The organism is Buttiauxella sp. AC142, from assembly GCF_979253435.1.
The window spans coordinates 1554807-1670149 of the sequence record NZ_CEEDCH010000001.1; the positions used below are offsets into that span (position 1 = coordinate 1554807).

Genomic DNA, 115343 nt, shown 5'->3' on the forward strand with positions numbered 1-115343 from the left:
TGAGCGTGCAGGTGCAGCTTGTAAAGCCGCCGGCGCAAAACGCGCTCTGCCACTGCCTGTCAGTGTGCCTTCTCACTGCGCACTGATGAAACCCGCAGCGGATAAACTTGCCGTCGCGCTGGAAAATATTACTTTCAACGCGCCAACTGTTCCGGTTGTGAATAATGTGGACGTGAAGTGCGAAACATCACCAGAAGCTATTCGTAGCGCGCTGGTGCGTCAACTGTACAGCCCAGTCCAGTGGACAAAATCTGTTGAATTTATGGCAGCGCAGGGTGTGACCCAGTTGCTGGAAGTAGGGCCTGGTAAAGTTTTGACTGGCCTGACAAAACGTATTGTTGACACACTGACTGCTTCGGCCATTAACGAGCCGGTCGCATTGTCAGCGGCGCTCGAGCAATAAGACGAGGGAAACCCATGAGTTTTGAAGGAAAAATTGCGCTGGTAACCGGCGCTAGCCGCGGTATCGGCCGCGCAATCGCGGAAACCCTGGTGGCCCGTGGTGCGAAAGTTATCGGCACTGCGACCAGCGAAAGCGGTGCGCAGGCGATCAGTGATTATCTGGGCGATAACGGCAAAGGTTATATGCTGAATGTAACCGATCCGGCTTCAATTGAAGCTGTTTTGGGAAATATTCGTGCAGAATTTGGCGAAGTCGATATTCTGGTTAATAATGCCGGTATCACTCGTGATAACCTGTTAATGCGCATGAAAGATGACGAGTGGAACGATATCATCGAAACCAACCTGTCATCAGTATTCCGTCTGTCAAAAGCGGTAATGCGCGCTATGATGAAAAAGCGTCATGGTCGTATTATCACTATTGGTTCTGTGGTTGGTACCATGGGAAATGCTGGTCAGGCTAACTACGCTGCGGCGAAAGCGGGTCTGATTGGTTTCAGTAAATCACTAGCACGTGAAGTTGCGTCTCGTGGTATTACTGTAAACGTTGTTGCTCCGGGCTTTATTGAAACGGACATGACGCGTGCGCTTTCTGATGAACAGCGTGCGGGTATACTGGCGGAAGTTCCAGCGGGTCGTTTAGGCGACGCAAAAGAAATCGCCAGTGCTGTTGCATTTTTAGCCTCTGACGAGGCAGGTTACATCTCTGGTGAAACTCTGCACGTCAATGGCGGAATGTATATGGTTTAACCACGATACAAAATATTTGCGTTATTTGGGCGAATGCCCGCAAAATAGCGTAAAATCGTGGTATGACCTGCCGGGATTTAGTTGCATCTTTTTCAACATTTTATACACTACGAAAACCATCGCGAAAGCGAGTTTTGATAGGAAATTTAAGAGTATGAGCACTATCGAAGAACGCGTTAAGAAAATTATCGGCGAACAACTGGGCGTTAAGCAGGAAGAAGTTATCAACTCCGCTTCCTTCGTAGAGGACCTGGGCGCTGATTCTCTTGACACCGTTGAGCTGGTAATGGCTCTGGAAGAAGAGTTTGATACTGAGATTCCGGACGAAGAAGCTGAGAAAATCACCACCGTTCAGGCTGCCATTGATTACATCAACGGTCACCAGGCGTAAGTGAACATCTCCAGGCGGTCATTCGACCGCCTGAGTTTTATCTAAGTGTCCCACTAGTATTATTTTTTCCCTCCCTGGAGGACAAACGTGTCTAAGCGTCGTGTAGTTGTGACCGGACTGGGCATGTTGTCTCCTGTCGGCAATACCGTAGAGTCTACCTGGAAAGCTCTCCTTGCCGGTCAGAGTGGCATCAGCCTAATCGACCATTTCGATACTACCGCCTATGCAACGAAATTTGCTGGCTTAGTAAAGGATTTTAACTGTGATGACATCATTTCGCGCAAAGAACAGCGCAAAATGGATGCCTTCATTCAATATGGAATTGTTGCTGGCCACCAGGCCATGCTGGATTCTGGTCTGGAAGTAACGGAAGAGAATGCAATCCGTATCGGCGCCGCAATCGGTTCTGGTATCGGTGGTCTGGGTCTTATCGAAGAGAACCACTCCTCGCTGGTGAACGGTGGTCCACGTAAGATCAGCCCATTCTTTGTGCCGTCGACTATCGTGAATATGGTGGCAGGTCATCTGACCATTATGTTCGGCCTGCGTGGTCCAAGCATTTCCATTGCTACAGCGTGTACTTCTGGTGTGCATAACATCGGCCAGGCTGCGCGTATGATCGCTTATGGCGATGCAGACGCAATGCTGGCAGGTGGTGCAGAAAAAGCCAGCACTCCGTTGGGCGTGGGTGGCTTTGGTGCTGCGCGTGCGCTTTCTACCCGTAATGACAACCCGCAAGCGGCAAGCCGCCCGTGGGATAAAGACCGTGATGGTTTTGTGTTGGGTGATGGCGCGGGCATGATGGTACTCGAAGAGTACGAACATGCTAAAAAGCGTGGCGCGAAAATCTACGCAGAAGTCGTTGGTTTTGGTATGAGCAGCGATGCTTACCACATGACTTCACCGCCAGAAAACGGTGCAGGTGCTGCACTGGCAATGGAAAACGCACTGCGTGACGCAGGTATTACGCCAGCTATGGTAGGTTATGTGAACGCGCATGGCACTTCCACACCAGCTGGCGATAAAGCTGAAACGCAAGCGGTTAAGACTATTTTTGGCGAAGATGCCTACCGTGTTCTGGTAAGCTCAACCAAGTCTATGACCGGTCACCTGTTAGGCGCTGCTGGGGCCGTAGAGTCAATCTACTCCATCCTTGCGCTGCGCGATCAGGCGATTCCACCGACCATTAACCTTGATAACCCTGACGAAGGTTGCGATCTGGACTTTGTTCCTCATGTTGCACGCCAGGTAAAAGGAATGGAATACACTCTGTGTAACTCCTTCGGGTTTGGTGGTACAAACGGTTCTCTGATCTTCAAGAAGATCTAAACCGTCTCCATAAAGGGCTCGCTTGCGGGCCCTTTATGCATCTCAAATATTCCCCTCTTGCTGCATTCTTCCCGCACTGGCACTCTTAACTCACAACACATTGAGGAGTTGTTATGTATTTAATCAATGGTGAGCTAACCGAAACTTTAGCGGCGAACGATCGCGCAGTGCAGTTTGGCGACGGTTGTTTTACGACATCTCGCGTTAGTGACGGTCAGGTCAGATTTTTAGAACAACACCTCATCCGTTTGCAGCAAGCCTGCGAAAAACTCCTTATTTCGTTTGCCGACTGGTCACTGCTAAAAAGCGAAATGCAGAAGCTCGCTTCAACACAACAGCAGGCCGTTTTAAAAGTCGTCATTACTCGCGGCAGTGGTGGACGAGGCTACAGCGCGGCAAATTGCCAGCAACCGACACGTATATTATCCGTTTCCGCCTATCCTTCGTTTTATCCGCAGTGGCGCGAGGAGGGGATTAGCCTTGCGCTAAGCCCGATTCAGTTAGGAATTAATCCGCACCTGGCAGGCATTAAGCACCTTAATCGCCTCGAACAAGTGCTGATTCGTACGCATCTTGAACAGACGCAAGCCCAGGAAGCCCTGGTTCTTGACAGTGATGGGTGGCTTACGGAATGCTGTGCCGCGAATTTATTCTGGCGTAAAGGCACGCAGGTATTTACACCGTATGTAGATAAATCTGGTGTAAACGGCACTATGCGCCAGCATATTATCTCCTGTCTTGCCGGTTCTGCCTGGCAGCTCACGCAAGTTCGGGAAAGAGTAGACACGCTGGCCCAGGCCGACGAAGTGCTAATTTGCAACGCATTAATGCCGGTTGTCCCTGTTAAACAGGCTGAATCCTGGCAATTTGAATCTCGTGAGCTTTATCAATTTTTAGCACCACTTTGTGAGTAACCGATTAACAATGAAAAAGATGCTACGTTTCTTTCTGCTGCTGTTAGTGGTGTTAGGTGTGGCGGCGGGCGTTGGCTTGTACAAAGTCCGCCAGCTTGCTAATAGCCATCTGACTATTGAACAAGAAACCATATTCACCCTTAAGGCGGGTACGGGTCGTCTGGCGTTGGGTAAACAGCTGTACGAAGAAAAACTGCTCAATCGCCCACGCGTGTTCCAGTGGCTACTGAAAATTGAGCCGGACCTCGCCAATTTCAAAGCAGGGACTTATCGCTTTACGCCGCAAATGACTGTGCGCGAAATGCTTAAACTTTTAGCCAGCGGTAAAGAAGCGCAATTCCCCATCCGTTTTGTGGAAGGGACGCGCCTGAGCGACTGGCTGAAACAACTGCGCGAAGCGCCATACATTCAGCACACGCTCAAAGATGACAGCTATTCAACGGTTGCCGAAGCCTTAAAATTTGAACATCCAGAATGGGTGGAAGGCTGGTTCTTCCCGGATACGTGGTTATATACCGCGAATACAACGGATGTTGCGTTACTCAAACGTGCGCATGAGCGCATGGTTAAAGCGGTACAAGCAGCGTGGGATGGCAAAAAAGACGGTCTGCCGTACAAAACGCAAAATGATTTAGTTACCATGGCTTCGATTATCGAGAAAGAAACTGCGGTTGCAGCAGAACGTGATCAGGTCGCTTCGGTGTTTATTAACCGCCTGCGTATCGGTATGCGTTTACAAACCGATCCGACGGTAATTTACGGCATGGGTGAAAGCTATAATGGTAAGCTGTCACGCAAAGATCTGGAAACCCCGACGCCGTACAACACCTATGTCATAAGCGGAATGCCGCCTGGCCCAATTGCCATCCCTGGTGATGCGTCGTTACAGGCTGCGGCGCATCCGGCGAAAACGCCTTATCTTTATTTCGTCGCAGATGGAAAAGGCGGGCACACATTTAATACTAACCTTGCCAGCCACAATCAGGCTGTGCAGGTCTATATCAAAGCGTTGAAGGACAAGAATGGTCAGTAAATTTATCGTCATCGAAGGGCTCGAAGGAGCAGGGAAAACTAACGCGCATAACGTGGTGGTTGCGACCTTAAAAGAGCTGGGCATCACCGATCTGGTGTTCACGCGTGAACCCGGCGGAACTCCGCTGGCAGAAAGATTGCGCGAGCTGACGCTGAATAACAAAGGTATCGGCGATGAGATAGTGACGGATAAAGCCGAAGTACTGATGTTCTACGCTGCGCGTGTGCAGCTAGTAGAAACCGTCATCAAACCGGCACTGGAGCGGGGAGCATGGGTGATTGGCGATCGTCATGACCTCTCGACGCAAGCCTATCAGGGCGGCGGTCGTTGTATAGATCAGCAATTACTCATGGCGCTGCGTAATACCGTACTCGGCGATTTCTATCCGGATCTGACGATTTATCTTGATGTGACACCTGAAGTTGGCCTGAAGCGTGCGCGTGCGCGTGGCGAACTGGATCGCATCGAACAGGAATCTTTCGACTTCTTTAACCGTACCCGTGCGCGTTACCTCGAACTTGCCGCAACCGACAGCCGTATTCGTACGATTGATGCGACACAATCGCTTGAAGACGTTTCGCAGGCTGTTCGTCACGCCGTGCTTGAGTGGGCTAAGGAGCTGGCGTAATGAAATGGTATCCATGGTTACGCGCACCGTTTGAGCAAATCCTCAGTCAGTACCAGTCAGGTCGCGGGCACCATGCATTACTGCTTCATTCATTATCCGGCATGGGCGATGATGCGTTAATTTACGCTCTCACGCGCTGGATAATGTGCCAAACGCCGCAAGGTAATAAAAGCTGCGGTCAATGCCGCAGCTGTCAGTTGATGCAGGCGGGTACGCATCCGGACAGCTATGTAATTGCCCCGGAGAAAGGTAAATCGAGCCTCGGCATTGATGCTATCCGCGAAATGACTGAGAAGCTTTACAGTCATGCGCAGCAGGGCGGGGCAAAAGTCGTCTGGCTGGAAGACGCCGGGCTTCTCACTGAAGCTGCGGCAAACGCATTATTGAAAACACTCGAAGAGCCGCCAGCTAAAACCTGGTTTTTCCTCGGCTGCCGCGAACCGGCCCGTTTGCCAGCAACCTTACGTAGTCGTTGCCTTTACTGGTATTTAACACCCCCTGATGAAACTTTCGCGTTGGCCTGGCTTGCGCGAGAAATCACGCTGGATAGCGCACAATTGCGAGCGGCATTGCGTTTAAGCTCCGGCGCTCCGGCAGGCGCGCTGGCATTGCTGCAACCTGAGTCATGGAAACACCGTCAGGCGTTGTGTGACAAACTTAGCGAATGTTGTGCGACGAAAAACATGCTGGCTTTGTTGCCTGCTTTAAACAGCGACGACGCCGCGGTTCGACTTCACTGGTTATCTTCGCTGCTGGTTGATGCACTAAAATGGCAGCAAGGTGCAACCGCCTGGCTGACCAATGACGATCAGCAAGCTTTAGTCGCCAATCTTGCCAATAGTGCGACACCTGCGATGTTGCAAGCCATACTTCATAACTGGTTTGCCTGTCGTGAATCACTGCTCAGTGTGGTGGGCGTGAACAGAGAATTATTACTGACTGAACAATTACTCACCTGGGAGCGCTTGATGCAGCCTGGTGCAGTCCTTCCTACATTCCATCTTTAAGAGTATCTGTATGTTCCTGGTTGACTCACATTGCCATCTCGATGGCCTCGATTACCAATCCCTGCATAAAAGCGTTGATGACGTTCTGGAAAAAGCGGCCGCGCGCGATGTGAAATTCTGCCTTGCCGTTGCCACCACGCTTGAGGGTTATCGCAATATGCGCCAACTGGTGGGCGAGCGTAATAACGTGGCGTATTCGTGTGGCGTCCATCCACTCAATCAAGCCGAAGATTATGACGTTGAAGAACTTCGCCGTCTTGCCGCCGATCCGGGCGTGGTCGCAATGGGTGAAACGGGGCTGGATTATTTCTATACCCCGGAAACCAAGCCGCGCCAGCAGGAGTCATTCCGTCATCACATTCAAATTGGACGTGAACTCAATAAACCGGTGATTGTGCACACGCGTGACGCCCGCGCCGATACGCTCTCGATTCTGCATGAAGAGAAAGTGACAGACTGCGGTGGGGTACTACACTGTTTTACAGAAGACACAGAAACTGCTGGAAAATTGCTCGACATGGGCTTTTATATCTCTTTTTCCGGCATTGTGACCTTCCGCAATGCTGAACAACTCAGGGAAGCGGCGCGTTATGTACCACTGGATCGCATACTCGTGGAAACTGATTCACCTTATCTTGCTCCAGTGCCACATCGTGGCAAGGAAAACCAGCCTGCAATGACGCGTGACGTGGCGGAATATATGGCGGTGCTGAAAGGGGTTTCACTTGAGGAATTGGCCGTTGCGACGACAAAAAACTTCGCTACGTTGTTCCATATTCCTGACTCCCGCTTGCAATCTGCCTGATAAATCAGACTTATTTTAAAGCTCGTAATTAATGATCGAAGCGAGTAAAGTGCACCGCCACAAAAAGGGCGGTGCAGGCCGTTTTTGTAACATTCAGAAACGCGTTTTGTAAATTTATGAAAGTTTTTCATATGGCTTTTAGAGAAACGTGATAGCCGTCAAACAAACTTTCATGGATTTATTTTACTCTGCGTAATAAATCAAAAGGCACTTAGATGCCTGTTTATGGACCGGATCTCCCCCCAGTCCGATGCGCATAACGCGTAAAAAAAAGCACAAATACTCAGGAGCACTCTCAATTATGTTTAAGAATGCATTTGCTAACCTGCAAAAGGTGGGTAAATCGCTGATGTTGCCAGTATCCGTACTGCCAATCGCAGGTATTCTGCTTGGCGTCGGTTCTGCAAACTTCAGCTGGCTGCCAGCAGTGGTTTCTCATGTTATGGCGGAAGCGGGCGGTTCAGTCTTCGCCAACATGCCGCTGATTTTTGCTATCGGTGTTGCATTAGGCTTCACAAATAACGATGGCGTTTCTGCATTAGCCTCTGTGGTTGCATACGGCATCATGGTTAAAACCATGGCAGTTGTTGCGCCATTGGTTCTGCATATTCCTGCGGAAGAGATCGCGACAAAACACCTGGCTGATACCGGTGTTCTGGGCGGGATCATCTCGGGTGCCATTGCAGCCTACATGTTTAACCGTTTCTATCGCATCAAGCTTCCAGAATATCTGGGCTTCTTCGCGGGCAAACGTTTCGTGCCGATCATCTCTGGTCTGGCTGCGATCTTCATGGGCGTTGTGCTGTCCTTCATCTGGCCTCCAATCGGTACGGCTATTCAGACCTTCTCTCAGTGGGCTGCATACCAGAACCCGGTTGTGGCATTCGGCATCTACGGTTTCGTAGAGCGCTGCCTGGTACCATTTGGTCTGCACCATATCTGGAACGTTCCATTCCAGATGCAGATTGGTGAATACACCAACGCTGCGGGCCAGGTATTCCACGGCGATATCCCACGTTACATGGCAGGTGACCCAACTGCTGGCAAACTGTCTGGTGGCTTCCTGTTCAAAATGTACGGTCTGCCTGCTGCGGCTATCGCAATCTGGCACTCAGCTAAACCTGAGAACCGTGCAAAAGTCGGCGGCATCATGATCTCCGCTGCGTTGACCTCGTTCCTGACCGGTATCACCGAGCCAATCGAGTTCTCCTTCATGTTCGTTGCTCCAATCCTGTACATCATCCACGCGGTGTTGGCAGGCCTGGCGTTCCCAATCTGTATCCTTCTGGGTATGCGTGACGGTACTTCCTTCTCTCACGGTCTGATTGACTTCATCGTGCTGAGCGGAAACAGCAGCAAACTGTGGTTGTTCCCAATCGTTGGCCTGTGCTACGCAGCGATTTACTACACCGTGTTCCGCGTGCTGATCAAAGCACTTGACCTGAAAACTCCAGGTCGTGAAGACGCAACTGCCGAGACTTCTACCACTTCCACAAGCGAAATGGCACCTGCTCTGGTTAGCGCGTTCGGCGGTAAAGAAAACATCACTAACCTGGATGCGTGTATTACCCGTCTGCGTGTTAGCGTGGCCGACATCTCTAAAGTCGACCAGGCTGGCCTGAAGAAATTGGGTGCGGCAGGTGTAGTGGTAGCTGGTTCAGGTGTTCAGGCAATCTTCGGTACTAAATCCGATAACCTGAAAACTGAAATGGATGAGTGGATCCGTAACAGCTAAAAAGTAGTTGGGGAGAACTGAGGGAGGCCAGTCAAATGGCCTCCCTTTTTTATTGGCGTCTTTAGGTCTTGTAGGACGGATAAGCTTGTGTCATCCGCCAGGGTGTGAATCAGAAGGTGTAATTCGCGCTAACGGAGAAGTTACGCGGCGCGCCGTAGACAATCCCACGACTATCAACGTTGGTGTCGTAAGATTTATCAAACAGGTTATCGACGTTCGCCTGTACTGAGAACGCTTTCGTCACGTTATAGCGGGCGAATAAATCAACCAATGCGAAGCTGCCTTGCTCTGAACGATACGTGCCACCCGGAACAGGAACGTCGGACCAGACATGGTCTTGCCAGTTTACGCCACCGCCCACAGCCAGAGCCTGGAGCATTGGCAGGCGATAACTGGTAAACAGCTTGACGCTGGTACGAGGCAGATTTGGGTTAACCGCATTTCCATCGCTATCCTCAGCAACATAACGCGTTGCGCCAAACGACATCTGCCAGTTATCCGTCAGTGCGCCATTCACTTCAAATTCAACCCCACGGCTCACCGTGCCGTCAGCTTCACGATAAGCTGTTTCGCCATTGGTGCCAGGAATAACCAGACCGGTGGATTGCGCCAGATGATCTTGTTCGATGCGGAAGGCGGCCAAAGATGTCGTCAAACGGCCACTCATCCAGTCAGCTTTTAAACCCGCTTCATAGTTATTGCCGGTAATTGGCGACAGATACTTTTGCTCGCTATTGCGCTGGGTCTGCGGCTTAAACACCGAGGTGTAACTTGCGTAAGTGGACCAGGTGTCATTGATATCAAAGACGATGCCCGCATACGGAGAGGTATTATTCTTCTCCAGTTTCTGGTTTAGCGTATCAAGATTGTACTTGGTGTAACGCGCCCCAAGAATAACGTGTAGCGGATCGGCAAGGGTCACGCGCGTCGCCATGTAGGCCGATTTTTGATGAATCGTATCTTTCTGCGCGAGGCTTAATGGGCTCCAGTCAGTTTCAGGGAAGTCACCATTGTAGTTGTTGTAATTGCCAAATTCGGTGTCGCTGATATTGGCCCACGAGCTGTAATAGGTATTGTTCTGGCGCGAATAGCTGGTGCCGATCATCAGTTCATGCTGGCGACCAAACAGCTCATATGAACCATTGGCAAAGGTATCTAACGCATCGACTTTACGCTTCCCGGTGTTGTAACCCGTGCCTCCAACGTAAGGATATGACGGGCCATACGGGCTAACCAACATGCCGGTGGATTTATCGACCAGGCCATCAAGATAAAGTTGTTGGCTATCCAGCGTCGTTTCCGTATGTGTCGCATTGACCGTCAGTTGCCAGTCATAGCCCAGCATTTGTTTGATAGTGGCAAAGGTACGCTTCGTTTCTTTGTCGTTGTAGGCCCAGTCAGGTGCGGTGCTGTAGCTACGGTGTGGATGGGTTTTGCTACCATCGGTGTACCAACGCGGAATACCGCCCCAGGTTGGGTTATTGACGTTGGTTTCCTGGTAGTCATAGCCAACAGATAAGCTGGTCGCGTCGGTCAGGTCCGCATCCACAACACCATAGAAGAATTTCTTCTTCTGGTTATAGCGGTCAACCCAACTGTCGTTGTCCTGATAACCCGCGACCATCCGACCGCGAATATTGCCGTTGTCGGTCAAAGGGGTGGACAAATCTGCGACGTAGCGCTGTTTGTCCCAGCTGCCGTATTCAGCAGAAACGCTGGTGGTGAATTCACGACTGTCAGCGTGTTTACGCACCATATTGATGGCCGCTGACGGGTTACCCGAGCCTGTTGTCAGGCCGTTCGCGCCACGCACCACTTCAATGCGTTCATAGATTGCAGTATCAGAAAGCGCATCGCCGAGATTCCAGTTGGACTCGAACAGTGTCGGAATACCATCCACCATAAAGTTATCAATGGCGAAACCGCGTGCGTAATAGGTCGCGCGGTCAGAATCAGCGTAAGTCTCGCTGATCCCCACAGTGTTATTGAGCACATCGCCCAGGGATTCCAGCTTCTGATCCTTCATCCGCTGTTCACTGATAATGCTGACGGATTGAGGAATATCTCGTGGAACCAACAACATTTTTGTGCCGCTGGTGGTGGCTTTGACACTGTAATCTTGTGCATCTTCAGCATCGCTGGCGTTCGCCTGCGTGCTTTCTACAATCAGTGTATCTTCGCTCTTTTTCTCCGCCGCGAAAGCAGCAGAGGGCATCAGTGCGAAAGCGATACAGGATGCAAGAAGAGAGATTGTACTGGCGGGTGCGAGCCTGCCATCCCTGGTAGAAGTAGTGAAAGACATCATAAACCCTTAATGGATGTTGGAAGTTGTGTCCCTGTGCCAGTGGAATCCGGTCACGGAGTACAGCGTTTTTCGCATAGAACATATGAATGAAAATGCAAATGAGAAATATACGCATTCATATGAATGGTGTAAACATTTGTTACCCTACAAATGAAATGTTGTTTTAAACCTGTATTGAAGAGGGATTTACGGCGTGTAAGGCAGGTTCGTGACCTGAAGTGTGATAAAGAATTACTGGCTTATGGTTGAAAGAGAGTGAGTAACTCGCTCATACTCTTACGTTATGCCCGTCACACAATGAATAAATAAAGGTAACGTCATGGCCGAAGAAACCATTTTCAGCAAAATTATCCGCCGCGAAATTCCGGCAGATATCGTTTATCAAGATGAACTAGTGACTGCATTCCGGGATATATCACCGCAGGCACCTACCCACATCCTTATTATTCCTAATATCCTGATCCCAACGGTAAATGATGTCACCGCAGAACATGAGCTGGCTTTAGGGCGCATGTTAACGGTTGCAGCTAAAATTGCAGAGCAGGAAGGGATTGCCGAAGACGGTTATCGTCTCATCATGAATTGTAATCGTCACGGCGGGCAAGAGGTTTACCACATACATATGCACCTGCTTGGTGGCCGCGTGCTTGGGCCAATGCTGGCGCATAAAGGATAATTTAATGAAAACTAACCCGCTGTTAATGCTTCTTCCCTTTGTGCTGATGGTGGGATGTAGCTCCAAACCCGCCATTCCTGTCAACGACAGACAAACACTGGTGATGGAAGCGTCGGTGTTGGCAGCGGGTATCAGTGCTGAAAGTCCTGAAATTTCAAATGACAACGGCGCCACTGTTTCACGCAGTCAGTTATATAATGAGCAGTCGAAGCCGGTCATTATCAACTATCGTTTTTATTGGTATGACGCGAAGGGGTTGGAGATTCATCCTCTGGAACAACCGCGCACGATAACGCTGCCTGCGAAATCCAGCGTTTCGGTGTCATCTATAGCCAGTTATCCAGACGCACGTAAAGTCCGTCTTTATCTCTCTTTATAAGGGGTGAATTTTGATTAAGGGAATCTATCGATATCTGGTTATTCTCGCTGCGGCGATGATTTTATCCGGGTGTATTAACCGTGGTGAAGCTCCTGCTCCTGTGGAAGAAGTTAAACCGGGTCCACAGCAGCCGATCGAGCCGGTGCCAACAGTCCCAACAGTGCCAACAGTACCGACTCAACCAGGGCCGATTGAGCAACCACAGCCGACCATTCCTGCAACGCCAAAAGTCCGTACTTACGACTGGGGCAGCGCTATGCAGCCGATGGTGGGCAAAATGCTGCAAGCCGATGGCGTTACCGCAGGCGGCGTTCTGCTGGTGGATAGTGTAAACAATCACACCAATGGCTCGCTGCAAACCAGTAAAGCGACAGAAGCTTTACGCGGCGCATTGGCGAACAACGCTAAATTCACCCTTGTTTCTGCTCAACAGCTTTCAATAGCGAAACAGGAACTGGGGTTATCGCCACAGGACAGCCTGGGTTCGCGCAGTAAAGCGATTGGTATTGCCCGTAAAGTGGGTGCTCAATATGTGCTTTACAGCAATGCCAGCGGTAATGTGAATGCTCCAACGCTGAAAATGCAGTTGATGCTAGTACAGACGGGTGAAATTATTTGGTCAGGAAACGGTGCGGTACAACAGACCCAATAATCCCACGCTGCAAAGTGTGATTGCTCAGTATCTTCCGGCGGCTCAGGCCGCCGGTTGCTTTTCTGCACTCGAAGGATTGAGTGGTGGCAGCGTGCATTTCAACGCGGGAGGGCGCGAGTACGTTGCTCGTCACCAGCTTGCGTCTCCGCAGCCGGGCGTTTCGCTCTCACGACACTTTCGCGCGCTGAACCGAATGCCTCAGCGCATCGCGCCGCGGCCCGTTTGTCTGGCTGACGGTTGGTTAATCGTCGAATGGCAAACTGGCGAGGTAAAATCCCAACTTCCCTCACTGCAATCGCTCAGTGCCTTGCTGTATGATTTACATCAACAAAACTGTTTTGGCTGGCGAATCAGTCTGTTGCCGTTGCTTGAACACTACTGGTTAATGGCTGCCCCTGAGCGCAAACGTGTGAGCTGGTTGCGGTTGCTTAAAAAAATGAAGCGTCAAGGCGAACCTAAGCCGCTGCGCCTGGCACCACTGCATATGGATGTTCATGCCGGGAACCTTGTGCTCCAACCGCAGGGGCTTAAACTCATTGACTGGGAATATGCGGGTGATGGCGATGTTGCGCTGGAACTTGCGGCAACAATGGCGGCCAATAATATCTGTGATGATTCACTGATACGCGCCTATGCACAATGGAGCCATATTCCGCTGGAAACATTAACCCGGCAGGCAGCGCGATGGCGGCCATGGGTAATGATACTGATGGCATCGTGGTACGAATGCCGCTGGCGGCAAACACAAGACAGAACATTTATAACTCTTGCAGATGAGGCCTGGAGCCAACTGCGGGAAAAGAACTAATTAAGAGAGGTAGATGTGGGTCCGGTAATGTTAGATGTGGCAGGCTTTGAGCTGGATGCCGAAGAGCGCGAAATTCTGAAACACCCGCTGGTCGGTGGGCTGATTCTGTTTACCCGCAACTATCACGACCCCGAGCAATTGCGTGAACTGGTGCGCCAAATCCGCGAAGCCTCGCGCAATCGTCTGGTGGTGGCCGTTGACCAGGAAGGCGGGCGCGTTCAGCGTTTCCGCGAAGGCTTTACGCTTCTTCCTGCCGCGCAATCTATTGCTGCCATAAACGGTCTGGAGAACGGCGGTAAACTGGCTGAGGAAGCAGGTTGGTTGATGGCGAGTGAAATGATTGCCATGGATATCGACATCAGTTTCGCACCCGTTTTGGACATTGGCCATATTAGCGCTGCCATTGGCGAGCGTTCGTACCATGAAGATCCGCGAAAAGCGTTGGCGATGGCAACCCGTTTTATCGACGGTATGCATGCGGCTGGCATGAAAACGACCGGTAAGCATTTCCCCGGTCACGGTGCAGTCACCGCCGATTCGCACAAAGAAACCCCTCGCGACCCGCGTGATGAAGCGTTGATTCGTGAACACGATATGCAGATTTTCCGTACACTGATTACCGATAACAAACTCGATGCCATCATGCCCGCGCATGTTATCTACACCGATGTTGACCCGCGTCCGGCCAGCGGTTCCCCGCACTGGCTGAAAACCGTTTTGCGTGGCGAACTTGGCTTTAATGGCGTTATCTTCTCTGACGATTTGTCGATGGAAGGTGCGGCGATTATGGGCAGTTACGCTGAACGTGGGCAGGCGTCACTGGATGCAGGTTGCGATATGATCCTCGTCTGCAATAATCGTAATGGCGCGGTTAGCGTGTTAGATAACCTGTCGCCGGTCAAAGCAGAGCGTGTTACAGGTTTGTATCATAAAGGTTCATTTACCCGTCAGGAGCTGAGGTCATCAGCGCGCTGGAAGGAAGCAAACCAGCAACTTGAGGCGCTGCATGAGCAGTGGCAAGCCCACAAGGCGGGTCTTTAACTCTCGGGCCGAATGGCCTGAATTCGTGTGGTGAGGATGCAATGATTATCTATTTACACGGTTTCGACTCCAACAGTCCCGGTAACCATGAAAAGGTGCTGCAACTCCAGTTTATCGACCCGGACGTGCGGCTTATCAGTTACAGCACGCGACATCCGAAACACGACATGCAGCATCTGCTCAAAGAAGTCGACAAGATGCTGCAACTCAGTGCCGATGAGCGCCCGCTGATTTGCGGCGTTGGGCTGGGCGGTTTTTGGGCAGAACGTATCGGTTTCCTGTGTGATATTCGCCAGGTGATCTTCAACCCAAATTTGTTCCCGCAAGAGAACATGGAAGGGAAAATCGATCGTCCTGAGGAATACACCGATATTTCGACCAAGTGTGTGCAAAATTTCCGTGAGAAAAACCGCGATCGTTGCCTGGCGATTTTGTCACGCAATGACGAGGCGCTGGATAATGCCCGTGCCGCAGAATTGCTGCATCATTACTATGAAATTGTATGGGATCAGGAACAGACCCATAAATTCAAAAATATCTCGCCACATTTGCAACGCATAAAAGCTTTCAAAACCCTCGGCTAGTCGGGGCTTAAAGGCGTAAAAGTGAAAGGGTCAGCCATGTGCTGGCCCTTTTTGTTTATCTTTTCGGCATAAAAATTTGATGCATATCAATTTTGGTATGACCAATACACCATCCATGTTATTCTTTGGTCACATTAGTGAGTTTGTTTAGGTAACTTGTTGTTAATTAAATGCTATTTCCATAACCTTTAATTAACAATTGGTTAATATTTTAAGGGGGTCACTTTGACTACGCCATTAAGAAAGATTGTCATTGTCGGTGGTGGTGCTGGCGGACTTGAACTGGCCACTCAGTTAGGTAAAAAACTGGGTCGTGGTAAGAAAGCGAAGATTACGCTTATCGACCGTAACCACAGCCATTTATGGAAACCACTGCTGCACGAAGTGGCTACCGGTTCACTGGATGAAGGTGTGGATGCTCTGAGCTACCTGGCTCATGCGCGTAATCATCACTTCCAGTTCCAGCTTGGCTCAGTGGTTGATATTAACCGCGAAAGCAAAACGCTGACGTTGTCAGAACTGCGTGACGACAAAGGCGAGCTGTTGGTTCCCGAGCGTAAGATCCCTTACGACACCCTGGTGATGGCGCTGGGTAGTACTTCCAACGACTTCAACACGCCGGGCGTGAAAGATAATTGCATCTTCCTCGATAACCCGCATCAGGCGCGTCGTTTCCACTCTGAGATGCTGAATCTGTTCCTCAAGTATTCCGCGAACCTGGGCGCCAGCGGCAAAGTGAATATTGCTATCGTGGGTGGCGGGGCGACAGGTGTTGAGTTGTCCGCTGAACTGCATAACGCAGTCAAACAGCTGCACAGCTACGGTTATAAAGGGCTGACTAACGAAGCGCTGAACGTGACGCTGGTTGAAGCGGGCGAGCGTATTCTGCCTGCATTGCCTCCGCGTATTTCAGCGGCAGCGCACAGCGAGCTGACCAAACTGGGCGTGCGTGTTCTGACGCAAACTATGGTGACTTCTGCTGATGCGGGCGGCCTGAATACTAAAGACGGCGAATATATCGCAGCGGATCTGATGGTTTGGGCGGCAGGTATCAAAGCGCCAGACTTTATGAAAGATATCGGCGGACTGGAAACTAACCGTATTAACCAGTTAGTGACCGAGCCTACGCTGCAAACCACGCGTGACCCTGATATTTATGCCATTGGTGACTGTGCTTCTTGCGCACGTCCTGAAGGCGGCTTTGTGCCACCTCGTGCACAGGCTGCACACCAGATGGCTTCTTTGGTGCTGACCAATATTCTTGCGCAAATGAAAGATAAACCGCTGAAATCTTATGTTTACAAAGATCACGGTTCTCTGGTTTCGCTGTCTAAGTTCTCTACCGTCGGTAGCCTGATGGGCAACCTGATGCGCGGTTCGATGATGGTAGAAGGGCGTATGGCGCGTTTCGTTTATATCTCCCTGTACCGTATGCACCAGGTCGCGCTTCACGGTTATTTCAAAACCGGCCTGATGATGCTGGTAGGCAGTATCAACCGCGTGATTCGTCCGCGTTTAAAACTGCACTAATCTCAGTTCAGCATTGACTCTCAAACCCGGCCAGCGTGCCGGGTTTTTTATTTGACATTTCAGCATAAAAATCCATAAATGAACATTTCATGCTTAGGATTTCTCTCAAACACATAGTTTCAGCCTATGAATCAGCACTTTTCATCCGTTGTCTGATTTGTCTTATACGCCCTCTGGTTGCAAAATTGTAAGCAATTGCACAGTCAGGAGGATGTCCTGTGAATAAATCAATGTTAGCGGGTATAGGTATCGGTGTGGCCGCAGCACTGGGTGTGGCGGCGGTTGCCAGCATGAATGTTTTTGACCGTGGCCCTCAGTACGCACAGGTGGTGTCAGCGACACCTATCAAGGAAACGGTAAAAACACCACGTCAGGAATGCCGTAATGTCGCGGTGACTCATCGTCGTCCGGTTCAGGATGAAAACCGTATTCTCGGTTCAGCGTTAGGTGCCGTTGCAGGTGGCGTGATTGGCCATCAGTTTGGTGGCGGGCGTGGTAAAGATGTGGCGACGGTAGCCGGTGCTCTGGGCGGTGGTTACGCGGGTAATCAGGTTCAAGGTGCGATGCAAGACCGCGACACCTACACCACCACGCAGCAGAAATGTAAAACCGTTTACGACAAGTCAGAAAAAATGCTGGGCTACGACGTGACGTACCGCATTGGCGACCAGCAGGGCAAAATCCGTATGGATAAAGACCCTGGCACGCAGATCCCACTGGATAATAATGGCCAGCTAGTTTTGAATAAAATCTAATGGTTATAAATCAAGGCCCATCTTGTGAGATGGGCTTTTGATCAATGACTACCGCGTAACTGCTGTTGCAACTGCAGCAGCGCAGTAACTTCTGCTATGCGGCGCTGAGTGTAGGCGGGTATTTCGTCAGGCGTGCGCAAAAACAGCCTTTGTTCGCCAAAAACCACATCGTGTAAACAACGGTCGTAAAGCGGCCCGGCGAGGGTACTGCGTTCGCTGCCCTGTTCAGAGATCCGTTCCACTACCTCATTCAAACCCTGACGATCGATATTGATCATTTGCCCGTCATGAAGATGAATCCGCATCCCTTTTTGCCCGCCAGCAGGCCCGGCATATTTGTTGAGATGGAGCGTAAAGGGAATACCACTGAGAGTCCCGGTTAACAGCGCTACACCTTCCGCTGTAGTGAAATCACCCGCTGCTATCGCGTTCCTGAGGCGATCGCGTGCGTAGTTGAGTTCAACGGTGAGCTGGTCATTGCCACCTAACTGATGAACAGTTTCACGCATCATGGCAAGAGTATGAGTGCCGATATCAACAATTACGCCGTCAGGGTGACGCAACTGGCGAGTGTCTGCTTCACCCGTGGCAAAGTTGAGGGCAGCAGGCTCACCCGCGGCGTTAAAACCACTTGGCTCCAGTAAAAAACCTTCGATGCACTTTATTTCATTGATGTTGTGAATGTGATTGCAGGCTTGAGTACGAACCATCCAGTGATCCAAAGCCAGAACACGGGCGGCATTTTGCGGCTTCGCGAGCAGAGTTTTAAGTGTCTCAAGTTGCGCAAGCGTGGCTGCGACGGGTTTTTCTACCACAATAGCAGGCACGTCACTTTGCAAGACGCGCTCCAGAACAGGAAGATGATGCAGAGAAGAAGTCGTGATTAGCACCACATCGAGCGGCATTGCTAGCAGTGCGTCCAGGGAATTACAACGGTTAATCCCGTCAATCTGACGCGTGGGGTTAGCGTCAAAACCGTAACATTCGAGCAAGGGAAGAGAGAGGCGGCGTAGTGCCGGGAGATATGCTGTTTCGATGACTGAACCTAAACCTATTAAACCTGCCAACATAAGCTAATCCTACCAAATATAAGCCGTACCTATCATTAGAGTCCCTATGTTTTAAATGACTACTGGATTTTGGTCGAGAGGGATTTTGTGTATGAGAGTAAAAAGCAGGCTGGTTTTTCGCCAGCCTGCTGTGAGGAACTTTAGAATTGCAGGGAGTAATTCACGCCGTAAGTGCGCCCACGACCTTTGTATTCGTACAGCGATGGGCTGCCGTAAGTTGGGCTGTAGAGTAGAGGCGCGCGCTGACCCCACACGGTGGTGTAGTCTTTATCCAGCAAGTTTTCGATGCTGAAGCTCAGCTTACCTAGTGGCAGAGCGTAACTACCGATAAAGTCGATGGTGTTGTAACCATTGATTTTATTGTCGCTGGCATCGGTTAAATCAAAGGTCTGCTGGCTCTGGACACGCAGGCTCCATGGTTCTGGCGCCCAGCCCACATATGCCGTGGCTTTCGACGGGCTGGCATAAATCACGTCCCATTTCTGCCATTTTCCATCCACTTTGGTTTCGGATTTCAGCACGTTGAAGTTAACACCGGTGCTCCAGTCTGAGTCTGGAATAAAGTAATCCACGGCACCTTCAACGCCGTAAATACGGCGTTTGTCATCTTCAACATTGATGGTCATATCTGCACGGTTGATGGAGATAGACTTGTCAGACAGTGAGTAGTAAGCCGCAACCTGCGTGCGCAGGCTATCGCCCGAGTAGCGCCAGCCTAACTCATACGAATCGACCTTGATCCCCTGAAGTTTTGACTGTGCAACGTTCACACTGTTCACCAGTTGATAATGGCCATTGACCAGGCGGTAAGTCCCGTTACCGTAATATTTTCCTGGATCAGGTAATTCAACGCCTTGCGAGAAGTTAAACCACGCTTGCTGGCGCTCGGTGATGTGCATTAACACGCCAGCATTGAACAAAGCATTGTCGTAATCAGTGGTGCCACCAGGGATAGAATCCGCTGATTGAGCGATACCATTTGCAATGCCTTGTTGCTGAGTAAAGCCAACAAAATCATCAACTTTGTTTTCAGTCCACTGGTAACGGACGCCGCCGCTTAGCGTAAACATGTCGGTGATGTCATAGCTGGTTTGCATGAATGGCGCGAAGTTGGTAATGCTGTAGCCAGGGTAGCGCCCGGTGGTGTAAATGCTTTGGTTATTCAACCCACCTGAGGCATTCGCTTTCGCTAAATCAAAGAATTTTTGGTTTGAGGTAAAGCTTTCGTGGTCGGCATCCACACCGTAGGTAATTTGCCAGCCATCAACGGGCTGGCTGGTCAGTGCGAGTTTTGCACCGTACTGATCGGTATCTTGCTGCGAGGCAGAGAAACTGGTGACTGCGCCACGCGTCAGGGTCGGGAACGGATAGAACGTCAGGGATTCATCGCGATAATAAACCTGCCCAACCAGCTCCTGGCCGAGGAAATCGCTGTTGGAATATTGCAGGCTAATCAGATGACGCTCGGTGCCAGGAATACGGTCTGAATTGAGTTGGTCGCTGACGTAAGCATTACCATTTCCGGTAACAGCCGAGAAATTCTCGCCCAGATTTAGCCCGTAATCGTCATCGCCCTGGCTCTTGTAATATTGCGTGACTAACTGTAATTGCTGAGTTTCATCAATATTGAGAGTGCCGGTTCCCATCACATCCAGACGGTCAGAATACTGCAAGCCGGTTTGCGTGTTATCAAGCAGAGTCTGGTCGCCATTGCCATCGAACCAGCCACCGAACTTCTGATAGGCCACCGACATTCGTCCGGACGCATGTTCGTTGCCGCCAGAAATTGCCCCTGCGATACGCTCATCGTGATCTTTGCTGCTGTTAAAGCCTGATTTAATGCCCGATTCAAATTCCATCTGGGTTTCAGGCTGGCCTTTTTTGGTGACAATGTTAATCAAACCGCCGGTACTACCGCCGCCGTACAAAGAGGTCGCGCCGGAAATCACTTCAATATGCTCGATGTTGAACGGGTCAATGGAATCAAGCTGGCGGCTATCGGTACGGGAAGAATTCAGACGAACACCATCTACTAACACCACGATAGAGCGGCCGCGCATGTTCATGCCGTAGTTGGTGCGGCTTTGACTGCTGACATCAAGCCCTGGAATTAACTGTGCAAGTGCATCTTTCAGCTCCTTGCCACCCTGGATTTGTTGTTCGAGTTCAGTGCCTTCGATAACCCAGGTCGTCTGCGCCATTTCTGCCACGGTACGGTGCATACGGTTCGCAGAAACCAGAATATCTTCTTCTGAAGTTTGCTGCGCAAAAGCTGGAGCCATCATCGCCAGAAGCAGCGGGTTAAGCACCCAGCGTGCATTTTTATGCATCATCATCATTCCTTAGATGGAAAAGATTAACATTTGAAAATATTTTGAAATAAGAACGGACTGGATTTTGCCGATAACGGTTCTCATTATCAATCTCAATTGATAGTATTTCTTAAATTAATCTTATGAATAATCACATGATTTATGTGGTTTACTTTTTCTGGATGTTGGCCTGATGCGGCAAAGGAGTCGAAATGGCAGGAGTGCAAGGGTATCGCTTGTTTAATGTCCAGTTAGTGCATAAATCGCAAGTTTCACCTTCGCTATTGAGTCTGGTGTTTGGCGGTCCGGATGTTGCACATATGAAATGTGACTCGCCCGATCAGCGAATCAAAATGTTATTCCCCTCTGAAGATGGCTCTATTCCTGCTCTGCCGGAGCAAGGCGAGTGGTATCAATTGCTGCAACAATTGCCCAGAGAAAAGCGACCCGTGGTGCGCACTTATACCTTGCGCAAGGTTGATCGCGAGCGCCAGGAAGTCACCGTTGAATTTGTCAGCCACGGTACGGAAGGGCCGGCCTCAGCATGGGCAATTAACTCGCGACCTGGCGACCAGATTCAAATCGTTGCGCCTAATGCCGAATATACTCAAGACAGCGGTGGATACGAATGGACTCCGCCGAGCGGTTTACGCCATGGGCTAATCATCGCCGACGAAACGGCATTGCCCGCAGCGAAAGGTATTCTTGAATTGCTGGCTGCGGGGCAGAACCCGCCACAAATTCAGGCATTTTTTGAAGTGCCAGACGAAGGTGACTGTGTCGATTTGAGCGAGTTCAGTTTCGCGCAAATTCACTGGTTAGCGCGTAAAACAGCGAATGCCTCGCATGGAGAATGCCTGCTCAAATCCGTCAGAGAAAATGTGCAGCTACCTGAAGCCGCAGGCGTGACGGAGGAACTTAATGAAGAAGCGGAAGGCGAACTGCTGTGGGATAAAGCGACTACGGTAAGCAATGATTTTTACGGCTGGGTCGCGGCAGAATCCACGGTGGTGAAACTCCTGCGCCGCCATTTGATTGGTGAATGCGGTGTGAACCATGACACCATCAACTTTATGGCGTACTGGAGTAAAGGGCGGGAGCGTTAAAAGAGCAGGGCGGCAAACGCCGCCCTGTATTAGATTTTTTTAAGTTCTGGCATCAGCCGCATCGTCGTATTCACGATTTGCATCAGCTCTTCATAGCTGGCGTTTTCGCGCGCGCTCACTGACATCCCCTGAATAATACAGCACAGGTACTTAGCCAATTTACGGATACAACTGGTCGCAGGCATTTCGCCTTGTTCCTGGCGCTTGGCCAGAAAACGCACCAGCGTTTCTTCCTGCATCGACTGACGCGTTTTTATCACTGCCGCGATATCTTCCGAAGATGCGGCCAGCACGGAGGAAGTACAGATGATAAAGCAACCTGTTGGCGTGTCTTTCTCAGTAAAGAGCTTCGCAATCAGCGAAAAATAATCTTCCAGTGCTTGCTCGAGCGTGCGTTCTTCGCAGAACAGGCAATTCTCACGCATTTGCGAGAAACGTTCGATATAGCGGTCCAGAACGGCTTTGAATAACCCTTCTTTGTTGGTGAACTCTGCGTACAGCGTCGGAGCTTTTGCGCCCGTCGCTTCGACCAGATGCGCCAATGAAGTGGCTTCATAACCGTGTTGCCAGAACAAAGCCATGGCCTTGTCGAGTGCTGCTTCCCTGTCAAACACTTTCGGTCGGCCACGGCTTTTTTTAATGCAAGTCGTATCAGATGACATATGCGCCGTTTAACCTTTGTCTGTTTATTGAACGATCATTATAAAAATAATATCACGCGGTAGCTATAGGGAAGAGTGGAAAAATAATTATTTCCTATGCTTATGAAAATATAAGCTTTTATAAAATAATTAACGGTCATTATAAAATTAATTTGACGTGTGATGCAGATCACGTTTATGATTTAGTTATCGAACGTTAAGTAAATAAATTTAACGGCCTTATAAATGTTTATCCAAGGTAACTATCATGAAAAACGTAAAAAATCTTATTGCTGCTGTTGTTCTTAGCTCAATTTCATTTGCAAGCTTTGCAGCTGTTGAAGTTCAGGCTGCCCCAGTTGGCGAGCAGAAAGTAGGAACGATCAGCGCATCCGCCGGGACTAACCTGGGTTCTCTGGAAGACCAACTGGCGCAGAAAGCTGAAGCAATGGGCGCAAGTTCATTCCGCATTACTTCAGTCACTGGACCAAATACATTGCACGGTACTGCGGTAATTTATAAATAAGCCTGTGCCCTCTAAGTAAAAACTCTCTCCATAAGAAAGGCCCTGTTGAAAAACAGGGCCTTTTTCTATTGCTGAAAAGGGCGGCAGGCGCCGCCGAGGGTTAGATTTTTTTCAGCTCCGGTAACAAGCGAAGTGTCGTGTTGACGATCTGCTTTAATTCCTCGTGGCTTGCATCTTCCCGCGCGCTGACTGACATGCCCTGAACAATGCAACACAGGTATTTAGCCAAATTTCGAACGCAGGTTGTGGCCGGGATTTCACCTTTCTGTTGGTGCTGCTCGAGGAATTTAAGCAGCGTAGCTTCGAGCAGAGACTGACGAGCCTTGATCATTTCAGAGATATCGTGCGATGAAACTGCCAGAACGGATGAAGTACAAATCATAAAGCAGCCCGTTGGGGTTTCTTTATCGGTAAACAGTTTCGCCACCAGATAAAGATAATCCTCAAGCGCCTCTTCAAGCGTTCGATTGTCACAACGCAGGCAGGTCTCTCGCAGTTTCGTCACACGAGCCAGATAGCGGTCTAAGACGGCCTTGAACAAACCCTCTTTATTGGTGAATTCGGCATATAACGTTGGGGCTTTTGCCCCTGTTGCCTCAACCAGATGTGCCATTGAAGTGGCTTCGTAGCCGTGTTGCCAGAACAAAACCATGGCCTTATCGAGTGCGGATTCTTTGTCGAACACTTTTGGTCGGCCACGGCTTTTTTTGGTATCGCAGGTGTCGGTAGACATAATTAGCCGTTTTAACCTTTTCTATTTTATGAGCGATCATTATAAAAATAATATCTCATGGCTTCTACTGCTAGTTTGTCCAAAAATAAATCATGGCTATCTGTATGAAAAGTAAGTCATTAATAAAATAATTAACGGTCGTTATAAAAATAATTTGACGTGTGATGTAGATCACGTTTATTATTTACTTATCGAACGTTAAGTAAATAAATTAACGGGCTTACAAATCATCTGCTTAAGGTCAAAAATCATGAAAAACGTCAAAACTCTTATCGCTGCTGTTGTTCTTAGCTCAATCTCTTTCGCAAGCTTCGCGGCTGTTGAAGTTCAGGCAACGCCAGCAGGCCAACAGAAAGTAGGCACTATCACTGCAACCGCCGGGACTAACCTGGGTTCTCTTGAAGACCAACTGGCTCAGAAAGCTGATGAAATGGGTGCGAGTTCATTCCGTATTACTTCAGTCACTGGCCCGAATACATTGCACGGTACTGCGGTAATTTATAAATAAGATTCACGGTAAATCAGTTTCATAAAAAAAGGCCCTGTTAAAAAACAGGGCCTTTTTGCATCTCAAAACAATTAAATCTCGGTGCTGGCAATACCGTACGCGTTCACTTCAATCGGCATCCCGGAGCGGTGCTGCATGGCTTGCTCCATGACGCTAGCATCTGTTTCCGGTGCAGACTGGAACTGTTTCATCTGCTCCGTTAACACAATCGGAAGCACTTTCGGATCGTCATCAATGTGTTTAGACAGAGGCTGATGGACTTCAACTAAACGCCTGCCATCGGGCTCCACTGAGGTTTTAATCGCGGTGTTGATGATGCGCACTGGCGTACCAACAGGCATCTCTTTGTACAACGCTTTAATATCGTCATCACGCAGTCGAATACAGCCAGAACTCACGCGCATTCCAATCCCAAAGTCCGCATTTGTTCCGTGCAGCAGATAAACGCCGCCATAGGCTGCGAGGCGAATGGCATGGTGGCCCATTGGGTTTTCCGGCCCGGCTGGGACGACCGCCGGAAGTTTGATTCCGTTCGCCAGATAGCGCGCGCGAATATTGGCCGTTGGCGTCCAGGTCGGGTTGGCGCGTTTATCTGAAACGCTTGTGACCATAGTTGGTGTCACGGTGTCGCCACCGAGTTGGCCAATGCCTATCGGGTAAACGGTTACGCTATTTTTCCCTGCGGGATAGTAATAAACACGCAGTTCGGCAAGATTCATTACCAGCCCCTGACGCGGCGCATCTGGCAATAGCATCTGGCGCGGAATAGTCAGCACGCTACCCGCACGTGGCACATACGGATCAACACCTGGATTTGCCTGAAGCAGGGCAAGGAAGCCGACATTGTATTTTTTGGCGATGGCTTCAAGCGAGCCGCCGTTATCCTCGACAACATGGAAAAAGTTCTGACCGATAAGGCGACTGCCTTCAGGAGGCAGAGGGTAGGAATTAGCGCTTGCCGGGAAAGCGGCAAGGCTTGCGCTGACCAGCATCAGCGATGCCAACCAACGTACAGGTAAAGAGAGAAATCGCGACGACTGCATTAAGCAAAACCTCATTATTATTAAGGTTAATGTTATTAAAAAGTTAATCGTGAATTATGGCGGGGGAAGATGTAGGGAAACCTTCGTGGTTTGAAAAGAATGTGTAAATGTTACAAAAGTGCCTTAGGGGTAACTAAGGCACGTTAAGCAAATTAAGATACGACTTAAGCCGCTGCGTTCTGGGCTAACTGATGCATAAAGTTACGCACCCATTCCATTCGCGCTTTGCGGTCAGCCAGATCTTCAATAAATTTAAGACGCGTTGGCCCATCCAGGCGGAAATGCTGCGGTTGCTTTTGCAATAAGCCAATCAGCCAAACCGGATTAACATTGTTCTTCTCGGCAAACTCAATCACTCCGCCTTTTTCATTGCCTTCTATTTTACGCACACCCAGTTTCTGAGCCTGCTGACGCAATGCCGCGATATCCAACAGATTACGCGCCGGATCCGGTAGCAATCCAAAGCGGTCAATCAGTTCGACTTTCAATTCATCAAGCTCATGCGCCGTTTTGGCGCTGGCAATCCGCTTGTAGAATGACAGGCGCGTGTTCACATCCGGGATAAAATCATCTGGCAGTAGGGCAGGCATGCGCAATTCAACTTCGGTCTGGCTGCTGGTTAAATCTTCAAGCGATGGCTCGCGACCTTCTTTGAGCGCATCGACCGCGTTTTCCAGCATTTCCATATACAGAGAAAAACCGATCGTTTCCATTGAGCCGCTCTGGCCTTCACCGAGCAATTCGCCAGCACCTCGGATTTCCAGATCGTGCGTTGCCAGCGCAAAACCCGCCCCTAAATCTTCGAGAGAAGCGATAGCTTCGAGGCGCTTCTGCGCATCGGTAGTCATGGCTTTCGGGTGAGGCGTTAGCAGCCACGCATAAGCCTGGTGATGGGAACGCCCAACGCGGCCACGGAGCTGGTGCAGCTGCGCGAGGCCGAAATGGTCTGCACGTTCAATGATAATGGTGTTGGCTGTCGGAATATCGATACCGGTTTCGATAATCGTGGTGCACACCAGCACGTTAAAACGCTGGTGGTGGAAATCGTTCATCACCCGTTCCAGCTCACGCTCACGCATTTGGCCGTGGCCGATGGTGATACGTGCTTCCGGAACTAACTCCGCAAGTTTGTCTGCCGCTTTCTGGATGTTTTCGACATCGTTGTAAAGATAGTAAACCTGGCCGCCACGCAACACTTCGCGCAGGATGGCTTCGCGAACCACCAGGCTATCGTATTCACGCACGAAGGTTTTCACTGCCAGGCGGCGGGCCGGCGGAGTGGCGATAATCGACAAATCGCGCATTCCGCTCATCGCCATATTCAAGGTGCGCGGAATCGGGGTGGCGGTCAGCGTCAGGATATCCACATCGGCACGCATCGCCTTGATACGCTCTTTGTGGCGCACCCCAAAGCGGTGCTCTTCATCGACAATCAGCAGGCCGAGATCTTTCATCTTCACATCATTTTGTAGCAGCTTGTGGGTGCCGATAAGAATGTCGACTTTCCCTTCACGCGCCTCTTCCAGAATTTGTGCTTGCTCTTTAGCGGTACGAAAACGCGACAGCATTTCGATACGCACCGGCCAGTTAGCAAAACGGTCGCGGAAGTTGTCGAGGTGCTGTTGGGCCAGCAGCGTCGTTGGCACGAGTACCGCAACTTGTTTGTTGTTTTCCACCGCGAGGAATGCGGCACGCATCGCAACTTCGGTTTTACCAAAGCCGACGTCGCCACACACCAGGCGATCCATGGCCAATGGCTGGCACATGTCGCTTAATACCGCGTTGATGGCCTGAGCCTGGTCCGGTGTGGTTTCAAACGGGAAAGCATCGCAGAACATTTGGTACTGTTCACGGTCATGCTTGAAGGCGAAACCCTGTTTGGCGGCACGTTGGGCGTAAATATCCAGCAGCTCTGCCGCCACATCGCGTACTTTCTCAGCCGCTTTTTGACGCGCGCGCGACCAGGCATCGCTGCCAAGCTTATGCAATGGTGCATTTTCTTCGGCACCGCCCGCATAACGGCTAATTAAATGGAGCGACGAAACCGGGACATAGAGTTTGGCGTCCCCTGCGTACGTCAGCATCAGGTATTCAGCTGTAATGCCGCCCGCTTCAAGAGTGGTGAGGCCGGCATAACGCCCGACGCCATGCTCGAGGTGCACAACAGGCTGCCCGGTATGCAACTCGGCCAGGTTGCGAATCAACGTATCCGGGTTAATGGTGCGACGGCTATCCTGACGGCGGCGGCTGACGCGCTCACCCAGCAGGTCACTTTCACAAATTAACGCCCGGTTGCGCAGCGTGTCGATAAAACCGTGTTCGCTGGAACCCAGCATTAAATAGCGGCCTTTATCGGCTGCTTCATCGAGCCGATAAATACGTTTCGGGGCAACTTTAATTCGCGCTAACAGTTCGCCTAATGCTTCGCGGCGGCCTTCACTTTCGACGGAAAACACCACGGGGCCATCGAAAGATTCAAGGAATTTTCGCAGGTTATCGAGCGGCGCTTTTTGTTGCGCCTGAACGGATAGATCGGGCAGGGCGTGATAACCCAGGTTGGTAAACGCAGCTTTGTCGGCTAACGATTCTGTTTTGAGCTGAATGCGCGGCCAGTTTTTGAGTTCGCTGAACAGTTCGTCAACGCGTAACCACAGGCTTTCTGGCGGAAGCAGCGGGCGCATTGGGTCAACGCCACGATTTTCGAAACGGGCAAACGTATCCTGCCAGAAACGCTCGGCGTTGGTTTCAATATCACCGGTATTAATCAGCAGCGTATTTTTTGGGAAATAGCTAAAAAGTGGCGGTAATGGTTCGCTGAAGAACAGCGGCTGCCAGTATTCAATCCCCGCCGGGAGCATGCCTTTACTGACCTGCTGGTAAATATGCTCAGGCTCGCGCTTTACATCAAACTTGTCGCGCCACTGGCTGCGGAACAGTTCGATGGCTATTTTATCGGTCGGGAATTCGTGCGCAGGTAGTAGGTTAATGGCATCGACTTCTTCGAGCGTGCGCTGCGTATCAACGTCAAATACGCGCAGGCTGTCGATTTCATCATCGAAAAAGTCGATGCGATAGGGCTGGTCGCTGCCCATCGGATACAAATCCAACAATGCGCCACGGGTGGCAAATTCACCGTGCTCCATGACTTGATCAACGCTGCGATAACCGGCTTGTTCCAGCTGGCTGCGCAGGTTATCACGCGACAAACGCTGGCCTTTCTTCATCACTAACGCGTGGCCGTGTAAATAGCTGTGCGGACACACGCGTTGCATCAGAGTATTCACCGGCAGGATTAACACGCCGCGCTGCATGGTTGGTAGCTGATATAGTGTTGATAAACGTGAAGAGATGATTTCCTGATGCGGCGAGAAACTGTCGTAAGGCAGGGTTTCCCAGTCGGCAAGATTCATCACCATGCTTTCCGTAAACTGGCTGATTTCGTCATGCAGACGCAGCGCATTCTGCATATCAGGGGCGATCAACACCACCGGGCCATTATGGCGCTCTGTGATTTCGGCAACTTCAGTCGCGCACGCAGAGCCGGTGAGTTCACCAAGCTGGCGCTGATCGCCAGCTTTTACAGGTAAGGAGTAGCGATAATTTTCAGGCATATCGGATGTCAGAATCTCTCAGGTTGCGCCGTGCTTTGTGGGCAAATGACCACCAGACGCGTCAAGAAGTTGCTTATTATTATCCGCGATCGTTTTGTATTAGCAACACAATCGCACCGCAACCTGGGATTCATCGTCCACAGAGCGTGACTTAACGCGCTTGCGTTGCGGTCACTAATTTGGCTGGCGGCGAAAAGAACATGTCACCAAACGCAGCACGCGATAATTTCCTGAAACCTAACCCTAATACCGTGCAAATCGCCAGGCTGACAAACGGGTAAACCATCAGAATGGCGAGCAAAAGGTTATCGGAAATTCGTCCGGCGCTAATCTGCCCAAGAGTGAACAAACTGAGTGCTTCGATAACGATGCGGTGAGTGGTGTAGATAGCAATCGTATTGGTACCGACGATATTGAGGAACGCATCGGCGCGGCTTTCTCGCCAGTTATCGAGCACATAAAACAGCTTCATGATGACAAAAATCGAGACTAGCGAAATCACGAGTGGGACATTGACCAGATACAACGCCACTGAAACCAGTGCAGCAGCGGCACACAACAGCGGATGCTGAAGAAGGTTAAATTCTTTCATTGCCGTCATTAATTGCGTACCGAACCACGCTCCCAGCCCGTAATAACACATATTACGCACCACGCTGTTCATGCCCCACCACGGCAGCGGAATAAAGCTAATCACCACGTTGATTGCCAACAACATCAATATGACCGGGACTCTGAATTGACGCAGGCTTTTGAACACCAGGAAATAAAGTACTAACGCATAAAGATACCAAAGGCTGGTGCTGGCTTTTGCCATGCTGGTAGCAAACTGGATTAGGGTTTCTGAATATGCCGCGTTAGAGGTCGGGTTGCGTACCAGATCCGGCGCCAGCCACTGGTTGATTAACGAAATTCCCAGCCACTGCAAAACTCCCCACAACAGCAGAACGTAAAAAATATTCCACAGACGCTTATCAACACAATCACGCCATTGCACGGCGTCGATATAACGGGTTATCAAAAAGCCTGAGATAAAGAAGAACACCGGCATCCGGAAGGGCGCCAGATACAAGTTAAGGTAAATCCAGCTCTTAGCGACGTTTTCCGGGAATCCGCTCTGGAACTGAACCAGGTGAGGATAAAAGGTGATCACCGAATGGTAAATTACGACCAGGCAAATGCACAGCCCTTTGATATGGTTTATCCACAATTGTTTGTTTTTCATGCGCCAGTAGTTTCTTCTGTTGCCCTGTATTGGCCTTCAGGGTGGAAGATTGCCCGGCATTTTTTTACCTGAATTGTCTGTTTTTGTAAGAATCTGGCGCATTTAGGAAATTCCGCAGGAACAATTTATCTCCGTTTTATTGCAGCTTTGACTTCGAAAACAAGATGTTATGAGTTTGATTTAACAGGGATTTCGCATGTTCTGAAATATCAAAAAAACGTTACGTTTCATTTACTTGATACGGTATCGCTTATATACTTCTCGCCAACTTTGCATCCGCAACTGCAACAAGACGGAATACATGTATCAACCTGTCGCGTTATTTATAGGCCTGCGCTACATGCGTGGGCGAGCATCTGACCGTTTCGGTCGTTTCGTCTCATGGCTGTCGACTATCGGCATTACGCTTGGCGTAATGGCGCTGGTGACGGTGCTTTCAGTGATGAACGGCTTCGAACGTGAGCTGCAAAACAACATTCTTGGGCTAATGCCACAAGCGATCATCACTTCGCCTGGCGGCTCGATTAACCCCGAAACACTGCCTGCTAAAGATCTCAAACTCGAAGGTGTCACGCGTATTGCGCCCGTGACAACGGGCGATGTGGTGCTGCAAAGCGCGCGCAGTGTCGCGGTCGGCGTGATGTTGGGCGTGAAGCCGGAAGAAAAAGATCCCCTTTCGCCGTTCCTGGTGAACGTGAAACAAACTGACCTGGTCGCCGGGAAATACAACATTATTCTCGGTGAACAACTTGCCGGGCAACTGGGTATTAAACGTGGTGACAGCATCCGTGTGATGGTGCCGTCTGCCAGCCAGTTCACGCCGATGGGCCGTTTGCCAAGCCAGCGTCTGTTTACGGTCATTGGTACATTTGCGGCTAACAGTGAAGTCGACGGCTACCAGATGTTGGTGAACCAGCAAGATGCCTCGCGTCTGATGCGCTATCCGGCAGGCAATATCACCGGCTGGCGTTTGTGGCTGGCTGAACCGCTGAAAGTAGACGTTTTAAGCCAACAAACGTTGCCGCCAGGCACCGAATGGAAGGACTGGCGCGAACGTAAAGGCGAGTTGTTCCAGGCCGTGCGCATGGAGAAAAACATGATGGGCCTGCTGTTGAGCCTGATTGTGGCCGTCGCTGCTTTTAATATCATCACTTCTCTTGGCCTGCTGGTTATGGAAAAGCAGGGCGAAGTCGCCATTCTTCAAACCCAGGGATTAACACGTCGCCAAATCATGGCGGTGTTTATGGTGCAAGGGGCGAGCGCAGGTGTGATTGGCGCTCTGTTGGGCGCATTATTAGGCGCTTTGCTTGCCAGCCAACTGAACAATTTGATGCCGATTATTGGCGCGTTGCTGGATGGCGCCGCGCTGCCTGTCGCTATTGACCCTGTACAAGTTATTGTGATTGCGATTATTGCTATGGCTGTCGCACTGTTATCCACGCTTTACCCGTCGTGGCGTGCTGCCGCGACACTTCCCGCTGAGGCTTTACGTTATGAGTAATTCTGTCCTGTTGCAGTGTGACAAGCTGTGCAAACGCTATCAGGAAGGCAAAGTGCAAACGGACGTACTGCATGATGTCAGCTTCAGCATTAATACCGGTGAGTTAATGGCGATTGTCGGCAGCTCCGGCTCCGGCAAAAGTACTTTGCTGCATCTGCTGGGCGGGCTGGATACGCCAACCTCTGGCGATGTGATTTTCAACGGTAAGGCGATGAGTTCTATGTCGTCTGCCGCTAAAGCCGAACTGCGTAACCGCGAACTGGGCTTTATCTACCAGTTCCACCATTTGCTACCTGATTTCACCGCGATGGAAAACGTCGCCATGCCGCTGTTAATTGGCAAAAACAATACTGATGACACCAGGCAACGCGCGCTGGAAATGCTTAAAGCGGTAGGGCTTGATCACCGTAGTAATCACCGTCCGTCTGAGCTTTCGGGCGGCGAGCGTCAGCGTGTGGCGATTGCCCGTGCGCTGGTGAATAACCCGCGCCTGGTGCTGGCAGATGAGCCAACCGGTAATCTTGATGCGCGTAACGCTGACAGCATCTTCGAGTTATTGGGCGAGCTGAATGTGCGTCAGGGAACCGCGTTTTTAGTGGTCACTCACGACCTGAAACTGGCTAAGCGCATGTCTCGCCAGTTAGAAATGCAAGATGGTCGCCTGAGTCATGAGCTGACTTTGATGGGAGCCGATTAATGGCGTCGCCTCTGTCACTGCTGATTGGTTTACGTTTTAGCCGCGGGCGTCGCCGTAGCGGCATGGTGTCACTGATATCGGTTATTTCAACGTTAGGCATCGCGCTGGGTGTTGCGGTGTTGATTGTCGGCCTGAGTGCGATGAACGGCTTCGAGCGCGAGCTGAATAACCGTATTCTGGCGGTGGTTCCGCACGGTGAAATCGAGCCGGTGAATCAGCCTTTCCACGACTGGAGCGGTGTTTTACAACGCGTTGAGAAGGTAAAGGGTATTGCCGCCGCAGCGCCGTACATCAACTTTACCGGGCTGGTGGAAAGCGGACCTAATCTGCGTGCCATTCAGGTGAAGGGTGTTGATCCTGCTCAGGAAGTTCGCCTGAGCGCGTTACCGCAATATGTGCAAAACAATGCGTGGCAGAACTTTAAAGCCGGGCAGCAACAAATCATTATCGGTAAAGGCGTTGCCGACGCCCTGAAAGTGAAGCAGGGCGACTGGATCTCCATCATGATCCCGAACAGCGATGGCGGCACTAAACTCTTGCAGCCGAAGCGCGTTCGCCTACAGGTTGAAGGTATTCTGGCCTTAAGCGGGCAGCTCGATCATAGCTTTGCAATGGTGCCAATGGCGGACGCCCAGAGTTATTTAGACATGGGCGACAGTGTCACGGGTATCGCCATTAAAGTTCACGATGTCTTTAATGCTAACCAGCTGGTGCGCGATGCGGGTGAAGTCACTAACGCATACGTTTATATCAAAAGCTGGATTGGCACTTACGGCTATATGTACCGCGACATTCAAATGATTCGCGCCATCATGTATCTGGCGATGGTGCTGGTGATTGGCGTGGCCTGTTTTAACATTGTCTCCACGCTGGTGATGGCGGTGAAAGACAAGAGCAGCGACATTGCGGTGTTGCGTACGCTTGGGGCCAAAGACGGTTTGATTCGCGCAATTTTCGTCTGGTACGGTTTGCTGGCGGGGCTATTTGGCAGCGTGAGTGGCGTGATTGTCGGCGTGCTGGCTTCATGGCAATTGACCAACATCATTCGTGTGATTGAAAAGCTCATCGGCCACCAGTTCCTGTCCGGCGACATCTACTTTATTGATTTCCTGCCATCAGAACTTCATTGGCTGGACGTATTTTATGTCTTGATCACAGCGTTGTTACTGAGTTTACTCGCCAGTTGGTATCCGGCTCGCCGAGCCAGTAATATCGATCCGGCGCGAGTATTAAGCGGACAATAAACTCTAAAAATTTAGGGGAGCAGCAAAGCAATGTATTACGGATTTGACATTGGCGGCAGCAAGATGGCTCTTGGGGTTTACGATAGTGAACGTCGTCTGCAATGGGAGAAACGCCTTCCCACCCCGCATGACAGTTATGAGAACTTTTTAACCACCATCGCTTCCATGGTTGAAGAAGCGGATACCCGTTTCGGTCTTAAAGGCTCGGTGGGCATTGGTATTCCTGGTATGCCGGTCACGGACGATGGCACGTTGTATGCGGCGAATGTTCCCGCAGCCAGCGGCAAGCCGGTGCAGGCCGACCTGAGCGCGATGCTTGGGCGTGAAGTGCGTATGGATAACGACGCTAACTGTTTCGCGCTCTCTGAAGCCTGGGATGATGAGTTCCGCGAATACCCTTTGGTGATGGGGCTGATTCTCGGCACTGGCGTCGGTGGCGGAATTATCGTTAACGGTAAATCGATCACCGGGCGTAACTACATTACTGGCGAATTTGGCCATACACGTTTGCCTGTAGACGCGCTGAATGTGCTGGGCCGTGACATCCCCCTGACACGCTGTGGTTGCGGCCAGCATGGCTGTATCGAAAACTATCTTTCAGGCCGTGGATTTGCATGGGTTTACCAACACTTCTACGCTGAACCACTGGATTCCAAAGAAATCGTTGCTCGTTATCGTGCGGGTGATGATAAAGCGATTGCCCACGTTGACCGTTTTGTTGAGCTATTGGCCTGTTGCCTCGGCAGCTTGCTGACTGCCATTGACGCGCATCTGGTGGTCATTGGTGGTGGGTTGTCTAACTTTACTGAGATGTACCAGCAACTGCCTGAGCGTTTGCCTAAGTATTTATTACCTGTGGCAAAAGTCCCTCGCATTGAACCTGCACGGCATGGCGATGCTGGCGGTATGCGTGGTGCGGCTTTCCTCCATCTCACGGAGTAAATTATGCTATCGCGTCGTCAACATCGGCTAAGCCGGTTTCGCAAAACCAAACGATTGCTCCGCCAGCGCTTGCGTCAGCGTGCTTTTTTCAGAGACAGTCCTGGACCCGAAGCGATGGAAAAACCTCGAGTTGTGGTGCTGACCGGTGCGGGGATTTCCGCCGAGTCAGGAATCCGTACTTTTCGTGCAACAGATGGCTTGTGGGAAGAGCATCGCGTTGAAGATGTGGCGACGCCAGAGGGTTTTGCTCGTGACCCTGAACTGGTGCAGGCATTTTATAATGCGCGCCGTCGACAACTCCAGCAGGCAGAAATTAAGCCTAACGCCGCTCATCTGGCGCTGGCTCGCCTTGAAGAAGAATTGGGTGATCACTTTCTGTTGGTGACGCAAAATATTGATAATCTGCATGAACGTGCCGGGAATAAAAATATTATCCATATGCATGGCGAGCTGCTAAAAGTTCGCTGTGCGCAGAGTGGACAAGTGATTGAGTGGAAAGGGGATGTCACCCCACAAGATCGCTGCCATTGTTGCCAGCTTTCCTCACCCTTGCGCCCGCATGTGGTGTGGTTTGGCGAAATGCCGCTGGGTATGGATGAGATTTACCAGGCGCTGGCAACAGCCGATTACTTTATTGCCATCGGCACATCAGGCCACGTTTACCCGGCTGCCGGGTTCGTGCACGAAGCCCGTTTACAAGGCGCACATACCGTTGAGCTAAATCTTGAACCAAGCCAGGTTGGTAGTGAGTTCGAGGAAAAGTTCTACGGTTTAGCCAGCGAAGTGGTGCCGGAGTATGTGGAACGGTTGTTGAAAGGTCTTTAAAAACAGTGGGTGAGGAATAGTCTCACCCATTCTTGAATCTTCAAATTCTCAGTTTGATTCTTTGAACAGCTTATTTTCCCGCGCAAACACTAACTAACACACTCAATTTAAAAAGGAGGTTTTTCACTCTCGCTGTTCATTTTCAAACCTTTCTTTACCCCTGCATATGTGACTCTGTTCACAGTTAATTCATTCAGTTCAGATTACCTTCAACCTCCTTAATCATTGATTTAATTATATTTATCAAGCTTATAGTTCAGTTTTAACTATAAGCTCTGGTCAATAACTCCACGGACAGGAAAGGACTTCCCTCATGGCCTCAGACGGCACCCGCTTTACCTTCACCGCGGGGCGCGCTCCGGCGGACACCTTTGCGGTGGTGGGCTTTAAATTAAAGCAGTCTCTCTCTTCGCTATTCACTCTGGATATCACCGTGGCCTGCAATGACCCGGCGATTGGCTTTCAAAAAATCCTCGATGAATACGGGGTTCTCACCATCTGGCAGGGCGAGGTGATTAAGCGCCGGGTGCGCGGCCTGGTGACCTTCTGCGAACAGGGTGACAGTGGCAAGCACCAGACGCTCTACCGCATGACGGTGCGTCCGGAGTTCTGGCGCAGCTCCCAGCGGCAGAACTGCCGCAGTTTTCAGAACTACGACATCGAGTACATCTTTGCAAAGCTGCTGAAAGAAATGCGTATCCGCACGCATGACGCGCTGTTCCGTCGTCCGCATCCGGCGCGGGAATTCTGCGTGCAGTTTATGGAGTCGGATTACGATTTTATCGCCCGCCTCGCCGCCGAAGAGGGGATTTTTTTCTTCGAGGATGAATATCTCGACGACCGTGACCAGAAGCTGACCTTCACCGATGACCGCTGCAAGCTGCGCGGCCTCGGGGCGTTTCCGTATAACCCCAATGCCGCCTCTGAATCGTCCACCTACTGCATCAACACCTTTTGCCGCAGCGCGCAAATCCGCCCGGCGAAAGTCACTACCCAGGATTACACCTTCACTGCCCCCGGCTGGCAGGCGCAGTACCAGGAAGAAGGCGCAGACCTGTCATATCAGCGCCCGGACTATGAAATTTTTGACTATCCGGGGCGTTTTAAGGATGAACAGCACGGTGCGGACTTTGCGAAATATCAGATGGACGGCTGGCGTAATAACGTCGATTTTGCCCGCGGCACCAGTAATTGCCCCGCAGCTCCAGCCGGGGCGCTGGTTCACCCTCACCGACCATCCGCGAGAGGATTTAAACAGCCCGTGGCAGGTGGTGTCGAGCGAGATGACCGGCAGCCAGCCGCAGGCGCAAATCGGCAGCGCCGGCCAGGGCACCACGCTCACCAACAGTTTTCATGTTATCCCGGCCACGCAAACCTGGCGCCCGGCGCCGCTACCGAAACCGCTGGTGGACGGCCCGCAAATCGGCATTGTCACCGGTCCGGCCGGGGAAGAAATATACTGCGACGAACACGGACGTGTGACGGTGAAATTTGCCTGGGACCGCTACAACAAAACCAACGAAGAAAGCTCGTGCTGGGTGCGCGTCTCCCAGGCGTGGGCAGGCACCGGATTCGGCAACATCGCCATTCCGCGCGTCGGCCAGGAAGTGATTGTCGATTTCCTCAACGGCGACCCGGACCAGCCCATCATTACCGGGCGCACCTATCACGCCGCTAACCGCTCCCCGGGCGACCTGCCGGGAACCAAAACCCAGATGGCGATACGTTCGCAGACGTATAAGGGTAATGGATACAACGAACTGATGTTTGAGGACCAGACCGGACAGGAACTGCTGTCGATGCATGCCCAGAAGGACATGAAGACGATGGTTTTGAACAACCGCGACACCAATGTGAAAGTCGACCACAGCGAAACCATCGGCCATAACCAGCAGGTCACGGTCGGGCTGGGGCAGACGGTAAAAGTCGGCAAGGAGAGCGCCGCCGGGCACGACCAGACAATCACCGTAGCGCATGACCGCAGCATCACCGTACGCAATGACCAGACGCTGAAAGTCACCCGTGACCGGACGGTAAACAGCGGCCGTGATGACAACCTGTACGTCGAGCGCGACCGTAAAGTCACGGTGAAAGGCAATCAGGAATACAACACCACAAAAGACCATATCAGCCTGGTGAAGGGCAGTCACAGCCTGGAAGTGAAAGGCGACCAGGCGCAGAAAGTGGCGGGGGCGCTGGGTGTGGATGCACAGGGCGATATCGTGCTGCAGAGCGGGAGCAAAATCACGCTGCAAGTGGGGAGTTCGTTTGTGGTCATCCATCCCGGCGGTATCGACATTACCGGGCTGAAAATCAATCTTAACGGTGGGGGAAGTCCGGGGACAGCGGTGAAAACCCTGGAGGCGGCGGTACTGAGCCGTCTGGGCGATGGGGATGATTCAGGATCTGAGCCGCCGGAAGATGAGGATGGGAGTGGTGGCGATGGTTCAGGGGAGCAGGATGAGCCGAAAGATGAGGATGAATCAAGGGAATATAATATGAAATTTCATTTTACAGATGATGATGGAGTGCCATATGCAAGTACTCGTTATATTGCTCAATTTGAGGATGGAACGCAGTTTCAAGGTATTACTGACAAAGATGGATATACAGAAAATTATATTACTGATGTCAGAAAGAAAATAACCATTGAGTTATTAATGGCAGAAGGTGATGATTTTAACCCTAGAGAGCATTATGGACGATAAAAAAACTACAAGTGCATATACAAGTAATATTCCAGTCGAGTGTGTAACACATCAGGAGATTACAGATAAATTTAAAATAATGATTCGTAAAGCACTTAAAGCAACAAAAATGGTTTTGTTAGAGAGATGTGATGATCTTTTACATTGGAGTAAGGAGGATAAGAATGAATTCCGTACAATATTTGGATTTGATGGAGATAACTATGTAAATGTCAAGAAGTATGGAGAGAATACAGGAAGACAGATAAAAGCAAGGTTTTTAATGGCTGATGGCATTAGGCGTCTAATGGTAATAACAAATGAGCTCAATCTGGATAGTTTTAAGAATTATACTAAATGTGAGCGTTTTGCTGCTTTTGTTAGTCCGGATCTTAATCCCCCCTACATTATCAACATAGGTGCACACTTTGAATCAAGAAAAGGGAGTAAAATTCTTGTTACAGGTAACGATTCTCATGTAAGTACAATTTGTCATGAAATATCACATATTATTAAATATTGGAAGGATAATTCTAAAGGAGGAATGTGGACTCAAGATTATACGGCTGCTAATAAATTTTCAACAAGTGATAAAGATGAGGTTAGTTATGAGAAGCATGTATTAGTAGCGCAACAACTAGTAGATGCTAAGGAGGAACAGTTATTTGAAAATGCTTATAATATTGAAAGATACTTCTACATAAAATTAAATGATAATGATATAGATGCAAAGGATGAAGACTTATTGAATAGTGATATGGTTTCAAGAATAGGATTGCTGGAGGAATATGTGGGGTCAATATTGTAGAAAGTAAAAATCTGGTAAGTTGAATTTCATTCCTATGTTGGGGTTTTTAAATGGTTATTTTAGTTCGCGTAGTAATCTACATTATTTTTTTCTCATTGTCGTATCAGTCCTTCGCTAGTGAAAGTATTTATGCCAAAAGTTACAGGTTTGGTTCTGAACGAAGAAGTGGCGATGGAAAACCGTTCATCTACCCCTCCTCTAATTTACCTGAGTATGATGTGTCGGCTAAAAATCTTGAGCAGGATATAAATGTAAAATTATTTGTTAAACAACTATCTGATAGTGTTTTGGCTACACTTGTTTTTCACAACAATAGCGTTCAATCATATTTTATTCCGAAATTATATTACCCAATGCAGTTGGAGGACGGGAAAGGAAGGACGCGTGATGCTTTATGTGGTGAAAAATTCATCGTGACAAGTAAGAATATCAGACTGGATTATTTAAGTGGATCTTGCCCATTTGATTTTAGCCCGAAAATTTCTGACTGGATAGAAATCCAGCCGACACAAAGTATCTCTATAGAGATTAACCTAAGTGATATGTATGCATTTTTGCCAAATGATAATAGTTACGCTATAAAAACTTTTGATTATAAAATAGTTAACAGGAATTGGTTCGTATTACAAAATATTAACGAGATTTTTTTATCATTAACAGAAAAAAAAGTGGAGTGTATGTTTGATATAGAGTCAAACAGTGATGGTATGTGCGAGAGGAATTATTCTGAAGGTGAAATGTATTCATTTTTAATAAATTCAATAAGTGTTGACAATAATGATTCAGCTTATGTTAGCTCTGGTGAAGTCAGGGTTCATATAGATGGACACACTGTACGCTCACCTTATTGATGAGATAAACTGCAGGATGATCATGGAAATGAACTCGTTCATAAAATTAAAATTGAACGGTCAATATTGGGTAAATAAAACGCTTTCGAAGAACCATCTTCACTCTAAAACCAGCTCACGGCTGGGATTAGAGTGAAGGGATAGATCAAGGCAGAACTCAGCGTCCCGCTTTCAATTTCTGATAGTAATTCTCATAAATTGTGCTGGCGTCGCCAACATCGTTTTGCCACTCACCATTTTTCAGCACCGTTTCATCTGGATAAAGCGTCTTATCGCCGGAGACTTCTTTTGGCAGCAATTTGCGTGCTTCAAGGTTTGGCGTCGGGTAGCCTATGGTTTCAGCCACCTGCTTTGCCACATCCGGGCGCAACAGGAAGTTAATCAGTTTCAGCGCGCCATCAACGTTTTTGGCATTTGCCGGAATAGACAAGTTATCCATCCAGAAAATCCCGCCTTCTTTCGGCCAGACAATATCCAGCGGAGTGCCAGCCTGGCGGGCAACATACGCCGAGCCATTCCACACCATACCGAGATTCACTTCGCCTTCCATATACGGGTTGGCTGGGTTATCCGAGTTGAATGCCGCGACGTTTGGCATCAGCTTTTGAAGTTCGTGATAAGCCGCTTCAATCTCTTTCGGATCAGTAGTGTTACCGGAATAACCGAGCTTACGCAGCGCGATCTGGAATACTTCGCGCGCATCATCGGTCAGCAACAGGCTTTGTTTATATTCTGGTTTCCACAAATCGGCCCAACTGGTCACCGTTTTTGGGTCGATAGCATCACTGTTTACGCCAATGGCTGTCGCACCCCAGATGTAGGGAATGGAGTAGTCGTTATTCGGGTCAAAGGGCTTATTAAGCATTTCAGGATCGAGGTTTTTGAAATTGCTCAGTTTGCTTTTATCGATCTTCTGGATCATGCCTTCTTTGCGCATTTTCGCCACAAAGTAAGTTGATGGCACCACTAAATCATAGGCACCGTCTTTATACGTTTTGAGCTTGGCATACATGGTTTCATTCGATTCGTAAGTCGAATAAATCACTTTGATGCCGGTTTCTTTGGTGAACTGTTCAAGCAGGCCTGGCGGCACATACTCGGTCCAGTTATAGAAGTAGAGCGTTTTGCTGTCGTCGGCATGTGCAGCGCCCATACCGAGCGTCAGAACGCCAGCAGCGAGCAAGTGGCGTGGCCATTTAGTCATTTTAATGTCCCCTGGTTTTATCACGAAGAATAAGCTGACTGGCAATGACCAGGACCAGCGAGAGTACTAACAAAATGGTGGCAAGTGCGTTCACCTCTGGTGAAACACCCACCTTCACCATTGAGTAAATCTTCAACGGCAAAATTTCATAACTTGGGCCGGTCACAAAAGATGAAACCACCACGTCGTCCATCGAGAGCGTAAAACTGAGTAACCAGCCAGCGGCGACGGCTGGCATCGCAAGTGGCAGCAGGATCTTGCGCAGAATAGTTAATTCGCTGGCACCCAGATCTTTCGCCGCTTCTAACATGCGCACATCAAACCCTTTCAGCCGAGAATAGACGGTAACGACCACAAACGGCAGACAGAAGGTGATGTGTGAGAATAACAACGACCAGAATCCGAGCGACACCCCGAGCAGCATAAACAGCACCAGCAGTGAAATCGCCATCACGATATCGGGCGACATCATCACCACAAACAGCATGCCGCTGACGAATGGCTTGCCACGAAAACGGTAGCGATAGAGTGCCACAGCGGTCAGCGAACCAATCAGCGTTGCTGCGGTGGCAGAAAACACCGCCATGGTCAGCGAATGTTGCGCGGCCTGTAGCAGGCTGTCGTTATTCATCAGCAAGCTATACCACTTTCCGGTAAAGCCCTGCCAGTTAATGCCGAAACGCGAACTGTTAAACGAGTTAACGATCAAAATGATGATGGGAATATACAGATACGCGTAGATAGCGGTCATAAAGCCGCCACGAAGCAGGCGACCTATCATTCTAATTCCACCTTTTTATTCAATAAGCTGGCGACACGCCAGTAAATCAGCAGCATCAGGCCCATCACTAACGTAAGTGTAATGCTGGTTGCCGCCCCAAACGGCCAGTCGCGGATGTTCAGGAACTGGCTCTTAATCACGTTGCCAATTAACAAGTTTTTCGCCCCGCCCATTAAGTCGGAGACGTAAAACAGCCCCATCGCAGGCAGCATCACTAATAAGCAGCCAGCAATAATGCCTGGCATGGTGAGCGGAATAATAATGCGGATAAAGGTCTGAAGTTTACTGGCCCCTAAATCCCGCGCAGCCTCCAGCAGCGGCTTATCAAGCTTTTCAATGCTCGAGTACAGCGGCATTACCATAAATGGCAGCAGGATATACACGAGGCCAAGAATGACGGCGCTTTCGGTATACATAATACGAATCGGTGTATCAATCACCCCCAACCACAACAAAAACGCATTCATATACCCTTTGGTGCTGAGAAAGATTTTCAGTCCATAAATGCGAATTAACGAGTTGGTCCAGAAGGGGACAATCAGTAAAAACAGCAGCAGCGGGCGCACCCGTTCGGGTAAACGCGCGAGGAACCACGCAAACGGATAGCCCAATACCAGGCAGGCGAGGGTGGCAATCACCGCCATATTTAGCGAGTGCAGCAAAACCTGCGCGTACAAAGGGTCTGCAAGCCGGGTGTAGTTATCCAGCGTGAAAACCATGCTGACGAAATTAGCGTCATCACGCGTCAGGAAACTGGTTCCGATGATCATCAGATTGGGCAGGAACACGAACAGTATCAGCCAACCGACAATAGTGGCGATCACAAGGTTCTGGAATTTACGCGAGCTCTTCATCTGCCAGCACGACCTCCCAACTTTCAACCCAGTTAATCGACATTTTCTGGTCGAGCGTGTGGTCAAAATCAGGGTCATCTTCATTAAAGAATTCGCTGACCATCACCATTTTGCCGTTTTCCAGCTCGACATTAGATTCCAGCGTCATGCCTTTGTAGTTACGCTCCCGCACATAACCGATTAAACCCTCGGCCACATGAGTATCGTTGATTTCTTCAACGCGTAAATCTTCCGGGCGCAGCAGCACTTTCAGATGCTGACCTGTCGTAACCGGCATACTCGCGTAAATATGGCACTCGCGGCCTTCGACGCTCGCCAGCACGCGCTGTTCATCAACACGTTCGATAACGATCGCATCAAAGATATTGATTTCACCGATAAAGCTCGCCACAAACAGGTTTTTAGGTTCTTCGTAAATTTCGCGCGGCGTGCCGTCTTGCTCAATTCGTCCATCTCGCATCACCACAATCCTGTCGGACATGGTCAACGCTTCTTCCTGGTCGTGAGTGACGAATACAAAGGTAATGCCGAGTTTGCGCTGGAGGGCTTTAAGTTCGTTCTGCATCTGCTTGCGCAATTTGTAGTCAAGCGCAGAAAGCGACTCATCAAGCAGTAATAATCGCGGTTTATTGACCACCGCCCGCGCAATTGCCACACGCTGCTGCTGGCCGCCAGAAAGCTGATGCGGTTTCCGTTGGGCAAATTCCTCTAACTGCACCATTTTTAACGCTTCAGTTACGCGAGGCGTGATCTGCGCGGCAGGTGTTTTCTGCATTCTTAAACCGAACGCGACGTTTTCAAAAACGGACATATGAGGAAACAGAGCATAGCTCTGGAAGACGGTATTGACGTGGCGATGCTCCGCGGGATGCTGCGTAATATCCTGGCTATCAAGAATAATATTGCCAGAATCCACACTTTCCAGTCCGGCGATTAAGCGCAGTACGGTGGTTTTCCCACAGCCGGAAGGACCCAGGAGTGTGAGGAATTCACCATGATTGATGGTGAGAGATAAATCAGAAATTACGGTTTTGCCATCAAAGCTCTTACCTACTCCCGCCAGTTCTACCAGCGGTGAAAGCGAACGTTGCTGTTTATTCAATTTTTTACGCTGTCCCATATAAAACGCATCAAATTGCGGGCTGATGCGGGGTTTGTGAGTAACCACCTTGCGGTTTTGCACGTTAAGTAAGGGCAGGCATTCTACGGCAAAGCATTGAAATCGCCAATCCTTGATACCTTAGTGTGGCCTGGATTTGAATACCAATGGGCAACAGTTCCCCATTTCACGACTATTTTTAACTCTGGCAGGCTAAAAGTGACCTAACGCAATATTTGCATTTGTGGCTTACTGATAATGAAGTCACAAAAATTGAGGGTAGCGACATGGATAAATTACTTGAGCGTTTCTTACATTATGTCTCTTTAGATACACAGTCCAAGCCGGGCGTAAAACAAGTTCCGAGCACAGAAGGGCAGTGGAAGTTGTTGCGGTTGCTGAGAGAGCAAATGGAAGAGATGGGTTTGGTGAATGTGACGCTTGGCGATCATGGTACCGTGATGGGCACACTTCCTTCCAACGTCGATAAAAAAGTCCCGGCCATTGGTTTCATTTCCCACGTCGATACCGCACCTGATTTCACAGGTAAAAATGTGAATCCGCAGATTGTCGAAAACTATCGCGGTGGTGATATTGCGTTGGGTATCGGCGATGAGGTGCTCTCTCCGGTGATGTTCCCTGTTTTGCATCAGTTGCTTGGGCAAACCCTGATTACCACCGATGGTAAAACGCTGCTCGGCGCGGATGATAAAGCCGGTATCGCCGAAATTATGACGGCGATGACTGTGCTCAAAGAGAAAAACATCCCCCACGGCGATATCCGCGTTGCTTTCACTCCTGACGAAGAAGTCGGTAAAGGCGCAAAACATTTTGATGTTGAAGCATTTGATGCACGCTGGGCCTACACTGTTGATGGCGGCGGCGTCGGCGAACTGGAGTGCGAGAACTTCAATGCGGCGTCTGTGACCATTAAAATTGTCGGCAACAATGTTCACCCGGGGTCTGCAAAAGGGGTGATGGTTAATGCGCTGTCACTCGCTGCACGTATTCATGCCGAAGTGCCGGCCAACGAAAGCCCGGAATGCACTGAAGGCTACAAAGGTTTTTATCATTTGCACGGAATTAAAGGCTCGGTCGATAAAGCGGAGATGCACTACATCATTCGTGATTTTGACCGCGAACAGTTTGAAGCACGCAAGCGCAAAATGATGGATATCGCCAAAAAAGTGGGCAAAGGCCTGCACCCGGATTGCTATATCGAGCTGATTATCGACGATAGCTATTACAACATGCGCGAGAAAGTGGCCGAGCATCCATACATTGTGGAAGTGGCGCAGCAGGCGATGCGCGACTGCGACATCGAGCCCATCATGAAACCGATTCGCGGCGGTACCGATGGCGCGCAACTGTCATTTAAAGGTTTGCCTTGCCCGAACCTGTTCACCGGCGGCTATAACTACCACGGCAAACACGAGTTTGTGACGCTGGAAGGGATGGAGAAAGCAGTGGCGGTGATTGTCAGGATTGCTGAGTTGACGGCGAAGCAGGGTTAAAAATGCGGGTGGCAAATATGCCACCCGCAACGACTTTTTAATCTTCGAAATACCAGTAACCGCTGTTAACCAGTGCGGCCAGCATCGCGAGGAACGATGGGTCTTCCAGCGCATCACCAAACATTTCTGCTTTCAGTGTGATGTTGCTCGCCAGTGCCTCAAGAGCCGGGCGATGCGGGCTGTCAATTTTCTCGCCGTTAACGTAAATCTCATCGGCAATACGCAGCACGCGTAAGCCACCCAGGCGAGTAATGGCATCACCTTGTTTCAGGGCGTCGTAAATCTCATCAGGCTGATAGGGCGGTTCTGGCGGAGCGACGTCAAGTTCGTGGCGTGATTGGGAAACAAACTCACCGAACCAGGTTTTGAAGTGCTCAGGCTGCTTGATAAGATCCAGCATCATTTCGCGTAATGTATCCATTTCCTGCGGCAGAACATCAGCCGGGTGCTGGCGCACAGGCACATCAGGGTCGGTATAACGCTGGCTGCCCAGTTCACGTTGCAGCACATAATCGGCAAAACCACTGATCAGCTCGCGGCCACTTGGGGCGCGGAAACCGACAGAGTAGTTCATCGAGTTTTCTAGCGAGTAGCCTTCATGCGGGAAACCAGGCGGGATATAGAGAATATCACCCGGCTCCATTTCTTCGTCGATGATGGCGTCGAACGGTTCAACTTGCAGCAAATCAGGATGCGGACAGTGCTGTTTCAGGGCGACTTTTTCCCCAACACGCCAGCGACGGCGGCCAACACCCTGAATGATAAACACGTCGTACTGGTCGTAATGCGGGCCAACGCCGCCGCCTGGTACCGAGAAAGAGATCATCAGATCGTCAATTCGCCAGTCCGGTAGTGCGCGGAAGGGGCGCATTAGGCGTGCGCTTTGTTCATGCCAGTGGTTAACGGCCTGAACCAGCAAAGACCAGTTGTTTTCGCCCAGGTGATCATAGCTCTGGAATGGACCGTGGCTGACTTGCCATCTGCCTTCGTTATGGCTGACCAGGCGGCTGTCCACCTCGTTTTCCATGGCAAGGCCTGCGAGTTCATCCGGGGAGATGGGGTCGATGAAGTTTTTGAAGCCGCGTTTTAGAACGACCGGGCGTTTTTGCCAGTAGTTCGCGATGAAATCGGGCCAGTTTAGGTCGAGTTGATAGTCCATATTATTATCCGGCAGGTGAAGGAGCCTGCGAGGATTATAACGGATGGTGCTGCCGGTTACGGGAGTATTTTCAATCTTCTTCTCGGTCTGGACGCTGGCGCGCAAAAATTACTTCCATACGCGTGCCACCCAGCTCGCAGCCCGAGGCCTTGATTTGACCATCGTACTGTTCGACGATTTCCCGAGCGACCGATAAGCCCACGCCCTGGCCTGGCCGCAGGGTGTCGGCGCGTTGTCCGCGGTCAAACACTAACGCGCGTTTACTCTCCGGGATCCCCGGCCCGTCGTCATCAACGAATAAATGCAGTGTGTCGTCCAACTGGCGGCCTGAAATCTCAACAAACTCAAGACAATATTTGCAGGCATTATCAAGCACGTTGCCCATCACTTCCATAAAGTCATTCTTCTCGCCGACAAAGGTAATTTCCGGGGAAATATCGAGAGTGATATTCACACCTTTGCGTTGATAAACCTTATTTAACGCGGAACAAAGGCTGTCGAGCAACGGGGCGACGGGATGAAGTTCACGACTAATCAATGCGTTGTCACCGCGCATGCTGGCGCGATGCAGATAGTAGCCAATTTGCTGAGAGATGCGGCTAATTTGCTCAAGCATCACCGGTTCTGCGTTCTCAATATCCAACTTGTTGGTGCGTAACGATCGCAGCGTGCTTTGCAATACGGCGAGTGGTGTTTTCAGGCTGTGTGTGAGATCGGTGAGGGTGGTGCGATATTTTTGGTAACGGTCACGCTCGGTGCGCAGCAGTCGGTTGAGGTTTTGTACGAGGCTGGTTAGCTCACGTGTCGTTTCCGGGTTTAGCGCGTCACGGTCATGTTTTTCCAGTTCGCGTACTTCGCGGGCCAGGGCTTCAATGGGGCGCAGGCTCCAGCGTGCAGCAAACCAAAGCAATGGTATGACTAACAATAAGTTGGCGATGAATACACAGGCAAACATGCTCAGTACCGTGTATTGGCGTTTTAATTCGAGCGGAATTGTGTCCACAACCACAATGGTTAGAGCAGGCATTTTCCCCATGGCAGGGTATTTATTGACCGCGACGGAGTGAGTGACATCATCACTGTAGTCATCGTCATAAAAATTTTTTAGCTCAGTCTGTAGTTTTTCATCGTTTGCCAGCAAGGCGTGGGTGGTATCGAAGTTTGCTTCAAGCTCGTGAAAACCGTTACTGGTGAGCCACTCTTTTTTAATTTGCTGCACGATAAGCGGCACATTGTGCTGGGTCCAGAGCAAGTGACCTTTATCGTCATAGATAAGTGCCATGGTCGGCGTTTTCAGATTCAGGTTGTCTGGCAGGACAACATCCACATGGCCATTTTCAATGCTGGCAAATGTATAAAAAAGATTGCTCTCACCGCGCAGTAAACGGAAAGAGGTTTTATCAACACTGATGCTGTAGCCCACTAATGCCACGAAGCCATAGGCCAGTGACAGCACCATGACTACCACGGCGGTCGCCAATAAAAAGCGAACGCGAAGTGATAACGGTAAAATACGGCCGAAGAATTTCATGGTTAACGCAGATCGAGGCGGTAGCCCTGACCACGCACGGTGGTGATAGCTTCATGGGGATATTCAGCCAGAATTTTTTTACGCAAACGGCCCATTAATACATCAATGGTGTGGCTTTCGCGCAGTTCGGCATCAGGGTAAAGCTGGAGCATTAATGAATCTTTGCTGACCACTTTGCCATTGTTACGAATCAGCGTTTCCATGATGGTGTATTCAAAGGCGGTGAGCTTTATCTGGTTGTCGTTGATCAGCAACTCGCGGCGCGATAAATCGACCTGGAAAGGGGGCAGGGAAATAACCTGTGACGCCAGGCCACTGTTGCGGCGCATCAATACCTGCATACGAGCGACAACTTCTTCAAGATGAAACGGTTTAGTCACGTAATCATCAGCGCCCGCGCCCAGCACTTCGACTTTATCCTGCCAGCCTTCACGTGCAGTCAAAACCAGGATAGGCAAGGTGACATCATGGCTGCGCCAGCGACGGATAAGACTCAGGCCGTCTTCGTCAGGCAGGCCCAAATCGACAACGGCAATATCGGGAGTGTGTTCATTCAGGAAATAGTCGGCTTCTTTGGCATCTTCTGCAGCATCAACCTGATGACCGGCTTCACGCAACTGAACCTGGAGATGGTGGCGTAAAAGAGCATTATCTTCCACAACGAGTACACGCATTCGATTTTCCCAGTAAATAGATGGCATTGATAGTTTAACGCTAATTATCAGCCAGGGGGCATAAACCGTGAGTAAACCAGGCGGGAATGTGAAAACGCCACCGCAGCGGGTGGCGTTCAGGTGTTACTTCAACTCATCAACCATAGTGATGGCGCGGCCAATATAGTTAGCTGGAGTCATCTCCTTCAAACGAGTTTTCTCATCTTCTGGCAGCTCAAGGCTGTCGATAAACTGTTTCATGCCTTCAGCATCTACACGCTTACCGCGAGTCAGCTCTTTCAGCTTTTCGTAAGGTTTTTCGATGCCGTAGCGGCGCATCACGGTCTGGATTGGTTCAGCCAGAACTTCCCAGTTGAGGTCCAGCTCCGCAAGCAGACGGTCACGGTTGACTTCCAGTTTGCTCACGCCTTTCAGTGTGGACTGGTAGGCGATCAGTGCATAGCCAATACCCACGCCCAGGTTACGCAGCACGGTGGAGTCAGTCAGGTCGCGCTGCCAGCGGGAAACAGGCAGTTTGCTTGCGAGGTGTTGCAGCATCGCGTTAGACAGGCCCAGGTTGCCTTCGGAGTTTTCGAAGTCGATTGGGTTAACTTTATGCGGCATGGTAGAAGAACCGATCTCGCCTGCGATAGTTTTCTGCTTGAAGTGGTTCAGCGCGATGTAACCCCACACGTCACGATCGAAGTCGATAAGAATAGTGTTAAAGCGTGCGATGCAATCGAACAGCTCAGCGATGTAATCGTGTGGTTCAATTTGCGTGGTGTACGGGTTCCACTGAATGCCCAGTGAAGTTACGAACTCTTCGCTGAACTGGTGCCAGTCAACTTCCGGGTAAGCGACCATGTGGGCGTTATAGTTACCCACCGCACCGTTGATTTTGCCCAGAATGTCTACTTTCTCTAGCTGACGGAACTGGCGCTCCATACGGTAAGCCACGTTTGCCATTTCTTTACCCATCGTTGATGGGGTAGCAGGCTGGCCGTGGGTACGGGAAAGCAGAGGAATATCACGGTACTGAACTGACAGGTCTTTCACCGCGTCGATGACTTTACGCCAGTACGGCAGCACCACGTCTTTACGTGCGGTTTGCAGCATCAACGCATGAGACAAGTTGTTAATATCTTCAGAAGTACAGGCGAAGTGAATAAATTCATTCACCGCATGCAGGGCAGGAACCGCTGCCACTTTTTCTTTCAGGAAGTATTCAACCGCTTTTACGTCGTGGTTGGTGGTGCGCTCAATGGTTTTAATGCGTGCAGCATCTTCTTCACTGAACTCGGCGACAATTTTATCAAGGTAATCGTTTGCGTTTGCGTCAAAAGCCGGAACTTCCTTGATCGCTGTGTGCGTGGCCAGTTTTTGTAGCCAACGTACTTCGACTTGTACGCGGAATTTCAGCAGACCAAATTCGCTGAAAATAGCGCGCAGAGCGCTGACTTTGTCGCCGTAACGTCCATCAATTGGGGAAACGGCGGTCAGTGAGGATAATTCCATAAGTTACAACTCCAGAGAGGTTAACATTGAGCAAGAATTTGTTTGGCCTGAGCACACAGGCGACTACGAGAAAACATTAACTGCAGGCGGCCACCGCCAACCTGGTGCCATAATACGGCGGCGCGGATACCGGCTAACAACGAGGCACGGACTTTGCTTTGCACCTGCGGGCTTTGCAGCACGGCAGGGGAGCCAGTGACCTGAATACGTGGGCCTAGCGGGCTAATTACATCAACATAAATCCCGGCCATAGCGCTAAGTAACGTTTCGGACTCAAGGTCAAAATGTTCTAATTGACGCTGCAAACCGGCGATGCTCGACCCGAGTTTATCCATCGCACCTTTATTGGCGTAAAGTTTACGCTCAAGAACCATCAGGCTTAAGGTATAACGCGTTAATTCAGCGTTCAGACCCTGACGATTACTTGCGTTCAACACACCCAGCAACGTTTCCAGGCCCAATTTCAGGTTGGCTTCATTGCCACCGAAAACGTCCAGCGTGGAACCTGGATTTTGATCAATAACGCTATTTAACGAGACATGCAGCGCCTCGTTATCGCAATGCCCCTGATGCGCCAATTGCTGAACCAGACGAGCAGACTGGCAGATCCCTGCCAGCGCGATAGTGATGTCATAGTAATTTTTAGCCACCAGGTTATTCGTCCTTGTTTGCGATTAAACTTTATTTTATTCAGTTACGAGCGGCAGACGCTGCTCAATAACACCACCACCGAGGCACACTTCACCGAGGTAGAACACGGCAGACTGGCCTGGGGTGACGGCGGCAACTGGCTCTTCAAAACGCACTTCAATACGATCGGCATCCAGCGGCGTGATGGTGCAAGGAAGATCGGTCTGGCGATAACGCGTTTTCACCGTGCATTTCAGCGGTTCGGTCAACGTTTCGCGGTCAACCCAATGCAGTTGCTGAGCAATTAAGCCAACGGACATCAAACGTGGATGCTCACTACCTTGAGCCACAACCAGGATATTGTTCTCTACGTCTTTATCGACCACATACCAAGGATCTTCGCTACCTTCTTTGGTGCCACCGATGCCCAGCCCTTTACGTTGGCCGAGTGTGTGGTACATCAAACCCTGGTGTTCACCAATGGTTTCGCCATCAACAGTAACGATGATACCCGGCTGTGCAGGCAGGTAGCGGCCAAGGAATTCGCGGAATTTGCGCTCGCCGATAAAGCAGATACCGGTGGAGTCTTTTTTCTTCGCGGTGATCAAATCTAACTCTTCGGCGATGCGGCGCACTTCTGGTTTTTCGAGTTCACCAACAGGGAACAGGCTTTGCGCGATTTGCTCATGGCCGAGCGTGTAAAGGAAGTAGCTTTGATCTTTATTATTGTCTAAACCACGCAGTAGGCGGCTTTTACCGTCCACGTCTTCGCGACGCACGTAGTGACCCGTTGCGATGTAATCAGCACCTAAATCTTCGGCGGCAAATTCGAGGAAGGCTTTAAATTTGATTTCTTTGTTACACAGAATATCCGGGTTTGGCGTGCGCCCGGCTTTGTACTCTTCCAGGAAGTGTTCAAACACGTTATCCCAGTATTCTGCGGCAAAGTTTACGGTGTGCAGTTCAATGCCGAGCTTATCGCAAACGGCCTGTGCATCAGCTAAATCAGCCGCTGCGGTGCAATACTCCTCGCCATCGTCCTCTTCCCAGTTCTTCATGAACAGGCCTTCCACCTTGTAACCTTGTTGTTGCAACAGGTAAGCGGAAACGGAGGAATCGACACCGCCGGACATCCCGACGATCACTTTTTTCTGGCTGTTATCAGACATGGAGTAACTCACGACATTGAACTTAAAGGCGGCATATTCTATCACGCATCACCGGGCCTGGCACCCCTAACTCAACGGCCAGTTAAATGCACCGATCATGCTGAGCGGATAACGTTCAGCACGCTGATAGCAGCGGATACTTTCCGCCACTAATGGCGAGCGTAAATTACCTGCGTTAACAATTTGTTGCGCATCCAACCATAAGCAGCGATCGATGTCGCTATCATGCGGAGTAGTGGGGAGTTGCTCTTCAAGATCGATACAGAATAAGAAACGCAGGAACGGCGTGTTATCTGGCGCAATCCATTGGTGCAAGCGGATGAATGTTTGCGGCTGCGCGCAAATACCCGTTTCTTCATACAATTCACGTTGAGCAGCTTCAACCAGCGTTTCATCAGCTTCAAGATGGCCAGCAGGCTGATTCCATAAGGCTTTGCCATTGATTGTTTCTTCAACAACCAAAAATTTCCCCTGCGCCTGAACCACGCAGGCGACAGTAACGTGCGGTTTAAACATCGTTATTTTTCCTGTCTCAAATTCGTTAGTACGATCATTATAAAGTGATCTGGATCACATATTTTTCTGTGGCCTATACTCTGTTGGATTTCAAAAATCCCACGAGGGCACCATCATGCAGCTTACCACGCGTATTATGCCGCAACAGAAACGTATCGCTTTAGTGGCTCACGATCCTTGTAAACCCGACCTGCTGAACTGGGCGGTTGATAACCAGGCAGCACTCAGTAACCACATTATTTACGCAACCGGCACTACCGGAAATCTCTTGCAGGTTCATACCCGTTTATCCGTACTGGCTTTGATGAGTGGCTCGATAGGGGGCGATCAACAGCTAGGGTATTTGATTGCTTCAGGTCAGATTGATGTGCTGGTTTTCTTCTGGGATCCGCTTAGTGCGGTGCCACATCACTCCGATGTAAAAGCCCTGATGCGGCTGGCAACGGCATGGAACATCCCTATTGCCAGCAACGCCTGTAGCGCCAATTTCTTGATTAACTCTTCTCTATTTGAGCAAGCGCTGGAAATCACCGTGCCTGATAGTGACGCGTTCCTCAGCAGTCGCGTTTCACACGTCACACAACACGGCGTCAATACTCAGAACCTTTTATAAAGTCTCTATCGGGATTTCGCGCCATTCGCCCGGTGCCAAATCGCTCAGTTCCAGTGCCCCCATTGCATAGCGAATCAGGCGTAGAGTTGGATAACCCACATGCGCCGTCATACGCCGTACCTGGCGGTTACGCCCTTCGTACAAGGTGATTTTCAACCAGCTGGTAGGAATTGCCTTGCGTTCACGAATCGGCGGGTTACGCGCCCAAATCCATGCAGGCTCGTCAACCCGTTCAGCTCCTGCGGGCAGAGTGGGGCCATCGTTTAGGGTGACGCCGTTACGCAGAGATTCCAGCGCTTCTGCTGTTACTGCACCTTCAACCTGCACAAAATAGACCTTCCCGGTACGTTTGCCCGGTTGGGTGAGTTGCGCCTGTAAAGCGCCGTCATTGGTTAACACCAGCAGACCTTCGCTGTCGCGATCCAGACGGCCCGCCGCGTAAATTCCTTGTAACGGTATGTAATCTTTCAGCGTGCTGCGGCCAGATTCGTCGGTGAACTGCGGTAGCACATCGTAGGGTTTATTGAAGATAACCAGCCGCTTCGGTCCGCTATGCTGTGGTTTTTTGGCAGGTCGTTGCGTGCTGAATCGTTTAACTTGCTGGTTTCTAAAAGAAGTTTTATTCATAGTGTTTTCAGACGTTAGGTATTAACGCATTATAACGGAAATCACCAGTGATTGGCGCGGGCCTGATATTCAAGTAGTATTGACACGCACATTACAAATCATTAACAAAAAGAATCGCTCGAAGGAGAAGGTTAATGGAAAGCAAAGTAGTTGTTCCGGCGGAAGGTAAAAAGATCACCCTGCAAGATGGCAAACTGAATGTTCCTCACAACCCAATCATTCCTTTCATTGAAGGTGATGGTATCGGTGTGGACGTGACGCCAGCTATGATCAAAGTGGTTGATGCCGCCGTGCAGAAGGCCTACAAAGGCGAGCGGAAAATTTCCTGGATGGAAATCTATACCGGCGAAAAATCTACCCAACTTTATGGCCAGGACGTCTGGCTGCCAGAAGAAACTCTGGACCTGATTCGTGATTACCGTGTGGCGATTAAAGGCCCACTGACCACGCCAGTTGGCGGCGGCATTCGTTCCCTGAACGTTGCGCTGCGTCAGCAGCTTGACCTGTACGTGTGCCTGCGTCCGGTGCGTTACTACCAGGGCACGCCAAGCCCGGTTAAACACCCAGAACTGACCAACATGGTTATCTTCCGTGAAAACTCAGAAGATATTTATGCGGGCATCGAGTGGAAGGCTGACAGCGCTGAAGCTGAAAAAGTCATCAAATTCCTGCGTGATGAAATGGGCGTGACGAAAATTCGTTTCCCAGAACATTGCGGTATCGGCATCAAGCCGTGCTCTGAAGAAGGCACCAAACGCCTGGTTCGTGCAGCCATCGAATACGCAATCACTAACGACCGTGATTCTGTGACCCTGGTTCACAAAGGCAACATCATGAAATTCACCGAAGGTGCTTTCAAAGACTGGGGCTACCAGCTGGCGCGTGAAGAATTCGGCGGCGAGCTGATCGACGGCGGCCCATGGGTGAAACTGAAAAACCCTAACACCGGCAAAGAAATCGTTGTTAAAGACGTGATCGCGGATGCGTTCCTGCAACAGATCCTGCTGCGTCCTGCTGAATATGACGTTATTGCTTGTATGAACCTGAACGGTGACTACATCTCCGACGCCCTGGCCGCTCAGGTTGGCGGTATCGGTATCGCACCAGGCGCTAACATCGGTGACGAATGTGCACTGTTCGAAGCGACCCACGGCACTGCACCAAAATATGCTGGCCAGGACAAAGTGAACCCAGGTTCAATTATCCTTTCCGCAGAAATGATGCTGCGTCATATGGAATGGTTCGAAGCGGCTGACTTAATTGTTAAAGGTATGGAAGGCGCGATTAACGCCAAAACTGTAACTTACGATTTCGAACGCCTGATGGAAGGCGCTAAGCTGCTGAAATGTTCAGAGTTTGGCGACGCAATGATCGAACATATGTAATTAGCAAATTCGCTAATGATAAAAGGGGGAGCCAATGGCTCCCTTTTTTTATTGTTTTTCTGAAATCGTGAGCTACTACCCTTTACCAAAACTCTGGACGTGATTAATAGATGAATCGACCGAATTCAGGTTCAATCAAAGAGGATGTGGAATGGAAAATTACTCCAACAAAAGTGGTGATTCACAAGTTGTCAGTTTCCAGATTGATGCAAATTCGATGAAAGTCCGGTTCAAGAATAATCACGTGTATCTATACGATATCCGCCACCCAGGGCCAGAGCATCTGGAAAAAATGAAAGAACTGGCGCGTGCCGGATGGGGTTTGAACACTTATATAGAAAGCGAAGTCAAAAACGATTTCTCATCAAAAGTGTTTTAAATCGCAGTAACCGGGTTATGAGAAGTGCAATTTTTACACAAAATACAGATTTTTCGCTCGTGACTGGTTGATTTTATAACAATAAGTTGAATTTTTAAGCGAACGGTTCGCAAGGAATTGCATCGTAGATCGAGTTTATGTACTATGCATTCCACGCCGACTTAGCTCAGTAGGTAGAGCAACTGACTTGTAATCAGTAGGTCACCAGTTCGATTCCGGTAGTCGGCACCATATTTAAGAAAACCACCTTTCAGGTGGTTTTTTTTCGTCTGTATGAAATCAAATTGAAGGAAGGCTAGCTTTCGATAGCGCTTCCTCAGTCGTGCGTTAAATCCAACCCTGCTGACTTGCAAGCCAGACAAGGATAGCGACGACAATTAAAACTACGGTTGTTTTTCTCATTGTTATGCGACCTGTTGTTAGTCTTCGCAAACCAGCCAGAAATCCGCTTCATCAAACATCTCTTCAACCAGACGGTTGATTTTCTCTTTCTCATTTTTCGTGCAATCACTGTGAACCGCATTCATCTGCATGGGTTTCACTCTGACGTCAGCATCTGGAAAAATGGTCTGAACTCTTCGGGTAAGCTCGGCAAGGATTTTTTCATTTGCACCGGGAAGACCCGCTACATTTCGTTTGTCGTAAACCAGTTCCACGAACATTGATACGTCTCTTTTAAGGCTGTGTTTATATACAGTAATAAATCTCGACATTCAAGGCAAGGGATGTTATTGAAAAAGAATGCTGGAGCTTTCACAGGTAGAGCTATTCTGCGGTACTGGCCGCAACAGGTAACTCTGCTTTCCGCGCTTTTATTTGTTCCATGATGAGCTGATAAGCAACGTAATACTTAAAGATGTTGCTCACGTATTGCACCGTTTCGTTACCTATACGCAGCTGCGCAATTCTTTCAACATTGTTAAACCAGATATTGGGGTCAAGGCCATTTTTGGTCGCTTCTTTACGTAACCGGGCAATTTTAGCCGGTCCCGCGTTATAAGATGCGAAAGTGAATAGCATTTTGTTCATGTCACTCATGGGTTCATCAGCAAAATAACGGTCGCGCATGAAGCGGATGTATTTCACTCCTGCATTAATGTTCGGGTCGATTAAACTGATATCGCCTACCTTTAACTCTTTACCGGTGGTAGGAAGAACCTGCATCACGCCAATCGCGCCGCTTTTGCTTCGCACAGACTGATCGAGTCGTGACTCCTGGTAGCCTTGAGCTGCCATTAGTAACCAATCGACATTATATTGCGCACCATATTTGCGAAATATTTCAGTGACCTGATTAAATTTATTTATCTCTTCTTCCGAACGCGCATCTTTTACCCACTTCGTATTGCGTAAATATTTATAAACCTGCTGATTGCCGAATGACGTGCCGATTTTATGGCTAGCCGTGAATTTATCGAGCTGGGCTTTAAGCAAAGGGGAGTTTTTACGCATAGCAAGCGCGATAGAACCGTCATCCCGCAGCGTAATATTTTCGTAAACCACAATGTTGGGGTAAATCTGTTTCCACAAGATTGCCAGGTATCTGTCCACCACGGTGTAGTCGGCGAGGTTCGCATTTACCATTTCCAGAATATCTTCGGGTTCAAAATTGCCGGGGGCTTTGATCACTATCGCGGGTGGAAGTTGTTTCTCGGTCAGGCTTTTATTAAGCGTATCAATACTCGAAATATAGCTGGTGGAAGGGTTAACAAACAGAGATTTACCAGACAGCGATTCTGCTGTTGTGAGTTCGGGAGCCTTGCCGCTGGCAATCACTACTTCACGGACATTTTTTGCTAAGGGAACGCTGAAATCGACTAACTTTTCGCGTTCTGGAGTCATCGTTAAATTGGCAGCAATGATATCGCCACGGCCAGCAATTAGCTGTGGGATGAGCTGATCACGTGCGGTTGGAATAAAAAGGAGATGTGTTTTTTTTGAGGGTTTAAGGCCTTTATTGATTTGTTTGTCAAACTGTTGCATCAACTCAACCATGATGCCGCGCTGCGTACCCCGGTTGTCAATAAAGTAGAAAGTTTTGCTGTAAGGGATTAAAACGCGTATCACGCGCCGCTCTTTCATCACATCATAATCACCCAGGACGGTGTTAACCTGGGTATCGAATTTCAACGGCTGTTCGTCGGTGGCTGCATGCGTCATCGGCAAAAACGTAGACATCAAGAGAAGTACCAACAACAAACGGGCCATCGCGACACCATCTACACATTCATCCGGCTACCGTTTAACTATAGCTCGCACACAGATGCTTTGATTAAAAAACACACACTCGTATTCGAGGGTTGTGTAGAAGGGCGGCGGGGCGGCAATCCTTGATGAGAAAATTATTATTTGAAAATAATTCTTGCTTCCAAAGCGCAGGCATGAGTAAATGCGTCATCGGTTTGGAAGACAGACCTTATGAAAGCAGTTTTAGTAAAGCAGTCCTCAGTTCAAGCGCTATCAAGTCATCAGATACCCTTCTTCGTGAGTCTCCTCCTAAGTGCCTAAATAAGAAACGTTCTGCAATACAGACCACGTTCGCCATACTAAATGGCTGTAAAATAATGAGGAAGTATCTATGTCTAAAATGACTGGTTTAGTAAAATGGTTTAACCCAGAAAAAGGTTTCGGTTTCATCACTCCTGACAATGGTAGCAAAGATGTGTTCGTTCACTTCTCTGCCATTCAGAGCAATGATTTCAAAACTCTGGACGAAGGCCAGAAAGTTGAGTTCTCTGTTGAGAACGGCGCTAAAGGTCCATCAGCAACTAACGTTGTTGCTCTGTAAGACTGCTAACGCATACTGAGACTTACGCATGCGAAGACGGTGAATAACCCGAGCCGTTAAGTCAAAGAGAATAAACCCGCCATTGTGCGGGTTTTTTGTTATCTCAAATCCGCTAACGCCCATCTTTTATACCTTTAAATCAAAGACATAATACTGCAGTGGTTATGCCCGCTATTTACATTAAATCACGATACACCGTCTGTAGGTTTACGCTCATTAGACTATGCTTATAGTGAAATATGCTTTTTTCAGTGTAGTTAGCATTAATAACTGGAGTTTTTTTATGGGCTTTTGGCGTATTGTTTTTACGATTATTTTACCCCCATTGGGTGTGTTGCTAGGTAAGGGATTCGGCTGGGCATTTATTCTGAACATTGTACTGACGCTGCTAGGCTACATCCCTGGGTTAATTCATGCTTTCTGGGTACAAACCCGCAATTAGTCAAATAAAACCGTGTCGCTGGTTTTAAGTCACGCGGTGTAAGCAGAAAATATCCACGGCGTGTTTTTTGGAACGCGCTCTTGACGCTACAGGCTACGAGGTAAAACTCGTGGCCTGTTTACATTTTCATCTAAGAATGTTCTGATATAGTCAATTTTTAAGGTGCTACAGAGTCTTTTTATGTTTCAGTTAAAACCGGGCATGCTGGCAATGATTATCGGTTCCCGTACCGCCGCCGGGCGTGTGAATGTCGGTAAATCAGTCGAACTTTTTGGTCTTTGCGAGCCGGGCGAAAGCTTTGTAAACCCGGTTACAGGCGTTGTGACGCAACTTCCACACGATGCTAATCATCCATTGTGGCTGGTGACAGGCAATGTTATTGCCTTTGATGGTCGTGAAGGTTATACCTTTGTCCGGGCTGAATATTTGTTGCCGTTAGATAAGTCATTATTGCCAGAAGTTGATGAAACGCTCGCGGTGCATTGATTGGCTTGTGGGGCAGAGCGGGTAATTGAATGTCATTGATTACCCGTCTAACTCGGCGACGCGAGCGATTAGCGCAGAAATCTCTCTATCTGCGTAAACTTCGATACCGTGCTGGCGCAGTAACGCCGTGGCAACCCCCATTCTCGGCAGCGTTCTTCCCTGAAATGTCCCGTCATAAATCTTCAAACTGCCACAGGTAGGACTGCCGTCCGTCATTAATGCCAGGCGACATCCGGATTCTTGCGCGGTTTTTAACGCAAGACATGCAGCTAACAAATAATGTTGGCTCACATCCGTACCGTCGCTTTCCAGAATGTTTGCTGATCCATTAAGTGCAGCCAGACCACCACCACCCACAAGTTCTGCGGGCAGACGAGGCGTGCTCAATCCCGCCGCCAGTTCCGGGCAATGAATGACCAACCGATTCTCTTGTTGCCAACGCGTCAGCACATCGGCCAGCAGAGGTTTATCCTGCCCGTTATAACGAACTTTAAAGCCCATCAAACAAGCACTGACCAGTATTTTTGTTTTCATTGCGTCACAGTGATTGAGGAGAAAAAGACACGCTACACCAGTGTATCCACGTTTTACTACCCTGCTAAATATGGGCGTTGCCAGGCAAAAAATATCGGCATATCCTATCATTCCTTATGTGCCAGAAGCTGTTAAACATAAGGATATTCAAATAAATGCCTCCATTACCTCTGAAACAAACTCTTCGTATTGCGCTGGTGGGTGACTTTAATCCTGCGGTTATCGCGCATCAGGCGATTCCCCTGGCTTTAGACAATGCAGCTGAATATGTTGGTGTCACCGCTGACTATGACTGGTTATCGACACCTGACGTGACAAGCCAGGAAGATCTCGTGGGATACGACGCAATTTGGTGCGTCCCGGCAAGTCCGTATCAAAATGAAGACGGTGCTTTTCTGGCCATCCGCTTTGCGCGTGAAAACCAGATCCCATTTCTGGGAACCTGTGGTGGGTTTCAGCATGCGGTAATTGAATACGCGCGGAATGTTATCGGATGGCACGATGCCGGACACGCTGAAACTGATAGTGAGGGAAGGTTAGTTATCGCGCCGCTGAGTTGCTCGCTGGTGGAGAAATCTGACGCGATAAAATTAAAGCCCGGCTCAATCATTGCTGAAGCTTATGGCCGGACGCAGATTGAAGAAGGCTATCACTGTAACTATGGGATTGCTGACAGTTTTGCCGACCAGATTCGCCAATCGCAACTACAGGTGACTGGCTGGGATAATCAAGGTGAAATCCGTGTCGTCGAGTTAAGTGGCCACCCATTTTTTGTCGGTACACTGTTTCAGCACGAGCGTAACGCATTGAAAAACAGACCTGCGCCGCTGGTTGAAGCATTGCTCAAAGCGGCGCAGCGTTAATCACGAAGACTGATGCGGGCGCGTTGGAGTTATCTCTGCATCACGCCCGGCAAAGCCCCCAAATACAGCCATGATACAGGCCAGCAGCGCGCATCCCATCAGTGGAAGGCTCCACTGGCCTGAAATATCATGAACTTTGCCCATCAACGGCGGTCCGAAAGCGGCTAATAAATAACCCACACATTGTGCCATACCCGAAAGCGCTGCCGCCTGGTGTGCACTGTTCGCCCGAAGGCCAATGAACGTGAGTCCTAAAATCATGGTCGCACCGGAACCAAAACCAAAGATCACCACCCAAACACTGGCTAAATCCGGCACCAATAGCAAGCCGACGGCGCTTATGGCGCACAGCAATGCCATCAGAATAGCGATCCCTCGTTGATCTTTGAGTCGGCTTAAGATCAAACCCACCAACAGGCCAGGAACGGCGGTCGCCAGTTGCATTAGTCCATGTAGCGAACCCGCTTGCGCCTCACTATAACCGTGACTTATCAGTATCGAAGGCAACCAGCCAATCACGACGTAATAAATAAGCGAGTTAATACCCAGGAATAATGTCACTTGCCATGCCAGTGCCGAAGTCCAGATACCGCGGTTGTGCAGTGCTTTGCTGGTGCTTAATGTTGATGAGGTATGATTTGATAGCTGCGGCAACCAGACCAGCAATGCCGCAGCCGGGAAAATCATCAAGGCTAATAGCGCGCCAGGCCAGCCGTATCCGTGTTGTGCAACAGGTACCACAAACATGGAACCGATGGCCGCTGCAACGCCCATCGTAAGTGAATAGGCACCAGTAAGACGTGCAACGTGGCCAGGAAAATCCCGCTTAATCAGGCCGGGCAATAGCACATTCCCGATAGCAATCCCGCAGCCAATGATTGCCGTACCAAAATACAATAATGCGGTATTTCCCGCAGATCGCAGCGCAATTCCAGCGCAGATAATCAACATGGCAGCAAACAGGGTGCGTTCAATCCCAAACCGGCGTGCAATACCAGCCGCTAATGGGGAAACTACCGCAAAAGCCAATAATGGCAACGTGGTGAGTATGCCCGTTTGCGCCGTCGTCAGGCCGAATGTCTCGCGAATCATATCCAACAAGGGGGCCGCACCGGTAAACGTGACGCGCAGCGTAGTGGCAATCATCAAAATACCGGCCAGCAGTAAGCCATGTTTTTTCAAACGTGTAGCAGTCATTGAACTCATAAAAAGATCTCTAAAAAACGATGCGCTCAAGATACACGCTTTGGGTATGGATGAAATCAACGTAAAATGACAGATTATCCCTAAAACCGGACAACTTAATGGAACGTGGCTTAGCCCTGGAAGGGTTCAATCCCGACAGTAATTGCCAGCCAGCTCAGGCATTTCGCATTCTGGTATCGGAAAGCGAAAACGAAATTCCTTTCCACCAGCATCGCAAAGGCCAATTGATTCTTGCGCTGCACGGCGGGATCACCTGTGAAGTTGAACCCGCATTGTGGATGGTGCCAACTCAGCATGCCGTCTGGATCCCAGGGGAAATGCCGCACAGCAACCGAGCCACCGCTAATGCACGGTTGTGCTTTCTGTTTATCGAACCGGGCGCGGTAGAGATGCCTGCGCAATGCTGCACGCTAAGAATTTCACCGCTGGTACGTGAGCTTATAGTGCATCTCACCGAGAAAAACGAAGGGGATTTATCTCAGCCCGAGACGCAAAGGTTGGTTCAGGTATTATTCGACGAACTGCCGCGCCAGGCGGTAGAACAGCTGCATTTACCTATGTCACGACACCCGAAAATTCGGTTTATTGCCGACCAACTGGTGCAACATCCACAGCAACGTTTAACTCTCGAACAATGGGCTTCGCAACTGGCGATGAGCGAGCGCAATCTCGCCCGCCTGGTGGTAAAAGAAACAGGGCTGAGTTTCCGGCGCTGGCGTCAGCAGTTGCAGTTAATCATCGCCTTGCAGCTGCTGATTGGCGGAGTATCAGTCCAACAAATTGCGAGCGAACTGGGATATGACTCAACCAACGCTTTTATAACGATGTTCAAAAAAGCACTCGGCAATACGCCGGGACGCTATCTGGCATCGCTTGAGCCTTAGGTTTTTCCGACAATTAACGAGACAAGTCCGGCGGCAATAAGTGGTCCGACAGGAACGCCGCGAAATAAGGCTACACCTAAAACCGTTCCCACCAGCAAACCGGCCACCAAACTTGGCTGGCTGCTCATTAATGTCACGCCGCGCCCGCCAAGCCAGGAAACAAATACCCCAACGACGATGGCAACCAGTGATTTCCAGTTGGTAAAGGAGTGAAGAAGGGTACTGGCGGGTAATGTTCCGCTGGCGATGGGAGCCATCACGCCAATGGTCAAAATGATTATCCCGACCGTTAAACCTTGTTTTTCAATCCACGGAAAGAACTGGCTCAGCGGCGTGACACGCACAATGATGAGTACCAGAATGGATACCGCAACGGTGGTGTTATGGCTGACAAAACCTAGTCCAGCCAGTGCCAGAAGTATTAAGAGGGTTGAGTCGAAGATCATTTTCATTCCTTGCGAAAAATAAAGTTGAGGCTTTTTTATTGTTAACACCCACTTTACGCGCAGGAATGTCTGGTCGTCAGCTTTTTTAAACGTTAGCCAGATTTTTCGTGCAGTTGCATGATAATAATTAAACATAAAATTGATTTTAACGATCAATAAGGCTTTTTTGATCTGTAAAAACTATTTGAATAGTAAGGGTATTACCTCGTATCTTTTCTCAAATTATCTGGAGGGTTTTAACTTCTCCACTTAAATAATTATAGATTTATCTCAGGTCATTAACCCTATTTTTTAATCAGGAATGAAAGATTAGCGTGAAGTCAATTTCCCCGTATTTTAACCGGCATGACTTTTCTTGCCCCTGTGGCTGTGGCTTTGCTGACGTGAGCAAAGAATTAGTCGAACTTTTGGACGCCGTACAGCAGCATTTTGAACAGTCAGTTGTCATACAGAAAGGCTGTTGTTGTACGCAATATAGTAAGGAATGCGGGGATATATACGCGAGCCAACATTTATTGGGTACTGCCGCAGATATTACTGTGAATAATATCCCAGCAAATAGAGTTTCTGATTATCTGGAAACCCAGTATCGGCAACAATATGGGATTGGGCGTAGCGAGAATTACACGCATATTGATATCCGCGCATCCGCAGCTCGCTGGCAGGAATAAATAACCTCAGGCCAAACGAGCTATTCGCAAGCTATGTTGCTAGCAATGTTTTCCGGCTTTATTGATGTATAGCGCAGCATCAGCGGCTTTATACATATCATCAAGAGTATCTCCGGGTTTCATTGCTACAGCACCCCAGGAGAAGTGGATACGACCAGTATCATCATGTTTTCTGATATGATCTTCTATACGCTCAATGAGCTTTTGGCTCTCTGCGAGGGAAAAATCCAGCAAGATAATCAGGAACTCATCCCCGCCTAAGCGAACAGGATAATCACTCACCCGCACGGCATCTTTAATTGCATTAGCCAGCGTAATGATTGCTCTATCGCCTTCTTTATGCCCCCAGGTGTCATTGAGCATTTTTAGCTTGTCACAATCTAGCGCGATGAAAGTGACGGCAGAGTTTACTGCCAGGATACGTTGCAGACGAGATTCGAGTACGCCTGTAAGTAGTTTTCGGTTGTATAAACCCGTCATCGTATCGCTGATGTTTTCACGGCTGACGTCATGATAGTGTCGGAAATGCATACGAACTAAATGCAATAACACTGCGGTAGAAAATACATAAAATAGAATGATTTTCCATAGCGAGAGAATAAAATAGAGCACATCGAGGGAAAGCAGAATTTGCAACCTTGATTCCACGTTATGCGAGTAATTCACATAATTGAAAATAGATTTTTTACTGCGCAAGACAATTATTTCATCGTTGGTTTGGGTATCCAAAATAGTGATATCCAGGTTGCGGGAAACCAGTGGGCGGTCATAAGGATAGAAAATATCTTTTAGATTGCTAAGGGTGTATTCAGTTACGACAATCCCTTTTAATTCTCCAGCCACATAAACAGGAGACATAATGCTCATGATGTTTTTATTATTGAAGGTATCATGTTGAATCTCAGATGTGGTTTTTTTAATAGATTCAAAGCCGCTAAGAACAGTAGCATTCATCTTTATTTTATCATATTTCTGGAAGTCCTGATTGCTCAGGTTGAAATTAGCCAAATCAATATCTGAGGTGGTATAGATGTATTTATATTTTAGATCAACATAATATGTAAATAGGTCGACATCAAACGTGGGTTTTTTATCATTGCGATTTTGAATATCTACTGATTCGATGGCTTTATCGAACACGGCGAGTTGAGGGATATCCTGTGTCCAGCCAGAGCAGTCCGAATCAAGTGTGATAAGGGTTCCCATCAACAGGGAATGGAGTTGTTGAGGGGGATAAATACCGTTGGAGGAACCATGGTTTTCAACATTGGTGCAGATGTTTTTCTGCTCACTTACGGGCGGCTTTGGCGCGCTAAAACTGCGCGTTAAGAAACTGGCTATGCTCTGATTTTGATATTTATCATAGAGTAATGTGGATTCGGCTTTCTCAATAATATAATGCATGTAGGCATTCATTGAGCGGTAGCTATTCATCATTTCGAAGATAAAAAATGTTGAAGTGAAGGCAATAACACCAAGAGAAATTAAACCGCGTAGCATCTTGTGCTTTAAGGTCATGATAATAAAACTCGAGCAAGAGTCCATGATGATTTATGGCGAATTTTATCACAGGCAAGAAAGGATGTTTGATATATGGTGCAAAGAATTAGCCGGGTAATATTACTTACCAGGCTAATTTTTGCAGAGTTATCAGAGCTAATTGTAAGAGTGGCTAGACTGTTTCTGGAATAGCTCACGGAAGACAGGATAGATATCATCCTGGTCGCGAATATGCTGCATTGCGAAGTTATCAAACGTTGATTGCAAATCCTCATATTCGCGCCACAGCGTCTGGTGGGCGCGGCGAGTTATTTCGATGTAGCTATAATAACGCACCATCGGCAGTATTTTTTTCGCCAGTAGTTCGTGACATAGCGGTGAATCATCTGCCCAGTTATCACCATCAGACGCTTGCGCAGCGTAGATATTCCACAGCGCCGGGTCATAACGTTCTTTTACCACTTCATCCATTAATTTCAGAGCACTAGAGACAATCGTGCCACCCGTTTCCTGGGAGTAAAAGAACTCATGTTCATCCACTTCTTTGGCCTGGGTGTGGTGGCGAATATAAACCACCTCCACGTTCTTGTAGGTTCGGCTCAGGAAAAGATAGAGCAAGATGTAAAAACGTTTTGCCATATCTTTGGTTGCCTGATCCATCGAGCCAGAAACGTCCATTAAACAAAACATGACAGCCTGGCTCGAAGGCTCCGGGCGTTTTTCGTAATTTTTGTAGCGTAAATCGAAGGTGTCAATAAACGGCACGCGGGCAATTTTCTCGCGCAGTTCGGCGATCTCTTTGCGCAAGCGCTCCTCTTCAAGCAACTGAGCGGGTTCGCTGTTGCTCACGGTTTCAAGACTGTCTTCCAGCTCATGCAACTGGCGACGTTTTCCGGCGGTCATCGCAGTGCGACGAGCCAGAGAGTTTTGTAGCGAACGGACTACGCTGATATTGGCCGGTACGCCATTCGAGGTGTAGCCAGCGCGATGTGATTTAAACTCGGTAATCTGGCGATGCTGATTCTTTTTCAGATTCGGCAAGGCCAGGTCTTCAAACAGTAAGTCGAGATATTCGTCTTTTGAGATTTGGAAAACGAATTCGTCCTGGCCTTCACCATCCTGACTTGCCTGGCCCTGGCCGCCACCTGAACCACCGCCGCCGCCCTGTGGGCGCTCGATACGGTCATTCTGCACAAAGTGATCGTTACCTGGGTGAACACGATGACGCAGCCCGCCACGCCCTTGATGAAACATCGGTTCGCTGATGTCTTCACTTGGGATAGAGACGGACTCACCGCTGTCCACGTCGGTTACCGAACGCTTGTTGATGGCCTCGGAAATCGACTGTTTAATCTGTGCTTTATAACGGCGCAAAAAGCGCTGGCGATTGACCGCGCTTTTGTTTTTGCCGTTCAGTCGCCTGTCAATAAAATAGGCCATAGTTCCCCCAAACTTCTTTGCCAACTGCGCAGGGGGGCCACTGAGTGTGGCCCCATCTTTGACTCAGACGTTATGAAGACTTGCGTACCCGCAGATACCATTCGCACAGCAGGCGAACTTGTTTACGGGTGTAGCCTTTCTCCATCATACGATCGACAAAGTCATCGTGTTTTTTCTGCTCGTCGGTCGAGGTTTTGGCATTGAACGAGATAACGGGCAGCAACTCTTCGGTATTCGAGAACATTTTCTTCTCGATAACCGTGCGCAGCTTCTCGTAGCTGGTCCAGTTAGGGTTACGACCATTATTGTTGGCACGGGCACGCAATACGAAGTTGACGATTTCATTACGGAAATCTTTCGGATTGCTGATGCCAGCCGGTTTTTCAATTTTTTCCAGTTCCGCATTCAGTGATTCGCGGTCAAACAACTGACCGGTATCCGGATCGCGGTACTCCTGATCCTGAATCCAGAAGTCAGCGTAGGTAACATAACGGTCGAAAATGTTTTGCCCGTACTCTGAGTAAGATTCGAGATACGCTGTTTGAATCTCTTTCCCGATAAATTCAGCATATTTCGGGATCAGGTAGCCTTTCAAATGCTCGAGGTATTTCTCTGCCACATCTTGCGGGAACTGCTCGCGCTCGATTTGCTGTTCCAGAACATAGAACAGGTGCACCGGGTTTGCCGCCACTTCCACATGGTCAAAGTTGAACACGCGGGAGAGGATTTTGAACGCAAAACGTGTCGATAGCCCGTTCATGCCTTCGTCCACACCGGCGTAATCACGATACTCCTGGTAGGATTTCGCTTTCGGATCGGTATCCTTCAGACTTTCGCCGTCGTAGACCCGCATTTTGGAGTAAATGCTGGAGTTTTCTGGCTCTTTCAGGCGCGACAAAATCGAGAATCGCGACAGCGTTTCCAATGTGCCTGGGGCACATGGCGCGTGTAACAATTCGCTGTGGGTGAGCAGTTTTTCGTAGATTTTGATCTCTTCGGAAATCCGCAGGCAATAAGGCACTTTGACGATGTAAACACGGTCAAGGAACGCCTCATTGTTTTTGTTGTTACGGAACGTCACCCATTCGGATTCGTTCGAGTGCGCCAGAATTATACCGTTAAATGGCAGGGCGGAAATGCCTTCGGTCCCGTTATAGTTCCCCTCCTGGGTTGCGGTCAGCAACGGGTGGAGCACTTTAATTGGGGCTTTGAACATCTCCACGAATTCCATGATGCCCTGGTTTGCACGGCACAGTGCGCCGGAATAACCGTAAGCATCCGGATCGTTTTGCGCATGGTTTTCCAGTTTGCGGATATCCACTTTACCGACCAGCGCCGAGATATCCTGGTTGTTCTCATCACCGGGTTCAGTTTTGGCAATCGCGATTTGCGCCAGAATCGACGGCCAGACTTTCACCACGCGGAACTTGGTGATGTCGCCACCAAATTCATGCAGACGTTTTGCCGCCCACGGCGACATAATCGTGCCGAGATAGCGGGTTGGGACGCCGTACTCTTTTTCAAGAATAGAGGCATCTTCTTGCGGATTGAAAAGACACAGCGGGTGGTCATTCACCGGGCTGCGTTCACCATTGGCACTGAGCGTGTAAATAGGCACGCGCTGCATCAACGCTTTCAGGCGTTCAGCGAGCGAGGATTTACCGCCACCGACAGGCCCCAGTAAATAGAGAATCTGTTTCTTCTCTTCCAGGCCCTGGGCTGCATGTTTGAGATAGGCAACAATTTGTTCAATGGCTTCTTCCATGCCATAGAACTCTTCAAAGGCCGGATAACGGGAAATCACCCGGTTCGAAAAGAGACGGGACAGCCGTGGCTCAGTGGCAGTATCCACCATTACGGGGTCACCAATGGCCATCAATAGCCTTTCTGCCGCATTAGCATAGGCACTGCGATCTTGCTTACAGACAGCAAGAAACTCCTGCAGTGTGAACTCTTCGTCCTTGGCAGCTTCATAACGCTGGCGATAGTGATCGAATATATTCATGGCATGCCGTCCTTTCGTTTTTAGCACAGGTTAGAGAGCCGTTCGTATGAGTAATGGAGGCCCCCGGAAGACGTCTCCTGAATCTCGAGCAACCCTCATGCCAACTTCATTAGTGGCATTTTCATTGCCTCGTTCAGCGTATTTCATCTTCCTAAAATAAAGCGTAGATGGCATTTGCAAAACTTGCATACGGCCGCAAGCCAATTTCAATGACATATCAATAACTCATCCAATTATTTCTCCTTTTGTTGTAAAGAGAAGCAGCGGGTTTCACCTGCGATTCATAAAACTGAAAAATCAGTGAAACCTGTTTGAGAGATGTTGAATGGTTAATCGGAGGTTTCTGGAACGTAAAAAATTTGGGGTGAATGGAAAGGAAGGTTACACTCTCATCGCTGATTATTTGATTAAAGGACTTAATGGATTGTGAGCAAATTCAAAATTCTTACATTGGGGGCGCTAATTGCCTCATCTTTTTCTGCTGTTCACGCCGCTGACGGCCCATGGTCTTTAGGGGCGGCAGCCCTGGTCACACCGAACTTGTACAAAGGCGATCAGGACCGTGTTTATCCTGTGCCGATGGTGGGTTATGAAGGGGATAATTTCTATCTGCGTGGCCTGACTGCGGGTTATTACCTGTGGAATGACCAGACCGACAAGCTGTCTATCACGGCATACTATTCACCGCTCTTTTTCCGCGCGAAAGACAGCAATCTTCATAGTATGCGCCAGTTGAGTAACCGCTACGCGACACTGATGGCGGGACTTTCTTACGCCCATTACACGCAATATGGTTTCTTGCGCACGGTACTCGCGGGTGACACGCTGGATAACAGCAATGGTGTGACGTGGGACACCGCATGGTTGTATCGCTACACTACCGACCGATTGACCTTAACGCCGGGTATCGGGATTACGTGGAGCAGTGAAAACCAGAACGAATACTATTACGGTATCAGCAAGAATGAATCCGCGCGCAGCGGCTTAAATTCTTATGATCCAGATGATAGTTGGGCGCCGTATGTTGAGTTATCTGTTAACTACAAACTGACAGATAACTGGAACGTGTTTGGTATGGGTCGCTACATTCGCCTGGCGGATGAAGTCACGAACAGCCCAATGGTTGATAAAGAGTGGACCGGCGTTTTAATGACCGGAATCACGTATAGTTTCTGATAGTGCAGTTAATGTATTGATGCGGGGCGCTTGCGCCCCGTTTGCATTATTGTGGTGCAACAGTTTTGGAGGGATGTCATGGCAAAACAAATTCTCTTTTCTGATTCACAACTCTTACCCGCAATCGGGCAGGGAACCTGGTACATGGGTGAGCACGCCGCGCACCATACAGATGAGGTGAATGCACTGCGAGCGGGGATAGATCTCGGGTTAACGCTAATCGACACCGCTGAGATGTATGCCAATGGCAGCGCCGAGAAAGTGGTTGGAGAGGCCATCAGCGGCAGGCGAGATGAGGTTTTCCTGGCCTCGAAAGTATACCCGTGGAATGCAGGAGAGCAGAGCGCCATCACTGCCTGCGAAAATAGCCTCAAACGGTTGAAAACCAATTATCTCGATCTCTATTTATTGCACTGGCGTGGGGATATCCCGCTTGAAGAAACCGTCAGTGTGATGCAACACCTTGTGGCTCAGGGCAAAATTCGCCGTTGGGGTGTATCCAACCTCGACTACAGCGATATGCAGGAACTGTGCAATGTGGCTGGCGGGCACGAGTGCGCCACCAATCAGGTGCTTTACCATCTTGCTTCGCGCGGCATTGAATATGACTTATTGCCGTGGAGCCAGCAGCAACGTATGCCGGTTATGGCATATTGCCCATTAGCGCAGGCCGGGCGTTTGCGTAGCGGGTTGATGAATCATCCGGTACTTAACCAACTCGCGAATCATAAAGGCGCGACGGTTGCGCAACTGCTCTTAGCCTGGGTCATTCACCATGATAGTGTTATCGCGATTCCAAAAGCGGGAACTGTGGCGCATGTAAAAGAAAATGCTGCAGCGCTGGAGATTGAGTTGAGTCAGGAAGAGATTGAGCTGATGGAAAAGGCGTTTCCGGCACCGGGCCGCAAAACGCCTTTAGATATGGTTTAAGCTTTTTTCGCTACACGCAGTGTTGCCGCTAAACGCGCTGGCTTATCTGCCGTTGCTTTTTGCGGTGCACTGGCGCATGCCGTTTCGACGCAAACGAAAGTCTTATAGCCATCGTCTGGCATATCAGCCATAGAGACAGACAGAGCCGGGCCTGGGTTCCAGCCAACGACGTTGATATGGTGATGATGAATCACATCAATGCTGCGGTTCAGGCTCGCATCGTGAATTACGCTGCACTCTTCTGGCTCCAGATAGACGCGGTCGGTACGGTCCGGGAAAGTTTGCACGCCGTCGGTTAACTGGCCGAGAGAAGCATTCAGCACTTTATCGATATATTTGTTGCCCAACCCGCTCACTTTCACATCAGCAATATCGCCAACATTGAAGTAAGTGTGCAGTGCAGAGTTCACTTCAAACTCGCCGTGTGCTTCCAGTTCCATCTCACAGGTTTTACCCAGCTTGTAACGTGCATACAGGGTAAAGTCATGTGGCCAGTATTTGCGAGTGGCATCGCTGCTTTGCAGTTCGAAAGTCAGTGAAACACCGCTTTCATCTTCATTATGTGCAGTCAATGCCCATGGCAGATTACGCGCAAAACCGTGTGCTGGCAGATCGGCTTGTGCGCCTGGGCCAAACCATGGCCAGCAGATTGGCACGCCACCGCGAATAGCTTTGCCGTTCTGGAAAGGCGTATTGTCGCTCAACCACAGTACTTCTTCTTCACCAGCAGGCTTCCACGACAAAAGGTGTGCGCCTTGTAAAGTAAAGGAACCGCGAGCTTGTGGATGGTCGACCACGATAGCTTCCAGCTCGTCAATCTTGCGAAGAGACACGGACGGAGTAATTTGTTCAATAACCGGAAGGGCAAAAATTTTATTAATCATTTGTTCAACCTATCGATCAAAGGCGAAAAAAAAGGGCGACCACAGTCGCCCTTCAGGATTAATGACTCATCTCAACTTATTTGGAGATGTGAGCAATCAGATCCAGTACTTTGTGAGAGTAGCCAGTTTCGTTGTCGTACCAGGAAACCAGTTTCACAAATTTGTCGTTCAGTGCGATACCCGCTTTAGCATCGAACACAGAAGTACAGATTTCGCCGTTGAAGTCAGTAGAAACAACGTCGTCTTCGGTGTAACCCAGAACGCCTTTCATCGCGCCTTCAGAAGCCGCTTTCATTGCTTTCTTGATTTCTTCGTAGGTCGCAGCTTTTTCCAGACGAACGGTCAGGTCAACAACAGACACGTTTGGAGTTGGAACGCGGAACGCCATACCAGTGATTTTACCGTTCAGCTCTGGCAGTACAACGCCTACAGCTTTAGCAGCACCGGTAGAAGAAGGGATGATGTTCTGAGCTGCGCCACGGCCGCCGCGCCAGTCTTTGTGAGACGGGCCATCAACAGTTTTCTGAGTAGCGGTAGTTGCGTGAACAGTGGTCATCAGGCCTTCAACGATACCGAAGTTGTCGTTGATAACTTTAGCCAGTGGAGCCAGGCAGTTAGTGGTGCAAGATGCGTTAGAAACGATATCCTGGCCAGCATATTTTTCGAAGTTAGCACCACGAACGAACATAGGAGTGCTGTCTTTAGAAGGACCAGTCAGAACAACCTTTTTCGCGCCAGCGGTGATGTGCTTACGAGCGGTCTCATCTGTCAGGAACAGACCAGTTGCTTCAGCAACTACGTCAACGTTAACTTCGTTCCATTTCAGGTTAGCCGGGTCACGTTCTGCGGTAACACGGATAGTTTTGCCGTTAACAACCAGGTGGCCGTCTTTGACTTCTACAGTGCCGTTGAAACGACCGTGAGTTGAGTCGTACTTCAGCATGTAAGCCATGTATTCAGCGTCTAACAGGTCGTTGATTGCAACGATCTCGATGTCAGAACGTTCCTGAGCAGCACGGAAAACAATACGGCCGATACGGCCAAAACCGTTGATACCTACTTTGATAGTCATATATTCCACCAGCTATTTGTTAGTGAATAAAAGGTTGCCTGTAAAATTACAAAAACCTTACTCAGCGTCAAGCGGAATCGTGTCAATCATTGCGACAAATCAATCCTATGGACATCATTTGAACGACTGAACCGCCTCGCGCTTCCCTTTTGGCTCTTTATCCAAATGGGGACGATGCGAGGAATTTTAAAGATCAATTCCAACAAGAATGTGACGGCGATCACAATTGACGCTGCGTTAGAAATTCAGGGCTAAGTTTAGAACAAAAAAGAGCACGGCGTTGTTAATTTTTTGTTAGAATCATGCTGTTATCAGTTACAGTACCCACGGCACGAGATGTACGCATATGGCTAATCAATTACCTCCTGATTCATCTAAAAAAAAACTGTCTGAAATGCAGTTCTATGTCACGCAGAAACATGGCACTGAGCCACCGTTTTCTGGGCGTTTACTGCATAACAAACGTGATGGTGTCTATCATTGCCTGGTCTGTGATGCACCGCTCTTTATGTCAGAGTCCAAATATGACTCAGGCTGCGGCTGGCCTAGCTTCTACGAGCCAGTGAGCGACGACGCTATCCGCTATATCAAAGATTTTTCACATGGTATGGAACGTGTTGAGATCCGTTGCAGCAACTGTGAGGCGCATTTAGGACATGTTTTCCCCGACGGTCCGCAGCCTACCGGTGAGCGCTACTGCGTAAACTCAGCCTCGTTAAACTTCACTGATGATAAAAACGGTGAACAAACTGAAGGTTGAAAAATCGATTCAGCAAATTATTCCACAGGAACTTGCCGCATGATGAACCTGGACGAAATGTTAGACACAATGACACCGGAAGTTTATCAACGTCTGGTGACCGCTGTTGAGCTGGGAAAATGGCCTGACGGTGTGGCGCTGACTCCTGACCAAAAAGAGAACAGCCTGCAACTGGTGATGATGTGGCAGACCCGCCACAACACTGACCCGCAACATATGACCATTGGCACCGATGGCAATATCGTGATGAAGAGTAAGCAGCAACTTAAAGCAGAGTTTGGCATTGAGCCTGCACCGATTGTGACAGTGAAGCTCTGAATTTGAAAAGGCGAGTAACATTGCGTTGCCCGCCATACACGCTGATTTATTAATGCTCGGTTTTAATGCCTAAATCTTTGGCTAACTCTTTCGCTAATTTATTGTTGTCATCCGCGCCGTACTCCCAGAACATCGCGCCGCCTAATCCTTTCGCTTTGATGTACTCCGCCTTGATTGCGACAGAACGTGGGTTCTCATACGAAATAGCGAACAGATCTTTGCCTTCAGCAGACTTAATGGTCAGATACGGAACATGCGCATCGTTATCCCAGTTTTCCGTAAAGCGCTTTTGGGGATCGTTAAGCAGTTTGCTAACAATGTCGTTGTATTTCATATAACTGTCTTTTGTCAGGTCAACGCCCATAGACATAAACAAGGCTTTCTCGGCATCGCCGAAATAGGGCTGTGTCACCGGGTTTTTGGCGGCGTCTGGTTTATCCCAATCAATGCCTGGTTCGGTTGCACGTTTAGGGATTCGCCCGTAGAAGCCAATTCCCAGGTTCATCTGCGCAGGTTTCAAACCGGCTTTAATGTAGTTATCAACGACAAAGTTAACGTTGTAGTTATCCGCGGCGGCCACGGTTGGCCAGGTTTTTGAATCATAAAGATTGGCGTTAAAATATTGCGTGCCATACGCCATGTCGTAGGTCATCAGATTGATGTAATCCAGCGCTGGCGCAATGGCTTTTACATCCACCCACTCGGTTGGACTTTTCACGTTAGCGCCCACGGCGATGGTCAGGAGTTTTTCTTTACCTAACGCGGCCCGCAGTTCGTTGAGTAGCGCAGTGAAGTTCGCTTTATCCTCCGGCAGGCTATTCACCAAACCCCACGCCCCATTCACCGGATACTCCCAGTCAAGATCGATGCCATCCAGCCCGTAGCGTTTAATCACTTCCTGCGCCGAGCGGATAAATATCGCACGGTTTTCTGGTGTCGCCGCAGCACCTGAGAAGCCACGCGCGCCCCAACCGCCAACCGATAGCAGCACTTTCAGGGAAGGGTTCTGTTTACGCAGATCGGGGATCTTTTCCAGATCGGCCATCACTTTCGGTGACAGCCAAATCTGATGCAGTTTCGACGCATCCTTCAGGGCAGGGTTTGTTTCGTCTTTTTCATCGTTATAAATCAGACCGAACGAATAGTTGAGGTGCGTTATCTGGCGCACATCGAGTTTATCTATATCGCCGCCCGGTCCGGCTGTGACGTCGCCTCCACCGTTGAAATAACCGACTGAGAGGTAAGAGCTTGCCTGAGCCACACCGGCACAAGCGATCTGTATCACTGCCAGTAACGGCAGCAGTTTACGCGTGAAGACCATAGGGTAGTTCCTCTTTGACGAGCAAGCCTTCAGTAACCAGAGGGAACGGAAGGCAAAATAAACGCAGCTAAGTTGCTGCATTAATAAACAAATTCATTATGAGAGCGCTCTCAGAAATGAGCGAGCAATAAAAGTTAAGAATGAGAGCGGAATCGAATAAAGAAAGGAGGGCGCTTTCACGCCCTGGGGAGCCGGGTCAGTAATTTAGTAAGTAAAATCAGCCAGTGTCATTAGCGTTGCGCCAGCGGCAGACATATCCTGATACGCTCGCAGACCATCCTGAGGATGCAAATTCACCGCGCGGCAGCCATCTGTAATCACTGTGACTTCATAACCGAGAGACAGGGCGTCGAGTACGGTGAACTTCACACAATAGTCTGTCGCCAGGCCAATCACCACGAGCTGTTTAATCTCATTGCGGTAGAGCCAGTCATCGAGCTGAGTTTTCTGACGATGCCCGTTATCGAAAAACGCGCTGTAGCTATCAATTTGCGGGTTTTCACCTTTTTGAAAAACAGCCTCTATTTCATGAGTATTGAGCAAAGGATGGAGCTTTGCCCCTTCGCTGTTCTGCACGCAATGATCCGGCCACCAGGTTTGGCGAAGTCCATCGAGTTTCCCCTGTGAAAACGGTTCGGTTCGCTGAACGCTGGCAAAACTCCCATGATTGGCGGGGTGCCAGTCCTGGGTTGCAACCACGACATCACCCTTTGCTTTGCAGTAGCTTATCAAGGTGTTAGCGAGATCAATCGTGCTATCACCTTCCGGGACTGCGAGTGCGCCACCGGCACAAAAATCATTTTGTAAATCAACCAATAACAAAGCACGTTTCATGGTTTCTCCTTACTCATCTGGAGTGAGTTCGCCACGTAAGTTAAGCGACATCGCTTCGCGTATGGCCTGCACGTCGAGATTCTGGCTAAGCAAATAATGAAGTTTAGTCAGCGTGGCCTCTACCGTCATATCATAGCCACTGATAACGCCTGCCTGAGCCAGCGCATTACCTGTGGCATAACCCCCCATATTCACTTTCCCGGACATACATTGCGTGAGATTTACCACCACAATGCCGCGTGAAGAGGCTTCTTGTAACTCCTTGAGGAACGCGCCGTGCTGTGGCGCATTGCCCACGCCATAGGAACGCAATATCAACGCTTTTACCGGCTGGCGTAAGAAGTTACCGACCACATCTGCCGAAATGCCCGGATAAATCGTTACCACGCCAATCGGCTGCGGTGTAATCGGGTGAACGATCAGTTCTCCTTCACCGTGCGGCGCAGGTGGCGTATTCAGGCGGCGAATGTGAATTCCCGCTTCAAGCAACGGTGCCAAATTGGGTGAGGCAAAAGCATCGAAACCGTCAGCGTGCGCTTTGGTGGTGCGGTTGCCGCGATACAGACGATTATTAAAGAACAATGTGACTTCATTAATCGGGAAATTTGCCGCCACATATAAAGAGTTGAGCAGGTTAATCTGCCCATCCGAGCGCAATTCAGCTAATGGGATTTGTGAGCCGGTCACAATCACGGGCTTGCTGAGATTTTCCAGCATGAACGACAGCGCTGAGGCGGTGAATGCCATCGTGTCAGTGCCGTGCAAAATCACGAAACCGTCGTATTCGTCGTAATGCGCTTTGATGTCATCGGCGATGTGCTGCCAGTCCTCGGGGGTCATATCCGAGGAGTCCATCAGCGGCTGATATTCATGAATGGTGAAATCAGGCATTTCCTGGCGGTGGAATTCTGGCATCAACGCCAACTGGCGTTGCAGGTGCCCGGAAACGGGAATGTAACCGTGTTCAGATCGTTGCATACCGATAGTACCGCCGGTATAGGCAACGTAGATGGATTTCTTTTGCATGGAATGGTTTCACATCAGCAATATAGGGCGGGTAAACGAAGTGTCACCCGCCTTAAAAAGCGGTGGACGGCGCGACGCTCATCCACCCGGGAAGTTATGAATTATCGCACATCGCCACAAGTGAGGCAGAAAGCGTAACGGTTTTGCGGGTCATTCATGGTGCCAAACTTATCGTTTTGCGCTTTAACGGCTAACGCAGCATCAGCCAGCGGCGCGGGCAAATATGCCTGCAACGCTTGCGGCAACATGGCACGCACGGAACCGCTCATGCTATCGAACACCATATCGATAAAGCTCGGGTCATCCTGCCAGAAATCCAGGTGCCAGGTTTTCAGCTTCGCCAGTTCTGCCGCTTTCGCTACGGCATCATCGAAATCACCGAGGCTATCGACGAGACCGTTCGCTTTTGCATCCTGGCCGGTCCAGACATGACCTTGTGCGATGGCATCAATTTGCTCTGGAGTCTTCTTACGCGAATCCGCCACCAGATTAACAAAGCGCTTATAGCCATTTTCGATGGTCAACTGCATCATCTGCTGAACTTCCGGTGGTAACGATTTCGTCACCGCCACATCCGCTAATGGCGAAGTTGCCACGCCATCGGTATGAACGCCAATCGAATCAAGACTATTTTCAACGGTATTGATCACGCCAAAAATACCAATCGAGCCGGTCAGGGTGTTCGGGCTGGCGACGATATAATTGGCTGGAGTTGAAATCCAGTAGCCGCCTGATGCTGCCATTCCGCCCATCGAAACCACGAGAGGTTTGCCCGCCGCACGCGCGGCTTCCAGTTCATCACGAATCACTTCTGACGCCGTAACGCTGCCACCAGGGCTGTTTACACGCAGCACAATTGCCTTCACTTTAGGGTCAAGACGCGCTTCGCGAATTTGCATTGCAGTGGTATCACCGCCGACCTGGCCTGGCGTTTCTTCACCATCCATAATTGCGCCATTGGCGATGATGACAGCAATGGCATCGCCGGTATCAGCCGGTTTTTTCACCACGTAGTCATACATACTGGTGTAGCTGAAATCTTTGTTTTCTTTGTTCCAGCCAAACTGTTTCACCATGGCTTTATCCATGGTGGCGCTGCTGGCCAGTTCATCTACCAGCTTGTTATCCAGCGCGTATTTTGCTGTATCACCACCGAGTTTTTGCAGGCTATCAAGCAGACCTTGCGCACCAGGGAATACCTGAGCAGGCGTTATCTGGCGGTTAGCGGCAATCGTTGCGAGATAGTTTTGCCACAGCTCACCAATCCAGCGGCTATCGGCTTCACGCGCAGCAGGGGACATATCGTCACGAATATACGGTTCCACGGCAGACTTATAGGTGCCGACGCGGAAGATGTGCGTGGAGACTTTCAGCTTATCCAGCAGCGTTTTGTAATACAGGGAGTTTGTTGCAAAACCGTGTAAATCCACCATGCCTTGCGGTGAGAGCCAGATTTTATTGGCGAAACTTGCCAGGTAATATTGCCCCTGGTTATAGCTGTCACCCACGGCGTAAACCGGTTTGCCGCTGTCGCGGAATTCACGCAGTGCTTTGCCGATATATTGCATCGAAGGCTGATCACCACCCGCGAACTCTTTTAAGTCCAGCACAATCCCGGTGATGTTGCGGTCATCTTTAGCCTGGCGAATGGTATCGACCACATCAAACAGCGAGTTTTCCTGCAAGCGGTCAGAACTGGCACCCAGCAACTGGCGGCCAATCACGCCCAGCTTATTACTTACCGAAGGTTTATCGACAACCACACCGGTAATATCCAGCAGCAACGCACCCCGCGCAGGTTCGGCAGGGGCGCTGTTAAGCTGCATCCAGATGCCAACGCCGACCAGAACCAACAGCACTAAAAACAGGTTGAGAATAAACTCTCGAATAAAGTTAAGCAGACGCCAGGTCCACTTAAAAAAACCGGCAACAAATCGCCCAATGGTGCGCATGAATACTCCGTTATTTCTGGCAAGCTGCGTGTGACAGCTAAAGTTACCGCTATCCTAAATACCTCCAGGGCGAAAGTCAGTAGGAAATCTGCCCTGCGCTGTAACAAATTCACCTGCTGTGTTAGTTTTGCCGTTAAAAATCATGACAGGAGTTTTCAAATGGATGCACTCGAACTACTACTTAACCGTCGCAGCGCTTCCCGCCTGGTAGAACCTGCTCCCGCAGGTGATGTCCTGGAAAACATTATTCGTGCGGGTATGCGTGCGCCGGACCACGGGACATTACAGCCGTGGCGTTTCACCGTCATCGAAGGCGAAGGGCGTGAGCGCTTTAGCAAAGTGATGGAACAGGCTGCCATCGCTGAAGAGCAGGACGAAAAGGGCATTGAAAAAGCACGCACCGCTCCGTTCCGCGCACCAATGATTATCGCGGTCGTCGCGCATTGCGATGACAATCACAAAGTCCCGGTCTGGGAGCAGGTGGTCTCTGCGGGTTGCGCCGTTATGGCGATGCAGATGGCGGCAGTGGCGCAGGGTTACAACGGAATCTGGCGCACAGGAATCTGGACTGAAAGTGAAGCCGTGCGTGACGCGCTCAAGTGCCGTGAGCAAGACGAAGTGGTGGGTTTCCTCTATCTGGGAACGCCGCAGCTTAAAGCGTCTACCACCGTCAGCGTGCCGGACATCGCTCCATTTGTGCACAGATTCTAAGCAATCACGCAAAAGCTGTCTGGATTGTGACCAGCAATGGCGCAATTCAGACACTGATACTTACTACTCCCTGGCCGAAGAGTTACCATAGCGGCATTGCCAATGACAGGAGTAGTCCATGAGTGAGCAAACCGTTCGTTTGACGCAGTACAGCCACGGAGCTGGTTGCGGCTGCAAAATTTCCCCGAAAGTCCTGCAAACTATTCTGCAATCCGAGCAGGCTAAATTTGTCGACCCTAACTTACTGGTAGGAAACGAAACCAGTGATGACGCGGCGGTATACGATCTGGGCAACGGCACTTGTGTCATCAGCACCACCGACTTCTTTATGCCGATCGTCGACGATCCTTTCGATTTTGGGCGCATTGCTGCCACCAACGCGATCAGTGATATCTATGCGATGGGCGGCAAACCTATTATGGCTATCGCCATTCTTGGGTGGCCGATTAACACCCTGGCACCAGAAATCGCGCGTAAAGTCATTGAAGGTGGGCGTTTTGTATGCCAGCAGGCCGGAATTTCTCTGGCCGGTGGTCACTCCATTGACGCACCAGAGCCTATTTTTGGCCTCGCCGTGACCGGGATTGTGCCTACCGACCGCGTGAAGAAAAACAGCTCGGCCACCGCAGGTTGCAAACTGTTCCTTACTAAGCCGCTCGGTATTGGTGTGCTGACCACCGCTGAGAAAAAATCCCTGCTCAAACCAGAACACTACGGCCTTGCCGCAGAAGTCATGTGCCAGCTCAACAAACCTGGCGCTGAATTTGCCGATATCGAAGGCGTCACCGCCATGACGGATGTCACCGGTTTTGGTCTGCTCGGCCATCTCAGCGAAATGTGCCAGGGCGCAGGCATTCAGGCCGAAGTCTGGTTCGATAAAGTCCCTAAATTACCGAGTGTCGAAGACTACATCGCACAGGGCTGCGTGCCAGGCGGTACTTCGCGCAACTTTGCCAGCTACGGATATCTGATGGGTGAAATGACCCAGGCGCAGCGTGATTTGCTCTGTGACCCGCAAACCTCAGGCGGCTTGCTGCTGGCCGTTGAAGAGAGCGCAGAAGCTGCCGTTGCCGCCGTCGCCGAAAAAAATGGCATCAAACTGACCGCGATTGGCGAGCTAAAAACCGCACGCGCGGGCCGCCCGATGATTGAGATTCGTTAGTCGGATGCGTTTGTTTATTGCCGAAAAACCGAGTCTCGCTCGCGCTATTGCTGACGTGCTACCCAAGCCCCATCGCCGTGGCGATGGGTTCATTGAGTGTGGTAATGGGCAAGTCGTTACCTGGTGTATCGGCCACTTGCTCGAACAGGCCCAGCCGGATGCTTACGATGCGCGTTTCGCGCGTTGGAACCTTGCCGATTTGCCGATTGTGCCGGAAAAATGGCAGTTGCAGCCGCGCCCGTCGGTGACTAAACAGCTTAACGCCATCAAAAAACTCCTCGTCCAGGCTGACGAAGTGGTTCATGCAGGTGACCCGGATCGCGAAGGGCAACTGCTGGTGGACGAAGTTCTCGACTATCTGGAACTGGCACCGGAGAAGCGTCAGCAGGTTCAACGCTGCCTGATAAACGATCTCAACCCGCAGGCGGTAGAACGTGCAATCAGTCGCCTGCGTGCCAACAGTGAATTTATTCCGCTGTGTGTTTCAGCTCTGGCTCGTGCCCGTGCCGACTGGCTTTACGGCATCAACATGACCCGCGCTTACACCATTCTTGGGCGTAATGCGGGTTATCAGGGTGTGCTCTCCGTCGGGCGCGTGCAAACGCCGGTACTCGGGCTGGTGGTGCGTCGCGACGAAGAAATTGAGAATTTCGTCGCTAAAGATTTCTTCGAAGTCAAAGCGCACATCGTTACACCTGCCGATGAACGTTTTGTCGCAACGTGGCAACCAAGCGAATCTTGCGAACCGTATCAGGACGAAGAAGGGCGCTTGCTGCATCGCCCGCTGGCTGAACATGTGGTGAACCGTATCGGCGGGCAACCGGCGATAGTCACTGCCTATAATGATAAACGGGAATCAGAAGTCGCCCCGCTGCCGTTTTCGCTCTCCAGTCTGCAAATCGAGGCGGCTAAACGTTTTGGGCTAAGTGCGCAGAACGTGCTGGATATTTGCCAGAAATTGTACGAAACCCACAAACTTATCACTTACCCGCGCTCGGATAGCCGTTACTTACCGGATGAACATTTTGCCGGGCGTCACGCGGTACTGAATGCGATTAGCATCCACCAGCCTGATTTATTCCCGCAGCCTGCGCTGAATACCGATCTGCGCAACCGCTGTTGGGATGACAAAAAAGTTGATGCTCACCACGCGATTATCCCGACCGCGCGTAGCTCCAAAATTTCGCTTTCTGAAAATGAATCTAAAGTTTACAACCTGATCGCCCGACAATACTTAATGCAGTTCTGTGCCGATGCGGTGTTCCGCAAATGCACCATCGATCTTGATATTGCTGGCGGTAAATTTAACGCCAAAGCCCGTTTCCTGGCCGAAGCTGGCTGGCGCACGCTGTTGGGCGGCAAAGAGCGCGATGAAGAAAACGATGGTACGCCGCTGCCGGTGGTTGCCAAAGGTGATGAATTGCTGTGTGAAAAAGGTGAGGTGATTGAACGCCAGACCCAACCGCCACGCCATTTCACTGATGCAACGCTGCTTTCGGCAATGACCGGGATTGCCCGCTTCGTGCAGGATAAAGATCTGAAAAAGATCCTGCGTGCAACGGACGGATTAGGCACAGAAGCGACTCGCGCCGGCATCATTGAACTGTTGTTCAAACGAACGTTTCTGGTGAAAAAAGGGCGCTATATTCACTCGTCAGATGCCGGGCGGGCGTTAATTCACTCGCTGCCAGAACTGGCTGCAAGGCCAGATATGACGGCGCAGTGGGAATCGACGCTGACGCAAATCAGTGAAAAGCAGTGCCGTTATCAGGATTTCATGCAGCCGCTGGTGCAAACGTTATATGACCTGATTCACCAGGCGCGAACCAAGCCGGTTCATCATGCTTTCAAAGGCGTCAAAGCGCCTGACGAGCAGAAAAAACCGCGTAAGCAATGGGCGAAAAAAGAGGGAAGTGAAGATGCGACTAAAAAGCCTGCTCGCCGCCGCCGTGGCGCTGATGATAAGCCTGCCGGGGATGGCGCAGCGTCTTGATCCCCAGGTAGATATTTCCGTGCCGCCGGAAGTGTTCAGCACGCAGGGGCAAAGAGCTGCACCGTGCAGCCAGTGTTGTATCTATCAGGATCAAAATTACACCGAAGGGGCGGTTGTGAAAGCCGATGGCGGAATTTTGTTGCAATGCCAGCGCGACGAAAAGACGCTTAGTACAAATCCTTTAGTCTGGCGGCGTGTAAAACCATAAACGCTTCCAGCAAGGGAATATCTGCCGGGGCAAGGTTGTACTCAAATGCCCCGGCCGGTAAACACCAGGCCAGTTCACTGTGGCAAAGTGCCGTTAATTCGCCGCTAAACTCACTGACATGCCAGGCGTGCAGATGAATAATTCGCCCGGAAACTTCCCGCCGATGACTGGCAACGTAATTCCCAACCACCGCGTTAATCGCCAGCTCTTCTTCTAACTCCCGCGCCAGGGCTTCAGGTTGTGATTCACCCGCGTCGACTTTGCCGCCGGGAAATTCCCACAAACCCGCCTGATCGCCATCTTCCGGGCGTCGGGCGAGTAAAATCTTACCGTTACGCTCAATAATTGCCGCAACGACATCAATGGTTTTCATGATACTCATCCGCTCTTTCCCCATGGGCGTGGCATAATACGCGCCATCAAAGGTTTTCTGAAGATTTTCCCGAATGACGAATAAAAACAGCGCTCCCTGGGTGGCTCCGCTTGAAAAATTGCCTGCCAGTTTACGGCCCATTGTTTCGATGCAACAAAAGCATTTCGGCTCGGTGCTAAACCCAACGCGATGGTGGGGGCGCTTTCCGTTTTTATTCTGGCTGGTGGCATTGTTCGTGGGCTTTCTCGAAAGACGGCGGGCGAAAATCGACCCGGTGGTGCGCTCCCTGGTGATGACGCGTGTTTCCCAACAATGCTGCTGCGAATTTTGCATTGATGCCAATAGCTTGCGGCTGGCAGAGCGTAGCGGTTCGATGGATAAAGTCCTGGCCGTCGCGAACTGGCGCGACGAGACGCTGTTCACCGCCAAAGAACAAGCGGCACTCGCTTATGCTGATGCAATGACAGCGACGCCTCCGCAAATCAGTGATGCGCTAAAAGCCGAACTGAAAACCCATTATGATGACAAAGCCATCACCGAATTAACCGCATTGATTGCCTTCCAGAATCTCTCCGCCCGCTTTAATGCCGCACTGGATATTCCGGCGCAAGGGCTATGCGTCAGCGCAACCGGGAAACAGACTCATGTTTGATAGTTACCTCCATCCACGGATTAAACCGTCTCTCGAACGCCTTGCGGCGACGCTGGATAAACCGTCTATCTCCCCCGATGGGCTGACGCTAATTGGCTTTGCCATCGGAGTGCTGGCGCTGCCGTTTTTAGCGCTGCAATGGTATGGCGCGGCCCTGGTTGCGATAGTGTTGAACCGGCTGTTTGATGGTTTAGATGGCGCGCTGGCGCGGCGGCGCGGCCTGACCGATGCCGGGGGTTTTCTCGATATTTCGTTAGATTTTTTGTTTTACGCCCTGGTGCCATTTGGTTTTATTCTCGCCGACCCGGCGCAAAATGCATTAGCCGGTGGCTGGCTCCTGTTTGCGTTTATCGGGACCGGCAGCAGTTTCCTGGCATTTGCTGCGGTGGCGCAAAAGCATCAGCTTGATAATCCCGGCTACGCGCACAAATCGTTTTACTATCTCGGTGGCTTGACGGAAGGCACGGAAACTATCGCGCTCTTTGTCCTGAGTTGCCTGTTCCCGCAGTGGTTTGTCTGGTTTGCGTGGGTGTTTGGTGCGCTGTGCTGGATGACGACATTTACGCGAGTGTGGAGTGGATATGAGACGTTAAAGCGCGTGGGTGGTTGAAGAACAGCCCTCACCCCGCCCCTCTCCTGAGGGAGAGGGGCGGGGTGAGGGGAAAACTTAAAACATCTTACAGAGGCTTACGTTCCCCAGTCGCCACCGGGTTCTTCGGATTACTGCTCCACTCATACCAGCCGCCATCGTACACGCCAACATTCTGCCAGCCCATCGCACGGGCATACATGAAGGTTTCAGACGCGCGCCAGCCGGTGCCGCAATAAAACGCAACGTGCTGATCCGGCGTAATGTTCCAGCTTTTCCACATCGCGGCGATATCATCAGCCGAACGCATAGTGCCATCTGGATTATGGAAATCTTCCATATGCGTGGAGTCGGAACCCGCGTGGCCCCAACGCGCCCCGGCAATTTCACCTTTTGGCTTAATGTAGCTATAGCCGCTGGTGATGCCGATAAATTCCGGCCAGGAACGGATGCTCACTAAAGACGCGTCTTTACGACCTAACAGGCCGCGAGCCTGCTCGGTGTCGAGCATCAGTTGTGGCTGGCCTGGAATGGTTGCGCCGAAATCAGGTGCGGGTTTCACATCGTTTGGCAAGCCACGCTCGACCGGCAATTTGGCATCAGACCAACTCTGCCAGCCGCCATCAAGCAAACGCACATCTTTCACACCTGCATACAGCAGAATTTGTGCGACACGTGCCGCAGCGTAGACATCACGCCCGTACATAATCACGGTGGTATCGTGACGAATGCCGTGTTTTGCGATCAATGCTTTCAGCTTGTCGTCAGAAACTTTGTTCCATAACGGCTCGCTTTCGATGTCATTGGTATCAATGTAATCCGCACCTGGAATGTGACTCAGCAGGTATTGCTTTGGCGCGCCCCAGGCGGCTTCAATGATTTTCACTTCACCCGCTGGTTTTGCCACGACAGCTTTATTCTGCATCAGATTGTGCAGCCACTGCGGGTAAACCAACTGCTCGAAGTGAGCCATTTTCTGCAAACGAGCGGGTTGCTGGAGAGCATCGGAAAGCAATGCAACATGCTGATAGCCCAGCTTAGACAAGCGTGTTTTCACCACTTTTGTCTCATCATCATTGCCATACAGAGCAATCAGGCTGTCAGGTTTAATCGCGTGCTGTTTTGCCCACAATTGCAGTTGCTCGTCATTCATCATGTCTAACCAACTGGCCGATAAATTCAGAGCGGCAGGCTCATGGCCACCGACGCTGGAAATGGTTTGTGGCCAGCCGTTATAAAAGGCACTTAGACGTGTATCAATAACCACGCCGTGCTGCGCTTGAAGAGTGGATAAAGTCATCTGGGATGGCATATCTGCCGCGGTTGCCATGTGCGCCAACCCGGATAACATCAAGGCGGCGGTTAGTTGAGAAACACGTTTCATCTTATAACCTGAAAGAGAGAAAAAAAGAGCCGCTATTTTTGCCTAATAGCGACGGCTATTCTTTGCGGTAACGCATGAATATGTATGACGAATTAGCTGGGGAACTATTGATCGTGATTATTTTTCCGCCAACGGGAATATCCTGCGGGTCATGGGTGACCAGCACCACCGGAATGTCCATTTGCTCGACTTGTTGCCAGACAAACTGGCGAAATTGCTCACGCAAGGTCTGATCTAAACGTGAAAAAGGTTCGTCGAGCAGCAGTGCTTCTGGTTTTGCCAGCAACGCCCGCAGCACGCTAATGCGCGCACGTTCCCCACCGGAAAGCGTTGCCGGGTCGCGCCGGGCAAAGTTCGCGAGTTGCGCGTTGGCCAGCGCTTCTTCAACGCAATGCTGGCGCAGCTTACGATCTTTAATTGCCTCAGGAATCGCCATCGCCAGGTTCTGCCCCACGTTCAGATGAGCAAACAGCAAGGAATCCTGAAACAGAATGCCCATGTTTCGCCGTTCAGTGGGTAAAGTATCGCGGCGTTTTTGGTTAAGCCAAAGCTCACCGGACACGTGAAATTCAGCCGACAATGCGCCAATCATCCAGCTTAAAAACGTTGATTTCCCCGCGCCCGACGGCCCCATTAGCGTCAGCACTTCGCCCGGAGAAACGGTAAAATTCAGCTCACTAATCAGCGAGTGCGATGCATTAGAAATCGAACAGTTCTGAACATTAAGCATCAGCGTAACCCTTGTCGATAATGACTCACCAGGCGGCTAACCTGGAGTGTAGCGATAAACATCATTGCCGGAAGCAGCATTTGCAGCAACGCCTGAATCGCCTGCTGCTGTGGGTCGCCGCCGCTGCTTAAGGCCACCGCCTGTGTGGTGACGGTGGAAAAACGCCCGGCGCCAGCATACAGCGTGGGTAAATACTGCGCGACACTGACTGAGAACCCAACGGCAAAAGCGGCCAGCATCGGGCGAATTAAAATCGGCAGTTTAACCCGGCATAAAATCTTCCATCTCGACCAGCCAAAAGTCTGCGCGGTGATAAGCAACCGCCTGTCAAACTGCTGCCAGGCGGGGCGTGCCACTAATAACATATACGGCACCACCCACAGCAAATGACTCCAGATAACACCGGGCCAATGACCATCTTGATCAAGCACTAACAACATTCGGTATTGCCCGGCGACCAGCGGCAGCGCGGGTAAAAACAACGGTAGAACCAGCCACATATCAAAGCGCGAGTTGCCACCTTCCAGCCAAAGAACAACCACCAGCAAACCGAGTAAGCTACTCGCCAGCGCGATTAGCAGTGTGGTAGTTAACGACGATAACTCAGCGGTTTGCCAGCCGGAAAACGCAAGTCCATCGGGAAATAGCGAAGGGTAGAACCAGCCGTCGGCGAATGACCAAAGTACCAGCATTGCGATGGCCGCCATGCCCGTTGCGCTCATCATAAGGCCTGCACCCGACGCCAGCGGCTGAATACCAGATTGATGGCGCCTGCCAGAAAACTGCTCTAAAGCGTGGCGAATGAACATCCAGAGTCCGTAGCCAACAGCAATAAAAACGATCAACATCACCAGCAATAGTAGCGACGTTAACATCCCCATCGCCACGCGCTGCGGGTCGGCATCGTTAAGCCACTGCCAGGCAAGAACCGCGAGCGTTGGCGGGTTTGCCGGGCCAAGAATCATCGCGACATCAACCACCGAAAGGCTGTAGGCCACAACCGCTAATAACGCCCACTTCAGGCGCGGCAAAAGCTGCGGAACTATAACCCGAATGCGGCTTTGCAGCGGGCCATAACCCAGGCTTTGCGCCACGGTGAGTTGTTGGGAAAGCGCCGTATGATGGAGCTGCGTGCTGGCAATCCATAACAAAAACCAGCTCTCTTTGAGCGCCAACAATATGCCCAGCCCTACACCCAATTCATCAAGATGAAATGACACTCCACACAATCGTGCCAGCCAGCCGTTATCGGTAAACAGCGACAGAAAACCACTGGCGAAGGCAACGTGAGGCAAAGCTAACAGGAGCGGCAACTGCGCGGTATAGCGTTGCCAGCGGACGCCAGGCCAAAGCCCACAAAGCAGAACCAAACACAGCGCCAACGCCCCAACGACGCTAATCAGGGTTGAATTTAGCGTCGCCAGCAGCGCCTGCGGCCATTGGTTATCCGTCCACAACGCCTGCCATATTTCGGGCATCAGCAGCGGCTTTGTCATCATAGCTAAGCCCGGTAGCAGCGGTGCAAAAACGCACGCCACAGCAAGGATTGCTAAGAGACGATGGCTCATTTAGCCCCGTAACGCTGCAACCACTCTTTTTCCAGAGCCTCTACCCAGGCGGCATGCGGTTCAGCCAGATAAGGTACGTTTTGCTGGTGGACAGGCTTTTGAGCATCGAGTTGTTCACGCAACGGTTGTGGCAGTGTCGAACTATCAAGCACCGTTGCATCGCCCCAGATTGCCGGGTTGGCTTTACGAATTTGCGCCTCTGGTGACATAAGGAAGTTAGCCAGCACTTGCGCTCCCGCCAGCGCATTGGCATTAGCTGGGATCGTCACAAAATGGACGTTCCCCAACATGCCTTGCTCAAATCCAAATGCCTGGGCTGTTTTCGGCAGTTGTTTACGGTCGATTAAGTTGTCGACATGCGAGGGGTTGAACGTCACGGAGAACAGCAGTTCGCCGTCGGCCAGCATGCGGTCCATGCGGGCAGGTGTTGGCGGGAACGTTTTGCCCTCGCGCCATAACAGCGGATGCAGCTTATCCAGGTAATCCCACAGCGGAGCCGTTACCTGCTGGAAAGTCGCAGCGTCCGGCGGGGTACGCAACGCTTGCCGATCGCGAGTCAGCACAATGAATAGCTGTTCGATAAATGCGGTGCCGGTGAAATCGGGCGGGCGAGGGTAACTCAGTTTACCCGGGTGCGCTTTGGCAAATGCCAGCAGTTCATCAGCGCTGCGCGGGAATTTAACGTTGGGTTGCACATTGCCAATGAGCATTAACTGCGCGCTGCCCCACGGCGCTTCGGCTCCGTCAGTCGGTTGTGAAAAATCTTCGCGCACGGGTTTATTCTGATCGACGTAGCGCCAGTTGGGCAACGCCCACGCCCAGCCTTCTTTCAGTAATCCAGCCTGTTTCAGGGTGCGGAAGTTTTCGCCATTCACCCACAGTAAATCGACCGAACCCCTGGTTTTGCGCCCGGCTGCATCTTCGCTCTGAATACGCTTTACCGCATCAGCAGCATCGGCAAGGCGCACCACTTTTACCGTCACGCCGTACTGCTGTTTCATTTCACCGGTAACCCAGTCGAGATAACTGTTTACCGCCGGGTCACCGCCCCAGGCGTTGAAATAAACGGTCTGGCCATTGGCTTGCTGACGCAGACTGTTCCAGTTGTCAGGCTGTGCAAAGGCCGCAAAGCTGACCGCAACCAGCGACAGCAAAAGAGTTAAAAGACGCAAAATGGGATCCTTATGATTTTCGGAGCAGGCGGACTATCCGGCGTGAAACCAGCGGCAATAAACCCAGTAAAATAAACATCAGCATCATGCCGGGGGAAAGAATATCGCTCAGGGTTCTAAGCTGGCTCAGTTCGCGTCCGGCGTTGAGATAAACCACAATCGCTGGCAGCATCCCAACAAGGCTAACGGCAAAATAACGCAGAGTGTTGACCGACGTCAGGCCCATCAGCAAATTGATCAAAAAGAACGGGAAAACCGGCGTCAGACGTAAAGCAAAAAGATAGTACAAACCTTCGCGTTCCATCCCACGATTTATGGCCGACATGGGAGCCGCAAAACGTTGCTCTACCCAATGACGCAACAGATAACGGCTAATCAGCATGGCAAGTGTTGCGCCACAGGTCGCCGCCAAAGCAACCAGAACCGTGCCCTGAATCAAACCAAATTGCGAGCCAGCCAGCAGCGTTAACAGCGTGGCACCGGGAATCGAAAGTGTGGTGACGAGGAGATAAATCACGAAGAAGGCAAACGCTGTTTGCAGCGGATGCTGATGATGCCAGGCAGAGAATTGCGCTTGATAGTGTTGCAGGGCCGCCAGACTTCCCGGCGGCAAATAGATGATGAGGAGAACGAAAACCACAACCAGCGTGGCAAACAGTAACTTACGCATGGGATGTGGTGTTCTTCCTTATAGCTTAAATTCAGCCCACACCGGCGCATGGTCGGATGGCTTTTCCATGCTACGAATATCGTAATCAATGCCGGTTGCAACACAGCGTTCAGCCAGCGGTTGGCTTGCCAGCAGCAAATCTATGCGCAGGCCACGGTTGTCATCAAAACCTTTCGAGCGGTAATCAAACCACGAGAACTTGTCTTGCGTTTCAGGGTTTGCGTGGCGGAAAGTATCGACCAGGCCCCAGCTAATCAGGCGGTCCATCCATTCACGTTCTTCCGGCAGGAAGGAACATTTACCGGTACGCAACCAGCGTTTGCGGTTGTCTTCGCCAATGCCAATATCCAGATCGGTCGGGCTGATGTTCACATCACCCATAATCAGCACCGGATTATCTTTCTTCAGTTCGGTATCCAGGTAGTTTTGCAGATCCTGATAGAACTTCATTTTGGCCGGGAATTTGGTCGGATGGTCGCGGCTTTCACCCTGCGGGAAGTAACCGTTTATCACCGTCAGATTGCCTAATGGGGAAGGAATTTCCGCCATGATAATACGGCGCTGAGCTTCTTCATCGTCGCCAGGGAAACCACGACGCACCGAAATTGGCGTCTCTTTGGTGAGCAACGCCACACCGTAATGGCCTTTCTGACCGTGATAAAAGACGTTGTAACCCAGCTTTGCAACCTCTTCGAGCGGGAACATGTCATCGTGGACTTTTGTTTCCTGCAAACCGATAACGTCAGGTTGATGCTGTTCAACAATGGCTTGAAGTTGGTGCGGACGAGCGCGCAGGCCGTTGATATTAAAAGAGACGAATTTCATAAGTCGCTGCCGTGGTGACGAGTCAATGTTGCAGGATGTTAGCAGAAAATGGCAAAAATGCCGAGGGATCACCGCTTTGTAGAGGGGATAAGCGCCAGCTTCATCCACCATAACCGCTGCTTTTTCGGTTGACGCTACGCTTAACCGACCTACGAGTATGACGTTCGTTCACATACAAAATCTGCACCAAAGTCAGTCACGCCGCCCCGTTTTGGGGCGTAATAGCTGTGCAAACCCCATCATCGATCACAAATCCAGTATTAAATTTTACGGTTGCATAATATTTCTTGTTTTCGTGCGGCGATCCATACGGCACCATAAAACTATGCACTATCTATTCATTTTTAGTGAATACGCCTGGTTTGTAACTCCTTGATTTTCCATTATCAACCCTCCGCTATGCATTTATATCGCTGGCTGGCACGAAGCGTGCAATCTACATTTACAGCGCAAACACTCAATTATTTAACATATAAATAACTTTTTATTTACCCGGAGAGGTCTCTATGTCGCAGTCAATTACCCGCCAAAATTTCGACGAATGGATGATGCCCGTTTATGCCCCAGCTTCTTTTATTCCTGTGCGCGGTGAAGGGTCGACATTGTGGGACCAGCAAGGCAAAGACTATATCGATTTCGCCGGGGGTATTGCGGTCAACGCGCTGGGCCACGCCAACCCTGATTTACGCAAAGCGTTAGAAGAGCAGGCGGCAAAATTCTGGCATACCGGCAATGGCTACACCAACGAGCCGATTCTGCGCCTGGCAAAACAACTGATCGATGCCACTTTTGCTGACAAAGTGTTCTTCTGTAACTCGGGTGCGGAAGCCAACGAAGCGGCGCTGAAGCTGGCGCGTAAATACGCCCACGATAATTTTGGTCCGAACAAAAGTGGCATCGTTGCATTCAAAAATGCGTTTCACGGTCGCACGCTGTTTACTGTTTCGGCAGGCGGACAACCGGCTTATTCGCAGGATTTTGCGCCGCTGCCGCCGCAAATTAGCCACGCCATTTATAACGATCTGCAATCTGCCAGCGAACTGATCAACGAAAATACCTGCGCGGTGATTGTGGAGCCGATGCAGGGCGAAGGCGGCGTGGTGCCCGCCGATCCTACTTTCCTGCAAGGTTTGCGTGAATTGTGCGACCGCCATAACGCGGTGTTGATTTTCGATGAAGTGCAAACGGGTGTTGGCCGCACCGGCGAGCTTTACGCCTATATGCACTATGGCATCACGCCGGATGTCCTTTCTACCGCTAAAGCGTTGGGTGGTGGCTTCCCGATTGGTGCGATGCTGACTACCGATAAGTTCTCAAAAGTGATGGTCGTCGGCACTCACGGCACGACATACGGTGGTAACCCGTTAGCAGGAGCCGTTGCCGGGCGCGTGATGGAAATCATTAACACCCCAGAAGTGCTCAACGGCGTTAAGCAGCGCCACGCCTGGTTTGTGGAGCGTTTAAACAAAATTAACCAGAAGCATCAACTGTTCAGCGAAGTGCGCGGTTTGGGGCTGTTAATTGGTTGTGTCCTTCAACCGGAATACAGCGGAAAAGCTAAACTTATTTTACAGGCTGCGGCTCAGGAAGGCTTGATGATGCTTATCGCCGGGGCAAATGTGGTCCGTTTCGCACCGGCATTAATTGTCAGTGAAGCCGAAGTGCAAAAAGGGCTGGATCGTTTTGAGCGCGCCTGTGAACGCTTTTTAGCGGGAGAGCAATCATGATGATTATCCGTCCGGTTGAGCGCGGTGATATATCCGGGCTGCTGGCGTTGGCGGGTAAAACGGGCGGCGGGTTGACCTCGCTGCCTGCGGATGAAAAAACGCTGTCGGCACGTATCGAACGCTCCATTCAAACCTGGCAGGGCGACCTGCCAGAAGGCGACCAGGGTTATGTGTTTGTGCTGGAAGATTCCACGACAGAGCGCGTCGTCGGCATTTGCGCCATTGAAGTGGCGGTGGGATTAAACGACCCCTGGTACAACTATCACGTTGGCACCCATGTTCATGCCTCCAAAGAGCTGAACATTTACAACGCGTTACCGACACTGTTCCTGAGCCACGATCACACCGGCAGCAGCGAACTCTGCACGCTTTTCCTTGATGCCGACTGGCGCAAAGAAGGCAACGGCTACCTGCTTTCCAAATCACGCTTTCTCTTTATGGCGGCGTTTCGCGACCGCTTTAATGAAAAAGTGGTCGCTGAGATGCGCGGAGTGATTGACGAACACGGCCATTCGCCATTCTGGGAAAGCCTCGGCAATCGCTTTTTCTCAATGGAATTTAGCCGCGCCGATTACCTGTGCGGTACCGGTCAGAAAGCGTTTATTGCGGAACTGATGCCGAAGCATCCGATTTATACCGATTTCCTGTCTGCCGAGGCGCGGGCGGTGATTGGCAAAGTCCATCCGCAAACTGCGCCTGCGCGTGCGGTTCTTGAAGCCGAAGGTTTCCGCTATCGTAATTACGTCGATATTTTCGACGGCGGCCCAACGCTTGAATGTGATATCGACCGCGTGCGTGCGATCCGTAAAAGCCGCCTCGTTGAAGTGGTGATTGGGCAACCGGCAACCGAAGAGTTACCTATGTGCCTGGTCGCCAACGAAAAATACAACAATTTCCGCGCCATGTTGATTAAGGCGAACCCAAAAGGCGACAGGCTGATTATTGATGCCAAAACCGCTGATGCCCTGAAATGCAGCACTGGCGATAACGTCCGTCTGGTGCGTTTGTGCCCCGAGGAGAAAAAAGTATGACTCAGTGGATTAATGGACAATGGCTTTCAGGCCTGGGCGAAACGCTGCAAAAGCACAATCCGGTGAATGGCGATTTGCTGTGGGAAGGGGCGGCGGCAAATGAGCCGCAAGTTGAGCAAGCGTGTCAGGCGGCGCGTGCCGCATTTCCGGCCTGGGCGAAACGCCCGTTTGCCGAGCGTCAGGCTATCGTTGAAAAATTTGCCACCTTGCTCGAAGCCAACAAAGAGTCGCTGACGGTGACGATTTCCCAGGAAACCGGCAAACCACGCTGGGAGGCGGCGACCGAAATCACCGCGATGATCAATAAAATCGCCATTTCGATTAAGGCTTACCACACCCGTACCGGCGAAACGCACACCGAAATGCCGGATGGTGCGGCCACGTTGCGCCATCGTCCACACGGTGTGTTAGCGGTATTTGGCCCGTATAACTTCCCCGGACATCTGCCAAACGGGCATATTGTTCCGGGGTTGCTGGCAGGTAACACGCTGGTGTTTAAACCGAGCGAACTGACGCCGCTGATTGGCGAGCAAGTGATGAAATTGTGGGAGCAGGCGGGTGTTCCCGCAGGCGTGCTGAATCTGGTGCAGGGCGGACGTGAAACGGGCCAGGCTCTGGCACAGCAGCCGACACTTGATGGCCTGTTATTTACCGGTAGTGCAAACACCGGCTACCTGCTACATCGCCAGTTTGCCGGCCAGCCGGAGAAAATTCTGGCGCTGGAGATGGGCGGCAACAACCCGCTGATTGTGGAAGATCCGCAGGATATTGATGGCGCGGTGCATCTGGTGATTCAGTCGGCGTTTGTGACTGCGGGGCAGCGCTGTACCTGTGCGCGTCGCTTGCTGGTGAAACACGGTGCGCAGGGCGATGCATTTTTACAACGGCTGGTGGAAGTGGCGGGGCGTATTCGCCCGGCTGCGTGGGATGCAACACCGCAGCCGTTTATCGGCGGATTAATTTCGGTCCAGGCCGCAGAACGCGTGCTGACCGGCTGGCAGGAGCATATCGCTCGTGGCGGGAAAGCATTGCTTGAACCCAAACTGGTCAAAGCGGGAACGTCGTTGCTGACGCCAGGTATTGTCGAATTAACCGGCGTGGCAAACGTACCGGACGAAGAAATCTTCGGGCCGCTGCTGACGGTTTATCGTTATAGCGATTTTGATGAAGCCATCGCCATGGCAAACGACACGCGCTACGGCCTGGCAAGCGGGCTGATTTCTCCGCATCGCGAGCAATTCGACCAGTTGTTACTCGAAGCCCGCGCCGGGATTGTGAACTGGAATAAACCGCTGACGGGCGCATCGAGCGCGGCTCCGTTTGGTGGCGTGGGCGCATCCGGTAACCATCGCGCCAGTGCGTGGTACGCGGCAGACTATTGCGCGTGGCCGATGGCAACGCTTGAAAGCCCGACCTTCCCGCTGCCTGCGACCCTGAGTCCGGGGCTTGATTTCAGCCGTGAGGAATAGCCATGAAAGCGCGTGAAGTTAACTTTGATGGACTGGTGGGGTTAACCCACCATTACGCCGGGCTTTCTTTCGGTAACGAAGCGTCGACTAAGCACCAGTTCCGCGTCTCGAACCCTAAGCTTGCCGCTAAACAAGGCTTGCTGAAAATGAAAGCGCTGGCGGATGCTGGTTTCGCGCAGGGGGTGATCCCTCCGCAAGAGCGGCCTAATATTCCGCTGCTGCGCCAGTTAGGTTTCAGTGGAACGGATGCGCAAGTTATTGAGCGTGTCGCCAAAGATGCACCGCAGCTTTTGTCGGCTGTCAGTTCGGCTTCTTCTATGTGGGTGGCTAATGCCGCGACCGTTTGCCCATCGGCAGACAGTCTGGATGGCAAAGTGCATTTCTCGGTGGCGAATCTGAACAACAAATTCCACCGCGCCAGTGAAGCGCCAATCACAGAAAACACATTGCGAGCCATCTTCCGTAATGAGCAGTATTTTTCTGTTCACGGCGCATTGCCGCAGGTCGCTATGTTTGGTGACGAAGGGGCGGCGAACCATAACCGTCTGGGCGGAGCCTATGGCGAGCCGTCGACACAACTGTTTGTTTATGGGCGTGAAGAAGCCAAAGCCGGACTCATTCCGGCGCGCTACCCGGCACGTCAGACATTAGAAGCAAGCCAGGCGGTAGCGCGACTCAACCAGGTCAAACCGGATTTACTGGTGTTCGCGCAACAAAACCCGATGGTTATCGACCAGGGCGTATTCCACAACGATGTGATTGCGGTTTCCAACCGCCAGGTGCTGTTCTGCCACGAACAGGCGTTCCTGCATCAGCACGCGCTTTACGAGCAGTTACGTGAAAGAGTGCCTGGTTTTACCGCCATTGAAGTGCCAGCGGATAAAGTGAGTGTGGCTGATGCGGTCGGAACGTATTTATTTAACAGTCAGTTACTGAGCCGTGAAGATGGTAGTATGACGCTTATCTTGCCCGAAGAGTCACGCCAACACGCGGGCGTGTGGCGTTATCTTAATGAGGTTCTGGCGGCAGATAACCCGATTAGCGATTTGCAGGTCTTCGACCTGCGCGAAAGCATGGCTAACGGCGGCGGCCCGGCGTGTTTACGTCTGCGTGTGGTTCTCAATGATGCAGAACTCAAAGCGGTAAACCCGGCGGTGATGATGAACGACAAGTTGTTTATCACCCTTAACAACTGGGTCGATCGCTGGTATCGCGACCAGTTAACTCAGGCTGATTTAGCTGACCCTCAACTGTTGCGTGAAGGGCGCGAAGCACTCGACGAACTGACGCGTATACTAGACTTAGGTTTTGTTTATCCGTTTCAGCACTAATTTCAGTCCTAACCGGAGGCTCAATGTTGGATTTTTTGGCGCAAACCCTGGCGGGTAAAGTGCCAACGCAGACCGCAGGAAAAAACACTCACCTACGTTGGCAGTGGTGGGATGAGGGGATTTTGGCATTGACTCCGCATCAATCTGTGGAAAAGACGCTGGTGTTGTCGGCGGGTATCCACGGTAACGAAACTGCGCCAGTAGAAATACTCGCCCAGCTCGTTGATAGTCTTCTCGCGGGTGAGCTGGCGTTGCAATGGCGGTTGCTGGTGATTCTGGGTAATCCAGAGGCATTGCGCAGCAACCAGCGTTACCAACACAGCGACATGAACCGCATGTTCGGCGGGGGCTGGCAGCAGTTCCCGGAAAGCATTGAAACCCAGCGCGCCTGTCGCCTTGAACACGCGTTGGATTTGTTCCTCGCCCAAAGCGAAGAGACCATTTGCTGGCATCTCGATATGCACACCGCCATTCGTAGCTCATACCATCCACGTTTTGGGGTGTTACCTTCACGCACCACGCCGTACGATGAGGCGTTTCTCTCGTGGTTGGGTTGCGCGGGGTTACAGGCACTGGTGTTCCACCAGTCACCGGGCGGGACTTTCACTCATTTCAGCAGTGAGCATTTCAATGCGTTGAGCTGCACGCTGGAATTGGGCAAGGCGCAACCCTTTGGTGAAAATGATCTCAGCCAGTTTGAACAAACCAAACAGGCGTTGCAGGCTTTGCTGAGTGGTGAAACTCCGCCAGCAGCGGAAGGTGAGCCGCTACGCTATAAAGTTGCGCAACAGATCACTCGCCTCAGCGATGACTTTGTGTTGCACATGTCGGCGAAAACGCAGAACTTCACCGCGTTTCCTAAAGACACATTACTGGCAGAAGATGGCGACACGCGTTACGTGGTGAAAGAAGATATTGAATATGTATTATTCCCTAATCCTAATGTAGCGGTGGGATTACGTGCTGGATTAATGCTACGCGAACTTTAATAAGCATCGGCCTCAGTAATGGGGCCGGAAAATAATCTCCGGTCAAACAACAATATACAGATAAATCTTAATAGATGCTTTCTTCGACATTCCAGTTACTATACACTCTCTTCATAATTCCTTTAAAATCATCGCCTTGTTATATTCTGTTGCAATTCAGCGACGTTTTATCCTTATTCTCTTCATAATTGCCGCAATTTTGTTTTTTATCCTTTCAATGCTTTACCGATGCGCACTATTACTTGACGCACAACCCCGTAAACTTAATTTCGTCAACGCGGCAGACCTTGTCGTAATAGAAATCAGAACAGGAATAAACAATATGCGTAAATTAACAGCTCTCTTTGTTGCTTCAACTCTGGCTCTGGGCGCGGCGAACCTGGCTCATGCAGCTGACACCACCACGACCACGGCGGCAAAAACCGATGCGCCGATGATGCACCATAAAGGTATGCGTGGCGGCCATCACGATATGATGTTCAAAGATTTGAATTTGACGGATGCGCAGAAGCAGCAAGTGCGCGACATCATGAAAGACCAGCGCGGCAAAATGGAGCGTCCTTCAGTAGAAGAACGTCGTGCGGCACATAATATTATCGCCAGCGACAGCTTCGACAAAGCGAAAGCTCAGGCGCAAGTCGACAAAATGGCCGAGCAAAACAAAACTCGTATGATGGCTCATATGGAAACGCAGAATAAAATCTACAACATTCTGACGCCTGAGCAGAAAAAACAATTTAATACCAATTTTGAGAAGCGTCTGACAGAACGTCCTCAGCATGAAGGTAAAATGCCTGCTGATCAGGAATAACTGATCGACTGACTTAAGACCGCCGGTTTTGTCCACAATCGCTTTATTGCAGTGGACAGAACCGGCGGTTTTCTTTTTACCCGTCATCCACCGTTTTAAATCTCAGGCAATCTGCTGGGCGCTACTCAACATCGAACGAATAAACTGTTCAAGCAGTGGTTGCAGTTTTTCTGCTCGCTCTGCCCGCCATGCGAACGGCGGTTGCTCATCCATATAATTACACTGCGCAAGTTCTAACTGCACCGCGTGAACGCCTTGCGACGGTTGCCCGTAAGCGCGGGTGATATACCCACCTTTAAAGCGCCCGTTTGCCACCCAGCTAAACTGGTTTTGCGAGGCTGCACAGGCCACCAGATGTTCTTCAATCAGCTCATCGCAACTTTTACCGCCGTTGGTGCCGAAATTCAGATCCGGTAATTTGCCGTCGAACAGACGCGGAATATGGCTGGCGATGGAATGCGCATCGAACAAAAGCGCGTAGCCGTGTTCGGCTTTCATTCTCTCCAGCTCGCTCTGCAATTGCTGATGGTACGGCTGCCAGATAGTGTCCAGCGCGGCTTTACGTTGCTGCGTATTGGGTTCTTTGCCGGGAATAAAAACGGCTGTGCCATCGAACAAAGTTTCGGGATACAGGCCAGTGGTCGCCGTGGTGTAGAGCGGTTTATCATCGGCGGGGCGGTTAAGGTCGATAACCATCCGCGAATAATTACCGACAATCACACTCGCGCCGAGTGCCTGGGCAAATTCATATAGCTTCGGGATATGCCAGTCGGTATCCGGCAATGGGCGGGCCGCATCGCTCAGGGCCGACTCAACTTCTGGCGTTAATGCGGTGCCTGCGTGAGGGATGCTGACCAATAGCGGCAGTTTCCCACGGCTGAAATTAAAAGGTGCTGTCACGTTTCTCTCCCTGATAAATCACGGTGCAGGGCAATTGCCCCCCTAACCAATAGACCAGTTCAGCCGGACGTGCCACAGGCCAGTGCACAAAGTTGGCAACTTTCCCGCATTCAAGACTGCCGTGGCTTTCTCGAATTCCCAGCGCCTGTGCCGCGTGAAGCGTCACGCCCGCCAGCGCTTCTTCTGGCGTCAGGCCAAACAACGTACACGCCATATTCAGCATTAATCGCAGCGAAAGTACCGGGGACGTGCCAGGGTTTGCGTCACTGGCGACGGCCATCGGCACGCCATGTTCGCGGAACGCAGCGACCGGCGGCTGCTGTTTTTCGCGCAACAGATAAAACGCACCCGGTAGCAGAACGGCCACGGTATTCGCTGCGGCCATCGCTTGTGCATCGGCATTGGTGGCGTACTCAAGATGATCGGCAGATAACGCCTGGAAACGTGCCGCCAGGCTGCTACCCGCCAGCGCGGAGAGTTGTTCGGCATGAAGTTTGACCGGCAATCCCAAACCGCGAGCAGCAGCAAAAACTTTTTCAGTTTGTGCCGGACTGAAAGCCAGATGTTCGCAAAAGGCATCAACCGCATCGGCCAGTTTTTCTTGCGCCACACGAGGGAGTAACTGCTCGCAAACCACATCGACCCACTTATCGCCATCGCCGCTAAATTCTGGCGGTATGGCGTGCGCGGCCAGGCAGGTGGCATACACTTCAACCGGAAGCGTTTCTCCGAGTTGACGAATCACACGCAGCATTTTGATTTCGTTGTCGATATCCAGGCCATAGCCCGATTTAATTTCGACGGTGGTCACGCCTTCTTTTAACAAGTGTTGCAGGCGCTGATGTGCGGAGTTCAGCAGCTCGTTTTCGTCAGCTTCGCGCGTGTGGCGAACAGTGGAAATAATCCCGCCGCCCTGTGCTGCTATTTCCGCGTAGCTCATACCGTTTAAGCGCATTTCAAATTCAGCGCTGCGATCGCCGCCAAAAACTAAATGCGTATGACAATCGATAAAGCCTGGCGTCACGATTCCGCCGTCAAAATGGTGATGTTCAGCGGCGGTGATTTCAGGAAGCTGCGCCCGCGCACCGAGCCAGACGATCTTCCCCTGATGCACCGCGATAACGCCATCTTCAATCAAGTGGTAAAGACCGTCTTTCATCGTGACCAGGGTTGCGCCACTCCACAGGCTGTCGCAGGCGCGAGGATAAGTCATGACATTCTCCACATCAGGTTGTATAGACAATTGACTACAAGCTAGCGCAGCATGATGAGTTGAGCAACCTGGTTGCCGCTAAAGCAGCAGGCAACCCCGCGTTTTGTTGTCCGTCACACAATTTTTTAGCAAACGACGGATTTGGTTTGCGTCGGCACGAAATAATCGCTAAATCATTGGCATCGCAAAAGAAGGAATCAAATCTATGCCAGCATTTTTTGCACCAGTTGTTATGCTCCCGCAAGGCTGGGGACACAATGTGCGCATTACCGTCAATGAACAAGGGACGATAACTCATGTTGAGGCTGGCGCTACAAGCGAGGAGGCCACGCTGCTTCCCGGTGTAGTGATTCCTTCGATCCCGAATTTGCATTCGCATGCTTTCCAGCGGGTGATGGCGGGGCTGACGGAGGTCGCGGGGAATCCGCAAGACAGCTTCTGGACGTGGCGCGATGTGATGTATCGCATGGTGCAAAAACTGTCGCCTGAACAAGTTGGCGCTATTGCCACACGCTTGTATATCGACATGCTCAAGGGCGGCTATACCCAGGTTGCAGAATTTCATTATTTGCATCATGACGTTAACGGAAAACCGTATGCATCTGGCGATTTGATGCTACAGCAACTGCTGCTTGCTGCCGATAACAGTGGGATAGGGCAAACATTGTTGCCTGTGCTCTATAGCCATGCGGGATTTGGCGCACAGCCTCCTGCCGTCGGGCAGAAAAGATTTATTCAGGATGTCGACCGTTACTTGCGCCAGCAACAGGCGCTGGGCAATGCGCTGCGTCGCTATCCGTTGATTAATCATGGCCTGTGTTTCCACTCATTAAGAGCGGTGACGCAGGAGCAAATGGAAGATGTGCTGGAAGCCAGCGACTACCGAATGCCGGTGCATATCCATATTGCCGAGCAGGAAAAAGAGGTCGATGACTGCCTTGCCTGGAGTGGCGAGCGCCCGGTTGAGTGGCTGTATAACCGCTTTGCAGTGGATGACCGTTGGTGCCTGGTTCACGCCACGCATTTGTCGCCGGAAGAGTTAACCCAAATTGTTGAGAGCCGCTCCGTGGCGGGGTTGTGTCCCACTACCGAAGCGAATCTCGGTGACGGTATTTTCCCAGCCACGAATTTCATTGCGCAGGGCGGGCACTGGGGGATTGGCTCCGACAGCCATGTTTCGGTGAATGCGCTCGAAGAGCTGCGTTGGCTCGAGTATGCGCAGCGTCTGCGTGACAAGCGCCGCAATCGGATCGTGCTGCCAGAATTGCCGCAGGTGGGTGAAGTGTTATGGCGACAGGCGGCAGTGGGGGGCGCGCAAGCGTGCGGCGTCACTATGGGCATGATAGCGCCGGGGCAACGTGCCGACTGGCTGGTGCTCGAGCGTGATTCCTGGCTTGCGCACATAGAAGATTATGCGTTGCTCAACCGTTGGATATTTGGTGGGAGCCGTGAACAAATCAGAGACGTGTGGGTTGCCGGGAAGCAGGTAATCAGCGACAGGCAGCACCCGCTAGATGAACAAAGCAACACACAGTTTGCGCAGGTGATGCGCACCCTTCAGGAGTGGTGATGGAATTTTTTGATATACGGAAAGTGCCCGTCAGTTTGTGGCGTAACGGGGCTGGAGAAACCCGCGAAATTTGCTGCTTTCCACCCGCAACGCGTGATTTTAACTGGCGTGCCAGTATCGCTTCGATCGCCAGTAGCGGTGAGTTTTCGGCGTTCCCACAGGTTGACCGCGTCATCACTTTGCTCGAAGGGGGCGAAGTGGTGCTGGATGCAGGAAAGGCGTTTCGCCATACTCTGAAACACTTCCAGCCGTTTGCTTTTGCTGGTGATTATACGGTAAAAGCCGAGCTGAAACAGGGGATGTCGATGGATTTTAATATCATGACGCACCGTGACCGTTGCCGCGCCAAAGTGCGTGTGGCGGACCGCTCGTTTACCACTTTCGCGCCACGCGGCGGCATTGTGTACGTGCTAAGTGGCGAGTGGCAACTGGGTGACAAACTGCTCAAGGCGGAGCAGGGCGCGTGGTGGCAAGATGGCCGCCACACTTTGCGCTTGCTGAAATCGGAAGGGAAACTGCTGTTTAGTGAAATCACTTACCTGTAAAACTGCCTACCAACTGATAACGTGAGCCTGGATACAACAGCCGGGCCACCGTCACCACCTGAGAATGATGCCAGGTGCGGCGCTGAATCAACAGACAAGGCTGGCTAGCGGTCACTTCAAGCAATCCTTGTTGCGTTTCGTCGGCGAGCACCGCTTCCACAACATGTTCACCTGAGGTTAACGGCGCAACTTTGCTCAGGTAGTGGTGCGGCGTGAACAGGCGAAAATCCTGGTGAAGATAATCAGCAGCGAGCGCCGGATTGACGTAGCGTGTTTCCAGTTGCACCGCCATATCGTTATCGTAATGAACCAGTTGCGAGTAAAACAGCGGCTCGCCGATGTTAATTGAAAAAGCATGCGCCAGCTTTTCATCCGCGTTGACTTGCTCAAGGGCAACCACCTGGTTGCGATAATGATGGCCACGGGCGGTAATTTCTTCGGCAATGCTGCCCACTTCCAGCATAGCGGTATGGCCTTTTTGCTCGGCGACAAATGTTCCGACCCCCTGCATTCGCACCAGCCAGCCTTCCCCCGTCAGTTCCCGCAACGCGCGGTTAATCGTCATTCTGCTGACATTAAGCGCATTAACCAATTCAGTTTCCGAAGGCACTCGCTGGTGGGCAACCCAGTTACCGCTGCGTATCTGGGTGATAATTCCCTGCTTCACCCGCAAATAAATGGGCGCGGGTAAATCACTGATGGCGGCGCGTAATTGGGCGAGAGTCTCAGACATTAGCGGTTCCTTGATTATTTCATTTTGCGGTGAAAGCGCGATCCCGCTCACTGTTCAATAAAAATTACCTATGACGTGCTGGCGGTCATTTGGGTTTATTAGTTAGGTTGTCTATACAACTCTATACGTTCATACGAATTGATGCCATCAGGATGTCGCTATGTCCCTGCAAAAAAAGCTGTGCTGTCTCACTCCAGGGCGTGTAACGCTCGCCACGCTGCGTGAAATCTACCATGGAACCGTCACTCTGAGCCTTGATTCGCAGGCTGTTGAGGCAGTCGCTAAGTCACAAAAAACCGTTGAGGATATCGTGAATCACGGCGATGTGGTTTACGGCATTAACACGGGTTTTGGCAAACTGGCGCAAACCACGATTGCAAAAGAGCATCTCGCTGAGTTGCAACGCAATCTGGTGCTTTCCCACAGCGTCGGCCTTGGGCAACCTCTGCCGGATGATGTTGTGCGCCTGGTGATGGCGAGCAAAATCATCAGTCTCGCCCGTGGTCATTCTGGCGTGCGTATGAAGGTTATCGACAGTTTGCTGACCTTGTTTAACGCGGGCGTGATGCCGGTGATCCCTGAAAAAGGGTCTGTGGGTGCCTCGGGTGATTTAGCGCCGCTGGCGCATCTTTCCCTGATGCTGCTGGGCGAAGGCAACGTGCGTATCAACGGCGAAGAACTGCCTGCGATTGCCGGGCTGAAAATTGCCGGTGTCGAGCCATTAGTGCTCGGGCCAAAAGAAGGGTTGGCGTTGCTCAACGGCACCCAGGTTTCTACTGCACTGGCGCTGCGCGGTTTGTTTGAAGGCGAGAAAGTCTTTGGTGCCGGGCTGGTGGCGGGCGCGTTATCCCTTGAAGCCATCAAAGGCTCGGTGAAACCGTTCGATGCCCGTATTCATGAAGCGCGCGGGCAAACCGGGCAAATTGACGTCGCGGCAGCGGTCAGAGCGTTGCTGGACTGCAGTGAAATCGTTGATTCCCATCAGCATTGTGGGCGCGTGCAAGACCCGTATTCGATTCGCTGCGTGCCGCAAGTGATGGGCGCATGTCTCGATAACCTGCGCCACGCGGCTCGCGTGCTGCAAATTGAAGCCAACGCTGCATCCGATAACCCGCTGGTGTTTAGCGAAACGGGCGAGGTGATTTCTGGTGGTAATTTCCATGCTGAACCCGTCGCGTTCGCCGCAGATATTATCGCGCTGGCGGTGGCAGAAATTGGTGCGATTTCCGAGCGCCGCCTGGCGTTGTTGTTGGATACCGGACTTTCTGGCCTGCCGCCATTCCTGGTGAAAGAGGGCGGGATTAACTCAGGCTTTATGATTGCTCAGGTCACTGCCGCCGCTCTGGCGTCTGAAAACAAATCGCTGGCGCATCCTGGCAGCGTTGACAGCCTGCCAACGTCGGCAAACCAGGAAGATCACGTTTCGATGGCGACCTACGCGGCTCGCCGCCTCGGTGATATGTGCTTCAACACCTCCGCAGTGGTGGGAATTGAAGCGATGGCGGCAGCTCAGGGGATTGAATTTTCACGCCCGCTGCGCAGTTCACCGCTTATGGAGCAGGTATTCAGCGGCGTGCGTGAGCGCGTGGCATTCCTCGATAAAGACCGTTTACTGGCACCCGATATTGAAAGCATGCGCCAGTGGGGTGCCAGCGGCGAACTGCCTGCGGTGATTACTCAACTCTTTCCTTCTACATCGGCGTGATGCCGGGAGCCACTACAATGACTGAATCTGTAAAACAGGCGGTAGCCCGCACGGTACGCGCTCCACATGGCACCACACTGCACTGCGAAAACTGGTTGATCGAAGCGGCTTACCGCATGATCCAAAACAACCTCGATCCGGATGTCGCCGAGCGCCCGGAGGATCTGGTGGTGTACGGTGGGATAGGCAAAGCAGCGCGCAACTGGGAATGCTTCGAGCAGATCCTTGCCTCGCTGCGCACGCTTAAAGCCGATGAAACACTGCTGGTGCAATCCGGTAAACCGGTGGGTATTTTCCGCACTCACGCGGATGCGCCGAGGGTATTGATTGCCAACTCAAACCTCGTCCCGCATTGGGCTAACTGGGATCATTTCCATGAGCTGGATAAAGCGGGGCTGATGATGTACGGCCAGATGACCGCCGGCTCGTGGATTTACATCGGCGCGCAGGGCATTGTGCAGGGCACATTTGAAACCTTTGCCGAAGCAGGCCGCCAGCATTACGGTGGTGATTTACGCGGCAAATGGATTCTGACTGCGGGCCTGGGTGGAATGGGCGGCGCACAACCGCTGGCGGGTGTTCTGGCGGGAGCTTCTGTTTTAGCTATCGAGTGCCAGGAGTCGCGTATTGATTTCCGCCTGCGTACCCGTTATCTGGATTATAAAGCGACGAATCTGGATGAAGCCCTGGCGATGATTGAGCAGGCTAATGCGGAGAAAAAAGCCATCTCTGTGGGCCTGCTGGGTAACGCGGCAGAAATTTTGCCTGAACTGGTCAAACGCGCGAAAGCGGGTGGGATCAAGCCTGATATCGTGACCGACCAAACGTCGGCACACGATCCGGTCAACGGGTATTTGCCGTTGGGCTGGACGGTGGATCGCTGGCAGAGTGAAAGATCCACGCAACCTAAAGCAGTAGAAAAAGCGGCGCGTGAGTCAATGGCCGTACACGTTCGTGCGATGCTTGATTTCTGGGAAATGGGCGTCCCGACGGTGGATTATGGCAATAATATTCGCCAGGTGGCTTTCGATGAAGGCGTGGTAAATGCCTTTGATTTCCCGGGCTTCGTTCCGGCCTATATTCGCCCGCTCTTCTGCGAAGGCAAGGGGCCATTCCGCTGGGTGGCGCTGTCGGGCGATGTGGAAGATATTGCGAAAACCGACGCCAAACTGAAAGAGTTATTCCCGGATAACCAGAATTTGCATCGTTGGCTGGATATGGCGCAAGAACGTATTGCTTTCCAGGGATTACCGGCGCGTATTTGCTGGCTGGGTCTGGGAGAGCGCCATCTTGCAGGGCTGGCGTTTAACGAAATGGTACGCAATGGCGAGCTGAAAGCACCGGTGGTTATCGGGCGCGACCATCTGGATTGTGGTTCGGTGGCATCACCAAACCGTGAAACGGAATCCATGAAAGATGGTTCTGATGCGGTTTCCGACTGGCCATTGCTAAACGCGCTGTTAAATACCGCAGGCGGTGCCACCTGGGTGAGTTTGCATCACGGTGGCGGCGTGGGGATGGGCTTCTCACAACATGCCGGAGTGGTGATTGTGGCCGATGGCACACCGGAAGCGGACGTGCGTTTGGGGCGCGTATTGTGGAATGACCCGGCAACTGGCGTGATGCGCCACGCCGATGCGGGTTATGAGAGCGCCATTGAATGCGCGCAGCAGCATGATCTTGAACTACCGATGGTGAAATAACGCCTTAACTGTAACGGCGGGTCGCTAACCAGCATAACAATGACCCGCCGACGACCATCATCACCCCTTGCCAGAATCCCCAGCCTGGATGCAAACCTAACCACAAACTCGCCATTAACGCCGAAAGCACCGGCGTGAAATAAGATGCTGTAGCCAGCAACGTCATATTCCCGCGTTGAATGCCGTGGTTCCAGGCCGAATAGGCTATTGCCGTGGAAGCCCCCATAAACAACAATTGCAGCGTTGCAGGCAGCGTAAAGTGAATCGGCGCTTCGCTCACGAAGGCAAATTTTACCCACAGCACAGCGGCGGTGGCGCAGAAAAACAGTGAAACGCCGTTCTTCCCGCCGCTCCAGCGGCGCGTAATATTGCAGTACAGCGCCCAAATGAGTGCTGCGGCAAACGCCAGGCCGTAAGCCAGCGGGTTATCGAGAATGTTGTGCCACATTTGCAGCGGCGACCAGTCACCGTCGCCTTTCATCACCTGCACAATACCCGCAAGCGAAAGTGCAAGCCCCGGCCATAACCACAAGCTGCTACGTTGCTGGTTGATTAATAACGCCAGTAAGATAGTCAGACTCGGCCACAGATAATTAATCATCCCGAGTTCTAAAGATTGCGTGCGGGTGTGTGCCAGGCCAATCGCTAAGGCGAGGAAAATTTCATAAGTGACAAATAATGCGCCGCCAATCCATAAATATCGCTGAGGGATTTCACGGACTTTGGGTAAACCGCGAGCCAGGCACAGGCAAATGGCGCTGACGGTATAAATCAGCGCCGCGCCGCCAACCGGGCCAAAATGTTCGCTGATACTTCGCAGTAAACCAACCGAGGTACTCCAGAGGAGAATAGCCAGCAGGCCAAAGGCCGTGGCGCGTTTTACAGAGGTGTCCATGTATTTCCAGAGAGGTATTGTCGGATGACGCTTTGCTTATCCGACCTACACGCGAGAACGGGTTTTCGTAGGTCGGATAAGCGAAGCGCCATCCGACGCTATTTACAGAAAAAGTTATTTCCAGAAATCATCAAACACAGTGATCGGCGTGCGACGTTTGTGTTCGGTTTTCAGATACCAGCCTTCAATGATTTTGCTGGTGCCTTCATCAAGCGTTTTGCCTTCAAGGTAATCATCAATCTGCTCGTAAGTCACACCCAGTGCGGCTTCGTCCGGCAGGGAAGGGCGATCGTCTTCGAGGTCAGCCGTCGGCGCTTTCTGGTATAAATGCTCCGGGCAGCCCAGGGTTTTAAGCAACGCTTTACCCTGACGTTTATTCAGACGGAAGATTGGGTTGATATCGGTGCCACCATCGCCGTATTTGGTGAAGAAACCTGTTACCGCTTCTGCGCCATGGTCGGTCCCGACCACCACGCCTTTGGTCATTCCGGCAATGCTGTATTGCGCTTTCATACGCTCGCGGGCTTTTTCGTTGCCGCGAATAAAATCGCTCAGTTCAATACCCGCTTCGCGCAGCGCTTGTTCGCTCGCAAGCACAGCACCTTTGATGTTCACGGTTAATACGCGGTCGGGCTGGATAAAGGTGATGGCGTCCTGACAATCTTGCTCATCGGCCTGCACGCCAAACGGCAAGCGCACCGCAATGAACTGGTAGCTCTCGTCACCGGTTTCTTCGCGCAGTTCGCTGATGGCGGTCTGGCACAGTTTGCCGGTCAAGGTTGAATCTTGACCGCCGCTGATGCCCAGCACCAGAGATTTAATAAAGGGATATTTTTTCAGATAGGTCTTCAAAAAATCGACGCTGACACGAATTTCTTGTGCAGGATCGATCTGCGGTTTAACCCCTAGTGCCTGGATAATCTCTTGTTGCAGAGCCATTTAAACCCTCCGGTTACCGTTTACCTGCACGCGCAGGCAGCAAAAGCTATTTTTGTTAAAACTACCCTTTTGTCGTTGAAACGACAAGGCTCATGCCGTTGCGATGGAATCATTTGGTGTTATTTAACTCTATTTGACACCATTTAGCGCTAACATGGTGTTTTGTATAATAATCCTAAAATTTGTTCATTTGGTCTGCTTAGTTGATAAAACCTCTTTTATATTCCAGGCTTATCTAACACGCATGAGCAATACCCTGAAAAACGAGGATAAAATATGAACAAGACTTTTGCAGGAATTTTAGGTGCAGCAGCGGTGATGACTATGCTTGCGGGTTGTACGGCATATGACCGCACAAAAGATCAGGTCGCGACGCCCGTCGTGAAAGATGTGAAAAAAGGCATGAGCCGTGAGCAAGTGCAGCAGGTTGCCGGTAAGCCTTCTTCTGAAGTGACCATGATTCACGCGCGCGGAACTTGCCAGACGTATATTCTTGGCCAGCGCGATGGCAAAACAGAAACTTATTTCGTCGCACTTGATGACACCGGGCATGTGATGAATTCGGGTTATCAGACTTGTGCTGAATACGATACCGATCCGCAGACTAAGAAATAATTCCCGTTATTTCTGAAAAAGCCGTCACTGATGTGACGGCTTTTTTTATGGCTTATGCCGGGATATGAGCGATTTTGTTATGCCGTGACCAGACGCGGTGGGCGGCTAAAGATTTCAGGAAATCATCGGTAAATGATTTTGTGACGGCGTCACCTTCCACAACACCTTCTTCACCCTGCGCATCAATCGCCAGTTTAGATTTGAACTGGCGGGCATCCCCTGCGAGACCAATCACTTTTAAGTGCTTATAGGCTTCGAGTAAATAGTAAGCCGCATCACCATTATCGAGAATTGAACTCAGGTCGCCTCCCGGCACAATGACCGCATCGACTGTGACCGAAGGTGAACCCGCAAAGGTTGCGCCGATGGGCAATAGAGAACCATCATCAGCAGCCACTTCACCCATACGGGCAAACAGCAATTTGGTGTGCACGCCCTCGCTTTTTAACGCTTTCATGGCCGCCAGCACATCCGCTGCATTCGCTTTTTCACTGAGCAAAATCGCTACTACACGGCCTTTTACGGAACCACTCGGCACCGCATACAGGCTGAGGCTCGGGTCTTTCTTTAATCCGTTGACGTCTTTCGGCGGTGCGACATGCATTTGCTCGTGTGACAGTTCGATGCCCAGGTTTTCCGCAACCGGCTGAGCGAGGGAAATATCTATACGCGTGAGGTGATCGAGCACGCGTTCACGAATATAGGGTCTGGCGACCTTGGATAATTCAAAGCTAAACGCGCTGATAATATGCTGTTGTTCAACAGGCGTCTGGCTTTGCCAGAACAGGCGCGGATGGGAGTAATATTCGCCAAACGATGGACTGCGCTCACGGATTTTATGCCCTTCAACGCGCGTCTGGTAGCTTTCGAAACCTCCGCGTTTCGGGCCAGGAGGCGTTTCACGCGGCCAGTTATCGTTAATTGAATTCGGCTCGTAGTTTGCCGGATTACTGTCGATATCCATGCGGTGCATGCCGTCACGCTGGAAGTTGTGATACGGGCAGGTTGGGCGGTTAATCGGGATTTCGTGGAAGTTTGGCCCACCCAGACGGCTGATTTGTGTATCGGTGTAGGAGAACAAGCGCCCCTGCAACAGCGGGTCATTACTGAAATCGAGTCCAGGAACAATATGGCCCGGATGGAACGCCGCCTGTTCGTTTTCGGCAAAGAAATTATCCGGGTTGCGATTAAGCGTCATTTTGCCCACCAGGTGAACCGGGACCAGTTCTTCAGGGATCAGTTTAGTGGGGTCCAACAGGTCAAAGTCATACTTGAATTCGTCTTCTTCTGGAATTAATTGCAGCCCCAGTTCGTATTCCGGGAAATCGCCAGCCTCGATAGATTCCCAGAGATCGCGGCGGTGGAAGTCCGGGTCACGGCCCGTCAGTTTTTGTGATTCATCCCAGATAAGAGAGGCTTTACCGGCGGTCGGTTTCCAGTGGAAGCGCACGAATGTGGCTTTGCCCTCGGCGTTAATCATGCGGAAGGTGTGGATCCCAAAACCTTCCATGGTGCGATAACTGCGCGGTAAGCCACGGTCAGACATCGCCCAGATGACGTTATGCAATGTTTCGGGTTGTAGCGAAACATAATCCCAGAAGGTGTCGTGGGCGCTCCCGCCTTGCGGAATAGCCCAGTGCGGCTCGGGTTTAACGGCATGGACAAAATCCGGGAATTTATGCGCGTCCTGAATGAAAAACACCGGCGTGTTGTTACCAACTAAATCGAAAATCCCTTCTTCGGTGTAGAACTTGGTGGCAAACCCACGGATATCACGCACGGTATCGGCGGAGCCAGCGCCGCCCTGGACGGTAGAAAATCGAACGAATACCGGGGTGATTTTGTCAGGGTCGGATAAGAAATCGGCTTTGGTGACATCCGATAAATTTTTATACGGCTGGAAATAGCCGTGGGCGGCTGAACCGCGGGCGTGAACGATACGCTCGGGAATACGCTCATGGTCAAAATGGGTGATTTTTTCCCGCAGGATAAAATCTTCCAGAAGCGTAGGCCCACGCGTACCTGCGCGCAGTGAATTTTGGTCGTCGGCGATGCGCACGCCCTGGTTGGTGGTGAGCGGGAAGTTTTCACCGTCTTTGCGATGCACATCGAGCGATTTCAGCTTTTCATTGGACGTGTCCGGGCTTTTGAAACTCCCCGCAGCGGTCGGCTGGGCACCGGGTGGCGTGGGTTCTGCGGAGGGGCGGTGTGAGCCGTCTTCGGGTGCCAGCGAGTCCATTCCGGGTTTTGATTCATTGGCGTCATGTATCGGGGCATTGTGGCTAAGCGGATGTTTATCGTTCGTCGACATTGAACACTTCTCCTGATTTAGTCTTGTTATAAAGATGCTTGGTATGATCAAAACATCTTTAACTATAGGACAAGGTCATCTCAACGCGAGACGAGAAGGGCAGTTCTCCGCTATCATAGTGAAGTTGTTCATCAATTTAGTTTTGATTCCATTGCCTATGAAACCTTTGCGCCAACCGAATACTCGTCCCGTTATTACGTATCAACCGCGTGTTGAACCCGTGCCGCCAGCCCATGCCTGGCGTGTAGAAGGATTTAAGGATGTGTGGATGCTACGCAATCGCTATGTGGCATTTGTGCTGGTGGGGAACGCGTTCCGCCAGTCACCGCCATTTACCTTACCAGAGGCGGCTCAACGTTGGGCGATGCAAGTCAGACATGAAAACGAGATTTCCTGAGGGATTATCGGATTTGCTATTGCAGTAATGGCGGGGTTACCCGCCGTTACTGATTGTCTCAAACTCTTCACAGCCGGTATCAAAACCTTCCGTACAGCTCAGGTTTAGCCACTGCAATGCGCGTTGCTTATTGGCAGCAATAAACCCTTTCTCACCGTTTAAAAACAACATGCCTGCCCAGTATTCGGCATAACCGGTGCGGGAGAGTGCCGAGCTGCGCTTGAACCAGAATGTGGCTTGCTCATCGTCCTGGGCAATGCCCACGCCATTGGCATAAAGCAAACCTAAGAACATCTGAGCATCCACAGCGGAGTCACTTTCAAGGTCCTGCGATGCGCTTTCCAGCAGTTTTATGGCGGCAGGGTAATCAGGTTTACCGGCTTGTGTGTTTACCAGAAGGCGTGCGAGCGTGACTTCGCCGGTTTTGCTGCCTCGTTGTACTGCCTGCTCAGCTAATGATTTAGCCTGTTGGTAATCCGCCGTTGCCGGGTTATGAATTTTTAGCTGTGCCTGAAGGGCGAGAGCATCAGCATCGCCTTGCGCCGCAGATTTTGCAGCCCAGTCTTCAGCCTGCTGGTATTCGCCTGCGCTAAAAAGGGTATCGGCAAGATAGAACTGAGCGCGGCTATCGCCTGCTTGCGCCTGCTTTAAATAGGGGCTGTCGGGCGTTTCGGCCCAGGCGGTTGATAAACAAAAGAACATCAGAATGCACAATCGTTTCATGAAAGAAATTCCGTAGGCGGCAATTGGGTTTGGCTCCCTATGCGGGCGCTCTAAGTTATAAATAAAAAAACGGCCCCCTGTTTCGGGAGCCGTTTGATTGTCGCAGATTCTGCGGTGATTTAGCTACTGGTTAGCGATGCGCCAGTTCTGCTTCTTCATCACTATTCATGACTTCTTTATCGGTTTGTTTCATCAACTGACTGGTGATAGTACCGGCAGTCATGGAGCCGCTGACGTTCAGGGCGGTACGGCCCATGTCGATAAGCGGTTCAACAGAAATCAGCAACGCGACCAATGTAACCGGCAAGCCCATCGCTGGCAGTACAATCAGCGCGGCGAAGGTTGCACCGCCGCCCACACCGGCAACGCCTGCGGAGCTAACGGTCACAATACCAACTAACGTTGCAATCCATACCGGATCCAGCGGGTTGATACCCACGGTAGGCGCTACCATGACTGCCAACATTGCCGGATACAGACCCGCACAACCGTTCTGACCGATGGTCGCACCAAAGGATGCAGCAAAGCTTGCGATAGATTCAGGAACACCCAGACGACGCGTTTGCGCTTCAACGTTTAATGGGATACTTGCAGCACTTGAGCGGCTGGTGAAGGCAAAGGTCAGCACTGGCCACACTTTACGGAAGTATTTCAGTGGGCTAACGCCATTAACCGCCAGCAGAATCGCATGTACACCGAACATGATCGCCAGGCCGAGGTAGGACGCGACCACGAAGCTGCCAAGTTTGATGATGTCTTGCAGGTTTGAACCGGCAACGACTTTGGTCATCAGGGCGAGCACGCCGTATGGCGTCAGTTGCATGACCAGACGAACCAGCTTCATCACCCAGCTTTGCAGCGTATCAATTGCTACCAGGACTCGCTCACCTTTCGGGGCGTCATCTTTCAGCAATTTCAGTGCAGCAACACCCAGGAAGGCGGCGAAAATCACCACGCTAATAATGGAAGTTGGATTCGCACCGGTCAGGTCAGCAAACGGGTTTTTCGGTACGAAGGACAGAATCAGCTGTGGCACATTCAGGTCGGCCACTTTGCCCACGTATGTGGTTTCGATGGCGCTCAGGCGTGCAGTTTCCGCAGTCCCTTGAACCAGGCCTTCAGCAGTCAAACCAAACAGGTTGGTGACTAACACGCCGACCAGCGCTGAAATCAGCGTGGTAAACAGCAAAGTGCCAATGGTCAGGAAACTGATTTTTCCCAAAGATGATGCGTTATGCAGACGTGCAACCGCGCTCAGAATTGAGGCGAACACTAATGGCATCACGATCATTTGCAGTAGTTGTACATAGCCGTTACCGACGATGTTGAACCATTGGATAGATTGCTTCAGTACTGGGCTGTCTTCGCCATAAATGGTGTGCAGTGCAAGGCCAAAGACCACACCAATCACTAAACCAAGCAGTACTTTCTTCGCCAGACTCCACTGTTTGTGGCGAGTTTGCGCCAGCAACAGCAGCAGAATAACGAACACGATAACGTTCGCTATAAGTGGAAAGTTCATCCCGTATCTCCTGAGTGTTTTACCAATAGATGGACTGTTTGCCATCTTTATTGGGTAAATCGTACCAGAAGCTCAGAACGAGTCTTATATTCAAAAGGAATTGATTATTACGTTTTGAGTTATTTCGCCTAATTATTGTTCCAGGTGGTTATTTAAAAAACTATTAAAGGTCATTTGCAGCGAAATTATCATATGTGATGACCAGCGCACTGCACTGTTATCGGGCACGCTTTGTGGCATCCATACAGCCAGCCCGAATAACACCATGCATAAGGCGCGTTCAAGCTGATTGCCTTTTTGCGGCCTGATTATCGGGAAACGAAAGCGCCAGCGGCATGGCCAGAGCAGTGGAACGCCAGCAGGGGTCAGCATGTCCGCCAGAATATGGCTTAAATAGCCCAATACCATGCCTTGCAGCGCATCGGCGGGGATCAGCCAGGTTTCAGGAACCTTGAGATAGAACAACGCAAGGCCTGCAAACACCGCGAACAAACTGTGTGTAAAACCACGATGGCCGCAGGCGCGGGCTATCGGTTTGGAAATCCAGGGTAAGCGTTGGCCGAGGAAGGACTTGGGATGGTCGATATCCGGTAGTAAACAGGTCAAAATTGCTGACGGCACAATATGCCACCAGTCGCCCTGAGCGAGCACTGGCGTGAGTTCAGCATTTTTAGCAAATACTGCACAGGCAATGGAAAAAAGAAGGTGGCCTTCCGCCGTCATGATACTACCTGGATGAAAACTGTCGATTCATACAGTATAGGGTTTTTATACAGTAGACGGAAGAGGTGACGGCGTAACATTTTGCAACCGCCGATTGCCCCGGCGGCGGCATGTTTAGCGGGCTAGCCAGCCTCCATCGACGGCAACGGTGTAACCATTCACGTAATCAGAAGCGCTGGATGCGAGAAACACAATCGGGCCTTGCAGGTCGGCAGGAAGCCCCCAGCGGCCAG

111 protein-coding genes, 1 tRNA gene and 1 pseudogene (2 of these 113 cut by a window edge) are annotated in these 115343 nt (G+C 50.7%); 62 read left to right on the top strand and 51 right to left on the bottom strand.

Annotated features, from left to right (window positions below):
• From fabD to ptsG, 10 genes are all read left to right on the top strand, one after another.
• Positions 1-403, top strand: the final stretch of a protein-coding gene (gene fabD, locus AC0IWZ_RS07075) for an ACP S-malonyltransferase (protein WP_471677760.1). Its footprint begins 527 nt before the window's first position; only the last 403 of its 930 coding nucleotides appear in the window; its start codon lies beyond the left edge, outside the window; its stop codon occupies positions 401-403.
• A gap of 14 nt (positions 404-417) precedes the next feature.
• On the top strand, positions 418-1152 hold the full coding sequence (fabG, locus tag AC0IWZ_RS07080; protein ID WP_034456162.1) for a 3-oxoacyl-ACP reductase FabG: 735 nt from the start codon (positions 418-420) through the stop codon (positions 1150-1152).
• Positions 1153-1306: 154 nt separating this feature from the next.
• Positions 1307-1543 (top strand): acyl carrier protein, encoded by a 237-nt coding sequence (gene acpP / locus AC0IWZ_RS07085; protein WP_034456161.1) that lies wholly within the window; start codon positions 1307-1309, stop codon positions 1541-1543.
• 87 nt (positions 1544-1630) lie between these two features.
• On the top strand, positions 1631-2872 hold the full coding sequence (gene fabF, locus AC0IWZ_RS07090; RefSeq protein WP_172894841.1) for a beta-ketoacyl-ACP synthase II: 1242 nt from the start codon (positions 1631-1633) through the stop codon (positions 2870-2872).
• Between the two features lie 113 nt (positions 2873-2985).
• A complete protein-coding gene (gene pabC, locus AC0IWZ_RS07095) occupies positions 2986-3786 on the top strand; it encodes an aminodeoxychorismate lyase (protein WP_471677758.1) in 801 nt (266 codons plus the stop codon).
• 10 nt (positions 3787-3796) lie between these two features.
• Entirely contained in the window at positions 3797-4819 is a 1023-nt protein-coding gene (gene yceG, locus AC0IWZ_RS07100) for a cell division protein YceG (RefSeq protein ID WP_410372738.1), read from the top strand.
• Positions 4809-5447, top strand: a complete 639-nt coding sequence (gene tmk, locus AC0IWZ_RS07105) for a dTMP kinase (RefSeq protein WP_034494549.1) — start codon at positions 4809-4811, stop codon at positions 5445-5447. The genes yceG and tmk overlap by 11 nt, the downstream gene beginning before the upstream one ends.
• Entirely contained in the window at positions 5447-6454 is a 1008-nt protein-coding gene (gene holB, locus AC0IWZ_RS07110; RefSeq protein WP_410372737.1) for a DNA polymerase III subunit delta', read from the top strand. Before tmk ends, holB begins: the two co-directional genes overlap by 1 nt.
• A 10-nt stretch (positions 6455-6464) precedes the next feature.
• The gene (locus AC0IWZ_RS07115) at positions 6465-7259 is read left to right on the top strand and encodes a metal-dependent hydrolase (RefSeq protein WP_034494551.1); all 795 of its coding nucleotides are present in this window, start codon (positions 6465-6467) and stop codon (positions 7257-7259) included.
• Between the two features lie 301 nt (positions 7260-7560).
• Positions 7561-8994: a PTS glucose transporter subunit IIBC gene (gene ptsG, locus AC0IWZ_RS07120; RefSeq protein ID WP_034494552.1), complete on the top strand. Its 1434-nt coding sequence runs from the start codon at positions 7561-7563 to the stop codon at positions 8992-8994.
• Positions 8995-9103: 109 nt separating this feature from the next.
• On the opposite strand, the gene fhuE is transcribed toward ptsG, so the two are convergent.
• Positions 9104-11296, bottom strand: coding sequence for a ferric-rhodotorulic acid/ferric-coprogen receptor FhuE (gene fhuE / locus AC0IWZ_RS07125; RefSeq protein ID WP_471677757.1), 2193 nt, complete (start codon positions 11294-11296; stop codon positions 9104-9106).
• A gap of 322 nt (positions 11297-11618) precedes the next feature.
• Here fhuE and hinT point away from each other — a divergent pair, with 322 nt between their 5' ends.
• The 8 genes from hinT to AC0IWZ_RS07165 all read left to right on the top strand — a co-directional run bounded on the left by hinT (position 11619) and on the right by AC0IWZ_RS07165 (position 17724).
• A complete protein-coding gene (hinT, locus tag AC0IWZ_RS07130) occupies positions 11619-11975 on the top strand; it encodes a purine nucleoside phosphoramidase (RefSeq protein ID WP_034494554.1) in 357 nt (118 codons plus the stop codon).
• Positions 11976-11979: 4 nt separating this feature from the next.
• Positions 11980-12354: a YcfL family putative periplasmic lipoprotein gene (locus tag AC0IWZ_RS07135; protein ID WP_081908382.1), complete on the top strand. Its 375-nt coding sequence runs from the start codon at positions 11980-11982 to the stop codon at positions 12352-12354.
• A 10-nt stretch (positions 12355-12364) separates the two neighbouring features.
• Positions 12365-13006 carry a penicillin-binding protein activator LpoB gene (gene lpoB, locus AC0IWZ_RS07140; RefSeq protein ID WP_410372735.1) on the top strand — a complete coding sequence of 214 codons (642 nt, stop codon included), beginning with the start codon at positions 12365-12367 and terminating at the stop codon, positions 13004-13006.
• On the top strand, positions 12984-13814 hold the full coding sequence (thiK, locus tag AC0IWZ_RS07145) for a thiamine kinase (RefSeq protein ID WP_410372734.1): 831 nt from the start codon (positions 12984-12986) through the stop codon (positions 13812-13814). The genes lpoB and thiK overlap by 23 nt, the downstream gene beginning before the upstream one ends.
• A 15-nt stretch (positions 13815-13829) precedes the next feature.
• Positions 13830-14855 (top strand): beta-N-acetylhexosaminidase, encoded by a 1026-nt coding sequence (nagZ, locus tag AC0IWZ_RS07150; protein ID WP_471677756.1) that lies wholly within the window; start codon positions 13830-13832, stop codon positions 14853-14855.
• A gap of 41 nt (positions 14856-14896) precedes the next feature.
• Complete coding sequence (ycfP, locus tag AC0IWZ_RS07155) at positions 14897-15439, top strand: alpha/beta hydrolase YcfP (RefSeq protein WP_034494636.1); 543 nt, start codon at positions 14897-14899, stop codon at positions 15437-15439.
• Positions 15440-15664: 225 nt separating this feature from the next.
• Positions 15665-16969 carry an NAD(P)/FAD-dependent oxidoreductase gene (locus tag AC0IWZ_RS07160; protein ID WP_034494638.1) on the top strand — a complete coding sequence of 435 codons (1305 nt, stop codon included), beginning with the start codon at positions 15665-15667 and terminating at the stop codon, positions 16967-16969.
• A gap of 218 nt (positions 16970-17187) precedes the next feature.
• Complete coding sequence (locus AC0IWZ_RS07165) at positions 17188-17724, top strand: glycine zipper 2TM domain-containing protein (RefSeq protein WP_034494640.1); 537 nt, start codon at positions 17188-17190, stop codon at positions 17722-17724.
• A gap of 41 nt (positions 17725-17765) precedes the next feature.
• Here the strand turns inward: AC0IWZ_RS07165 and AC0IWZ_RS07170 are convergent, their stop codons facing one another.
• Together AC0IWZ_RS07170 and iutA are read right to left on the bottom strand one after the other, a co-directional pair.
• A complete protein-coding gene (locus tag AC0IWZ_RS07170; RefSeq protein ID WP_471677755.1) occupies positions 17766-18794 on the bottom strand; it encodes a Gfo/Idh/MocA family oxidoreductase in 1029 nt (342 codons plus the stop codon).
• Between the two features lie 140 nt (positions 18795-18934).
• Positions 18935-21124 (bottom strand): ferric aerobactin receptor IutA, encoded by a 2190-nt coding sequence (gene iutA / locus AC0IWZ_RS07175; protein ID WP_471679079.1) that lies wholly within the window; start codon positions 21122-21124, stop codon positions 18935-18937.
• A gap of 194 nt (positions 21125-21318) precedes the next feature.
• On the opposite strand from iutA, the gene AC0IWZ_RS07180 reads away from it, so the two are divergent.
• Positions 21319-22212, top strand: a complete 894-nt coding sequence (locus tag AC0IWZ_RS07180; RefSeq protein ID WP_471677754.1) for a siderophore-interacting protein — start codon at positions 21319-21321, stop codon at positions 22210-22212.
• A 29-nt stretch (positions 22213-22241) separates the two neighbouring features.
• On the opposite strand, the gene AC0IWZ_RS07185 is transcribed toward AC0IWZ_RS07180, so the two are convergent.
• Complete coding sequence (locus AC0IWZ_RS07185; RefSeq protein ID WP_034494655.1) at positions 22242-22874, bottom strand: TetR/AcrR family transcriptional regulator; 633 nt, start codon at positions 22872-22874, stop codon at positions 22242-22244.
• Between the two features lie 247 nt (positions 22875-23121).
• Here AC0IWZ_RS07185 and bhsA (AC0IWZ_RS07190) point away from each other — a divergent pair, with 247 nt between their 5' ends.
• Positions 23122-23379 carry a multiple stress resistance protein BhsA gene (gene bhsA, locus AC0IWZ_RS07190; protein ID WP_034494657.1) on the top strand — a complete coding sequence of 86 codons (258 nt, stop codon included), beginning with the start codon at positions 23122-23124 and terminating at the stop codon, positions 23377-23379.
• Between the two features lie 100 nt (positions 23380-23479).
• Here bhsA (AC0IWZ_RS07190) and AC0IWZ_RS07195 read toward each other — a convergent pair whose 3' ends face one another.
• Entirely contained in the window at positions 23480-24112 is a 633-nt protein-coding gene (locus AC0IWZ_RS07195) for a TetR/AcrR family transcriptional regulator (RefSeq protein WP_471677752.1), read from the bottom strand.
• Positions 24113-24362: 250 nt separating this feature from the next.
• Here AC0IWZ_RS07195 and bhsA (AC0IWZ_RS07200) point away from each other — a divergent pair, with 250 nt between their 5' ends.
• Positions 24363-24620, top strand: coding sequence for a multiple stress resistance protein BhsA (gene bhsA, locus AC0IWZ_RS07200; protein ID WP_471677750.1), 258 nt, complete (start codon positions 24363-24365; stop codon positions 24618-24620).
• Positions 24621-24691: 71 nt separating this feature from the next.
• On the opposite strand, the gene ldtC is transcribed toward bhsA (AC0IWZ_RS07200), so the two are convergent.
• The 3 genes from ldtC to AC0IWZ_RS07215 form a co-directional block, all read right to left on the bottom strand.
• Positions 24692-25612, bottom strand: coding sequence for a L,D-transpeptidase LdtC (gene ldtC / locus AC0IWZ_RS07205; protein WP_246864865.1), 921 nt, complete (start codon positions 25610-25612; stop codon positions 24692-24694).
• A gap of 215 nt (positions 25613-25827) precedes the next feature.
• Positions 25828-29274 carry a transcription-repair coupling factor gene (gene mfd / locus AC0IWZ_RS07210; RefSeq protein ID WP_471677748.1) on the bottom strand — a complete coding sequence of 1149 codons (3447 nt, stop codon included), beginning with the start codon at positions 29272-29274 and terminating at the stop codon, positions 25828-25830.
• Between the two features lie 151 nt (positions 29275-29425).
• On the bottom strand, positions 29426-30499 hold the full coding sequence (locus AC0IWZ_RS07215; protein ID WP_471677746.1) for an acyltransferase family protein: 1074 nt from the start codon (positions 30497-30499) through the stop codon (positions 29426-29428).
• A gap of 301 nt (positions 30500-30800) precedes the next feature.
• On the opposite strand from AC0IWZ_RS07215, the gene lolC reads away from it, so the two are divergent.
• From lolC to AC0IWZ_RS07255, 8 genes and pseudogenes are all read left to right on the top strand, one after another.
• On the top strand, positions 30801-32000 hold the full coding sequence (gene lolC / locus AC0IWZ_RS07220; protein ID WP_410372727.1) for a lipoprotein-releasing ABC transporter permease subunit LolC: 1200 nt from the start codon (positions 30801-30803) through the stop codon (positions 31998-32000).
• Positions 31993-32697, top strand: a complete 705-nt coding sequence (lolD, locus tag AC0IWZ_RS07225; RefSeq protein WP_034494672.1) for a lipoprotein-releasing ABC transporter ATP-binding protein LolD — start codon at positions 31993-31995, stop codon at positions 32695-32697. Before lolC ends, lolD begins: the two co-directional genes overlap by 8 nt.
• Entirely contained in the window at positions 32697-33941 is a 1245-nt protein-coding gene (lolE, locus tag AC0IWZ_RS07230; RefSeq protein WP_034494674.1) for a lipoprotein-releasing ABC transporter permease subunit LolE, read from the top strand. Before lolD ends, lolE begins: the two co-directional genes overlap by 1 nt.
• Before the next feature lie 30 nt (positions 33942-33971).
• Positions 33972-34883 (top strand): N-acetylglucosamine kinase, encoded by a 912-nt coding sequence (nagK, locus tag AC0IWZ_RS07235; protein ID WP_471677745.1) that lies wholly within the window; start codon positions 33972-33974, stop codon positions 34881-34883.
• Positions 34884-34886: 3 nt separating this feature from the next.
• Positions 34887-35708 carry a Sir2 family NAD+-dependent deacetylase gene (cobB, locus tag AC0IWZ_RS07240; RefSeq protein ID WP_471677744.1) on the top strand — a complete coding sequence of 274 codons (822 nt, stop codon included), beginning with the start codon at positions 34887-34889 and terminating at the stop codon, positions 35706-35708.
• A gap of 313 nt (positions 35709-36021) precedes the next feature.
• A pseudogene (tssI, locus tag AC0IWZ_RS07245) lies at positions 36022-38416 on the top strand (type VI secretion system tip protein TssI/VgrG).
• Positions 38406-39203, top strand: coding sequence for a M35 family metalloendopeptidase (locus AC0IWZ_RS07250; protein ID WP_471677740.1), 798 nt, complete (start codon positions 38406-38408; stop codon positions 39201-39203). Before tssI ends, AC0IWZ_RS07250 begins: the two are co-directional and overlap by 11 nt.
• Positions 39204-39253: 50 nt before the next feature.
• Positions 39254-40054 carry a hypothetical protein gene (locus AC0IWZ_RS07255; protein WP_471677739.1) on the top strand — a complete coding sequence of 267 codons (801 nt, stop codon included), beginning with the start codon at positions 39254-39256 and terminating at the stop codon, positions 40052-40054.
• Between the two features lie 157 nt (positions 40055-40211).
• On the opposite strand, the gene potD is transcribed toward AC0IWZ_RS07255, so the two are convergent.
• From potD to potA, 4 genes are read right to left on the bottom strand one after another with little or no spacing between them, the layout of a single operon-like run.
• Positions 40212-41258, bottom strand: a complete 1047-nt coding sequence (gene potD, locus AC0IWZ_RS07260) for a spermidine/putrescine ABC transporter substrate-binding protein PotD (protein WP_471677738.1) — start codon at positions 41256-41258, stop codon at positions 40212-40214.
• A 1-nt stretch (position 41259) separates the two neighbouring features.
• A complete protein-coding gene (gene potC / locus AC0IWZ_RS07265) occupies positions 41260-42039 on the bottom strand; it encodes a spermidine/putrescine ABC transporter permease PotC (protein WP_034494678.1) in 780 nt (259 codons plus the stop codon).
• Entirely contained in the window at positions 42036-42893 is an 858-nt protein-coding gene (gene potB / locus AC0IWZ_RS07270; protein WP_471677736.1) for a spermidine/putrescine ABC transporter permease PotB, read from the bottom strand. The genes potC and potB overlap by 4 nt, the downstream gene beginning before the upstream one ends.
• On the bottom strand, positions 42877-44013 hold the full coding sequence (potA, locus tag AC0IWZ_RS07275) for a spermidine/putrescine ABC transporter ATP-binding protein PotA (RefSeq protein WP_034494916.1): 1137 nt from the start codon (positions 44011-44013) through the stop codon (positions 42877-42879). The genes potB and potA overlap by 17 nt, the downstream gene beginning before the upstream one ends.
• Before the next feature lie 266 nt (positions 44014-44279).
• Between potA and pepT the strand changes: the two genes are divergently transcribed.
• A complete protein-coding gene (gene pepT, locus AC0IWZ_RS07280) occupies positions 44280-45506 on the top strand; it encodes a peptidase T (protein ID WP_471677735.1) in 1227 nt (408 codons plus the stop codon).
• Positions 45507-45543: 37 nt separating this feature from the next.
• Here pepT and AC0IWZ_RS07285 read toward each other — a convergent pair whose 3' ends face one another.
• The 7 genes from AC0IWZ_RS07285 to AC0IWZ_RS07315 form a co-directional block, all read right to left on the bottom strand.
• Entirely contained in the window at positions 45544-46665 is a 1122-nt protein-coding gene (locus tag AC0IWZ_RS07285; RefSeq protein WP_471677733.1) for a ribosomal protein uL16 3-hydroxylase, read from the bottom strand.
• 70 nt (positions 46666-46735) lie between these two features.
• Positions 46736-48196, bottom strand: coding sequence for a two-component system sensor histidine kinase PhoQ (gene phoQ, locus AC0IWZ_RS07290; protein ID WP_471677732.1), 1461 nt, complete (start codon positions 48194-48196; stop codon positions 46736-46738).
• 2 nt (positions 48197-48198) lie between these two features.
• Complete coding sequence (gene phoP / locus AC0IWZ_RS07295; RefSeq protein WP_034494686.1) at positions 48199-48870, bottom strand: two-component system response regulator PhoP; 672 nt, start codon at positions 48868-48870, stop codon at positions 48199-48201.
• Between the two features lie 123 nt (positions 48871-48993).
• A complete protein-coding gene (gene purB / locus AC0IWZ_RS07300) occupies positions 48994-50364 on the bottom strand; it encodes an adenylosuccinate lyase (RefSeq protein ID WP_034494687.1) in 1371 nt (456 codons plus the stop codon).
• 20 nt (positions 50365-50384) lie between these two features.
• Positions 50385-51014, bottom strand: coding sequence for a high frequency lysogenization protein HflD (hflD, locus tag AC0IWZ_RS07305; RefSeq protein ID WP_034494689.1), 630 nt, complete (start codon positions 51012-51014; stop codon positions 50385-50387).
• Positions 51015-51050: 36 nt separating this feature from the next.
• Positions 51051-52163, bottom strand: a complete 1113-nt coding sequence (gene mnmA / locus AC0IWZ_RS07310; RefSeq protein WP_172894784.1) for a tRNA 2-thiouridine(34) synthase MnmA — start codon at positions 52161-52163, stop codon at positions 51051-51053.
• A gap of 66 nt (positions 52164-52229) precedes the next feature.
• The gene (locus tag AC0IWZ_RS07315) at positions 52230-52679 is read right to left on the bottom strand and encodes an NUDIX hydrolase (RefSeq protein ID WP_115629404.1); all 450 of its coding nucleotides are present in this window, start codon (positions 52677-52679) and stop codon (positions 52230-52232) included.
• 115 nt (positions 52680-52794) lie between these two features.
• On the opposite strand from AC0IWZ_RS07315, the gene AC0IWZ_RS07320 reads away from it, so the two are divergent.
• A complete protein-coding gene (locus AC0IWZ_RS07320; RefSeq protein ID WP_051873654.1) occupies positions 52795-53292 on the top strand; it encodes a methylglyoxal synthase in 498 nt (165 codons plus the stop codon).
• Here the strand turns inward: AC0IWZ_RS07320 and rluE are convergent.
• Positions 53287-53919, bottom strand: coding sequence for a 23S rRNA pseudouridine(2457) synthase RluE (gene rluE, locus AC0IWZ_RS07325; protein WP_471677731.1), 633 nt, complete (start codon positions 53917-53919; stop codon positions 53287-53289). The genes AC0IWZ_RS07320 and rluE overlap by 6 nt on opposite strands.
• A 134-nt stretch (positions 53920-54053) precedes the next feature.
• Here rluE and icd point away from each other — a divergent pair, with 134 nt between their 5' ends.
• From icd to AC0IWZ_RS07340, 3 genes are all read left to right on the top strand, one after another.
• Positions 54054-55304, top strand: coding sequence for an NADP-dependent isocitrate dehydrogenase (gene icd / locus AC0IWZ_RS07330; protein WP_034456083.1), 1251 nt, complete (start codon positions 54054-54056; stop codon positions 55302-55304).
• A 151-nt stretch (positions 55305-55455) separates the two neighbouring features.
• On the top strand, positions 55456-55683 hold the full coding sequence (locus AC0IWZ_RS07335; protein WP_034494696.1) for a hypothetical protein: 228 nt from the start codon (positions 55456-55458) through the stop codon (positions 55681-55683).
• Between the two features lie 155 nt (positions 55684-55838).
• Positions 55839-55914, top strand: a tRNA-Thr gene (locus tag AC0IWZ_RS07340).
• A 188-nt stretch (positions 55915-56102) separates the two neighbouring features.
• Here AC0IWZ_RS07340 and AC0IWZ_RS07345 read toward each other — a convergent pair.
• Together AC0IWZ_RS07345 and AC0IWZ_RS07350 are read right to left on the bottom strand one after the other, a co-directional pair.
• Positions 56103-56345 carry a DinI-like family protein gene (locus AC0IWZ_RS07345; protein ID WP_034494697.1) on the bottom strand — a complete coding sequence of 81 codons (243 nt, stop codon included), beginning with the start codon at positions 56343-56345 and terminating at the stop codon, positions 56103-56105.
• 103 nt (positions 56346-56448) lie between these two features.
• Complete coding sequence (locus AC0IWZ_RS07350; protein ID WP_410372666.1) at positions 56449-57861, bottom strand: MltF family protein; 1413 nt, start codon at positions 57859-57861, stop codon at positions 56449-56451.
• A gap of 400 nt (positions 57862-58261) precedes the next feature.
• Here AC0IWZ_RS07350 and cspE point away from each other — a divergent pair, with 400 nt between their 5' ends.
• The 3 genes from cspE to AC0IWZ_RS07365 all read left to right on the top strand — a co-directional run bounded on the left by cspE (position 58262) and on the right by AC0IWZ_RS07365 (position 59399).
• A complete protein-coding gene (gene cspE / locus AC0IWZ_RS07355; RefSeq protein WP_034456078.1) occupies positions 58262-58471 on the top strand; it encodes a transcription antiterminator/RNA stability regulator CspE in 210 nt (69 codons plus the stop codon).
• A 283-nt stretch (positions 58472-58754) separates the two neighbouring features.
• Positions 58755-58913: a YqaE/Pmp3 family membrane protein gene (locus tag AC0IWZ_RS07360; RefSeq protein ID WP_038632951.1), complete on the top strand. Its 159-nt coding sequence runs from the start codon at positions 58755-58757 to the stop codon at positions 58911-58913.
• Between the two features lie 180 nt (positions 58914-59093).
• Complete coding sequence (locus AC0IWZ_RS07365; protein ID WP_410372665.1) at positions 59094-59399, top strand: hypothetical protein; 306 nt, start codon at positions 59094-59096, stop codon at positions 59397-59399.
• 39 nt (positions 59400-59438) lie between these two features.
• Here AC0IWZ_RS07365 and AC0IWZ_RS07370 read toward each other — a convergent pair whose 3' ends face one another.
• Positions 59439-59933: a 2-thiouracil desulfurase family protein gene (locus AC0IWZ_RS07370; protein WP_471677730.1), complete on the bottom strand. Its 495-nt coding sequence runs from the start codon at positions 59931-59933 to the stop codon at positions 59439-59441.
• A 155-nt stretch (positions 59934-60088) separates the two neighbouring features.
• On the opposite strand from AC0IWZ_RS07370, the gene AC0IWZ_RS07375 reads away from it, so the two are divergent.
• Complete coding sequence (locus AC0IWZ_RS07375; RefSeq protein WP_471677729.1) at positions 60089-60796, top strand: CTP synthase C-terminal region-related (seleno)protein; 708 nt, start codon at positions 60089-60091, stop codon at positions 60794-60796.
• Here the strand turns inward: AC0IWZ_RS07375 and AC0IWZ_RS07380 are convergent, their stop codons facing one another.
• Positions 60797-62002, bottom strand: coding sequence for a CynX/NimT family MFS transporter (locus tag AC0IWZ_RS07380; protein WP_471677728.1), 1206 nt, complete (start codon positions 62000-62002; stop codon positions 60797-60799).
• Positions 62003-62100: 98 nt separating this feature from the next.
• On the opposite strand from AC0IWZ_RS07380, the gene AC0IWZ_RS07385 reads away from it, so the two are divergent.
• Positions 62101-62886, top strand: coding sequence for an AraC family transcriptional regulator (locus tag AC0IWZ_RS07385; protein WP_115629379.1), 786 nt, complete (start codon positions 62101-62103; stop codon positions 62884-62886).
• Here the strand turns inward: AC0IWZ_RS07385 and AC0IWZ_RS07390 are convergent.
• Positions 62883-63329, bottom strand: coding sequence for a DUF441 domain-containing protein (locus tag AC0IWZ_RS07390; protein WP_172896139.1), 447 nt, complete (start codon positions 63327-63329; stop codon positions 62883-62885). The genes AC0IWZ_RS07385 and AC0IWZ_RS07390 overlap by 4 nt on opposite strands.
• A 317-nt stretch (positions 63330-63646) precedes the next feature.
• On the opposite strand from AC0IWZ_RS07390, the gene AC0IWZ_RS07395 reads away from it, so the two are divergent.
• A complete protein-coding gene (locus AC0IWZ_RS07395; protein WP_034494712.1) occupies positions 63647-64003 on the top strand; it encodes a D-Ala-D-Ala carboxypeptidase family metallohydrolase in 357 nt (118 codons plus the stop codon).
• A gap of 39 nt (positions 64004-64042) precedes the next feature.
• On the opposite strand, the gene dgcJ is transcribed toward AC0IWZ_RS07395, so the two are convergent.
• From dgcJ to yeaG, 3 genes are all read right to left on the bottom strand, one after another.
• Complete coding sequence (gene dgcJ, locus AC0IWZ_RS07400) at positions 64043-65521, bottom strand: diguanylate cyclase DgcJ (RefSeq protein WP_471677727.1); 1479 nt, start codon at positions 65519-65521, stop codon at positions 64043-64045.
• Between the two features lie 138 nt (positions 65522-65659).
• Positions 65660-66943: a YeaH/YhbH family protein gene (locus AC0IWZ_RS07405; protein ID WP_172894760.1), complete on the bottom strand. Its 1284-nt coding sequence runs from the start codon at positions 66941-66943 to the stop codon at positions 65660-65662.
• A gap of 70 nt (positions 66944-67013) precedes the next feature.
• Positions 67014-68948 carry a protein kinase YeaG gene (gene yeaG, locus AC0IWZ_RS07410; protein ID WP_034494715.1) on the bottom strand — a complete coding sequence of 645 codons (1935 nt, stop codon included), beginning with the start codon at positions 68946-68948 and terminating at the stop codon, positions 67014-67016.
• Between the two features lie 426 nt (positions 68949-69374).
• Here yeaG and AC0IWZ_RS07415 point away from each other — a divergent pair, with 426 nt between their 5' ends.
• The gene (locus AC0IWZ_RS07415) at positions 69375-70124 is read left to right on the top strand and encodes a MipA/OmpV family protein (RefSeq protein WP_034494717.1); all 750 of its coding nucleotides are present in this window, start codon (positions 69375-69377) and stop codon (positions 70122-70124) included.
• A 78-nt stretch (positions 70125-70202) separates the two neighbouring features.
• Positions 70203-71054: an aldo/keto reductase gene (locus tag AC0IWZ_RS07420; RefSeq protein ID WP_471677726.1), complete on the top strand. Its 852-nt coding sequence runs from the start codon at positions 70203-70205 to the stop codon at positions 71052-71054.
• Here the strand turns inward: AC0IWZ_RS07420 and AC0IWZ_RS07425 are convergent.
• Positions 71051-71938, bottom strand: coding sequence for a D-hexose-6-phosphate mutarotase (locus AC0IWZ_RS07425; RefSeq protein WP_410372658.1), 888 nt, complete (start codon positions 71936-71938; stop codon positions 71051-71053). The two genes, AC0IWZ_RS07420 and AC0IWZ_RS07425, sit on opposite strands and share 4 nt — an antisense overlap.
• 76 nt (positions 71939-72014) lie before the next feature.
• Positions 72015-73010 carry a glyceraldehyde-3-phosphate dehydrogenase gene (gene gapA / locus AC0IWZ_RS07430; RefSeq protein WP_064547648.1) on the bottom strand — a complete coding sequence of 332 codons (996 nt, stop codon included), beginning with the start codon at positions 73008-73010 and terminating at the stop codon, positions 72015-72017.
• A 346-nt stretch (positions 73011-73356) separates the two neighbouring features.
• On the opposite strand from gapA, the gene msrB reads away from it, so the two are divergent.
• Positions 73357-73770 carry a peptide-methionine (R)-S-oxide reductase MsrB gene (msrB, locus tag AC0IWZ_RS07435; protein WP_471677725.1) on the top strand — a complete coding sequence of 138 codons (414 nt, stop codon included), beginning with the start codon at positions 73357-73359 and terminating at the stop codon, positions 73768-73770.
• A 42-nt stretch (positions 73771-73812) separates the two neighbouring features.
• Positions 73813-74088 (top strand): YeaC family protein, encoded by a 276-nt coding sequence (locus AC0IWZ_RS07440; protein ID WP_034494924.1) that lies wholly within the window; start codon positions 73813-73815, stop codon positions 74086-74088.
• Between the two features lie 49 nt (positions 74089-74137).
• Here the strand turns inward: AC0IWZ_RS07440 and chiD are convergent, their stop codons facing one another.
• The 4 genes from chiD to sppA all read right to left on the bottom strand — a co-directional run bounded on the left by chiD (position 74138) and on the right by sppA (position 79221).
• Positions 74138-75409, bottom strand: a complete 1272-nt coding sequence (gene chiD, locus AC0IWZ_RS07445) for a chitinase ChiD (protein WP_034494724.1) — start codon at positions 75407-75409, stop codon at positions 74138-74140.
• Positions 75410-75613: 204 nt separating this feature from the next.
• A complete protein-coding gene (pncA, locus tag AC0IWZ_RS07450) occupies positions 75614-76243 on the bottom strand; it encodes a bifunctional nicotinamidase/pyrazinamidase (RefSeq protein WP_471677724.1) in 630 nt (209 codons plus the stop codon).
• Positions 76244-76252: 9 nt separating this feature from the next.
• Positions 76253-77269: an asparaginase gene (gene ansA / locus AC0IWZ_RS07455; protein WP_034494726.1), complete on the bottom strand. Its 1017-nt coding sequence runs from the start codon at positions 77267-77269 to the stop codon at positions 76253-76255.
• A 101-nt stretch (positions 77270-77370) separates the two neighbouring features.
• Complete coding sequence (sppA, locus tag AC0IWZ_RS07460; RefSeq protein WP_034494727.1) at positions 77371-79221, bottom strand: signal peptide peptidase SppA; 1851 nt, start codon at positions 79219-79221, stop codon at positions 77371-77373.
• 159 nt (positions 79222-79380) lie between these two features.
• Between sppA and AC0IWZ_RS07465 the strand changes: the two genes are divergently transcribed.
• The 4 genes from AC0IWZ_RS07465 to AC0IWZ_RS07480 all read left to right on the top strand — a co-directional run bounded on the left by AC0IWZ_RS07465 (position 79381) and on the right by AC0IWZ_RS07480 (position 83295).
• Positions 79381-79932: an NAD(P)H nitroreductase gene (locus tag AC0IWZ_RS07465; RefSeq protein WP_471677723.1), complete on the top strand. Its 552-nt coding sequence runs from the start codon at positions 79381-79383 to the stop codon at positions 79930-79932.
• Between the two features lie 118 nt (positions 79933-80050).
• On the top strand, positions 80051-81094 hold the full coding sequence (gene selD, locus AC0IWZ_RS07470; RefSeq protein ID WP_034494729.1) for a selenide, water dikinase SelD: 1044 nt from the start codon (positions 80051-80053) through the stop codon (positions 81092-81094).
• A gap of 4 nt (positions 81095-81098) precedes the next feature.
• On the top strand, positions 81099-83087 hold the full coding sequence (locus tag AC0IWZ_RS07475) for a DNA topoisomerase III (RefSeq protein ID WP_471677722.1): 1989 nt from the start codon (positions 81099-81101) through the stop codon (positions 83085-83087).
• A complete protein-coding gene (locus AC0IWZ_RS07480; protein WP_259267526.1) occupies positions 83014-83295 on the top strand; it encodes a YnjH family protein in 282 nt (93 codons plus the stop codon). The genes AC0IWZ_RS07475 and AC0IWZ_RS07480 overlap by 74 nt, the downstream gene beginning before the upstream one ends.
• Here AC0IWZ_RS07480 and AC0IWZ_RS07485 read toward each other — a convergent pair.
• Positions 83255-83668 carry a pyrimidine (deoxy)nucleoside triphosphate diphosphatase gene (locus tag AC0IWZ_RS07485; protein WP_471679078.1) on the bottom strand — a complete coding sequence of 138 codons (414 nt, stop codon included), beginning with the start codon at positions 83666-83668 and terminating at the stop codon, positions 83255-83257. The genes AC0IWZ_RS07480 and AC0IWZ_RS07485 overlap by 41 nt on opposite strands.
• Positions 83669-83741: 73 nt before the next feature.
• On the opposite strand from AC0IWZ_RS07485, the gene AC0IWZ_RS07490 reads away from it, so the two are divergent.
• Both AC0IWZ_RS07490 and AC0IWZ_RS07495 read left to right on the top strand, forming a co-directional pair.
• On the top strand, positions 83742-84320 hold the full coding sequence (locus AC0IWZ_RS07490) for a carboxymuconolactone decarboxylase family protein (protein WP_471677720.1): 579 nt from the start codon (positions 83742-83744) through the stop codon (positions 84318-84320).
• Positions 84313-84930 (top strand): CDP-alcohol phosphatidyltransferase family protein, encoded by a 618-nt coding sequence (locus AC0IWZ_RS07495; RefSeq protein WP_471677719.1) that lies wholly within the window; start codon positions 84313-84315, stop codon positions 84928-84930. Before AC0IWZ_RS07490 ends, AC0IWZ_RS07495 begins: the two co-directional genes overlap by 8 nt.
• Before the next feature lie 67 nt (positions 84931-84997).
• Here the strand turns inward: AC0IWZ_RS07495 and AC0IWZ_RS07500 are convergent, their stop codons facing one another.
• The 6 genes from AC0IWZ_RS07500 to xthA are packed head-to-tail and all read right to left on the bottom strand — an operon-like array spanning position 84998 to position 91258.
• Positions 84998-86293 carry a rhodanese-like domain-containing protein gene (locus AC0IWZ_RS07500; protein ID WP_471677718.1) on the bottom strand — a complete coding sequence of 432 codons (1296 nt, stop codon included), beginning with the start codon at positions 86291-86293 and terminating at the stop codon, positions 84998-85000.
• 55 nt (positions 86294-86348) lie between these two features.
• A complete protein-coding gene (locus AC0IWZ_RS07505) occupies positions 86349-87023 on the bottom strand; it encodes an ATP-binding cassette domain-containing protein (RefSeq protein ID WP_471677717.1) in 675 nt (224 codons plus the stop codon).
• Entirely contained in the window at positions 87023-88591 is a 1569-nt protein-coding gene (locus AC0IWZ_RS07510) for an ABC transporter permease subunit (protein WP_471677716.1), read from the bottom strand. The genes AC0IWZ_RS07505 and AC0IWZ_RS07510 overlap by 1 nt, the downstream gene beginning before the upstream one ends.
• On the bottom strand, positions 88588-89763 hold the full coding sequence (locus AC0IWZ_RS07515; RefSeq protein WP_471677715.1) for an ABC transporter substrate-binding protein: 1176 nt from the start codon (positions 89761-89763) through the stop codon (positions 88588-88590). The genes AC0IWZ_RS07510 and AC0IWZ_RS07515 overlap by 4 nt, the downstream gene beginning before the upstream one ends.
• A 10-nt stretch (positions 89764-89773) precedes the next feature.
• Complete coding sequence (locus AC0IWZ_RS07520) at positions 89774-90433, bottom strand: TVP38/TMEM64 family protein (protein WP_471677713.1); 660 nt, start codon at positions 90431-90433, stop codon at positions 89774-89776.
• A gap of 18 nt (positions 90434-90451) precedes the next feature.
• Positions 90452-91258 (bottom strand): exodeoxyribonuclease III, encoded by an 807-nt coding sequence (gene xthA / locus AC0IWZ_RS07525; protein WP_410372649.1) that lies wholly within the window; start codon positions 91256-91258, stop codon positions 90452-90454.
• Positions 91259-91764: 506 nt separating this feature from the next.
• Between xthA and astC the strand changes: the two genes are divergently transcribed.
• The 6 genes from astC (at position 91765) to spy (ending at position 98616) form a co-directional block, all read left to right on the top strand.
• Positions 91765-92985 (top strand): succinylornithine/acetylornithine transaminase, encoded by a 1221-nt coding sequence (gene astC / locus AC0IWZ_RS07530; RefSeq protein WP_115629319.1) that lies wholly within the window; start codon positions 91765-91767, stop codon positions 92983-92985.
• Positions 92982-94016, top strand: coding sequence for an arginine N-succinyltransferase (gene astA / locus AC0IWZ_RS07535; protein ID WP_471677712.1), 1035 nt, complete (start codon positions 92982-92984; stop codon positions 94014-94016). The genes astC and astA overlap by 4 nt, the downstream gene beginning before the upstream one ends.
• Complete coding sequence (astD, locus tag AC0IWZ_RS07540; RefSeq protein WP_471677711.1) at positions 94013-95485, top strand: succinylglutamate-semialdehyde dehydrogenase; 1473 nt, start codon at positions 94013-94015, stop codon at positions 95483-95485. The genes astA and astD overlap by 4 nt, the downstream gene beginning before the upstream one ends.
• A gap of 2 nt (positions 95486-95487) precedes the next feature.
• On the top strand, positions 95488-96816 hold the full coding sequence (gene astB / locus AC0IWZ_RS07545; protein ID WP_471677709.1) for an N-succinylarginine dihydrolase: 1329 nt from the start codon (positions 95488-95490) through the stop codon (positions 96814-96816).
• A gap of 23 nt (positions 96817-96839) precedes the next feature.
• On the top strand, positions 96840-97805 hold the full coding sequence (gene astE / locus AC0IWZ_RS07550) for a succinylglutamate desuccinylase (RefSeq protein ID WP_471677707.1): 966 nt from the start codon (positions 96840-96842) through the stop codon (positions 97803-97805).
• 322 nt (positions 97806-98127) lie between these two features.
• Positions 98128-98616 (top strand): ATP-independent periplasmic protein-refolding chaperone Spy, encoded by a 489-nt coding sequence (gene spy, locus AC0IWZ_RS07555; protein ID WP_471677705.1) that lies wholly within the window; start codon positions 98128-98130, stop codon positions 98614-98616.
• A 102-nt stretch (positions 98617-98718) separates the two neighbouring features.
• Here the strand turns inward: spy and hutG are convergent, their stop codons facing one another.
• Positions 98719-99516, bottom strand: a complete 798-nt coding sequence (gene hutG, locus AC0IWZ_RS07560) for an N-formylglutamate deformylase (protein ID WP_034494760.1) — start codon at positions 99514-99516, stop codon at positions 98719-98721.
• Entirely contained in the window at positions 99500-100729 is a 1230-nt protein-coding gene (hutI, locus tag AC0IWZ_RS07565) for an imidazolonepropionase (RefSeq protein WP_034494762.1), read from the bottom strand. The genes hutG and hutI overlap by 17 nt, the downstream gene beginning before the upstream one ends.
• Positions 100730-100934: 205 nt before the next feature.
• On the opposite strand from hutI, the gene AC0IWZ_RS07570 reads away from it, so the two are divergent.
• Both AC0IWZ_RS07570 and ves read left to right on the top strand, forming a co-directional pair.
• Positions 100935-102299 carry a formimidoylglutamate deiminase gene (locus AC0IWZ_RS07570; protein WP_172894697.1) on the top strand — a complete coding sequence of 455 codons (1365 nt, stop codon included), beginning with the start codon at positions 100935-100937 and terminating at the stop codon, positions 102297-102299.
• Complete coding sequence (ves, locus tag AC0IWZ_RS07575) at positions 102299-102844, top strand: environmental stress-induced protein Ves (protein ID WP_034494766.1); 546 nt, start codon at positions 102299-102301, stop codon at positions 102842-102844. Before AC0IWZ_RS07570 ends, ves begins: the two co-directional genes overlap by 1 nt.
• Here the strand turns inward: ves and hutC are convergent.
• On the bottom strand, positions 102831-103577 hold the full coding sequence (hutC, locus tag AC0IWZ_RS07580) for a histidine utilization repressor (RefSeq protein ID WP_034494768.1): 747 nt from the start codon (positions 103575-103577) through the stop codon (positions 102831-102833). The genes ves and hutC overlap by 14 nt on opposite strands.
• Positions 103578-103737: 160 nt before the next feature.
• Here hutC and hutH point away from each other — a divergent pair, with 160 nt between their 5' ends.
• Complete coding sequence (hutH, locus tag AC0IWZ_RS07585) at positions 103738-105282, top strand: histidine ammonia-lyase (protein WP_471677704.1); 1545 nt, start codon at positions 103738-103740, stop codon at positions 105280-105282.
• Between the two features lie 17 nt (positions 105283-105299).
• Positions 105300-106985 carry a urocanate hydratase gene (hutU, locus tag AC0IWZ_RS07590; protein ID WP_471677703.1) on the top strand — a complete coding sequence of 562 codons (1686 nt, stop codon included), beginning with the start codon at positions 105300-105302 and terminating at the stop codon, positions 106983-106985.
• Between the two features lie 4 nt (positions 106986-106989).
• Here the strand turns inward: hutU and yddG are convergent, their stop codons facing one another.
• A complete protein-coding gene (gene yddG / locus AC0IWZ_RS07595) occupies positions 106990-107880 on the bottom strand; it encodes an aromatic amino acid DMT transporter YddG (RefSeq protein ID WP_471677701.1) in 891 nt (296 codons plus the stop codon).
• Positions 107881-107994: 114 nt separating this feature from the next.
• Positions 107995-108819 carry an ammonia-dependent NAD(+) synthetase gene (gene nadE / locus AC0IWZ_RS07600; RefSeq protein WP_034494775.1) on the bottom strand — a complete coding sequence of 275 codons (825 nt, stop codon included), beginning with the start codon at positions 108817-108819 and terminating at the stop codon, positions 107995-107997.
• 276 nt (positions 108820-109095) lie between these two features.
• Between nadE and osmE the strand changes: the two genes are divergently transcribed.
• A complete protein-coding gene (osmE, locus tag AC0IWZ_RS07605) occupies positions 109096-109434 on the top strand; it encodes an osmotically-inducible lipoprotein OsmE (RefSeq protein WP_034494777.1) in 339 nt (112 codons plus the stop codon).
• A gap of 52 nt (positions 109435-109486) precedes the next feature.
• On the opposite strand, the gene katE is transcribed toward osmE, so the two are convergent.
• Entirely contained in the window at positions 109487-111745 is a 2259-nt protein-coding gene (gene katE / locus AC0IWZ_RS07610; RefSeq protein WP_471677700.1) for a catalase HPII, read from the bottom strand.
• Between the two features lie 157 nt (positions 111746-111902).
• Between katE and cedA the strand changes: the two genes are divergently transcribed.
• Positions 111903-112142 (top strand): cell division activator CedA, encoded by a 240-nt coding sequence (gene cedA, locus AC0IWZ_RS07615; protein WP_034494779.1) that lies wholly within the window; start codon positions 111903-111905, stop codon positions 112140-112142.
• Between the two features lie 36 nt (positions 112143-112178).
• On the opposite strand, the gene AC0IWZ_RS07620 is transcribed toward cedA, so the two are convergent.
• The 4 genes from AC0IWZ_RS07620 to kduD all read right to left on the bottom strand — a co-directional run.
• Positions 112179-112865 carry a tetratricopeptide repeat protein gene (locus AC0IWZ_RS07620; RefSeq protein WP_471677699.1) on the bottom strand — a complete coding sequence of 229 codons (687 nt, stop codon included), beginning with the start codon at positions 112863-112865 and terminating at the stop codon, positions 112179-112181.
• Positions 112866-112995: 130 nt separating this feature from the next.
• Complete coding sequence (locus tag AC0IWZ_RS07625) at positions 112996-114387, bottom strand: L-cystine transporter (protein ID WP_034494781.1); 1392 nt, start codon at positions 114385-114387, stop codon at positions 112996-112998.
• A 132-nt stretch (positions 114388-114519) separates the two neighbouring features.
• A complete protein-coding gene (locus AC0IWZ_RS07630) occupies positions 114520-115110 on the bottom strand; it encodes a metal-dependent hydrolase (protein WP_034494782.1) in 591 nt (196 codons plus the stop codon).
• 114 nt (positions 115111-115224) lie between these two features.
• Positions 115225-115343, bottom strand: partial view of a 2-dehydro-3-deoxy-D-gluconate 5-dehydrogenase KduD gene (gene kduD, locus AC0IWZ_RS07635; protein ID WP_034494783.1) — the end only. It continues 643 nt past the right edge of the window; only the last 119 of its 762 coding nucleotides appear in the window; its start codon lies beyond the right edge, outside the window — the gene reads right to left on this strand; it ends in the stop codon at positions 115225-115227.

Coding starts and splice junctions, on each gene's coding strand:
- fabG (WP_034456162.1), top strand. CDS start 418: ATGAGTTTTGAAGGAAAAATTGCGCTGGTAACCGGCGCTAGCCGCGGT.
- acpP (WP_034456161.1), top strand. CDS start 1,307: ATGAGCACTATCGAAGAACGCGTTAAGAAAATTATCGGCGAACAACTG.
- pabC (WP_471677758.1), top strand. CDS start 2,986: ATGTATTTAATCAATGGTGAGCTAACCGAAACTTTAGCGGCGAACGAT.
- yceG (WP_410372738.1), top strand. CDS start 3,797: ATGAAAAAGATGCTACGTTTCTTTCTGCTGCTGTTAGTGGTGTTAGGT.
- tmk (WP_034494549.1), top strand. CDS start 4,809: ATGGTCAGTAAATTTATCGTCATCGAAGGGCTCGAAGGAGCAGGGAAA.
- holB (WP_410372737.1), top strand. CDS start 5,447: ATGAAATGGTATCCATGGTTACGCGCACCGTTTGAGCAAATCCTCAGT.
- AC0IWZ_RS07115 (WP_034494551.1), top strand. CDS start 6,465: ATGTTCCTGGTTGACTCACATTGCCATCTCGATGGCCTCGATTACCAA.
- ptsG (WP_034494552.1), top strand. CDS start 7,561: ATGTTTAAGAATGCATTTGCTAACCTGCAAAAGGTGGGTAAATCGCTG.
- fhuE (WP_471677757.1), bottom strand. CDS start 11,296: ATGTCTTTCACTACTTCTACCAGGGATGGCAGGCTCGCACCCGCCAGT.
- hinT (WP_034494554.1), top strand. CDS start 11,619: ATGGCCGAAGAAACCATTTTCAGCAAAATTATCCGCCGCGAAATTCCG.
- AC0IWZ_RS07135 (WP_081908382.1), top strand. CDS start 11,980: ATGAAAACTAACCCGCTGTTAATGCTTCTTCCCTTTGTGCTGATGGTG.
- ycfP (WP_034494636.1), top strand. CDS start 14,897: ATGATTATCTATTTACACGGTTTCGACTCCAACAGTCCCGGTAACCAT.
- AC0IWZ_RS07170 (WP_471677755.1), bottom strand. CDS start 18,794: ATGTTGGCAGGTTTAATAGGTTTAGGTTCAGTCATCGAAACAGCATAT.
- iutA (WP_471679079.1), bottom strand. CDS start 21,124: ATGCATAAAAATGCACGCTGGGTGCTTAACCCGCTGCTTCTGGCGATG.
- AC0IWZ_RS07180 (WP_471677754.1), top strand. CDS start 21,319: ATGGCAGGAGTGCAAGGGTATCGCTTGTTTAATGTCCAGTTAGTGCAT.
- AC0IWZ_RS07185 (WP_034494655.1), bottom strand. CDS start 22,874: ATGTCATCTGATACGACTTGCATTAAAAAAAGCCGTGGCCGACCGAAA.
- bhsA (WP_034494657.1), top strand. CDS start 23,122: ATGAAAAACGTAAAAAATCTTATTGCTGCTGTTGTTCTTAGCTCAATT.
- AC0IWZ_RS07195 (WP_471677752.1), bottom strand. CDS start 24,112: ATGTCTACCGACACCTGCGATACCAAAAAAAGCCGTGGCCGACCAAAA.
- bhsA (WP_471677750.1), top strand. CDS start 24,363: ATGAAAAACGTCAAAACTCTTATCGCTGCTGTTGTTCTTAGCTCAATC.
- ldtC (WP_246864865.1), bottom strand. CDS start 25,612: ATGCTGGTCAGCGCAAGCCTTGCCGCTTTCCCGGCAAGCGCTAATTCC.
- mfd (WP_471677748.1), bottom strand. CDS start 29,274: ATGCCTGAAAATTATCGCTACTCCTTACCTGTAAAAGCTGGCGATCAG.
- AC0IWZ_RS07215 (WP_471677746.1), bottom strand. CDS start 30,499: ATGAAAAACAAACAATTGTGGATAAACCATATCAAAGGGCTGTGCATT.
- lolC (WP_410372727.1), top strand. CDS start 30,801: ATGTATCAACCTGTCGCGTTATTTATAGGCCTGCGCTACATGCGTGGG.
- lolD (WP_034494672.1), top strand. CDS start 31,993: ATGAGTAATTCTGTCCTGTTGCAGTGTGACAAGCTGTGCAAACGCTAT.
- lolE (WP_034494674.1), top strand. CDS start 32,697: ATGGCGTCGCCTCTGTCACTGCTGATTGGTTTACGTTTTAGCCGCGGG.
- nagK (WP_471677745.1), top strand. CDS start 33,972: ATGTATTACGGATTTGACATTGGCGGCAGCAAGATGGCTCTTGGGGTT.
- cobB (WP_471677744.1), top strand. CDS start 34,887: ATGCTATCGCGTCGTCAACATCGGCTAAGCCGGTTTCGCAAAACCAAA.
- AC0IWZ_RS07250 (WP_471677740.1), top strand. CDS start 38,406: ATGGACGATAAAAAAACTACAAGTGCATATACAAGTAATATTCCAGTC.
- AC0IWZ_RS07255 (WP_471677739.1), top strand. CDS start 39,254: ATGGTTATTTTAGTTCGCGTAGTAATCTACATTATTTTTTTCTCATTG.
- potD (WP_471677738.1), bottom strand. CDS start 41,258: ATGACTAAATGGCCACGCCACTTGCTCGCTGCTGGCGTTCTGACGCTC.
- potC (WP_034494678.1), bottom strand. CDS start 42,039: ATGATAGGTCGCCTGCTTCGTGGCGGCTTTATGACCGCTATCTACGCG.
- potB (WP_471677736.1), bottom strand. CDS start 42,893: ATGAAGAGCTCGCGTAAATTCCAGAACCTTGTGATCGCCACTATTGTC.
- potA (WP_034494916.1), bottom strand. CDS start 44,013: ATGGGACAGCGTAAAAAATTGAATAAACAGCAACGTTCGCTTTCACCG.
- pepT (WP_471677735.1), top strand. CDS start 44,280: ATGGATAAATTACTTGAGCGTTTCTTACATTATGTCTCTTTAGATACA.
- AC0IWZ_RS07285 (WP_471677733.1), bottom strand. CDS start 46,665: ATGGACTATCAACTCGACCTAAACTGGCCCGATTTCATCGCGAACTAC.
- phoQ (WP_471677732.1), bottom strand. CDS start 48,196: ATGAAATTCTTCGGCCGTATTTTACCGTTATCACTTCGCGTTCGCTTT.
- phoP (WP_034494686.1), bottom strand. CDS start 48,870: ATGCGTGTACTCGTTGTGGAAGATAATGCTCTTTTACGCCACCATCTC.
- purB (WP_034494687.1), bottom strand. CDS start 50,364: ATGGAATTATCCTCACTGACCGCCGTTTCCCCAATTGATGGACGTTAC.
- mnmA (WP_172894784.1), bottom strand. CDS start 52,163: ATGTCTGATAACAGCCAGAAAAAAGTGATCGTCGGGATGTCCGGCGGT.
- AC0IWZ_RS07315 (WP_115629404.1), bottom strand. CDS start 52,679: ATGTTTAAACCGCACGTTACTGTCGCCTGCGTGGTTCAGGCGCAGGGG.
- AC0IWZ_RS07320 (WP_051873654.1), top strand. CDS start 52,795: ATGCAGCTTACCACGCGTATTATGCCGCAACAGAAACGTATCGCTTTA.
- rluE (WP_471677731.1), bottom strand. CDS start 53,919: ATGAATAAAACTTCTTTTAGAAACCAGCAAGTTAAACGATTCAGCACG.
- icd (WP_034456083.1), top strand. CDS start 54,054: ATGGAAAGCAAAGTAGTTGTTCCGGCGGAAGGTAAAAAGATCACCCTG.
- AC0IWZ_RS07335 (WP_034494696.1), top strand. CDS start 55,456: ATGGAAAATTACTCCAACAAAAGTGGTGATTCACAAGTTGTCAGTTTC.
- AC0IWZ_RS07345 (WP_034494697.1), bottom strand. CDS start 56,345: ATGTTCGTGGAACTGGTTTACGACAAACGAAATGTAGCGGGTCTTCCC.
- AC0IWZ_RS07350 (WP_410372666.1), bottom strand. CDS start 57,861: ATGTCTACGTTTTTGCCGATGACGCATGCAGCCACCGACGAACAGCCG.
- cspE (WP_034456078.1), top strand. CDS start 58,262: ATGTCTAAAATGACTGGTTTAGTAAAATGGTTTAACCCAGAAAAAGGT.
- AC0IWZ_RS07360 (WP_038632951.1), top strand. CDS start 58,755: ATGGGCTTTTGGCGTATTGTTTTTACGATTATTTTACCCCCATTGGGT.
- AC0IWZ_RS07365 (WP_410372665.1), top strand. CDS start 59,094: ATGTTTCAGTTAAAACCGGGCATGCTGGCAATGATTATCGGTTCCCGT.
- AC0IWZ_RS07370 (WP_471677730.1), bottom strand. CDS start 59,933: ATGAAAACAAAAATACTGGTCAGTGCTTGTTTGATGGGCTTTAAAGTT.
- AC0IWZ_RS07375 (WP_471677729.1), top strand. CDS start 60,089: ATGCCTCCATTACCTCTGAAACAAACTCTTCGTATTGCGCTGGTGGGT.
- AC0IWZ_RS07380 (WP_471677728.1), bottom strand. CDS start 62,002: ATGAGTTCAATGACTGCTACACGTTTGAAAAAACATGGCTTACTGCTG.
- AC0IWZ_RS07385 (WP_115629379.1), top strand. CDS start 62,101: ATGGAACGTGGCTTAGCCCTGGAAGGGTTCAATCCCGACAGTAATTGC.
- dgcJ (WP_471677727.1), bottom strand. CDS start 65,521: ATGACCTTAAAGCACAAGATGCTACGCGGTTTAATTTCTCTTGGTGTT.
- AC0IWZ_RS07405 (WP_172894760.1), bottom strand. CDS start 66,943: ATGGCCTATTTTATTGACAGGCGACTGAACGGCAAAAACAAAAGCGCG.
- yeaG (WP_034494715.1), bottom strand. CDS start 68,948: ATGAATATATTCGATCACTATCGCCAGCGTTATGAAGCTGCCAAGGAC.
- AC0IWZ_RS07420 (WP_471677726.1), top strand. CDS start 70,203: ATGGCAAAACAAATTCTCTTTTCTGATTCACAACTCTTACCCGCAATC.
- AC0IWZ_RS07425 (WP_410372658.1), bottom strand. CDS start 71,938: ATGATTAATAAAATTTTTGCCCTTCCGGTTATTGAACAAATTACTCCG.
- gapA (WP_064547648.1), bottom strand. CDS start 73,010: ATGACTATCAAAGTAGGTATCAACGGTTTTGGCCGTATCGGCCGTATT.
- msrB (WP_471677725.1), top strand. CDS start 73,357: ATGGCTAATCAATTACCTCCTGATTCATCTAAAAAAAAACTGTCTGAA.
- AC0IWZ_RS07440 (WP_034494924.1), top strand. CDS start 73,813: ATGAACCTGGACGAAATGTTAGACACAATGACACCGGAAGTTTATCAA.
- chiD (WP_034494724.1), bottom strand. CDS start 75,409: ATGGTCTTCACGCGTAAACTGCTGCCGTTACTGGCAGTGATACAGATC.
- pncA (WP_471677724.1), bottom strand. CDS start 76,243: ATGAAACGTGCTTTGTTATTGGTTGATTTACAAAATGATTTTTGTGCC.
- ansA (WP_034494726.1), bottom strand. CDS start 77,269: ATGCAAAAGAAATCCATCTACGTTGCCTATACCGGCGGTACTATCGGT.
- sppA (WP_034494727.1), bottom strand. CDS start 79,221: ATGCGCACCATTGGGCGATTTGTTGCCGGTTTTTTTAAGTGGACCTGG.
- AC0IWZ_RS07465 (WP_471677723.1), top strand. CDS start 79,381: ATGGATGCACTCGAACTACTACTTAACCGTCGCAGCGCTTCCCGCCTG.
- selD (WP_034494729.1), top strand. CDS start 80,051: ATGAGTGAGCAAACCGTTCGTTTGACGCAGTACAGCCACGGAGCTGGT.
- AC0IWZ_RS07475 (WP_471677722.1), top strand. CDS start 81,099: ATGCGTTTGTTTATTGCCGAAAAACCGAGTCTCGCTCGCGCTATTGCT.
- AC0IWZ_RS07480 (WP_259267526.1), top strand. CDS start 83,014: ATGCGACTAAAAAGCCTGCTCGCCGCCGCCGTGGCGCTGATGATAAGC.
- AC0IWZ_RS07485 (WP_471679078.1), bottom strand. CDS start 83,668: ATGAAAACCATTGATGTCGTTGCGGCAATTATTGAGCGTAACGGTAAG.
- AC0IWZ_RS07490 (WP_471677720.1), top strand. CDS start 83,742: ATGACGAATAAAAACAGCGCTCCCTGGGTGGCTCCGCTTGAAAAATTG.
- AC0IWZ_RS07495 (WP_471677719.1), top strand. CDS start 84,313: ATGTTTGATAGTTACCTCCATCCACGGATTAAACCGTCTCTCGAACGC.
- AC0IWZ_RS07500 (WP_471677718.1), bottom strand. CDS start 86,293: ATGAAACGTGTTTCTCAACTAACCGCCGCCTTGATGTTATCCGGGTTG.
- AC0IWZ_RS07505 (WP_471677717.1), bottom strand. CDS start 87,023: ATGCTTAATGTTCAGAACTGTTCGATTTCTAATGCATCGCACTCGCTG.
- AC0IWZ_RS07510 (WP_471677716.1), bottom strand. CDS start 88,591: ATGAGCCATCGTCTCTTAGCAATCCTTGCTGTGGCGTGCGTTTTTGCA.
- AC0IWZ_RS07520 (WP_471677713.1), bottom strand. CDS start 90,433: ATGCGTAAGTTACTGTTTGCCACGCTGGTTGTGGTTTTCGTTCTCCTC.
- xthA (WP_410372649.1), bottom strand. CDS start 91,258: ATGAAATTCGTCTCTTTTAATATCAACGGCCTGCGCGCTCGTCCGCAC.
- astC (WP_115629319.1), top strand. CDS start 91,765: ATGTCGCAGTCAATTACCCGCCAAAATTTCGACGAATGGATGATGCCC.
- astA (WP_471677712.1), top strand. CDS start 92,982: ATGATGATTATCCGTCCGGTTGAGCGCGGTGATATATCCGGGCTGCTG.
- astD (WP_471677711.1), top strand. CDS start 94,013: ATGACTCAGTGGATTAATGGACAATGGCTTTCAGGCCTGGGCGAAACG.
- astB (WP_471677709.1), top strand. CDS start 95,488: ATGAAAGCGCGTGAAGTTAACTTTGATGGACTGGTGGGGTTAACCCAC.
- astE (WP_471677707.1), top strand. CDS start 96,840: ATGTTGGATTTTTTGGCGCAAACCCTGGCGGGTAAAGTGCCAACGCAG.
- spy (WP_471677705.1), top strand. CDS start 98,128: ATGCGTAAATTAACAGCTCTCTTTGTTGCTTCAACTCTGGCTCTGGGC.
- hutI (WP_034494762.1), bottom strand. CDS start 100,729: ATGACTTATCCTCGCGCCTGCGACAGCCTGTGGAGTGGCGCAACCCTG.
- AC0IWZ_RS07570 (WP_172894697.1), top strand. CDS start 100,935: ATGCCAGCATTTTTTGCACCAGTTGTTATGCTCCCGCAAGGCTGGGGA.
- ves (WP_034494766.1), top strand. CDS start 102,299: ATGGAATTTTTTGATATACGGAAAGTGCCCGTCAGTTTGTGGCGTAAC.
- hutC (WP_034494768.1), bottom strand. CDS start 103,577: ATGTCTGAGACTCTCGCCCAATTACGCGCCGCCATCAGTGATTTACCC.
- hutH (WP_471677704.1), top strand. CDS start 103,738: ATGTCCCTGCAAAAAAAGCTGTGCTGTCTCACTCCAGGGCGTGTAACG.
- hutU (WP_471677703.1), top strand. CDS start 105,300: ATGACTGAATCTGTAAAACAGGCGGTAGCCCGCACGGTACGCGCTCCA.
- yddG (WP_471677701.1), bottom strand. CDS start 107,880: ATGGACACCTCTGTAAAACGCGCCACGGCCTTTGGCCTGCTGGCTATT.
- nadE (WP_034494775.1), bottom strand. CDS start 108,819: ATGGCTCTGCAACAAGAGATTATCCAGGCACTAGGGGTTAAACCGCAG.
- osmE (WP_034494777.1), top strand. CDS start 109,096: ATGAACAAGACTTTTGCAGGAATTTTAGGTGCAGCAGCGGTGATGACT.
- katE (WP_471677700.1), bottom strand. CDS start 111,745: ATGTCGACGAACGATAAACATCCGCTTAGCCACAATGCCCCGATACAT.
- cedA (WP_034494779.1), top strand. CDS start 111,903: ATGAAACCTTTGCGCCAACCGAATACTCGTCCCGTTATTACGTATCAA.
- AC0IWZ_RS07620 (WP_471677699.1), bottom strand. CDS start 112,865: ATGAAACGATTGTGCATTCTGATGTTCTTTTGTTTATCAACCGCCTGG.
- AC0IWZ_RS07625 (WP_034494781.1), bottom strand. CDS start 114,387: ATGAACTTTCCACTTATAGCGAACGTTATCGTGTTCGTTATTCTGCTG.
- AC0IWZ_RS07630 (WP_034494782.1), bottom strand. CDS start 115,110: ATGACGGCGGAAGGCCACCTTCTTTTTTCCATTGCCTGTGCAGTATTT.